Annotated in this window: 103 protein-coding genes and 1 tRNA gene (2 of these 104 running past the window's edge); 63 read left to right on the top strand and 41 right to left on the bottom strand. The window is 63.6% G+C overall.

Annotation, left to right across the window (positions count from 1 at the left end; translation table 11 throughout):
- Positions 1-111, bottom strand: the 5' portion of a protein-coding gene (locus IF10I1_RS01245; protein WP_186391711.1) for a citrate synthase. 996 nt of this gene lie to the left of the window's left edge; 111 of the gene's 1,107 nt are visible here — the first part of the coding sequence; its start codon is at positions 109-111; the stop codon falls past the left edge of the window.
- 83 nt (positions 112-194) lie between these two features.
- Here IF10I1_RS01245 and IF10I1_RS01240 point away from each other — a divergent pair, with 83 nt between their 5' ends.
- On the top strand, positions 195-1,403 hold the full coding sequence (locus IF10I1_RS01240) for a citrate synthase family protein (protein ID WP_186391712.1): 1,209 nt from the start codon (positions 195-197) through the stop codon (positions 1,401-1,403).
- A 52-nt stretch (positions 1,404-1,455) separates the two neighbouring features.
- Here the strand turns inward: IF10I1_RS01240 and IF10I1_RS01235 are convergent, their stop codons facing one another.
- From IF10I1_RS01235 to IF10I1_RS01215, 5 genes are all read right to left on the bottom strand, one after another.
- Complete coding sequence (locus IF10I1_RS01235) at positions 1,456-1,737, bottom strand: SCP2 sterol-binding domain-containing protein (RefSeq protein ID WP_019964911.1); 282 nt, start codon at positions 1,735-1,737, stop codon at positions 1,456-1,458.
- Positions 1,738-1,896: 159 nt separating this feature from the next.
- The gene (locus IF10I1_RS01230) at positions 1,897-4,110 is read right to left on the bottom strand and encodes a cation-translocating P-type ATPase (protein WP_186391713.1); all 2,214 of its coding nucleotides are present in this window, start codon (positions 4,108-4,110) and stop codon (positions 1,897-1,899) included.
- 5 nt (positions 4,111-4,115) lie between these two features.
- A complete protein-coding gene (locus IF10I1_RS23110) occupies positions 4,116-4,355 on the bottom strand; it encodes a heavy-metal-associated domain-containing protein (RefSeq protein ID WP_186424321.1) in 240 nt (79 codons plus the stop codon).
- A 388-nt stretch (positions 4,356-4,743) separates the two neighbouring features.
- Positions 4,744-6,327: an ABC transporter substrate-binding protein gene (locus IF10I1_RS01220; protein WP_186391714.1), complete on the bottom strand. Its 1,584-nt coding sequence runs from the start codon at positions 6,325-6,327 to the stop codon at positions 4,744-4,746.
- Positions 6,328-6,561: 234 nt separating this feature from the next.
- Complete coding sequence (locus IF10I1_RS01215) at positions 6,562-8,259, bottom strand: adenylate/guanylate cyclase domain-containing protein (protein ID WP_208977522.1); 1,698 nt, start codon at positions 8,257-8,259, stop codon at positions 6,562-6,564.
- 198 nt (positions 8,260-8,457) lie between these two features.
- Here IF10I1_RS01215 and IF10I1_RS01210 point away from each other — a divergent pair, with 198 nt between their 5' ends.
- On the top strand, positions 8,458-8,817 hold the full coding sequence (locus IF10I1_RS01210) for an ArsC family reductase (protein WP_050472363.1): 360 nt from the start codon (positions 8,458-8,460) through the stop codon (positions 8,815-8,817).
- 49 nt (positions 8,818-8,866) lie between these two features.
- Here IF10I1_RS01210 and IF10I1_RS01205 read toward each other — a convergent pair whose 3' ends face one another.
- From IF10I1_RS01205 to IF10I1_RS01185, 5 genes are all read right to left on the bottom strand, one after another.
- Positions 8,867-9,283: a D-Ala-D-Ala carboxypeptidase family metallohydrolase gene (locus IF10I1_RS01205; RefSeq protein ID WP_186391715.1), complete on the bottom strand. Its 417-nt coding sequence runs from the start codon at positions 9,281-9,283 to the stop codon at positions 8,867-8,869.
- 186 nt (positions 9,284-9,469) lie between these two features.
- Positions 9,470-10,219, bottom strand: a complete 750-nt coding sequence (locus IF10I1_RS01200; RefSeq protein ID WP_186391716.1) for an FKBP-type peptidyl-prolyl cis-trans isomerase — start codon at positions 10,217-10,219, stop codon at positions 9,470-9,472.
- Positions 10,220-10,316: 97 nt separating this feature from the next.
- On the bottom strand, positions 10,317-10,661 hold the full coding sequence (locus IF10I1_RS01195) for a PilZ domain-containing protein (RefSeq protein WP_019964902.1): 345 nt from the start codon (positions 10,659-10,661) through the stop codon (positions 10,317-10,319).
- Positions 10,662-10,734: 73 nt separating this feature from the next.
- Positions 10,735-11,700: a 2-hydroxyacid dehydrogenase gene (locus IF10I1_RS01190; RefSeq protein ID WP_186391717.1), complete on the bottom strand. Its 966-nt coding sequence runs from the start codon at positions 11,698-11,700 to the stop codon at positions 10,735-10,737.
- A 63-nt stretch (positions 11,701-11,763) separates the two neighbouring features.
- Positions 11,764-12,573 carry a creatininase family protein gene (locus tag IF10I1_RS01185; RefSeq protein WP_058898713.1) on the bottom strand — a complete coding sequence of 270 codons (810 nt, stop codon included), beginning with the start codon at positions 12,571-12,573 and terminating at the stop codon, positions 11,764-11,766.
- A 183-nt stretch (positions 12,574-12,756) separates the two neighbouring features.
- Between IF10I1_RS01185 and IF10I1_RS01180 the strand changes: the two genes are divergently transcribed.
- Positions 12,757-13,758 (top strand): putative metalloprotease CJM1_0395 family protein, encoded by a 1,002-nt coding sequence (locus tag IF10I1_RS01180; protein WP_186391718.1) that lies wholly within the window; start codon positions 12,757-12,759, stop codon positions 13,756-13,758.
- A gap of 105 nt (positions 13,759-13,863) precedes the next feature.
- The gene (locus IF10I1_RS01175) at positions 13,864-15,012 is read left to right on the top strand and encodes an MFS transporter (RefSeq protein ID WP_186391719.1); all 1,149 of its coding nucleotides are present in this window, start codon (positions 13,864-13,866) and stop codon (positions 15,010-15,012) included.
- Between the two features lie 249 nt (positions 15,013-15,261).
- On the opposite strand, the gene IF10I1_RS01170 is transcribed toward IF10I1_RS01175, so the two are convergent.
- The 3 genes from IF10I1_RS01170 to IF10I1_RS01160 form a co-directional block, all read right to left on the bottom strand.
- Complete coding sequence (locus tag IF10I1_RS01170; RefSeq protein WP_186391720.1) at positions 15,262-16,605, bottom strand: 8-oxoguanine deaminase; 1,344 nt, start codon at positions 16,603-16,605, stop codon at positions 15,262-15,264.
- 114 nt (positions 16,606-16,719) lie between these two features.
- Positions 16,720-17,742 carry a GSU2403 family nucleotidyltransferase fold protein gene (locus IF10I1_RS01165; RefSeq protein WP_123195186.1) on the bottom strand — a complete coding sequence of 341 codons (1,023 nt, stop codon included), beginning with the start codon at positions 17,740-17,742 and terminating at the stop codon, positions 16,720-16,722.
- A gap of 97 nt (positions 17,743-17,839) precedes the next feature.
- A complete protein-coding gene (locus IF10I1_RS01160) occupies positions 17,840-18,229 on the bottom strand; it encodes a RidA family protein (RefSeq protein WP_186391721.1) in 390 nt (129 codons plus the stop codon).
- 337 nt (positions 18,230-18,566) lie between these two features.
- Here IF10I1_RS01160 and IF10I1_RS01155 point away from each other — a divergent pair, with 337 nt between their 5' ends.
- The 11 genes from IF10I1_RS01155 (at position 18,567) to IF10I1_RS01105 (ending at position 29,143) form a co-directional block, all read left to right on the top strand.
- Positions 18,567-19,571, top strand: coding sequence for an ABC transporter substrate-binding protein (locus IF10I1_RS01155; RefSeq protein WP_186391722.1), 1,005 nt, complete (start codon positions 18,567-18,569; stop codon positions 19,569-19,571).
- 123 nt (positions 19,572-19,694) lie between these two features.
- Positions 19,695-20,531: an ABC transporter ATP-binding protein gene (locus tag IF10I1_RS01150; protein WP_186391723.1), complete on the top strand. Its 837-nt coding sequence runs from the start codon at positions 19,695-19,697 to the stop codon at positions 20,529-20,531.
- Positions 20,528-21,397, top strand: a complete 870-nt coding sequence (locus tag IF10I1_RS01145; protein ID WP_099052090.1) for an ABC transporter permease — start codon at positions 20,528-20,530, stop codon at positions 21,395-21,397. Before IF10I1_RS01150 ends, IF10I1_RS01145 begins: the two co-directional genes overlap by 4 nt.
- 1 nt (position 21,398) lies before the next feature.
- Positions 21,399-22,751 carry a cytosine deaminase gene (locus IF10I1_RS01140; RefSeq protein WP_186391724.1) on the top strand — a complete coding sequence of 451 codons (1,353 nt, stop codon included), beginning with the start codon at positions 21,399-21,401 and terminating at the stop codon, positions 22,749-22,751.
- On the top strand, positions 22,748-24,154 hold the full coding sequence (locus tag IF10I1_RS01135; protein WP_122522106.1) for an FAD-binding oxidoreductase: 1,407 nt from the start codon (positions 22,748-22,750) through the stop codon (positions 24,152-24,154). The genes IF10I1_RS01140 and IF10I1_RS01135 overlap by 4 nt, the downstream gene beginning before the upstream one ends.
- A 182-nt stretch (positions 24,155-24,336) precedes the next feature.
- Positions 24,337-24,921: an NAD(P)H-dependent oxidoreductase gene (locus IF10I1_RS01130; RefSeq protein WP_186415569.1), complete on the top strand. Its 585-nt coding sequence runs from the start codon at positions 24,337-24,339 to the stop codon at positions 24,919-24,921.
- On the top strand, positions 24,918-25,505 hold the full coding sequence (locus IF10I1_RS01125; protein ID WP_050472379.1) for an NAD(P)H-dependent oxidoreductase: 588 nt from the start codon (positions 24,918-24,920) through the stop codon (positions 25,503-25,505). The genes IF10I1_RS01130 and IF10I1_RS01125 overlap by 4 nt, the downstream gene beginning before the upstream one ends.
- Positions 25,506-25,616: 111 nt before the next feature.
- The gene (locus tag IF10I1_RS01120; protein ID WP_186424320.1) at positions 25,617-26,141 is read left to right on the top strand and encodes a MarR family winged helix-turn-helix transcriptional regulator; all 525 of its coding nucleotides are present in this window, start codon (positions 25,617-25,619) and stop codon (positions 26,139-26,141) included.
- A gap of 226 nt (positions 26,142-26,367) precedes the next feature.
- Complete coding sequence (locus IF10I1_RS01115) at positions 26,368-27,276, top strand: DMT family transporter (protein ID WP_058898725.1); 909 nt, start codon at positions 26,368-26,370, stop codon at positions 27,274-27,276.
- Positions 27,277-27,377: 101 nt separating this feature from the next.
- Positions 27,378-27,905 (top strand): OmpA family protein, encoded by a 528-nt coding sequence (locus IF10I1_RS01110; protein WP_208977523.1) that lies wholly within the window; start codon positions 27,378-27,380, stop codon positions 27,903-27,905.
- A 149-nt stretch (positions 27,906-28,054) separates the two neighbouring features.
- On the top strand, positions 28,055-29,143 hold the full coding sequence (locus tag IF10I1_RS01105; RefSeq protein WP_082205876.1) for a LacI family DNA-binding transcriptional regulator: 1,089 nt from the start codon (positions 28,055-28,057) through the stop codon (positions 29,141-29,143).
- Positions 29,144-29,474: 331 nt separating this feature from the next.
- Here the strand turns inward: IF10I1_RS01105 and IF10I1_RS01100 are convergent, their stop codons facing one another.
- A complete protein-coding gene (locus IF10I1_RS01100; protein ID WP_186424319.1) occupies positions 29,475-30,656 on the bottom strand; it encodes a pyridoxal phosphate-dependent aminotransferase in 1,182 nt (393 codons plus the stop codon).
- Positions 30,657-30,898: 242 nt separating this feature from the next.
- On the opposite strand from IF10I1_RS01100, the gene IF10I1_RS01095 reads away from it, so the two are divergent.
- The 5 genes from IF10I1_RS01095 to IF10I1_RS01075 are packed head-to-tail and all read left to right on the top strand — an operon-like array spanning position 30,899 to position 36,175.
- Complete coding sequence (locus tag IF10I1_RS01095; protein ID WP_186415571.1) at positions 30,899-32,059, top strand: GTP-binding protein; 1,161 nt, start codon at positions 30,899-30,901, stop codon at positions 32,057-32,059.
- Positions 32,060-32,092: 33 nt separating this feature from the next.
- Complete coding sequence (locus IF10I1_RS01090) at positions 32,093-33,079, top strand: WD40 repeat domain-containing protein (protein ID WP_186391729.1); 987 nt, start codon at positions 32,093-32,095, stop codon at positions 33,077-33,079.
- 34 nt (positions 33,080-33,113) lie between these two features.
- Complete coding sequence (locus IF10I1_RS01085; RefSeq protein ID WP_208994248.1) at positions 33,114-33,629, top strand: DUF2937 family protein; 516 nt, start codon at positions 33,114-33,116, stop codon at positions 33,627-33,629.
- A gap of 20 nt (positions 33,630-33,649) precedes the next feature.
- Positions 33,650-35,239 (top strand): gamma-glutamyltransferase family protein, encoded by a 1,590-nt coding sequence (locus IF10I1_RS01080; RefSeq protein WP_186391730.1) that lies wholly within the window; start codon positions 33,650-33,652, stop codon positions 35,237-35,239.
- Positions 35,240-35,266: 27 nt separating this feature from the next.
- Positions 35,267-36,175, top strand: coding sequence for a LysR family transcriptional regulator (locus tag IF10I1_RS01075; protein WP_050472387.1), 909 nt, complete (start codon positions 35,267-35,269; stop codon positions 36,173-36,175).
- A 42-nt stretch (positions 36,176-36,217) separates the two neighbouring features.
- Here the strand turns inward: IF10I1_RS01075 and IF10I1_RS01070 are convergent, their stop codons facing one another.
- Complete coding sequence (locus tag IF10I1_RS01070) at positions 36,218-37,300, bottom strand: Glu/Leu/Phe/Val dehydrogenase dimerization domain-containing protein (RefSeq protein WP_256387646.1); 1,083 nt, start codon at positions 37,298-37,300, stop codon at positions 36,218-36,220.
- Positions 37,301-37,586: 286 nt separating this feature from the next.
- Between IF10I1_RS01070 and IF10I1_RS01065 the strand changes: the two genes are divergently transcribed.
- Complete coding sequence (locus IF10I1_RS01065) at positions 37,587-39,437, top strand: DUF1007 family protein (protein WP_186391731.1); 1,851 nt, start codon at positions 37,587-37,589, stop codon at positions 39,435-39,437.
- A 17-nt stretch (positions 39,438-39,454) separates the two neighbouring features.
- Here IF10I1_RS01065 and IF10I1_RS01060 read toward each other — a convergent pair whose 3' ends face one another.
- From IF10I1_RS01060 to IF10I1_RS01050, 3 genes are all read right to left on the bottom strand, one after another.
- Positions 39,455-40,213: a gamma-glutamyl-gamma-aminobutyrate hydrolase family protein gene (locus IF10I1_RS01060; protein WP_186391732.1), complete on the bottom strand. Its 759-nt coding sequence runs from the start codon at positions 40,211-40,213 to the stop codon at positions 39,455-39,457.
- Between the two features lie 83 nt (positions 40,214-40,296).
- Positions 40,297-40,962 carry a response regulator transcription factor gene (locus tag IF10I1_RS01055; protein WP_050472391.1) on the bottom strand — a complete coding sequence of 222 codons (666 nt, stop codon included), beginning with the start codon at positions 40,960-40,962 and terminating at the stop codon, positions 40,297-40,299.
- 31 nt (positions 40,963-40,993) lie between these two features.
- Positions 40,994-42,358: a cache domain-containing protein gene (locus IF10I1_RS01050; RefSeq protein ID WP_186391733.1), complete on the bottom strand. Its 1,365-nt coding sequence runs from the start codon at positions 42,356-42,358 to the stop codon at positions 40,994-40,996.
- Between the two features lie 199 nt (positions 42,359-42,557).
- Here IF10I1_RS01050 and IF10I1_RS01045 point away from each other — a divergent pair, with 199 nt between their 5' ends.
- The 5 genes from IF10I1_RS01045 (at position 42,558) to IF10I1_RS01025 (ending at position 49,644) form a co-directional block, all read left to right on the top strand.
- Complete coding sequence (locus IF10I1_RS01045; protein WP_050472393.1) at positions 42,558-43,658, top strand: TRAP transporter substrate-binding protein; 1,101 nt, start codon at positions 42,558-42,560, stop codon at positions 43,656-43,658.
- Positions 43,659-43,743: 85 nt separating this feature from the next.
- Positions 43,744-44,751: a TRAP transporter small permease subunit gene (locus IF10I1_RS01040; protein WP_186391734.1), complete on the top strand. Its 1,008-nt coding sequence runs from the start codon at positions 43,744-43,746 to the stop codon at positions 44,749-44,751.
- Between the two features lie 19 nt (positions 44,752-44,770).
- The gene (locus IF10I1_RS01035; RefSeq protein WP_186424318.1) at positions 44,771-47,437 is read left to right on the top strand and encodes a TRAP transporter large permease subunit; all 2,667 of its coding nucleotides are present in this window, start codon (positions 44,771-44,773) and stop codon (positions 47,435-47,437) included.
- Positions 47,438-47,515: 78 nt separating this feature from the next.
- Positions 47,516-48,049 carry a TRAP transporter small permease subunit gene (locus IF10I1_RS01030; protein WP_186424317.1) on the top strand — a complete coding sequence of 178 codons (534 nt, stop codon included), beginning with the start codon at positions 47,516-47,518 and terminating at the stop codon, positions 48,047-48,049.
- Between the two features lie 8 nt (positions 48,050-48,057).
- Positions 48,058-49,644 carry a TRAP transporter large permease subunit gene (locus IF10I1_RS01025; protein WP_186424316.1) on the top strand — a complete coding sequence of 529 codons (1,587 nt, stop codon included), beginning with the start codon at positions 48,058-48,060 and terminating at the stop codon, positions 49,642-49,644.
- Between the two features lie 10 nt (positions 49,645-49,654).
- On the opposite strand, the gene IF10I1_RS01020 is transcribed toward IF10I1_RS01025, so the two are convergent.
- Complete coding sequence (locus IF10I1_RS01020; protein WP_186391738.1) at positions 49,655-50,398, bottom strand: response regulator transcription factor; 744 nt, start codon at positions 50,396-50,398, stop codon at positions 49,655-49,657.
- Entirely contained in the window at positions 50,388-52,376 is a 1,989-nt protein-coding gene (locus tag IF10I1_RS01015; protein WP_186424315.1) for a PAS-domain containing protein, read from the bottom strand. The genes IF10I1_RS01020 and IF10I1_RS01015 overlap by 11 nt, the downstream gene beginning before the upstream one ends.
- Before the next feature lie 253 nt (positions 52,377-52,629).
- Here IF10I1_RS01015 and IF10I1_RS01010 point away from each other — a divergent pair, with 253 nt between their 5' ends.
- The 10 genes from IF10I1_RS01010 (at position 52,630) to IF10I1_RS00965 (ending at position 63,908) form a co-directional block, all read left to right on the top strand.
- Entirely contained in the window at positions 52,630-54,615 is a 1,986-nt protein-coding gene (locus IF10I1_RS01010; protein WP_186424314.1) for an AMP-binding protein, read from the top strand.
- A complete protein-coding gene (locus IF10I1_RS01005) occupies positions 54,612-55,442 on the top strand; it encodes an ABC transporter ATP-binding protein (protein ID WP_058898740.1) in 831 nt (276 codons plus the stop codon). Before IF10I1_RS01010 ends, IF10I1_RS01005 begins: the two co-directional genes overlap by 4 nt.
- A gap of 11 nt (positions 55,443-55,453) precedes the next feature.
- On the top strand, positions 55,454-56,407 hold the full coding sequence (locus IF10I1_RS01000) for a branched-chain amino acid ABC transporter permease (protein ID WP_050472402.1): 954 nt from the start codon (positions 55,454-55,456) through the stop codon (positions 56,405-56,407).
- 6 nt (positions 56,408-56,413) lie between these two features.
- Complete coding sequence (locus tag IF10I1_RS00995) at positions 56,414-57,490, top strand: branched-chain amino acid ABC transporter permease (protein ID WP_058898741.1); 1,077 nt, start codon at positions 56,414-56,416, stop codon at positions 57,488-57,490.
- 97 nt (positions 57,491-57,587) lie between these two features.
- A complete protein-coding gene (locus tag IF10I1_RS00990; protein ID WP_050472404.1) occupies positions 57,588-58,910 on the top strand; it encodes an ABC transporter substrate-binding protein in 1,323 nt (440 codons plus the stop codon).
- 31 nt (positions 58,911-58,941) lie between these two features.
- The gene (locus tag IF10I1_RS00985; RefSeq protein ID WP_208977544.1) at positions 58,942-59,820 is read left to right on the top strand and encodes an ABC transporter ATP-binding protein; all 879 of its coding nucleotides are present in this window, start codon (positions 58,942-58,944) and stop codon (positions 59,818-59,820) included.
- 41 nt (positions 59,821-59,861) lie between these two features.
- Positions 59,862-61,106, top strand: a complete 1,245-nt coding sequence (locus IF10I1_RS00980; protein ID WP_094463556.1) for a phenylacetate--CoA ligase family protein — start codon at positions 59,862-59,864, stop codon at positions 61,104-61,106.
- Between the two features lie 180 nt (positions 61,107-61,286).
- Positions 61,287-62,318: a ferrochelatase gene (gene hemH, locus IF10I1_RS00975; protein ID WP_208977545.1), complete on the top strand. Its 1,032-nt coding sequence runs from the start codon at positions 61,287-61,289 to the stop codon at positions 62,316-62,318.
- A 130-nt stretch (positions 62,319-62,448) separates the two neighbouring features.
- Positions 62,449-63,450, top strand: coding sequence for an SPFH domain-containing protein (locus IF10I1_RS00970; RefSeq protein WP_050472407.1), 1,002 nt, complete (start codon positions 62,449-62,451; stop codon positions 63,448-63,450).
- Entirely contained in the window at positions 63,447-63,908 is a 462-nt protein-coding gene (locus IF10I1_RS00965) for an NfeD family protein (protein WP_050472408.1), read from the top strand. The genes IF10I1_RS00970 and IF10I1_RS00965 overlap by 4 nt, the downstream gene beginning before the upstream one ends.
- A gap of 27 nt (positions 63,909-63,935) precedes the next feature.
- On the opposite strand, the gene IF10I1_RS00960 is transcribed toward IF10I1_RS00965, so the two are convergent.
- The 3 genes from IF10I1_RS00960 to IF10I1_RS00950 form a co-directional block, all read right to left on the bottom strand.
- Positions 63,936-64,784, bottom strand: coding sequence for a flagellar motor protein MotB (locus tag IF10I1_RS00960; protein WP_019964856.1), 849 nt, complete (start codon positions 64,782-64,784; stop codon positions 63,936-63,938).
- Between the two features lie 27 nt (positions 64,785-64,811).
- Positions 64,812-65,579 (bottom strand): motility protein A, encoded by a 768-nt coding sequence (locus tag IF10I1_RS00955; RefSeq protein WP_186391744.1) that lies wholly within the window; start codon positions 65,577-65,579, stop codon positions 64,812-64,814.
- Between the two features lie 123 nt (positions 65,580-65,702).
- Positions 65,703-66,719 carry an SIS domain-containing protein gene (locus IF10I1_RS00950; RefSeq protein WP_186391745.1) on the bottom strand — a complete coding sequence of 339 codons (1,017 nt, stop codon included), beginning with the start codon at positions 66,717-66,719 and terminating at the stop codon, positions 65,703-65,705.
- 238 nt (positions 66,720-66,957) lie between these two features.
- Between IF10I1_RS00950 and IF10I1_RS00945 the strand changes: the two genes are divergently transcribed.
- The 3 genes from IF10I1_RS00945 (at position 66,958) to IF10I1_RS00935 (ending at position 71,159) form a co-directional block, all read left to right on the top strand.
- Positions 66,958-68,469 carry an outer membrane beta-barrel protein gene (locus tag IF10I1_RS00945; RefSeq protein WP_186391746.1) on the top strand — a complete coding sequence of 504 codons (1,512 nt, stop codon included), beginning with the start codon at positions 66,958-66,960 and terminating at the stop codon, positions 68,467-68,469.
- Between the two features lie 112 nt (positions 68,470-68,581).
- The gene (locus IF10I1_RS00940) at positions 68,582-69,802 is read left to right on the top strand and encodes a lytic murein transglycosylase (RefSeq protein ID WP_119396687.1); all 1,221 of its coding nucleotides are present in this window, start codon (positions 68,582-68,584) and stop codon (positions 69,800-69,802) included.
- A gap of 163 nt (positions 69,803-69,965) precedes the next feature.
- A complete protein-coding gene (locus IF10I1_RS00935; protein ID WP_208977524.1) occupies positions 69,966-71,159 on the top strand; it encodes a DUF459 domain-containing protein in 1,194 nt (397 codons plus the stop codon).
- Between the two features lie 130 nt (positions 71,160-71,289).
- On the opposite strand, the gene IF10I1_RS00930 is transcribed toward IF10I1_RS00935, so the two are convergent.
- On the bottom strand, positions 71,290-72,102 hold the full coding sequence (locus IF10I1_RS00930) for an SDR family oxidoreductase (RefSeq protein WP_186391747.1): 813 nt from the start codon (positions 72,100-72,102) through the stop codon (positions 71,290-71,292).
- Between the two features lie 107 nt (positions 72,103-72,209).
- Here IF10I1_RS00930 and IF10I1_RS00925 point away from each other — a divergent pair, with 107 nt between their 5' ends.
- Positions 72,210-72,575, top strand: coding sequence for a helix-turn-helix domain-containing protein (locus tag IF10I1_RS00925; protein WP_050472414.1), 366 nt, complete (start codon positions 72,210-72,212; stop codon positions 72,573-72,575).
- A gap of 129 nt (positions 72,576-72,704) precedes the next feature.
- On the opposite strand, the gene IF10I1_RS00920 is transcribed toward IF10I1_RS00925, so the two are convergent.
- A complete protein-coding gene (locus IF10I1_RS00920; protein ID WP_058898749.1) occupies positions 72,705-74,135 on the bottom strand; it encodes a glutamate synthase subunit beta in 1,431 nt (476 codons plus the stop codon).
- 123 nt (positions 74,136-74,258) lie between these two features.
- Positions 74,259-78,995 carry a glutamate synthase large subunit gene (gene gltB, locus IF10I1_RS00915; RefSeq protein ID WP_244284613.1) on the bottom strand — a complete coding sequence of 1,579 codons (4,737 nt, stop codon included), beginning with the start codon at positions 78,993-78,995 and terminating at the stop codon, positions 74,259-74,261.
- Between the two features lie 653 nt (positions 78,996-79,648).
- Between gltB and IF10I1_RS00910 the strand changes: the two genes are divergently transcribed.
- The 6 genes from IF10I1_RS00910 to IF10I1_RS00885 all read left to right on the top strand — a co-directional run bounded on the left by IF10I1_RS00910 (position 79,649) and on the right by IF10I1_RS00885 (position 84,139).
- Positions 79,649-79,948, top strand: coding sequence for a DUF2282 domain-containing protein (locus IF10I1_RS00910; protein WP_050472425.1), 300 nt, complete (start codon positions 79,649-79,651; stop codon positions 79,946-79,948).
- 79 nt (positions 79,949-80,027) lie between these two features.
- The gene (locus tag IF10I1_RS00905; protein ID WP_186424313.1) at positions 80,028-80,927 is read left to right on the top strand and encodes a DUF692 family multinuclear iron-containing protein; all 900 of its coding nucleotides are present in this window, start codon (positions 80,028-80,030) and stop codon (positions 80,925-80,927) included.
- The gene (locus IF10I1_RS00900) at positions 80,920-81,699 is read left to right on the top strand and encodes a DNA-binding domain-containing protein (protein WP_186424312.1); all 780 of its coding nucleotides are present in this window, start codon (positions 80,920-80,922) and stop codon (positions 81,697-81,699) included. The genes IF10I1_RS00905 and IF10I1_RS00900 overlap by 8 nt, the downstream gene beginning before the upstream one ends.
- Before the next feature lie 118 nt (positions 81,700-81,817).
- Positions 81,818-82,393: a DoxX family protein gene (locus IF10I1_RS00895; RefSeq protein WP_186424311.1), complete on the top strand. Its 576-nt coding sequence runs from the start codon at positions 81,818-81,820 to the stop codon at positions 82,391-82,393.
- A 42-nt stretch (positions 82,394-82,435) separates the two neighbouring features.
- Entirely contained in the window at positions 82,436-83,491 is a 1,056-nt protein-coding gene (locus IF10I1_RS00890; protein WP_186424310.1) for a low specificity L-threonine aldolase, read from the top strand.
- 189 nt (positions 83,492-83,680) lie between these two features.
- A complete protein-coding gene (locus IF10I1_RS00885; protein WP_186424309.1) occupies positions 83,681-84,139 on the top strand; it encodes a hypothetical protein in 459 nt (152 codons plus the stop codon).
- A gap of 186 nt (positions 84,140-84,325) precedes the next feature.
- On the opposite strand, the gene IF10I1_RS00880 is transcribed toward IF10I1_RS00885, so the two are convergent.
- Positions 84,326-84,775, bottom strand: coding sequence for an Hsp20 family protein (locus IF10I1_RS00880; RefSeq protein WP_026355768.1), 450 nt, complete (start codon positions 84,773-84,775; stop codon positions 84,326-84,328).
- A gap of 280 nt (positions 84,776-85,055) precedes the next feature.
- On the opposite strand from IF10I1_RS00880, the gene IF10I1_RS00875 reads away from it, so the two are divergent.
- Positions 85,056-85,439: a hypothetical protein gene (locus tag IF10I1_RS00875; protein WP_186424308.1), complete on the top strand. Its 384-nt coding sequence runs from the start codon at positions 85,056-85,058 to the stop codon at positions 85,437-85,439.
- A 155-nt stretch (positions 85,440-85,594) separates the two neighbouring features.
- Complete coding sequence (locus IF10I1_RS00870; RefSeq protein ID WP_186424307.1) at positions 85,595-86,533, top strand: alpha/beta fold hydrolase; 939 nt, start codon at positions 85,595-85,597, stop codon at positions 86,531-86,533.
- Positions 86,534-86,565: 32 nt separating this feature from the next.
- Here IF10I1_RS00870 and hisN read toward each other — a convergent pair whose 3' ends face one another.
- Both hisN and IF10I1_RS00860 read right to left on the bottom strand, forming a co-directional pair.
- Positions 86,566-87,360: a histidinol-phosphatase gene (hisN, locus tag IF10I1_RS00865; RefSeq protein WP_186424306.1), complete on the bottom strand. Its 795-nt coding sequence runs from the start codon at positions 87,358-87,360 to the stop codon at positions 86,566-86,568.
- Between the two features lie 340 nt (positions 87,361-87,700).
- A complete protein-coding gene (locus IF10I1_RS00860) occupies positions 87,701-88,603 on the bottom strand; it encodes an N-formylglutamate amidohydrolase (RefSeq protein ID WP_019964838.1) in 903 nt (300 codons plus the stop codon).
- A 222-nt stretch (positions 88,604-88,825) separates the two neighbouring features.
- Between IF10I1_RS00860 and cpdR the strand changes: the two genes are divergently transcribed.
- From cpdR to IF10I1_RS00835, 5 genes are all read left to right on the top strand, one after another.
- Positions 88,826-89,185, top strand: coding sequence for a cell cycle two-component system response regulator CpdR (cpdR, locus tag IF10I1_RS00855; RefSeq protein ID WP_019964837.1), 360 nt, complete (start codon positions 88,826-88,828; stop codon positions 89,183-89,185).
- A 157-nt stretch (positions 89,186-89,342) separates the two neighbouring features.
- Positions 89,343-89,417 (top strand) — tRNA-Val (locus IF10I1_RS00850).
- A 164-nt stretch (positions 89,418-89,581) separates the two neighbouring features.
- A complete protein-coding gene (ykgO, locus tag IF10I1_RS00845) occupies positions 89,582-89,707 on the top strand; it encodes a type B 50S ribosomal protein L36 (RefSeq protein ID WP_019964836.1) in 126 nt (41 codons plus the stop codon).
- A 57-nt stretch (positions 89,708-89,764) separates the two neighbouring features.
- A complete protein-coding gene (locus IF10I1_RS00840) occupies positions 89,765-90,442 on the top strand; it encodes a hypothetical protein (RefSeq protein WP_208994247.1) in 678 nt (225 codons plus the stop codon).
- 51 nt (positions 90,443-90,493) lie between these two features.
- Complete coding sequence (locus IF10I1_RS00835) at positions 90,494-91,426, top strand: alpha/beta fold hydrolase (protein ID WP_371341087.1); 933 nt, start codon at positions 90,494-90,496, stop codon at positions 91,424-91,426.
- Positions 91,427-91,582: 156 nt separating this feature from the next.
- Here the strand turns inward: IF10I1_RS00835 and IF10I1_RS00830 are convergent, their stop codons facing one another.
- From IF10I1_RS00830 to IF10I1_RS00815, 4 genes are all read right to left on the bottom strand, one after another.
- Positions 91,583-92,068, bottom strand: a complete 486-nt coding sequence (locus IF10I1_RS00830) for a type II toxin-antitoxin system PemK/MazF family toxin (RefSeq protein WP_186424304.1) — start codon at positions 92,066-92,068, stop codon at positions 91,583-91,585.
- 152 nt (positions 92,069-92,220) lie between these two features.
- On the bottom strand, positions 92,221-93,657 hold the full coding sequence (gene pyk / locus IF10I1_RS00825; protein ID WP_050472436.1) for a pyruvate kinase: 1,437 nt from the start codon (positions 93,655-93,657) through the stop codon (positions 92,221-92,223).
- Positions 93,654-94,115, bottom strand: coding sequence for a DUF1036 domain-containing protein (locus IF10I1_RS00820; RefSeq protein WP_050472437.1), 462 nt, complete (start codon positions 94,113-94,115; stop codon positions 93,654-93,656). Before IF10I1_RS00820 ends, pyk begins: the two co-directional genes overlap by 4 nt.
- A gap of 72 nt (positions 94,116-94,187) precedes the next feature.
- Positions 94,188-95,489 (bottom strand): glycerate kinase, encoded by a 1,302-nt coding sequence (locus IF10I1_RS00815; protein ID WP_186424303.1) that lies wholly within the window; start codon positions 95,487-95,489, stop codon positions 94,188-94,190.
- Between the two features lie 102 nt (positions 95,490-95,591).
- On the opposite strand from IF10I1_RS00815, the gene IF10I1_RS00810 reads away from it, so the two are divergent.
- The 3 genes from IF10I1_RS00810 to IF10I1_RS00800 all read left to right on the top strand — a co-directional run bounded on the left by IF10I1_RS00810 (position 95,592) and on the right by IF10I1_RS00800 (position 97,068).
- Positions 95,592-96,383, top strand: a complete 792-nt coding sequence (locus IF10I1_RS00810; protein ID WP_094463541.1) for an N-formylglutamate amidohydrolase — start codon at positions 95,592-95,594, stop codon at positions 96,381-96,383.
- 19 nt (positions 96,384-96,402) lie between these two features.
- A complete protein-coding gene (locus tag IF10I1_RS00805; protein WP_186415584.1) occupies positions 96,403-96,705 on the top strand; it encodes a DUF1244 domain-containing protein in 303 nt (100 codons plus the stop codon).
- Between the two features lie 99 nt (positions 96,706-96,804).
- Complete coding sequence (locus IF10I1_RS00800) at positions 96,805-97,068, top strand: DUF2312 domain-containing protein (protein WP_050472441.1); 264 nt, start codon at positions 96,805-96,807, stop codon at positions 97,066-97,068.
- A 123-nt stretch (positions 97,069-97,191) separates the two neighbouring features.
- Here IF10I1_RS00800 and IF10I1_RS00795 read toward each other — a convergent pair whose 3' ends face one another.
- Both IF10I1_RS00795 and IF10I1_RS00790 read right to left on the bottom strand, forming a co-directional pair.
- On the bottom strand, positions 97,192-98,958 hold the full coding sequence (locus IF10I1_RS00795; protein ID WP_244293654.1) for a DUF882 domain-containing protein: 1,767 nt from the start codon (positions 98,956-98,958) through the stop codon (positions 97,192-97,194).
- 297 nt (positions 98,959-99,255) lie between these two features.
- Positions 99,256-100,815, bottom strand: a complete 1,560-nt coding sequence (locus tag IF10I1_RS00790; RefSeq protein WP_186415585.1) for a sigma-54 dependent transcriptional regulator — start codon at positions 100,813-100,815, stop codon at positions 99,256-99,258.
- 189 nt (positions 100,816-101,004) lie between these two features.
- Between IF10I1_RS00790 and IF10I1_RS00785 the strand changes: the two genes are divergently transcribed.
- The 5 genes from IF10I1_RS00785 to IF10I1_RS00765 all read left to right on the top strand — a co-directional run bounded on the left by IF10I1_RS00785 (position 101,005) and on the right by IF10I1_RS00765 (position 106,667).
- Positions 101,005-102,822, top strand: coding sequence for a M3 family oligoendopeptidase (locus IF10I1_RS00785; RefSeq protein ID WP_186415586.1), 1,818 nt, complete (start codon positions 101,005-101,007; stop codon positions 102,820-102,822).
- 35 nt (positions 102,823-102,857) lie between these two features.
- Complete coding sequence (locus IF10I1_RS00780) at positions 102,858-103,742, top strand: DUF3445 domain-containing protein (protein WP_186415587.1); 885 nt, start codon at positions 102,858-102,860, stop codon at positions 103,740-103,742.
- Positions 103,743-103,826: 84 nt separating this feature from the next.
- On the top strand, positions 103,827-105,197 hold the full coding sequence (locus tag IF10I1_RS00775) for an AarF/ABC1/UbiB kinase family protein (protein ID WP_186415588.1): 1,371 nt from the start codon (positions 103,827-103,829) through the stop codon (positions 105,195-105,197).
- Between the two features lie 396 nt (positions 105,198-105,593).
- On the top strand, positions 105,594-105,878 hold the full coding sequence (locus IF10I1_RS00770) for an aa3-type cytochrome c oxidase subunit IV (protein ID WP_050472553.1): 285 nt from the start codon (positions 105,594-105,596) through the stop codon (positions 105,876-105,878).
- A gap of 96 nt (positions 105,879-105,974) precedes the next feature.
- Entirely contained in the window at positions 105,975-106,667 is a 693-nt protein-coding gene (locus tag IF10I1_RS00765; RefSeq protein ID WP_371328658.1) for a pseudouridine synthase, read from the top strand.
- 9 nt (positions 106,668-106,676) lie between these two features.
- On the opposite strand, the gene IF10I1_RS00760 is transcribed toward IF10I1_RS00765, so the two are convergent.
- Both IF10I1_RS00760 and rpsU read right to left on the bottom strand, forming a co-directional pair.
- Positions 106,677-107,546 (bottom strand): tetratricopeptide repeat protein, encoded by an 870-nt coding sequence (locus IF10I1_RS00760; RefSeq protein ID WP_186391760.1) that lies wholly within the window; start codon positions 107,544-107,546, stop codon positions 106,677-106,679.
- Between the two features lie 232 nt (positions 107,547-107,778).
- Positions 107,779-108,003 (bottom strand): 30S ribosomal protein S21, encoded by a 225-nt coding sequence (gene rpsU / locus IF10I1_RS00755; RefSeq protein WP_040678867.1) that lies wholly within the window; start codon positions 108,001-108,003, stop codon positions 107,779-107,781.
- A gap of 395 nt (positions 108,004-108,398) precedes the next feature.
- Here rpsU and IF10I1_RS00750 point away from each other — a divergent pair, with 395 nt between their 5' ends.
- On the top strand, positions 108,399-109,799 hold the full coding sequence (locus IF10I1_RS00750) for an MATE family efflux transporter (RefSeq protein ID WP_186391761.1): 1,401 nt from the start codon (positions 108,399-108,401) through the stop codon (positions 109,797-109,799).
- 133 nt (positions 109,800-109,932) lie between these two features.
- On the opposite strand, the gene IF10I1_RS00745 is transcribed toward IF10I1_RS00750, so the two are convergent.
- From IF10I1_RS00745 to IF10I1_RS00735, 3 genes are all read right to left on the bottom strand, one after another.
- On the bottom strand, positions 109,933-111,042 hold the full coding sequence (locus tag IF10I1_RS00745; protein WP_186391762.1) for a 5-(carboxyamino)imidazole ribonucleotide synthase: 1,110 nt from the start codon (positions 111,040-111,042) through the stop codon (positions 109,933-109,935).
- A gap of 6 nt (positions 111,043-111,048) precedes the next feature.
- Entirely contained in the window at positions 111,049-111,546 is a 498-nt protein-coding gene (gene purE / locus IF10I1_RS00740; RefSeq protein ID WP_094463533.1) for a 5-(carboxyamino)imidazole ribonucleotide mutase, read from the bottom strand.
- A gap of 130 nt (positions 111,547-111,676) precedes the next feature.
- Positions 111,677-111,883 (bottom strand): YdcH family protein, encoded by a 207-nt coding sequence (locus IF10I1_RS00735; RefSeq protein WP_019965137.1) that lies wholly within the window; start codon positions 111,881-111,883, stop codon positions 111,677-111,679.
- A 377-nt stretch (positions 111,884-112,260) separates the two neighbouring features.
- On the opposite strand from IF10I1_RS00735, the gene IF10I1_RS00730 reads away from it, so the two are divergent.
- Positions 112,261-112,283, top strand: the 5' portion of a protein-coding gene (locus IF10I1_RS00730; RefSeq protein ID WP_026355828.1) for a YdcH family protein. The gene runs 157 nt beyond the window's last position; the window shows 23 of its 180 coding nt (coding positions 1-23); the start codon lies at positions 112,261-112,263; its stop codon lies beyond the right edge, outside the window.

Raw genomic sequence — 112,283 nt, 5'->3', positions numbered from 1 at the left:
CCGTCCGCCTTCGCCGTCCACTTCACTGAGGATCGTGGCGGCAGCGGTGATGCCATCTAGGCCTTCGGCCTGTGCGCCGGTGAAAACCGGGTTGGGGTAAGCGAGCGTCATGGAAAAACTCCCTCCTTTGCCGTCTGAACGGCATGAAAGGAGGAATGCTTGATCTGGTCAATATTGATAGATACAATCAATATATGAGCCAGCCGCTTTATCTCTCCGCCCGCGAGGCCGTCGCCGAACTCGGCATCCAGCCGGCCACCCTCTATGCCTATGTCAGCCGGGGCCTGATCCGCTCCGTGCCGGGGCCGGGCAAGCAGAAGCGCTATGATGCCAGCGACATCCGCAAACTGCTGGTGCAGCGCGACAAGCCCGAGCCGCAGGGCGGGGCAAGGCCCTTGTCCGGGGATCCGGTGCTGGAAACCCGGCTCACCCACATTGGCGAGGATGGGCCCTGGTATCGGGGGCACAGGGCAACCGATCTTGCCAGGAGCCTGACGCTGGAAGCCACTGCCGCTCTGCTCTGGGACTGCGAGGAGGACCCTTTCGCCGGGACGGTCAGCATGCAGCTGCCGCTCTTTCCGGACGGGATGGGTGCAGTGGAGCGGCTGATGACGGCGCTGGCCGCCTGGCCCGTGTCCGACCCTTCCGCCTACACCCGCTCGCCGCAATTGCTGCTGCGCAAGGGGGCCGCTTTCGTGCGGGTTGCAGCGGCCGCATTGCTGGGACGGGCGGAGGTGTCGAGCCTGCCGGTGCATGAGCAACTGGCGCAGTGCTGGCTGGTGCCCGGCCGTTCCGGTGCCGGGGGAGTTTCAGCTGCAGACGGCGCGGATCTGATCCGGGCCGCGCTCGTCCTCTCCGCCGATCATGAGCTCAACACCAGCGCCTTCACCGTGCGCTGCGCCGCCTCCACCCGTGCGCCCCTGCATGCGGCGCTGATTGCTGGGGCTGGCGCCTTCACTGGTCCCCGGCATGGGGCGGCGTCCGACCGGGTGGGGCTGTGGTTCGATCAGATCCATTCAGCAGCGGATGCAGAAGCAGTGCTGCACGAGCGGCTGATGCTGGGAGAGCCGCTGCATGGGTTCGGCCATTCGGTCTACCGCAGCAAGGATCCGCGCGGAGACATGCTGCTGGACATGCTGAAGGCGAAGAAGGGAGGTGGGCCAGCGGCGGAACTGGCGGCCATCGTCATCGATCTGGCGCGGGATCTGTTCGGTCTGGAGCCGAACATCGATTTTGCCTTCGCCGTTCTGCGCCGCGCCCTCGGTCTGCCGCCGCAGGCGGGCAAGACCATCTTCTGCGCCGGGCGCATGGTGGGCTGGATAGCCCATGCCCTGGAGCAATACGCCACTCCCGAGCAGATCCGCCCCCGCGCCATCTACACCGGCGAACGCCCGCGCAAGTGAGAGCGGCCCCGTCCATGGACGGAGCCGCATCATCCCGTTTCAGGGGCCGGCTTCAGACGATGCTGCCGAGCTTCATGGCAACGGCCATGTTGCCCTCGACCTTGATCTTGCCGGTCATGAAGGCCATCGTCGGGTTCAGCTCACCAGCCAGAAGGTCAGCGAGGTTATCCGACGAGATCTTGATGGTGCAGTCGGCGTCCTTGTCCTCGTTGGTGACGGTCGAGCCGTCGAGGAAGATGACGCCATCGCTGCCGCAATCAAACTTCACGGTGTCGTCGATGCCGCCGCCAGCTACTTTTGCACGTACGGCTTCGGTCAGTTCCTGCAGGCTCATTCGTTCCATCTCCCGTGGCGCAGGGCAAATCTTCGCCCTGCCGTTAAAGTCATGAGGCTTCAATTTCCTCTGCGCTGACCCAAGCATACCGTTTACGTAATCGTCAAGTGGGCAATCGGCCAGCTGAAACGACTATGCCACGGCAATGTTGCAAAAGGCTCAAGGCTTCCAGCGCTTCAGAAGGCCCGCGTTGGTGACAACGGAAACCGAACTGAGCGCCATCGCTGCCCCGGCAAAGGCGGGTGACAGCATGCCAAAGGCCGCCAGCGGAATGCCGATGACATTGTAGGCGAAGGCCCAGAACAGGTTCTGCCGGATCTTCGCCAGCGTTGCCTTGGAAACACGCACGGCGGCCGCCACCATCAACGGGTCCGAGCGCATCAGCGTGATGCCGGCTGCTTCCATCGCCACATCAACGCCGGAGCCCATGGCAATGCCGATGTCGGCGGCAGCAAGCGCTGGCGCATCATTCAGCCCGTCGCCCACCATGCCGACGGCGCCGCCAGCTTCCGCACGCAGGGCCTCGATTGCCTTGGCCTTGCCATCCGGGCGCACGCCTGCGCGCACCTCGTCAAGGCCGGTTTCAGCGGCTACCTTGCGGGCAACGGTCTCGCTGTCGCCGGTGATCATCACCGTGCGGATGCCCATCTCCCGCAGTTCCTGGATCGCTTGCGCCGAGGTGTCACGCAGCGTGTCGGAAAAGGCGATGACGCCGACGGCACGGCCATCCAGGGCGGCAAGAACGCTGGTCTTGCCTTCGCTCTCCAGCGACTTGCGGATGGAGTCTGCGGTCATGCTCTCCACCTTCAGCCGGTCCATCAGGGTCCGGTTGCCGATGACCAGCGAATGCCCGCCCAGCATGGCGGCAATGCCTTCGCCCGGCACGGCCTCGAACTCGTCCGGAGTGGACAGCGGCAGGCCCTTGGCCCTGGCTGCCTCCACCATCGCCCGGGCCAGCGGATGTTCGCTGGCGAGCTGGGCGGAGGCGGCGGCTGCCAGCAGGCCGTCATTGTCCCGGTCAAAGGCGATGACATCGGTGACGGCAGGAGCGCCGCGCGTCAGGGTGCCGGTCTTGTCGAAGGCCACGAGCTTCAGCCGGTGCGCCACTTCCAGCGCTTCGATGTCGCGGATGAGAATGCCGGCCCGCGCCGCAGCGCCTGTTCCAGCCACAAGGGCCGTGGGGGTGGCAAGGCCCAGGGCGCAGGGACAGGCGATGACGAGCACGGCCACACTGGCGCCAATGGCCGCATCAAGGCTGCCGCCCCAGATCATCCATCCGGCAAAGGTGAGAAGGGCGAAGACGATGATCACCGGCACGAAAATCGCCGAAACCTTGTCGACAAGCTTCTGCACCGGCGCCTTGCGCCCTTGCGCTGTCTCGACCAGCTTGATGATGCGGGCAAGGACGGTTTCTTCACCCAGCGCCAGCACTTCAACGGTCAGAGCACCGGAGCCGTTGATGGTGCCAGCGGTGACGTGGTCGCCGGCAGAACGGGTCACGGGCAGGCTTTCGCCGGTGATCAGCGTTTCGTCCAGCTCGCTCTTGCCCTTCTCGATCTGGCCGTCCACCGGCACTCTTTCGCCGGGGCGCACCAGCACCCGGTCGCCCAGGCGGATCTCCGTAATGGGAACGGTGGTGACCGTATCGCCGTCAATCTTGTTGGCGGTTTCCGGCCGCAGCGCCATCAGCGCCCGCACGGCGGCAGAGGTGGCCCGGCGGGCGCGGTTTTCCAGCAGCTTGCCAAGCAGGACCAGCGTCAGGATCACCATGGACGCTTCGAAATAAAGATGCTCCACGCCAGACGGGTCCGGCACGAAGATGCGGTAGAGGCTGTAGCCATAGGCGGCAGACGTGCCGAGGGCGACCAGCACATCCATGTTGGCACCGCCCGAAAGCACGGCCTTGAAGGCGCCCCGGTAGAAGCGGGCGCCCAGCAGGATCTGCACCGGGGTTGCCAGCAGCAGCTGCACCAGCCCGGGGATCATCCAGTGGATGCCGAAAGGCATCAGCGCCATGGAAATGACCAGCGGCAGGGAAAAGGCAGCGCCCATCACGAACAGCAGGAAGGCCTTGCGGTCTTCCGCCCGCGCGGCGGCTTCTGCCTTCTCGCGCTCCGCCCGGGCCTTGGCGGCTTCATCCTCATGCAGGCGGGCCGAAAAACCGGCCTTTTCCACGGCGGCAATCAGGTCCGGCACGGGAATGTCCCGCACCAGCGCCAGCCGGGCATTTTCCATGGCCAGGTTCACATTGGCTTCCGCCACCCCGTCGACAGCCGAGAGAGAGCGCTGCAGCCGCGCGGCACAGCTGCCGCAGGTCATGCCGGAGATGTCGAGCGTCAGTTCGCGGGCGCTCGAAGAGCTTGCGGATCGCATGCCGGTTACTCCTCCCGCAGCCGGGCAGGGAAACCGGCATTTTCCAGCACGGCAACCAGTTCCGGCACGGGCACATTCTTTGTGACCGTTACGGCCGCGCTTTTTGCGGCGAGATCGACGCTCGCGGCCGAGACGCCGTCGACGCCGGTCAGGAGCCGCTGCACGCTCGCGGCACAGCCGCCGCAGGTCATGCCCGAAACGTCGAGCATCAGCTGGTGGGGGCTGGAAAGGTCTGCGGATGTCATGGCTGCTTGGTCCTTATGCCTGCACCGGGCCATCGCTTTTGCGCGGCCGGTGTCTTGAATCGCGGGATCTTGCCCAAAATAGGGCTTCCAGCTGCTGGAAGGTCAAGGGTTGTTGCGATGCAGCATATTTCGGCAGGTTGCGAGCCTTTTTGCTCAATATTTCCTCAATTTGAGGCTTTAATTTATTGTGCAACGCGGTAACATCATCTTGTGGAATTTAAGTAGGCCCGGCGTATTTGAGGGCCAGATTTTAGTCCAAGTCATTGAACGGGCGTTAAGTGTTGGGGGGAGGCCATGTGCTTCCCCCCTTTTTTCGCGCTGCCGCCGCCTGACCAAAGCCAGTCCGCAATCAGGCCGCAATCAGGCCGGACAAAGTGCCGCAGGCCGGTTATTGCTGCCGGATGAAGCGGAACAGGAACTGGTCATCGGCCCGCTGCTCCACATGGAACCGGTTTGAAACACCCCAGGCCAGCTTCTGCTGATGCAGCGGGATATAGGCCACATCCCCGTTGAGCAGGGTGTAGATCTGCGCGGTGATGTCCGCACGCCGGTCCTTGTCTTCCTCGCCGGCAAGCTGGCGGATCAGGGCGTCTGCCTGCTCGTTGCAGTAGCCGCCGATGTTGAAGGCGCCTTCGCCCGTGGCTGTATTCCGGCACATGGCAACCGCCTGCAGCAGGCTGAGGCTGTCGAAATCGGCCGGAGTCCAGCCGAACAGATAGAAGGACGTGTCATAGCCGCCGGTGGGCAGGATGCGCCCGAAGTATTTCGCCTTGGGCTGGATGTCCGCCCGGGTCCTGATGCCAACCTTCGAGAGCATGGCCGCAACAGCCTCACAGATGCTGGCGTCGTTGACATAGCGGTCATTCGGGCAGTCGAGTGTCAGGGCAAAGCCGTCCGGATAGCCTGCCTCTGCCAGCAGGCGGCGGGAGGCTTCCGGGTCGTAGGGCAGGCGCGAAAATTCGCCCGCGCGGGCAAACAGTGCCGGGCTGACGAGAAGGGCGGCAGGTTCGGCTGTGCCGCGCATGATCTTGCTGGTGATGGCGCCAGTGTCGATCGCCTGATAGACGGCCTTGCGCACGCGCACATCCTTGAACGGGTTGCTGCCCTTCACGTCGGAGTAAAGCAACTCGTCACGGCTTTGATCGAGGCCCAGAAACAGCGTGCGCAGTTCCGGTCCGCTGAGCACCTGGGTGGACGGGCTCTGGTCCACCCGCGCGATATCCTGCACCGGCACCGGATAGATCATGTCCAGTTCGCCGGAGAGAAGCGCGGCAACGCGGGTGGGGCCGGATGTGACGGCGGAAAACTCCACCCGGTCCGGCAGGCCGTCCGTGGCATCCCACCAGTCGGGGTTCTTGCCGTAGACGGTTTTCAGGCCTGGCTCGTGGCTGATGATCCGGTAGGGGCCGGTGCCGTTGGCCTTGAGGGCAGCAGCGCCCGGCGCCGCGCTGGACGCCGAGGTAACCGGAACGGCGCCGTTTGCCTCCGTCCATTCCTTGTCCATGATGTACCAGGTTTCCCACTCGGCGGGCAGCGCCGGGGCAGGGGACGTCAGATGGAAGTCGACGGTATGGCTGTCAACGGCCACCACTTCCGTGCCTGCGGGCAGCCGTGTGCCCACGTCAGACCCTTGCGACCGGACGCGTGTGGCGGAGAACACCACGTCATCTGCCGTCAGCGTGCCGCCGTCGTGAAAGCGCACATCCTTGCGCAGGTGAAAGCGCCAGTGGACCGGGCTCAGCATCTCCCAGCGTTCGGCGAGCGCGGGCTCCAGCTCCAGCTTCGCGTTCCGCCGCACCAGCCCCTCATAGACATTGCCGAGGGCGGAGAGGGAGAAGGTCTCATTGAGGGAATAGGGATCAAGGCTGTTCAGCCCGCCCTGATAGGCATAGCGGAATGTGACCGGTTCCGCATGGAGAAGAGTTGCAGAGGCGGCTAACAAGCCGCCTGCGAGAAACTGTCTGAAGATCATGGGTGCCCCGCCCGTGTCCTGTTCTGCCTGCCTGTCCCAATGGTCCGGGCCGCAGATAGTCGGGCGGGTCAGCTGGGTCTGGCGGCGTGTGTGCCGGTCATCCTATCATCGCAAGAGTGGTGCAGGCCGTCCAGAGCTAGAAATTTGTATTTCCTCGCTTTTCCTGTCCAGAATCCGGCATTTGACGCATCGGCAGTTTCAAGGCGGGAGGCGCCGGCATCGAAAGGCCCGGGATCAGGCAGCCTTGTTGCCGGCGAGGGCTCTCTGCAGCAGCGCCAGGTTCTCCACGCAGGCGACCTCAAGTGGTTCCTTCCGCCCGCGGATCGGCACCTGATGGAAGGGGCGCAGCGGTTCCAGCCACAGGCCCGAGGCGTCCAGAATGTCGCGCGAGACGGCGCAGGTGGCGTTGTGCTCCTTGGCAACGCCTTCCAGCCGGCTGGCGACATTGACCACATCGCCAAGGGCTGTCAGGCCCGAGGCTACGCCGTTGCGCCCGTCAAGGCCGATACGGCCCAAGATGGCCGGGCCGCCATGCAGGCCGACGGCAATCCGCAAGGGACCACTGAGCTGCGATGCAAGATCCCGGTTCACATGCTTGAGTTCGGCCGACAGGCTGACAATGGCCTGCAGCGCATCACGTGAGCCCTGCTCAAGGGTGCTTTCAATGCCGAACAGGGCCATGATGCCGTCGCCCATCACCTTGTCGATCATGCCATTGTGGCTGCGGATGACGCGCACAACGCTGTCGACATAGCGGTTGAGGATGAAGACCACATCGAAGGGAAGCCTGCCTTCGCTCAAGGCCGTAAAGCCGCGCAGATCGACGAACATCACCGCCACCGGCTGTTCCGTGCCCCAGCGGTAGCGGTCCTGCAGGCCTTCGCGGGGGATGGCCGTGCCGCCATGGAGCAGGGGGCGGACGACCAGATCCGTCTCCGGCCGGATCTGGCAGGCCAGGCGGACATTCTTGCCCGCGTGTATGCGCTTGAGCACATGCGCCTCAGTCTCCCCGGGCGCATGCAGTTCCGCGTTGCCGGAGACGATGAGCGTGCGGCAGGTGGAACAGCGGGCACGGCCGCCGCAGACGGACATGACGGGCACACCGCGCATGCGGCTGATCTCGAGCAGGGTTGGACCGGGTCTGGCGCGGACGGTCTTTTCGCCCAGATAGTGCACGGTGAAAGCCTTGCGCCCGGCCGGCGCCAGCTGGCGGACCAGCGAGATGATCAGAGCCAGCAGCAGAAGCGAAAAGAACACCACGCGGCTGATATCGGTATAGACCTGCAGTTGGGCGGTCTGTTCCGCCGTGACCTTGAGCTGGTACTGGCCTTCCAGAACCAGCCGTCTTGCGCCATTGATCCAGCCCGTCAGCGACAGAACCGGGACAGCTGCGGCCAGCGTCAGCAGCGTGCCGCTCCAGCGCGGATACCAGGGCTTCAGCCGCAGCCAGAAATGAATGCCGATGCAGCCATGCAGCCAGACGAGCATGAGCAAAAGGCTTTGCGTGACGCCGGCACCGGGCCAGAGCACCGACAGTTCATGCTGATAATCCATATAGGCGTGATAGACCTCGACTGCGCCGCGGGTCATGTAGATGTGCCGGATCAGCAGATAGGGAATGGACAGGCCCAGCAGGATCTGGATTGCCTCCCAGACGGGCATCCGGAAGGTGCGCCGGGCTGCGATGCGCCACAGGGCAAGCCCCACATGCACGGCCAGGGCGCCGTAAAGAGCCACTGTTCCGGGCCATGACCACCAGATGATGAGGCGCAGGTCCTGGCCCTTCTGCATCCAGTCCAGCGATATGTTGCCTAGGGCATGGTTGAGAAAATGGGTGCTGGCAAAGACAAAGAGGATCAGCCCGGAATAAAGCCGCAGCTGCTGCTGAAGCGGGCCGTTGCCGGGCGGCGTGCGCATCTGCCGTGGTGCCATGGAACTGTCTCTTGAAACAGGGATTTGAGTAAATACACGTAAGCGGCCGCAGTTTGAGCCTGCGCGGGAAACATGCAAGCGGAATGATGCAAATTGCGGAATGCAGCAGCTGTTGAAGCAGGTCACCCGCATGGGCGCCATAGCCTGATAAATCTGCTATGAGGCCGTCAATGTCCATCAACGTGAAGTGAGGCTCGTATGATCGTCTATGGAATCAAGAACTGCGACACGGTGAAGAAGGCCCGCGCCTTTCTGGATGGGGCCGGTGTGGCCTACACCTTCCATGACTACAAGAAGGACGGCGCGGACGCAGAAAAGCTGACGCAGTTTGTCGAGGCCTTCGGCTGGGAGCAGGTTCTGAACCGCCGCGGCACCACCTGGCGCAAGCTGCCGGATGAGGTGCAGGATGCGGTCAAGGACAATGCCAGCGCCATCGCCCTGATGCTGGAGCACCCTTCGGCGATCAAGCGTCCGATTGCCGAAGCCAAGGGCCGCACCTTGCTCGGCTATGATCCGGTGGCCTGGGAAATGGCGCTGGAAATGGGCGAACTGGGCTGACACGGACGAGGGCTGGGGCACTCAGGTCCCGGCCTGCTCACCGGCCTGCCTACCATGTCCTGCGGGGGCCGTTGTCGATGTGGTAGAAGCCGCTGGAGTAGCGCTTGTAGCCGCCGACTTCCGGCTGGGCGCGCAGAAAGGCAAGCACTTCCTGCGGGTTGCCGTTGACGCGGAAATCCACGGCGCGGCAGTTGAGATGGTAGGAGTTGCCGGCGCCGCCCTTCCACCAGTTCTCCAGCCACCAGCGCTTGGTGGACATCACCGTCACCCGCCCGAAACGGTCGGACAGGCGGTTGAGAACGCGCTTGAGGTCACGCGGCACGCACCATTTGGTGTCGTTGTAGGTGATCTTGTCCGAGGACGGGGTCATCCAGCCAAGCCCGGTGATGCCTGACACCGTGCCGCACCCACTCAAGGACAGAGCGGCGGCGAGAAGGATGGCATGCGTGGAAAGTCGGCGGTTCATGAATTCGGCCTTGCTGGGTCAGTGTCCCCTTGCCCTCAAGACTCGGCCCTGAAAGTTAAAATTGTCATGAAAAACAGGGTTAACAGTTCATGTAGATGATGCCGGGCGCATCCGGCTTGCCTGTACTGCCCATGAAAAAGGCCCGGAGCCTGAGGCTGCCGGGCCTTGTGTGCAACATCTGTCCGTTCAGGGCAGCTTCGGCTCTTCCACTTCGCCGCCCGTGGCGATCCAGCTCATGATGCCGTCCTGCACATTGGCCACCCTGGTCAGGCCTGCCTGTTCGGAAAGATACTTGGCCAGCATGCCGCTGCGGTTGCCGGAGCGGCAGAGCAGGATGACTTCATCGTCCGGCGAATCGATGATCTTCTCCAGTTCCGGCCCGAAATCCGGATTCACCTGACCGGCAGCGTCAAAGAAGGTGACGAGGTGCGAGCCGGGGATGACGCCGGTTTCGCGCCACTCGTCGGCGGTGCGGATGTCGATCACCGGCACGCCAGCCGCGAGGCGGGCCTTCAGGGCGCCATTGTCCAGGTCGGTGAAGCTCTTCGCCTTCACGTCCAGCAGCTCGATCTCGAAACGCAGCGTGGCATTGGGCGGAATGACGCCACCGGCGCCGCGCGGGCCATAGGCCAGTTCCGGCGGAATGACCAATTCGCGCTTGCCGCCGACTTTCATGCCGACGACGCCCTGCTCCCAGCCCGGGATCACGCGGCGCTCGCCCAGCGTGAAGCTGAAGGGCGTGCCGCGGTCGACGCTGCTGTCGAACTTGGTGCCGTCCATCAGCCAGCCGGTGTAATGCACGAAGACCGTGTTGCCCACATCGGCCTCGGCTCCGGTGCCGATCTGAATATCCTTGATCTGCATTTCCTCAGCCTGAGTCTGTGCCGTCAGGGCAAGCATCAGCGAAAAGACTGCGGCCACAAGTGGCTTCAACATGACTGCCTCACGACGAACGCCGGGTCACGATGAACCGGCTCTTGGCCTGAACTGTTCAGACCCGGCCGCTCAAGTCAAGGGCAGGCCGCCTGCCGCCTCAGTCCTTCAAGGCGTAGTAGCGCCGTGCAAGCGCTCTCTGGCGGTTCATCGAAAACAGGGCTGCCTTGGCCGGCGGCACATCATACTCGATGCCCGCATTGGACCCGGAGCGCCAGCGCAAGGTGGCCAGCGCAACCGTGTTCTCAAGCTCATCGAAGAGGATGATCTCCTCCGGCAATGCAATATCCACCGGCAGCTTAAGTCTTGCGCCGCCGGGGGACATGTCACTGATCACGCAGTCGCAGAGAAAGTTATTGTCACAATCGACAATGCGGCCTGCGCGCAGCCGGGTTTTCTGGCGTTTATGACGGCGCATGTCGGTGAACTCTTGGGCTTCGGGCACTGTGTCGGCTCCATCTTCTGGTTGATGGATTTTTCATAGAGTTACCCTGCGTTAGAGTTGCCGATCAAGCGCTTCACACCCGGGGGAATGGCGTTTCGGCGACCGGGGTCACCGGTTTGCCGGTGCTGAACCAGCTCTTGAGATTGTCGACCACAAGCTGTCCCATGGCATCGCGTGTGGCGACGGAGGCCGAGCCCACATGCGGCAGAAGCACAGCGTTCGGCAGGTCCTGGAGGGCCTGCGGCACATGCGGCTCATGCTCGAACACGTCGAGGCCGGCCGCCATGATGGTGCCCCTCTTCAGCGCCTCGATCAGGGCCGTCTCGTTGACCACCGAGCCGCGGCCGATGTTGATGAGGACGCCGTCCGGCCCCAGCACCTCCAGAACGCGCTCGCCCACCATGTGCTGGGTTTCCGGGCCGCCGGGGGCGACGATCATCAGCGTGTCCACGGCTTCGGCCAGTGACACAAGGCTGGGATGGTATGTGTAGTCCACGCCCGCCTGCTGGGTGCGGCCGTGGTAATGCACGCTCATGCCGAAGGCCTCGGCGCGGGTGGCAATGGCCTTGCCGATGCGGCCAAGGCCGAAGATGCCAAGGGTGCGGCCGCGCAGGGTGCCCGGCGTCAGGCGGTAGGCGCCTTTCTTCTCCCAGTTGCCATCCCGGAGCCAGCGCTCGGCAGCTGACAATTCGCGGATGGTCATGATCATCAGGCCGATGGCTGTGTCGGCGACTTCCTCGCTCAGCACGTCCGGGGTGTTGGTGACGATGATGCCGCGCGTGCCGCAGTGGCGTGCGTCCACCTTGTCATAGCCGACGCCGAAGTTGGAGACGATCTCCAGGTTCGGGAAGCGGTCGATGAAGGGCTGGTCCACGTGGAAGAAGCTGACGGCAATGCCCCGGATGATGGCTTCGCGTTCCTTCAGGAAGGCTTCCGCATCGTCGGCTTCATAAAGCTTGTGCAGGGTGAAATGCGGCTCGAGGCCGTCGATGATCATGTCCCGGAGCGGGGAGGGGATGAGAATGTCGGGCTTGCTCATGGCGTTTCCTTGGGCGTTTCCTTGGACGTTTTCCGTTGTTCTGCTGTTTGGGGCGTCAGGCGCTCATGCGCCGGCAGACCAGAGGCGGGAGAGATCGAAGGCGTGAATGTCCTTCAGCAGCTCCACGAAGCCTGCCGCGGCATGGTCCAGCGACGCCTTGCCCTTTTCCGCCGTGGCGCGGGCGGCATTGCCGACGGCGCCTGCCGGGTTGAGATCCTGCGCCTTCCAGCCGAACTGCTGCTGGCCATGGCCGCGCAGATATTTGAACTCCTTGATGAAGTCCTGCTGGGTGGAGGGGAAGTCGATGGCTTTGTCCATGCGCACCAGGCCGGGCTGCAGGTGCAGCATGATCGAGGTTTCGATGTCGCCGCCGTGGATGCCATAGGTGAATTCATCCGCAGGGAACAGGCCCTCCGGCTGGCCGAAGCGGGACCAGGCGGTGGCGGTGACCAGCATCTCGTGGCTGATGCGCAGCTCACGCGCCACGATGTCGATGATGGGCACGTTGCCGCCGTGGGAGTTGATCAGAACCAGCTTGCGGATGCCTGCGCGGGCAACGCTTTCGCCAATGTCGATCCAGGCGCGGGTCAGCGTGTCCCAGGAAATCGTCAGCGTGCCGGGCGAGGAAATATGCTCGTTCGACTTGCCGATCTGCTGCACGGGCAGGAAGGTGACCGGCAGGTCCTCGGGCAGAAGCTCCAGCGTGCGGGCGATCTGGCCCTCGGCAATCGCCGTGTCGGTCCATACCGGCAGATGCGGGCCATGCTGCTCGATGGCCGCCACCGGCAGGACGGCTATCCAGTTGCGTGTGTCGGAGCCGGAAAATTCGGCCGTGGTCATCTCATGCCAGAAACGGCGCGGCAGGGCGGGCATGTTGTGAAACCTTCTGAAGGAACGATCAGGATAGGATGGGCAGACTAGCCGGGCTGAAGCCCGCCGTCATGCCCCTTGTTGCGGCACGCGCAGGCTTGCCGATGCTCCGCCTCACGCAAATCTGATCAAATGACTTAACGCCCGTTAAGAAACCGGCAATCGGGGAGCAGTACCTTTTGCGGTATGGTGAGTGTGCTTGCAGGACTTTCCGCCGGCATTGGCTCCCGTGCCGATCCGGTGTCTGCTGCCATACGGGACGCCGCCCCTCAAGGTGAACGCGAGGGGCGGGAGGATGCTGCACGCCGGAGTGCGGCCAGCACACAGGCCACGGCCGCACTTTCGGGCGCCGCCCCGACGCTCCGCGCGGATGCGGTTCAGTTTCTTCAAGGATTGAACGAGGACGGCAGCAGCCTGCGCGATGTCCGCCGCAGCCGCAGTGCTGAGGGTGAAGAGCCGCAGGCCCAATCTGCAACAGGTGCTCGCAGCGGATCTGCCGGCGAAGAGGATACAGTTTCTGCCGGGGCGCAGCAGCGTGACGGGAGTGCCAGCGCTCAAGCTTCCTCTCCTGCCGGCGGTTCGCCCGCTGCAGAGGAGGATGAAGGCACCGGCAGCCGCGGTGCGGCCGGTGCGTCCGAACTGACCGAGGAACAGGAGAAGCAGGTCAAGGAACTTCAGGCCCGCGACCGGGAAGTCCGGGCGCATGAGCAGGCTCATGCCCGGGTGGGTGGCGCCTATGCCGGTGCGCCCAGCTACACCTTCCAGCAGGGGCCGGACAAGAAGCGCTATGCCGTTGGCGGCGAGGTGCAGATCGACACTTCGAAGGAGCGCACGCCGGAAGCAACCGCCCGCAAGATGCAGATCGTCATCCGTGCTGCCCTAGCCCCCGCCGAGCCCTCCTCGCAGGACCTGCGTGTTGCCCAGCAGGCCCGTGCCAGCCTGCAGGAGGCTCAGGCCGAGATGCGGGCGCAGGCTGCCGAAGAATTGCGCGGCGGCGATGAGGCCGAAGGATCCGGCGATGCCGCGCCGGCGGATGAACGGCGCCCTGCCGGAGAAGAAGCCCGTGAGGCGCCGCGTGAGGAAGACAGCCGCCGCGCCGACCGGGCTTCGGCCCGCACGGCCTATGAACAGGCCCGTTCCCTCTTTGGCGGTGGCGGCTCCAGTGCTCCGCCGGGGCTTGTGGCCTGAGCCGCGTCACCATATCTTCACTTGCAAGCGTCTGCCCGGTTGCCTAGTTAGCGGGCACCTCTATGCCGCTCCATTGCTGGCGGCTCCCTTTCAGGATCAGTTCCGATGTCTGCTATCCGCCGTGCGCGCCATGCTGTTGGCGTGGTTTTTTTCGTCATTGGCACCATGATCGGTGTGTGGGCTTCGCGTATCCCGGATATCAAGATCATCCTTGGCGTTGACGAGAGCGGCTTCGGCATGGTGCTGCTGGTGATGGCCTCGGGCGCCTTCATTTCCCTGCCGGTGACGGGCCGCATGGTCGACGTGTGGGGTGGCGCCCGCATGGCGAAGGTGGCTGTCGCCGTCACGCTGGCCCTGTTCGCCAGCCTTGCCTTCGGCACCTCGGTCGTGGTGATTGCGCCCCTTGCGTTCCTCTTCGGATTCTCGATGGGCTGCCTCGACGTGTCGATGAATGCCTGGGGCGTCGAGGTGGAACAGGCGCTGGGCCGCCCGGTCATGTCCTCCTATCACGGGCTTTACAGCCTCGGTGCGGGCGTTGGTGCCGGAGTGGGGGCGGTTGCGCTCAAGCTGGATCTGACGGTGCCGCAGCATTTTCTGGGCTGGAGCGTACTGTTGCTGGCCGTGGTCCTGTGGGTCCACCGCACGCCATGGGTATCCGAGCGGGCGGCAAAGGGCAGCGAAAAGGCGCCGCTCTTCGCCATTCCGCGTGGCGCGCTGTTCTTTGCCGGCATCATGGCGCTGGTGGCGGCGCTGGCCGAAGGTGCCATCACCGACTGGGCCGCGCTCTATCAGATCCAGGAACTGGGCTTTGACAGTTCGACGGCTGCGGTCGGCTTTGCCGTGTTCTCCGTGGCCATGGTGGTGATGCGCCTGTCCGGTGATCAACTGATCGCCCGGTTCGGACCGGTGCCGGTGGCGCGGATCAGCGGCATTGCGGCGGTGAGTGGCGCTGCGCTTCTGGTCATGGGTGGACCTGTCTGGGTGATCTGGACCGCATGCCTGATCATGGGTCTCGGCAATGCGGTGATCTTCCCGCTCGCCATGTCGCGCGCTGCGGCAGAACCTGGCACCTCCAAGGGCGCGGCGCTGGCCTCCGTCGCCACGCTCGGCTATGGCGCCTTCCTCTTCGGTCCGCCGGTGCTGGGCTTCATCGGCCACGCCCTGTCGCTGCGCACATCCTTCCTTGTGGTGGCCCTGCTGGCCCTGCTGATCCCGCTTCTGGCTGGAACGCTGAAGGTCAACCGCGAGGCCTAAAGGACTGCGCACGGCGGTGCCATTCCCGAGGCCGTCACCCCGGCCTTCTAGCCGGGGTCTACTCGTTTCCAGAGCGGTGAAACTGACGCGTGGCGCGGAGGCCTGCTCCGGCCGGGTGCCTGCCGCAAGACTGTGGAAGCAAGCCTCTCTCTGCAAACGAGTAGGCCCCGGGTCTGCGCTTCGCTTCGCCCGGGGCGACGCCGAGGCAAGGGGCGGAGCCCGTTACAAGCGCGGCGTTGCGCCTATGCCTTACAAGCCTTCCAGAAACCGCTTTGCCGCCTCGCCGTGCTCGTGGCGCAGGCGGGCGGTGTCGACGCCATGCGGCTGGCCGTCCGTCACCTGCCATGTGCCGCCCACCATCACCCGGTCGGCGGCATGGGCGCCGCAGAGGATGAGAGCGGCCAGCGGATCACCCGCGCCGGAAAAGCGCAGCTCATCCAGCGTGTAGAAGGCAAGATCCGCCATCAGCCCCACCTTGATGGCGCCGATGTCATCGCGGCCAAGGCAGCGGGCGGAGCCTTCCGTTGCCCAGCGGAACACGTCGTGATGGGTGATCGAGGCCGCATCATAGGTGAGGCGGTTGATCATCAGCGCGTGGCGCAGGCCTTCCATCAGGTTGGAATTGTCGTTTGAAGCCGAGCCATCGACGCCAAGGCCAACGGGTGAGCCGGCCGCTTCCAGCTCTTTCGTGCGGCACTGGCCGGAGGCCAGCACCATGTTGGAAGTGGGGCAGTGGCAGACACCGACGCAGGCATGGCCGAGACGCTTCACCTCGTCATCGGTGAAATGGATGCCATGGGCCAGCCACACCCTGTCTGTCAGCCAGCCGCAGTCTTCCAGATAATCGACCGGACGGCAGCTGAATTTCTCGACGCAATAGCTGTTCTCGTCGTGGGTCTCGCCCAGATGGGTGTGCAGGCGGCAGTCGAAACGCTCGGCCAGCGCCGCGCTTTCACGCATCAGCTCCCGCGTCACCGAGAAGGGCGAGCAGGGCGACAGCGCCACCTGCAGCATCGAGCCCTTCGAGCGGTCGTGGAACTTTGACAGCACCCGCTCGCAGTCGGCCAGGATCTCGTCCTGATCCTGCACCACGCTGTCCGGCGGCAGGCCGCCATCCTTCTGGCTGAGGTTCATGGAGCCGCGTGTGATGGTCATGCGGATGCCGAGGCGTTCGGCCTCTTCGGCCTGAATGTCCATCGCCGCCTCAAGGCCGGCCGGATAGACATAGTGATGGTCGGAAGCGGTGGTGCAGCCGGACATCAGAAGCTCCGTCAGCGCCAGCCGTGTGCCAAGGCGGAAGGTTTCCGGTGTCACATTGCGCGCCCAGATGGGGTAGAGCGCCTGCAGCCAGGGAAAAAGTTCTTTGTTGATCGCCTGCGGATGGGCGCGGGTCAGCGTCTGGTAGAAGTGGTGATGGGTGTTGATGAGGCCGGGGATGACCACGTGCCGCGAGGCATCAAAGGTGGCCTGAACCGGCAGCATGGGCTCGCGGCCCCGGCCCACCAGTTCCACGATAATGCCGTCTTCCACGACGATGCCCCGTTCCGCCCCTTCGGCGAGAATGGCAATCGGGTCCTTGATCCACAAACGCATGTCCGGTCTGGTCCTTCTGAAGCTGGACCTGCGGGCTTGGATGGCAGGCACTGGCCCGCCCGAGTTCCGCACAGGATTTCACCGGGGACGCACCCTGCCTGCAGGCCTCTAGTGCTACAGGCAGGCATGAATGCGCGCGCGGGTTTCTGGCACAGCTTCAAGGCTTCTGTCGAGGCGTTCGCGCCATTTGGGGCCATTGCCCCGTGCGTCTTCCCAGGCCTCTGCCAGATCATCGGGCCTGTCTTCGGCCAGCGCCTCGATCAGAAACGCGGCCTGCAGCCGGTCCTTGCGCGCCTTCAGGCTTCCCGGCCCTTCGCGGCGCCGGTCTGCCACGATCAGCTTGTGAATGGCAAAGCGTTCCGGCCGGGGGATCTGCACCAGCACGCCGGAGCGGTAAAGCACGGCAGCGGGAATAGGCGCGGCAATGAGGTAATTCAGGAAATGCAGCGATTGCGCGCTGACGCCAAGCGCTTCCAGCGGGCGCAGATCTTCCTCCGGGCGGAAGGAGGGGGTGAGAAATTCCACCTGAGTGTCGTTGCGGGTCTGCCGCCAGCGCCAGACCCGGCCCGGATCAAGGCTCGGCACCGGATCAAAGGCAAAGCCGGAAAGCACATCCTGCATGGAGGTGGAGACCTGCTCATCCTGTGACAGGGAGAGGGAAAGCCGCTCGAAGCTGGCGATGTCCATATCCTGCGTCATGGCCGTCTGGTCGAAGCGGTAGCGGACACCCAGCTCCCCTTCATAAAGCCTGAAGGCATGGGTGCCGATGACCGTGCCGCCCAGCCGGAATACTCCGGCACCTGCCATGGCCGCCAGCAGGCTGCCGGTTGCGCCATCCGTGCCGAGAAAACCTTCAGCCCGAAGCAGGCGGATCAGCCGCGACCGCTCCTTCCGGCGCGCCTCCGCCTCTTCCTTGAGCGCCTCATGACGGGCAATGCGGGCCTGAAGTGCCTCACTGTCCTCGCCGATATAGTGTTTGCGCACATCCGTGCCGACCCGGTAGGTGTCATACCAATAGGCCTTGCCATTGCGAGTGACGCGCGTCGGCGTACCCCTCAGTCCGGCCACTGCCTCATCGAGCAGGGAGCGCAGGAGATCGTGATAGGCTGCGTGACTGACCGGAGAATGCCTTTGCATGGGCTCATGTTCAACGAATGGAAATTTTGTTGAGCATAGCATTTTCAGCGATGTTCAACAAAAATAATTTTTGTTGAACATCGGTATTCCGTGCAGCTCAGTCCGCTCTTGCGGCGATCACTTCCACTTCCACCAGAAATTCCTCCCGGGTGAAGCCGCCGACGATCATCAGGGTGGAGGCCGGGGGCGGCGTGGCGGTGAACTCGTCGCGGGTCTTCATGTAGCCGGGCATGTGCTCGCGCCCTGTCACGAAGGCGTTGATGCGAACGATGTCGGCAAGGCTCATGCCGGCGGCTGCGAGGATTTCGCGGATGTTGTGGAAGCAAAGCCGCGTCTGCGCCTCCACGCCGGGCGGGATCACGTCATCCGGGCCGATGCCAAGCTGGCCGGAGGTGAAGACCAGCCTGTGGCCGGCGGGCACCTCGATGCCGTGGCTGTAGCGGGCAAAGGGCGTGCGGATGGTGGTGGGCGTGACGGGATTTGACATGAGGCTTTGGGCAGTCCTGCTGGAAAGTCGGCGTATTTGTGCAAGCCAGAGTGCAGCCGGTTTTGCAGTTGCGCAAGGGTTGTGCATGCTGAACCGAGTGGCAAATGCCTGCTGTTTGTGCAAGCTTACGCCTGTCGGGTCAGGGTCCGGAGGGGGCGGGGCTGCCTGTGCGGCAGGCGAATGACGGGAAACCGCCGCCGGGGGCGCCGGTCAAGGCGTTGAAGCGGCTGGCATGGGGTTTGCACCATCAGTTCAGCGTGATTGCCTGAACCGCTCCAAGGGCCTGAGGAGGCACAGCGGCAGAGCTTTAAAAAGCAATACGGAGGCGGAAGACAACATGCGCTTTTTGACTTCTCTTGGCGGGGCTGCGGCCCTTGGCCTCGTGCTGTCCAGTCAGGCTTTTGCTCTGGATGAAATCAAGTTCGCGACCAACTGGCTGGCCCAGGCGGAACATGGCGGCTTCTATCAGGCGGTCGCGGACGGTACTTACGAGAAATATGGCCTGAAGGTCGAGATCGTGCAGGGCGGTCCGCAAGCGGCCAGCCGGGCGCTGATGCTGGCCGGAAAGGTCGAGTTCTACATGGCCGGCAACATGCTGCAGCCGCTCAATGCGCTGGCAGAGGATATTCCGGTCGTTGAAGTGGCCGCCATCTTCCAGAAGGACCCTCAGGTCCTGATCGCTCATCCCGATGCGGGGCTGGAGAAATTCGAAGACCTGGCCAAGCTCCCCACGATCTTCATGGGCACGGATGGCTTCGCCTCCTACTTCCAGTGGATGAAGTCGGCCTATCCGGGCTTCAAGGATGAGCAGTACAAGCCCTATGCCTTCAACCCGGGCCCGTTCCTGGCCGACAAGCAATCGGCGCAGCAGGGCTATATCACGTCCGAACCCTTCGCCATCGAGACGGAAGGTGGCTTCAAGCCGAAGCTGTTCCTGCTGGCGGATTATGGCTTCGAGACCTATTCCACCCTCATCGAGGGCCGCAAGGACTACGTTGAGGCCAACAAGGACCTGACCCAGCGCTTCGTCGATGCCACCATCGAGGGCTGGTACAATTATCTCTACGGCGACAATGCAGCCGCCAATGAGATGATCAAGAAAGACAACCCGGAGATGACGGACGACCAGATCGCCTTCTCCATCGAAACCATGAAGTCCTTCGGCCTCGTGGAATCGGGCGAGGCGCTGGAAAAGGGCATCGGCTGCATGACGGACGCCAAGCAGCAGGCCTTCTATGACAGCATGGTCAAGGCCGGTGTGGTGAAGGACGGGATCGACATCAAGTCGATCTACACCACGGAATTCGTCTGCAAGGGCGTGGGCATGAACCTGAAGAAATGACAAGCTGTTCCGGCGGGCGGCATTCGCGTGCCGCCTGCTGCCAGCCGCCGCTCGTGTGATGCAGTCAATGCGTCCGTGAGCCGGTGTCCTGTTGTCCGTCTGTCAGGGAGCCTGTGTCAGGGCATGTCCGAATTGTCTCATTCTGCGGCTTTGGCCGCAGCCGCGCCCCATGCTGCCTCTTCCCGTCCGCTTGTCCGCCTCAACCGCATTTCCAAGGTCTTTTCCAGCGGCACCGTGGCGCTGAAGGATATGACGCTGGATGTGGGGCAGGGGGAGTTCATCAGCCTTCTGGGCCCCTCCGGCTGCGGAAAGTCCACGGCGCTGCGCATCATTGCCGGTCTTGGCGACACGTCTTCCGGCACGCTGGAATGGCCGACCTCGGATCATGACGCGCTCGGCAAGGCCCATCCGGAAATCAGCTTCGTCTTCCAGGAGCCGACCTTGATGCCCTGGGCCACCGTCTTTGCCAATGTCTGGCTGCCGCTGCGGCTCAAGGGCATTTCGAAGGAGGCCGCACGCGAGCGGGTGAGCGAAGCGCTGGAGATGGTCGGGCTCGGCCAGTTTCATGAGGCCTATCCGCGCGAACTTTCCGGCGGCATGAAAATGCGCGTCTCCATCGCCCGCGCGCTGGTGACACGGCCCAAGCTGCTGCTGATGGATGAGCCTTTCGCGGCGCTGGATGAAATCACCCGCTTCAAGCTGAACAATGATCTCCTGCGGCTGTGGGAGAGGTTCGGCTGGACGGTCATCTTCGTCACACACTCCGTCTATGAGAGTGTCTATCTGTCGAACCGCATCGTCGTCATGGCGGCCCGGCCGGGCCGGGTGGTGAGTGATCTGGCGGTGGATGCGCCCTATCCGAGGGACGAGGAGTTCCGCACGTCATCCGTCTACAACGACTACTGCCGCCAGACCTCGGCGGCCCTGCATGCGGCCATGGATGTGAGGGACCATCTATGACAGTGGTTGAAAAAGAGGCCGCGGCGCCCGTTGCATCTGCGCAGACTGCGGCGCTTTCGCCCGTCTCCGGCGGGCCGGATCTGACGGGGCGGCTGCTGCGCATCGCCATTCCGGTGCTGATGCTGGGGCTGCTGGTGCTGGCCTGGGCCTGGTATGTCAGCGCCTATAACGTGCCGCATTACATCCTGCCCAGCCCCGCCCGGGTGGCGCAGTCGCTCTACAATGACTGGGGCACCCTGTCCGGTGCGCTCTGGGTCACAGTGAAGATCACCCTCACCGCCCTGCTGCTGGCTCTGGTGGGCGGCGTGGGGCTGGCCGTGCTGATGACGCAGTCGCGCTGGATCGAGCTGGCGATCTACCCTTACGCGGTGATCCTGCAGGTGACGCCGATCGTCGCCATTGCGCCGCTCATTCTCATCTATGCGCCGACCACGCAGACCGCGCTGCTGATCTGCGCCTTCATCGTCGCCTTTTTTCCGGTGCTGTCCAACACGACGCAGGGGCTGAAGTCGACGGATCATAATCTCCTGAACCTGTTCGAGCTTTATGGCGCGAGCCGCTGGCAGACGCTGCTTTATCTGAAGCTTCCGGCGGCCTTGCCCTACTTTCTCGCAGGCCTTCGCATTGCGGGCGGGCTGGCGCTGATTGCCGCCGTGGTCGCCGAGTTTGCCGCAGGCTCCGCCGGGGCGCAGTCCGGCCTTGCCTACCGCCTGCTGGAGAGCCAGTTCCGGCTCAACATTCCGCGGCTTTTTGCGGCCTTGATCCTCCTGTCTCTGACGGGTGTAGTGATCTTCGCGGCGACCAGCCTTGTTTCGCATCTGTTGCTGCGGCGCTGGCACGAAAGCGCCATCCGCAGGGAGAACTGACATGACCTGGCTGCTGAAGGCCCCGGTGCGCGGCACGGCCCGTTTCCAGCGGGCAAGAGTGCCCGCCTCCCTCCTGCCTGAACATGTTGCAGGCAGCGATCCTGCCGCTCTGGTGCAGGTGGATATCGAGGTGCGCGATGGCCGCATCGAGATGATCCGCCCCTCCGGCGGCCTTCCGGCGGCGCCCTGCGGCGACTGCCATGATCTCGATGACGGCATGGTTCTGCCGGGCCTCATCGACATGCACACCCACCTCGACAAGGGCCATATCACCCCGCGCCGTCCCAACCCGGATGGCACCTTCATGGGGGCGCTGATGGCGGTGGGAGAGGACCGCATGGCCAACTGGACGGCGGCGGATGTGCGGGCGCGCATGGAGTTTTCGCTGCGCTGCGCCTATGCGCAGGGCACGGTACTGATCCGCACCCATCTCGACAGCCTGCCGCCGCAGGAGACGATTTCCTGGCCCGTGTTCCAGGAGGTGCGCGAGGACTGGGCGGGCCGGATCGAGCTGCAGGCGGCGTGCCTCTTCGGCATCGACCGGCTGGATGCGGATGATGGCTATCTGACGTCCATGGCGGACCGGGTGTCCCGCGCCGGGGGCGTGCTCGGGGCGGTCACCTACATGATCCCGCGTCTCGACGAGCATCTGGACGCCATGTTCCGCGCCGCTGCCGAACGGGACCTGCCGCTCGACTTCCATGCGGATGAAACCGGCGACACGGGCGCCCGCACCCTGCGCCACATTGCCGAAGCGGCCCCCCGCAACGGCTTTAAGGGGCAGGTGGTGGTGGGGCATTGCTGCTCCCTCGCGCTGCAGGAGCCGGACGAAATTGACCGCACGCTGGATCTGGTGGCGCGGGCCGGGCTCGGCATCGTGTCCCTGCCCATGTGCAACATGTATCTGCAGGACAGGCAGGCCGGGCGCACGCCGCGCTGGCGCGGTGTCACGCTGCTGCATGAGATGAAGGCGCGCGGCATTCCGGTGGCCGTTGCCTCCGACAACACCCGTGATCCCTTCTATGCCTATGGCGACATGAACCTGATCGAGGTCTACACCCAGGCAACGCGCATCCTGCAGCTGGATCACCCTTTCGGCGACTGGATCAACACGGTGACCCGGACGCCGGCGCAGCTGCTGGGCCGGTCTGATCTCGGCCGTCTGACGGAAGGCGCGCCTGCCGACATGGTGCTGCTGCGCGCCCGCAATTGGGGGGAGCTTCTGTCCCGCCCGCATGGGCTGAAGGCGGTTTTGCGTCATGGCCGGACCATCGACATGACCCTGCCGGATTACCGCGAACTCGACCCATTGATGACCAATGCCGTGACACTTGAACGGGGAGCTGCAGAATGAGTGCGCTCGAGAAGCTGAAGTCGGACCTTGCCGGGATTGCCATGGAGGACAATCCGCAGATCGTGAAACAGAAGAGCCGGGATTTCTTCTGGTACTCGCCGGTGCTGAAGCAGCAGCTGGATCACGTGACCGGCGATCTGGTGGTAACGCCGAAGTCCGAGGCGGAGGTGATCGAGGTTCTGAAGGCCTGCTATGCGCAGGACGTGCCGGTGACGGTGCGCGGCGCAGGCACCGGCAACTATGGTCAGGCCATGCCATTGTCCGGCGGCGTCATCCTCAATCTGGCCGAAATGAATAAGGTGAAGTCCATCCGCCCCGGCGTTGTGGTGGTGGAGCCGGGCGCCATCATTTCGAAGATCGATGACGAGACCCGCGCCCATTCCGGACAGGAGCTGCGGCTGCATCCCTCCACCTACCGCACGGCCACCATCGGCGGCTTCATTGCCGGTGGCTCCGGTGGCGTCGGTTCCATCAACTGGGGCGGGCTGCGCGACCTTGGCAATGTGCTGCGCCTGCGCGTCATCACCATGGAAGCCGAGCCGCAGGTGCTGGAAATGACCGGCCATGACCTGCACAAGGTCATGCATGCCTATGGCACCAACGGCGTCATCACCGAAGTGGAGATGCCGCTGACGGCCGCCTATGACTGGGTGGACGTGGTCGTCGGCTTCGATGCCTTCATGGACGGCGTGCGCTTTGCCGATGCGCTGGGCAATCAGGACGGCCTGCTGGTCAAGGAGATCGCCCCCATCGCAGCGCCCGTGCCGCATGACTATTTCCTGCGGCATCAGAAATACATCCGCCGCGATCAGTCGGTGGTGGTGGTCATGGTGGCGTCCTTCGCTATGGACGCCTTTGCCGCCTTCACCGCAGCAGACCGGCGCGCCTCGATCCTCTACCGTTCGGATCTGGCGGACGAGGCGACGCGCAAGGCTCTGCCGCCGGCCTATGAGCTCGCCTGGAACCACACCACGCTGCGCGGGCTGCGGGTCGATCCGTCGATCACCTATCTGCAGGTGCTCTATCCCTTCCCCGATCACGTGGAGAAGGTGCGCCGCATGTGCGACCTCTTCGGTGACGAGGTGCCGGGGCATCTGGAATTCGTGCGGTTTGACGGCAAGATCACCTGCTTCGGCCTGCCCATCGTGCGCTACACCTCCGAAGAGCGGTTGAACGAAATCATCCGCCTGCATGAGGAAGGCGGCTGCCCGATCTTCAACCCGCACCGCTACACGCTGGAAGAGGGCGGCATGAAGCAGACCGACGAGGTGCAGCTGGCCTTCAAGCGGCAGGCAGATCCCAAGGGTCTGCTCAATCCGGGCAAGATGATCGCCTGGGAAGACCCGTCCTATGATTTCCGCAGTGGCAAGGTCTTCCTCTTCCCGGGCCTTGCCCGCGCCTGAGGCAAAAAACTCCGTCCGGGCCCTTGCAAGGCGGCCCGGGCACCGGTCTGCCGGGCAGGCCGCTTTGAAGTCCGGTTTTCTCTTTTGCAGCCCCGCCCGTTTGGCCGCCCTTCCTCAATAAACAGGAAGGGCCGTCCCTTCCGGCTGTCCGGCGCAACAGGCAGGAGGTGTGAGACAGTCCGATGCGTGTTCTGGTGCTCTTCGCTCATCCGGTTGAGGACAGCTTTTCCGCAGCCCTGCATGCACTTGTTCTGGAGGGGCTTCAGGCTGCGGGGCATGAGGTCGATGACCTTGATCTCTACAAGGAAGACTTCGATCCCCGCCTCAGCCGGGAAGAACGGCTGACCTATCATGACCTTGATGTGAACCGGCAGGCCGTCGCGCCCTATGTCGACAGGCTGCTGGCGGCCGAGGCGCTGGTGATCGTGCATCCGGTGTGGAACTTCGGCTATCCGGCGATCCTGAAAGGCTTCTTCGACCGGGTGTTCCTGCCCGGCGTCTCCTTTGGCCTGCGCAATGGCAAGGTCGTGCCCATCCTGCACAATATCCGCAGGCTTTCCGTTGTCACGACCTATGGCGGCTCGCGCCTCAGGGCGCTGCTGGTGGGCGATCCGCCGCGCAAGGTGGGCACACGGGTGCTGCGCGCCGTGATCAAGCCGGGGGCAAGGGTGGATTATCTGGCGCTTTATGACATGAACCGCGCAGACGGTGCGCAGCGCGGCGGATTTCTCGGCAGGGTCCGCAAGGTGATGGAGGCATACAGGTGAAGGCACTCGTCGTTTATTCGCATCCCGTCCCGGAAAGCTTCAACGCCTCCATGCGTGATCACGTTGTCTCGGTGCTGAAGCAGGCCGGACATGAGGTGCGGCTGCTCGATCTTTATGCCGAGGGCTTTCAGCCGGCGATGAGCGCGGACGAGCGGCGCGGCTATCACGATGTGGACAGCAACGTGCTGCCGGTAAAGGCGCATGTGGAAGCGATCCTGTGGTGCGACATGATGGTGTTTGTCTATCCGACCTGGTGGTTCGGGCTTCCGGCCATGCTCAAGGGCTGGTTTGACCGGGTCTGGGTGCCGCATGTCACCTTCGAGATGCCGTCCGAACACACGGGAATGCGGCCGAAAATGCAGCATATCCGCAAGATCGCCATCGTCACCACCTGCGGGGCAAGCTGGTTTGTTTCCAAGCTGATGGGCGAACCGGGGCGCAAGACCATCATGCGGGGCCTGCGCGCTCTTTGCGCGCCACGCTGCAAGACGCTTTACCTCGCGCATTACAGGATGGACAGTTCCACGCAGGAAAGCCGTGACCGTTATGTAAAAAAAGTTGCAAGAAGGCTCGCAAAATTCTGAGCCGGGGTGCCGGGTGTCATTTGACGGTTAAACAACGCGGCTAGGGTTCCGGCGAATCGGCGTCCGGCTTTGGGTGCCGTGCCTGCCATTTCCACTGCGGAGCGAGCGATCATGGCATTCAGTTACAAGAAGAGCGTCACCTTCCGCCTGCTGCAGGCGGCCAAGGCCCAGCGGGCACGCGCCGGCACCCATCTGATGCGTGCGGGCCTGCATCCGGGGCAGGAGCTGGTGCTGAAAGTGCTGGCCGACAGCGACGGCCGCACCATGAGCCAGCTGGCGCTGGCGCTGGGCGTGCAGCCGCCCACCGTGACCAAGATGGTCCCCCGCCTGTCCGCACAGGGGCTCGTCCGCCGCCAGATCTCCGACACCGACGGCCGCCTTGCCCGCGTGTTCCTCACCGATGAGGGGCGTGACCGGATCGAGGCCGTCGACAAGGCCTGGAAGCGGCTCGAAAAGGAAGCCATCGCCGGTCTTGACGACAAGGACCGCAAGCGCCTGAAGAAGCTGCTGCGCCAGATCGAGAAGAACCTCTCCCTGTCTCTCGATGACGATGAAGGCGACGAAGAGCTGCTGGAGCCGGATGAGGACGATGCGCCGAAGGCAGCCGTGATCGCTCTGGCAACGGCGGAAAGCTGAGACCCTTCCCGGTGAGCCTTCCCTCATCGGGATCTGGCCCGTCCGCCCGGTTTGCACGCTCAGGAGCCGCTGATCGCTGGCAGCGGCTCCCTGCAAGGCTGCCATACCCAAAGGGCAGGGCGAACCGTACCGTTCGGTCTGTTTGTGGGCTTCCGTTCGCCGGGCACTCACTCTAAGGTGTGAGTGCCGCGCCGGTTCTGGCGCGGGCGTTTCTGGAAGAAAATCCATGACCAGCACTCCGGATGGATCCGGCCCGGGGCAGCGTGAGGAGTCGCGCAGCCAGCTTATCGGTATCGGCATGCTCCTGCTTGCCTGCTTCCTTTTTGCAGGCCTTGATGCCACGGCGAAATATCTGGTCCGTGACCTGCCGGCGTTTCAGGTCGTCTGGGTGCGCTTCGTCACGCACATGGTGCTGGCCTTCTTCCTGTTCCGCATCTGGGCGCATCCGGAATATTTCCGCACGGACCGGCCGGTGCTGATGATCCTGCGCGGCTTCTGCCTGCTCGGGAACACCTCCTTCAACTTCCTCGCCGTGCGGCATCTGCAGCTGGCCGAAACCATGTCGATCATGTTTGCCGGGACCATTCTGGTGACGGCGCTGGCCGTGCCGATGCTGGGCGAAAAGGTTGGCCCGCGGCGCTGGGCGGCGGTCTTCGTCGGCTTCATCGGTGTTCTCGTCATCGTGCAGCCCGGTTCCGGCCCGCTCAACTGGGCGGTGATCTACTCGCTGCTGTCGATGGTCTGCTACGCGCTTTATACGCTGCTGACGCGCATGCTCTCGGCCACTGATTCCACCCTCAGCATGCTGATCATTCCGGCAGCCGTGGCGTCCCTTGCCATGGCGCCGGGCGGCATTTCCGTGTGGCAGGCGCCGCCCAGCCTGTTCCACTGGGGACTGCTGCTGTCCACCGGTGTTCTGGGCGGACTGGGCCACTGGATCCTGATCGGCGCCTACCGCCGTGCGCCTGCCTCGGTGCTGGCACCTTTCACCTATGTGCAGATCATCTGGATGATCAGCCTCGGCTACCTTGTCTTCGCCGACCTGCCGGGCAGTTCCACCCTGATCGGCGCGTCCATCGTCGTCAGCTCCGGGCTCTACATTCTCTACCGCGAGCAGATCGTCAAAAAGCGTTAGGCTTCCGCTTGCCGGATCTCCCCAGTCTTTTCCATTGACGCCCCGCAGCAGGGATGCTCTGAAACTCCTGCAAGGGGTTGGCGAAGATCGGGGGATTTTTCGTGCGGGGATGGGGCTTATCAGGACTGCGGGCACTGGTGCTCGCCATGCCGCTGGCCGGTTGCACGGGGCTTGGCCTGACGGACGGGCAGGCGCCAGAAACACCGGCTGAGGCCGCCGGGTTTCAGCCGGGCAGCGAGGAAGAGTTCATGCTGAATGCGGGCCGCCGCATTCATTTTGCCGAAGGCTCGGCGGCCATTGATCCAGAGGCCGAAGCCATCCTGATCCGGCAGGCCGCCTGGCTCAATATTTATCCGCAGTGGCTCGCCAAGGTGCAGGGCCACGCCGATGACCCCGGCGGAGAGGCGGCCAACAAGCGCTTGTCCGAACAGCGGGCGAAGGCCGTCTTTGACAAGCTGGTGGCGCTGGGTGTGGATCCGCAGCGGCTGTGGTTCAAGGGCTATGGCATCGAGCGGCCGGAGACCGACTGTGATCCGCAGGACTGCGCCCGTCTCAGCCGTCAGGTCACGGTCAACCTGCGCAACGAGTTCGACGACAGTGCGCCGCAGTTCAAACGGTTTGGCCGCTAAGTGCGCCGCATGGCTTGCGCTTCGCGCCTGCGCCCCGCATGCTCGATAGAACTTGCGATTCAGGGCCTTGCCGGTCTATCAGCCTTTTGTCTGGCTGGTTCCCCGCAAGTGGGCCGGAACTGCTTTGGCGCATGTGAGGGACGGCACGTATGGGTGCAGACACGCCCCGTGACGAAATGGGTGGCGACGGTGACGACACGCCGCGCGGCAAACGGCTGACACTCAGCGACATTGCCGACAGGCTTGGTGTGTCCACGGCCACGGTGTCGCTTGCTCTGCGCGATTCGCCGCTGGTGGCCTCGGCCACCCGCGACAAGATCAAGGAAATGGCCCGCCAGGTCGGGTATATCTACAACCGCTCCGCCGCCTCCCTGCGCACCGCCAAGACGCAGATCGTCGGGGTTGCCGTGCATGACATCATCAATCCCTATTTCGCCGAAATCTTCCGCTCTCTGGAAGACGTGCTGGAAGCACAGGGGCAGATGGTCTTCATCTGCAACCACCGGGACAATGTGGAGCGCCAGCGCGCCTTTGTGGACGCGCTGATGCAGCACCGCGCTGACGGGCTGATCCTGTGTTCCTCCGTCGGCACCACGGCGGACGAGATCAACCGGCTGACCGATCAGGGCATCCCGGTCACGCTCATGTGCCGTGATGTGGAAGGCGCCAGGGCGCCGGCCGTGCGCGGCGACGATGAGCTGGGCGGGGAAATGATCACCCGGCATCTGATCGCACAGGGGCACCGCCATATCGCCATGGCGGGCGGGCGGCGCGGCAGCTCCACCGGACGCGACCGCAATGCCGGCTGGCGCAAGGCGCTGGCGGAAGCGGGCATCGACCCGGACACGCAGATCGATATTCCCGAACTGATGACCCAGGCCGATGGCCGTGAGGCTGCCCCGCGCATTCTCTCCACCGGCGAGCGCCCGACCGCCGTCATGTGCTTCAATGATCTGGTGGCGCTCGGCATGATGCCGGCTCTGCGGCGGGCCGGTGTGGAGCCGGGGCCGGATATCGCCGTCACCGGTTACGACGACGTGGATGGCGCGGCCTCACGCACGCCCTCGCTCACCACCATCGCCAGCCACCCGGATGAAATCGGCCGCCGGGCCGCCGACCTCATCCTGCGCCAGATCGGCGGCGAGCGCGTGCCCAACACGCTGCATCTGATCCCGCCGGACCTGAAGATCCGCGACAGCTCCCCGCCCCCCGGCGTCCGGCTGGGCAGCAAGCTTTAGAGGTATCTTGAAGGTGTGGAGGAGGGCGAAGCCGCGCCACACACTGGTAAAGCCCGTGCGGCGTTTGAGCAAATTCAAGGCGTGATGCGTCAGCATCTCAGCGCCTTGGTATCAGTGTCGCCCCGGGCGGAGCGAAGCGCAGACCCGGGGACCACACGCTTCCAGAGCTACGATGGATTTGCCTGTGTCTGCGGCAGGCACAGGCTGGCCGGTCTGCCTCGCCGCATGTGTGCGCCGTCACCTCTCTGCAAACGAGTGGTCCCCGGCTCGCGCTGCGCTTGGCCGGGGCGACTCGGTACCTTTTCCCTGCCAGTGCCGGGCAGCAGCGCTCTCACTCCGGCTTTTCACGCTCCAGAAACTCCCGGATCCGCTCCAGCGCCAGGCTGATGTTTTCGCGGGAATTGGCGTAGGAGAGGCGGATGTAGCCCTCGCCCAGAATGCCGAAATCCGGGCCGCCGATGGTGGCAACGCCTGCCTTTTCCAGCAGCGCTGAGGCAAGCGGCTTGGCCTTCCAGCCCGTCGCCTTGATGTTGGGGAAGGCGTAGAAGGCGCCCAGCGGCGTGCGGGCGGAAATGCCGGGCAGCGCATTCAGCCCCTCGACCACCAGCTTGCGGCGGGCATCGAACTCCGCGACCATCGCCGCCACCGCATCCTGCGGGCCTGTGAGGGCGGCAAGGCCGCCGAACTGGGCCGGGGAATTGACGCAGGACCAGCAGTTGACGGCGAGCTTGCGCGCCTTGGTGATCAGGGCATCGGGCCACACCGCATAGCCCATGCGCCAGCCGGTCATGGCATAGGTCTTGGACCAGCCGTCGAGCAGGATCACCCGGTCGCGGATTGCCTCGAACTCCAGCAGCGACACATGCTCCTGCCCGTCATAGGTCATCTGGCCGTAGATCTCGTCCGAGAGAATGGCAATGTCCGGCCGCTCCGTCAGGCCCTTCACCAGCTTTTCGATCTCGGCACGTCCGGTGATGCCTCCGGTCGGGTTGGCGGGGGAATTGAGGATGACGAGCCGCGTCTGCGGCGTCAGCAGCGAGAGGGTTTCCTCTGCCGAGAAGCCGAAGCCGTTCTCCTCGCGGATCGGCACCGGTACGGGCCGGGCGCCGGTGAATTCGATCATCGAGCGGTAGATGGGAAATCCCGGATCGGGGTAGAGAATGTCGGTGCCCGGCGCGCCGAACATGAGGATGGCCATGAACATGGTGACCTTGCCGCCCGGCACGATAACCACATTGTCCGGATTGACGGAAACACCCACCCGCTTGTGAATGTCCGCACTCACCGCCTCGCGCAGGGGCTGGATGCCGGTGGCGCCGGTGTAGCCGTGCTCGCCGTCGCGCAGCGCCTTGATGGCCGCCTCGACGATATGCTCCGGCGTGCGGAAATCCGGCTGGCCGATGCCCAGATTGATAATGCTGCGCCCCTGCTGTGCCAGTTCATTGGCGCGGGCAAGCACCGCAAAGGCGTTTTCCTCTCCAATCCGGTCAAAGGCGTCGATGGTCCTGAGCATGTCCTCTCCCTTGCTTCAGCGGTGCCGTTCCTCCCCGCCTGTTGTTGCGCAGGATCGCGGCGGGGCGGGCGCTGCGCAAGGGCGGAAGCGCGTCATTGTGTTCCGCATTTACATTGAAGTGGTGATCTTTGCCTTTGGACTACCTATATTGCCGCCAAACGCATCACCTCTTATGGTTCGCCGCTGCTGCGCCAGTTGCCGCTGGCAGCCGCGATCCGCTTCAGGAAACAGGACTTCACGCCATGAGCACCGATGCCAGCACCGCGTCCAAGCAGATCCCCGTTACCGTTCTCACCGGGTATCTTGGCGCCGGCAAGACGACGCTTCTCAACCGCATTCTGTCGGAGAATCACGGCCAGAAATATGCGGTGATCGTCAACGAATTCGGCGAGATCGGCATCGACAACGACCTGCTGGTCGAGTCGGATGAAGAAATCTTCGAAATGAACAACGGCTGCATCTGTTGCACCGTGCGCGGCGATCTGATCCGCACCGTGCAGAACCTGATGAAGCGCCGCGGCAGCTTCGATGCCATCATCGTCGAGACGACCGGCGTGGCCGATCCGGCCCCGGTGGCGCAGACCTTCTTCATGGATGACGATGTGCGCGCCGCCTCTCGCCTGGATGCGGTGGTGGCCGTGGTTGACGCCCGCCACGTGCTGCAGCGCCTTGCCGATACCTCCGAGGCGGAAGACCAGATCGCCTTTGCCGATGTCGTCCTGATCAACAAGACCGATCTGGTGACGCCTGAAGAGCTGGCCGCCGTCGAGGCGCGCATTCACAAGATCAACCCCTATGCGGTGCGTCACAAGACCGAGCGCTGCAGCATCGACATTGGCAAGGTGCTGGACCGGGGCGCTTTCGACCTCGACCGCATCCTGACGCTGGACCCGCAGTTCCTCAACACGGGCCACGGTCATCATCACCATCATGACCATGACCACCACCATGATCATGATCACGAGTGCGGCCCCGATTGCGGCCATGATCACCATCACCATCATGATGATCATGGGCACCACCATCACCACGATCACGGCCACGGCCATGACCATGTTTGCGGTCCGGACTGCGATCATGATCACCACCACCATGATCATGATGATCCGCATTCGGTGCGCAGCATTTCGCTTCGCGCCGGCGAGCTGGACCCGCATGTCTTCTTCTCCTGGATCAACCGGGTCACCCAGAGCGATGGTGCGAAGATCCTGCGTCTCAAGGGCATTCTGGCCTTCAAGGAAGATCCGCAGCGCTATGTCATTCAGGGCGTGCATATGATCGTCGAGGGCGATCACCAGCGCGACTGGAAGGACGGCGAGCCGCGCGAAAGCCGCCTCGTCTTCATCGGCCGCGAGCTGGATTTCGACGCCCTGAAGCAGAGCTTCGACGCCTGCGCCGCCTGACGGACAGCCACGAGAGCCATTGAAGGACTGACCGTGCCGACACTTGCAGCGACTGAACTCTCCGGCTTTGCCGTCAAGGCCGGGTTCCTGAAGGATATTCCCTATTTCGCCCTCGGCAGCGGCGAAGTGGTGCTGGTGGAAGGCGGGCAGAAGACCATCCGCCTGCACTCCGGCGGCCTGCTGGCGGCCGACGAGCGGGTGGAGGCGTCTGGCCATGCCACGGCGCTTGTCACCGGCGGTGACGACGGGCGGGTGATGGAACTGAGTGCTTCGGGCGAGGTGCGCCAGCTTTCCGAGCGGCCGCGCAAGTGGATCGATCTGGTGGCTTGCGGCCCTTCGGGGGCGACGGCCTTCGCCAGCGGCCGCACCGCCTGGGTGCGGCTGGCCGATGGCACGGAAAAGGAATTCCCGCATGAGCGGGCGGTGGGTGGCCTTGCCTTTGCGCCCAAGGGTCTGCGCCTTGCCGTTGCCCGCTATGACGGGGCGACTCTGTGGTGGGTGAACACGCAAGGCCAGCCGCAACTGCTGGAATGGAAGGGCGCCCATCTGGCCGCCAGCTTCTCGCCGGACGGCAAATATCTCGTCACCTCCATGCAGGAGGCCGCGCTGCACGGCTGGCGTCTCTCCGATGCGCAGGACATGCGCATGACCGGCTATCCGTCCAAGGTAAAGTCGATGAGCTGGTCCGCGAAGGGCCGCTATCTGGCCACCTCCGGCGCCAATGCCGCGATTGTCTGGCCCTTCTCCGGCAAGACCGGCCCCATGGGGCAGGCGCCCCTGCAGCTTGGCACCCGCAGCGATGCGCTGGTGACCTCGGTTGCCTGCCACCCGAAAGAAGATGTGGTGGCTGTCGGCTATCAGGACGGCATGATCCTTCTGTGCCGCTTCGAGGACAATGCGGAGGTGCTGCTGCGCCGTGCCGCGAAGTCACCCGTCTCCACCATGGCCTGGGACCGGGCAGGCGTCCGGCTTGCTTTCGGTACGGAAGATGGCGAGGGTGGTGTCATCGCATTGGAATGACAGGGACTGGAAGGACTGGGGGAGACAGGTGATGATGCTGGCGAGACCCGTTGCTCTGGCGTTCGGTCTGCTTGCAGGCATTACCGCCTCACAGCTGCCGGAGTTTGCTCAGCAGTACCGCCAGCGGCTCGGCGGGGCGATTGATGCCCTGCAGACGGTCATGCTGCAGGCGGCCGAGGATGCGCAACGTTCCGGCCTTGATGTGGATGGCGCGATTGCGAGGCTCAAGGCCAGCGGTGACCAGCTTGTCGCCGCTCAGGGCCGCAGCCTGGAGGAGATCGGCGACCGGCTGGCCAATATGCGGGCCGAGCGCGAGGCCTATGCCGAGGCGGATGAATTTGGCCGCCTGCTCGTGTTCCTCACCAGTGCCGACCGGGAATTGGCAAGGCGCACCTATGACGACTTCGAGCCTGCGGTGCCGGTGACGGCGGAGGGCATTCTGACGGGCATCCTGGGCCTGTTTGCGGGCCTTGGCTCCTTGCGGATTTCCGGGGCCTTTCTGCGCGGCCTGTGGAGAGTTTTCGGCCCGCGCCGGTCTGCCGCCCGCTGATCAAGCTGACAGGAGAGAACATGGACACCGTAACCTCGTCCGGCGGCATGGTCGTTGCGCCTCACATGGCGGCGGCGGAAGCGGGCGCCGAGATCCTGCGCGAAGGCGGTTCGGCGATCGAGGCGATGATTGCCGCGGCGGCCACCATCGCTGTTGTCTATCCGCACATGAATGCCATTGGCGGGGATGGCTTCTGGCTGATCGCCGAGCCGGGGCAGGACCCGAAGGTGATTTCCGCCTGCGGGCCGGCCGGATCGGGCGCGACGATTGCCGCCTATAACCGCGCCGGGCATGGCACCGTGCCAGCGCGCGGCCCTCTGGCGGCGCTGACGGTTGCCGGCACTGTGGGCGGCTGGCAGAAGGCTTTCGAGGCAGCGGGAAGCCTTGGCGGGCGCATGCCCCGGCGTGAGCTTCTGATGAATGCCATCCGCCACGCCAAGGAAGGCTGTGCCGTTTCCGCCAGCCAGCAAAAGCTGACGGAGGAAAAGCTCGCCGAGCTCAAGGATCAGCCCGGCTTTGCCAGCGTCTTCCTGAAGGATGGCAAGCCGCTGGAAGCGGGCAGCCTGATGCGGCAGGAGCGGCTGGCCGACACGCTGGACCAGCTGGCCGCCGCCGGGTTCGATGATTTCTACCGGGGCGATGTGGGCGCGGAAATCGCGGCCGATCTGGAGCGCATCGGCGCGCCGGTCACCAAGGCGGATCTGCAGCGCTATGAAGCGCGCATCCGCAAGCCGCTGAAGGTGACGACCAAGGCTGGAACCCTCTTCAATGCCCCGCCGCCAACGCAAGGTCTTGCCTCGCTGCTGATTCTCGGCCTGCGCGACCGGCTTCCGGCAGCACGGCCGGAGAGCTTTGCCATGGTGCATGGGCTGGTGGAGGCGACCAAGCGCGCCTTCCTCGTGCGCGACCGGGTTGTCACCGACCCGGACCGCCTGCCGGAGCCGGTATCGCCTTTCCTTGAAGAGGCCTGGCTGGACCGCACAGCCTCCGAAATCAGCGCTGCCCGCGCGCTGGACTGGCCGGTGAAATCCGCGCTCGGCGACACCATCTGGATGGGTGCGATCGACGCCAGGGGCTGTGCCGTTTCCTTCATCCAGTCGGTCTATTGGGAATTCGGTTCCGGCTGCGTGCTGCCGCGCACCGGCATCACCTGGCAGAACCGCGGAGCAAGTTTTTCGCTGCATCCGGAAGCGCTCAATGCGCTGGAGCCGGGGCGGCTGCCGTTCCACACGCTCAACCCGGCGATGGCGCGGCTTTCCGATGGGCGGCTTGTCACCTATGGCACCATGGGCGGCGAAGGCCAGCCGCAGACGCAGGCAGCTATTTTCGTGCGCCATGTGCTGAACGGCATGCCGGTGGGTGAGGCCATCGATGCGCCGCGCTGGCTGCTGGGCCGCACCTGGGGCGATGCCAACACCTCGCTCCGGCTCGAATCACGCTTTGACCCGGATCTGGCCGAAGCGCTGAAACGGGCGGGTCATGACGTGGTTGTGATGAATGAGGCCTATTCCGATACCATGGGCCATGCGGGCATGATCGTGCGCGGCTTGCGCGGCGGCCTTGAGGGGGCGCATGATCCGCGCTCGGACGGCGGGGCGGCGGCGGCCTAGGGCGCGCACCGGAAGGAGAGACGACATATGGATGCCATCACGCGCATGCGCTGCTTCATTCAGGTGGTGGACAGCAACGGCTTTTCCGCTGCTGCCCGCGAGATGGGCCGCTCCAAGGCACTGGTGTCCAAATATATCGGCGAGCTGGAAGACGAACTGGGCGTCCGGCTGCTCAACCGGACCACACGGCAGATCTCGCTGACTGAAGTGGGCGAGGCCTATTACAAGGAAGCCAGCGACATCCTGCAGCGCATCGATGACCTGCAGGCTTCTGTCCAGTCCACGCATCACGAGGCGCGCGGGCGCCTGCGCGTGTCGGCACCGCGCTCCATGGGCGATGGCTTCATCAATCAGGCGATCATGGAATTTCTGGTGGCAGAACCGGCCATCACCATCGACCTGCGGCTGGATGACCGGTTTGTCGATCTGGTGGAAGAAGGCTTCGATCTCGCCATCCGGGTGACGGATCTGGAGGATTCCAGCCTGATCGCCCGCAAGATTTCCCCCTTCCGCACGGTGGTCTGTGCAACGCCGAAGGTGCTGGCTGACCACGGCACGCCGAAGCACCCTTCAGAACTCTCCAACATGCCCTGCATCGTGGACACGAATTACCGGTTTAAGTCGAACTGGATCTTCATGGACAAGGGGGACCGGGTGACGGTGCCGGTGAAGGGCCGGATCGAGGTCAACAGCGCCTCTGCCGCCCGCGATGCCGCCATGTGCCATCTGGGCTTTCTGCGCACGCCGATGATGTTCGTCTACAACGACATCAAGGCAGGCGGATTGCAGATCGTCCTGGAAGACTACGAGCATGACGGCCCGGCGATCTACGCCGTCTATCCCCACCGCCGCCATCTCTCCGGCAAGGTGCGCTCCTTCGTCGATTTCCTCACCCAGTGGTTCGCCAACATGCGCAAGGCGGGCAAAAGCTGCTGAAAGGCAGCGTGGAGGTTATCTTCTCCCCGCTGCCCCAGCCTCTCACTTGCCTGCAGCCGCAAGCCGTTCTTCGGCGAGGTGGTCTGCGACGGCTTCGGGGGTCAGGCCCTCAGCCTCCGCGCGCTGGAAGATGCGGGTGAGGGTGGTGCCGATGGCGAGTGTCTTTTCCCGCACCAGAGCATCATCACCGCCGGGCGTTGCCAGTGCGATGGAAATGACACCGCCTGCGTTGATGGCATAATCCGGTGCATAGAGAATGCCGCGGTCCTTCAGCGCCTGACCATCTGCGGGGGTGGCGAGCTGGTTGTTGGCGGCACCGGCGACGATCTTTGCCTTGATCTGCGGAATGGTGACGGCATTCAGCACTGCGCCAAGGGCGCAAGGGGCATAGACATCGGCCTTCACCGCATGGGCCTCTGCCGGAGAGACAGCCACGGCCTCCAGTTCCGCCACGGCCCGGTCCACGGCCGGCTGGTGAATGTCGGAGACGATCAGCCGGGTGCCGGCGGCCTTCAGCTGGCGCGCCACATCGAAGCCCACATGGCCGAGGCCTTGAACCGAAACGGTGCAGCCGCTCAGGCTGTCCGTGCCGTTGACATGGGCGAGGGCGGCGCGGATGCCGGCGAAGACGCCAAGCGCCGTGTAGGGGGACGGATCGCCAAGCCCGGTGGCACGGGTGCCGCGCACATGCGCTGTCTCGCGGGCCACGTCCTCCATGTCCTCAGCCGAAACGCCCACATCCTCTGCCGTGATGTAGGAACCGTTCATGCGGGCGACATGGCGGCCGAAGGCGCGCATCAGGGCTGGCGTCTTGTCCTTGCGCGGATCGGCGATGATCACCGCCTTGCCGCCGCCCAGATCAAGCCCGGCGAGGGCGTTCTTGTAGGTCATGCCGCGCGACAGGCGCAGGGCATCGCGCAGGGCGTCCTCCGTTGTGGCATAGGGCCAGATGCGGCAGCCGCCAAGGGCGGGACCGAGGCGGCTGTCGTGAACGCAGAGAATGGCGCGCAGGCCGGTTTCCCGGTCATGAGCAAACACCACCTGCTCGTGGCCGGAAAACTCGGGATGGTCGAAAGCTGTCATCCCTTGCGTGGAAAAGGGAGCGGTGCGGGACGGGGCGTTCATGGTCCTCTCTCTCATGCCAAGTCTTGCGATGCCTGCGCATCAGGCCGTTCGATGGAAAGTTGATGAGGGAGAAAATGTCTGATCTGTATGGAAATTTGTGATCGATCTTGCGCCACAAGTCGCCTGATGGGGAAATTTCTCTCAAAAATTAATTCTGGAAGGATGAAAAACGCCAATTCCCTTTCTGCGACGCAAAAGACGCTTGCGGAAGGTCACCTTCCTGCCCCCTTCTCAGGGCAATGAGCCGTGCCGGAATCACGCCCCAACGAGAATGGAATCACCACGAATGTCTGCCGCTGTGAGCCCCACCGTCTTTCTGCACCGGGCCTTTGCGCTGCTGTGCTGTGCGGCCATGCTGATCTCAATGTGTCTGCTTGCCGCAGGCGGGGCTTCTGCACATCCGCACGTGTTTGTCGAAGCCCGCACCAAACTGGTGGTGAATGACGATGGCCTTGCCACGGCGGTGGACCAGATCTTCCGCTTTGATGATGCCTATACGGCCTTCGCCATCCAGGGTTTCGACACCAACCGTGACGGCATCTTCAGCCGGGAGGAGCTGGCGGAGCTGGCCAAGGTCAATGTGGAAAGCATGGAGGAATTCGGCTTCTTCACCTTCGGTGACAACACCAGGGTGGAACTGGATTTCACCATGCCGGAAGTTTACTGGCTGGAAGTGGTGGAGGTTCCCCTCACCGAATACTGGGCGATGAAGCAGGAAGATATCGCGGCCATCAAGGAAGATGCCGAACGCACCGGCAGGCCGATGATGACCACGGTGAAGCTGCTGGAACTGCACTTCCTGCTGCCGCTGAAAGAGCCGACGGACCTCGCCAATACGATCACGCTCGATGTCTATGACCCGACCTATTACGTCGATTTCCGATTTGCCGCGGATCCCGATGCCACGGGGCTGATCAATGCTCCGGCCTCCTGCACGGTCACCCGCAAGGAGCCGCCTCCGCTTGATCCTGCCGTCGCATTGGCCCTTGCTCAGGTCGGGGCCGATCAGCGGGAGCTGCCGCCGGAATTGGCGGACGTTGCTGCCGGCCTCGTCAATCAGATGATCGTCAATTGCGGGCCGGGAGAGGCTGCAGCCACCGCGTCCAAGCCGCCGTTCCCGCCGGTGACGCCGCTTAATGGTCAAAGTCAGGGCCAGGGCCAGACGGCGGGCACGGACACCGCAGGCGCTCCGCCTTCGGACCGTCAGGCGGAGGCTGCCTCCCAGATGCCGCCTGCTCCTATGGAAGGCGTTCCCTCGGCGGCGCTGAAGAGCAATGCGCTGGTCGGCAGCTTCTTTGCGCAAATCGCCCGCTATCAGACCGAATTCTACCAGAAGCTCATTTCCGCGCTGCGCAGCTTCCGCAACAGCCCGGATGCGGGCTGGCTGCTGGCGTTCCTCTCCTTCGCCTATGGTATTTTCCATGCGGCAGGTCCGGGCCATGGCAAGGCGGTGATCTCGTCCTATGTGCTGGCCAGCGAAGACACGCTGAAGAAGGGCATCCTGCTCTCCTTCGCCTCGGCCTTTGCGCAGGCCCTGACCGCCATACTGATCGTCTGCGGCGTTGCCGTGGTCTTCAACCTCACCTCCATTGCCATGCAGCAGACTGCCCGCTGGCTGGAGATCGCCTCCTATGTGATGGTGACGGCGATGGGCGCTTGGCTGCTCTGGGTCAAGGCTTTCCGCCCGATGCTGCTGGGGGCACCTGCCGGGCATGATCATGTGCATCTGCCGGGCGAGGATGGCGCCTGCGGCACCTGTGGCCACGTGCATGCGCCCACCGCGGAGATGGCCGCCGGGCGCCTGACGCCAGGCCGTGCGCTGTCGATCATTCTGGCGATCGGTCTCAGGCCCTGTTCGGGCGCGCTGATCGTGCTGGTCTTCGCCCTGTCGCAGGGCATGATCCTGGCCGGCATTGCCTCGACGCTGGCCATGGCCGTTGGCACGGGCATCACCGTGTCGCTGCTGGCCACGCTGGCCGTCGGGGCCAAGGGGCTGGCCGCGCGCCTTGCCGGGTCCGATGGGGTGTGGGCCTACCGGGTGCACCGGGGCATCGAGATTGCCGCCGCCGCTGCCGTGTTCCTTTTGGGCCTCACCCTGCTGATTGCCATGATCGGCTGGGGCTCTGTCCCGGCCTGATCAGGCTGATGTAAGCCTCAGCTATCGCCGCGCTTGCGGCGGTAGGCTTCCACGGCTTCGCCAAAGGCTGCGAACAGCTTCTGCGAAGGCGTGTCGCAGCTGACCCAGTATTCCGGGTGCCACTGGGTGCCGATGGCAAAGTTGCGCGCGCCCTCCACCGAGACCGCCTCGATGGTGCCATCCTCGGCCGTGGCCTCCACCACCAGCGACTGACCCAGCGCGCCAAGGCCCTGCCGGTGCAGGGAGTTGACCTTGAACTGTGCCGTGCCGATGGCCGCTTCAAGCTGTCCGCCTGTGCGCGCGTCAACGGTATGGGCGAGTGCGAAGCGCTCTTCCTGCTTTTCGGATACGGGTGCGCGGTGGTCGTTGCGCCCGTCAAGCTCCTGGATCTCGGTGAGCAGGGTGCCGCCAAAGGCGACATTCAGCTCCTGCATGCCGCGGCAGATGGCAAAGACCGGCAGGCCCTTTTCCAGAGCCCGGCGCAGCAGCGGCAGGGAGGTGGCGTCACGGTCCGGGTCATAAGGCCCGTTTTCTTCCGTCGCCTCGCCGCCATAAAGATCCGGATTGACGTTGGAGCGCGAGCCGGTGGCCAGCACCCCGTCCACCCGGTCCAGCACCGCGTCAATGTCGAGAGCGCTGCCGAGGGAGGGCAGGATCAGGGGAATGGCGCCAGCGCCATTCAGTACGGCCTCCAGATAGGTGGAGGGCGCTGCATGCCAGCGGTAGCCATCAACGGGCTTCACATCGGCGGTGACAAGAACAATCGGCTTGGACATTCGAGGCTTTGGACCCTTTGGCCGCTAAACGGGATGGGCTGCAAGGTTTGCACGAAGACCACACCGCCGCCAAGGGGGCAGTATCACACCAGCCGCAGTTCCTGGGCGATGCGGTAGAGATGGGCGGCGTTGCCGCTGCCGACCTTGTCGCGGATGTTGAGCCGGTGCGATTCGACCGTGCGCACGCTGATGCCCAGATGCACCGCGATTTCCTTGTTGGCCTGTCCGCGGGCGACCCCTTGCAGCACTTCGCGCTCGCGCTCCGTCAGGCCATAGGGGTTGGTTGGCGAAGGCGAGGGCTTGTTCTCCATCAGCGCCGGTCCGACGCGGGAGGAGAAGTAATAGCCGCCGTCTGCCACGGCGAGAATGGCGTTGATCATCTCCTTCGCGGAGATGTCCTTGAGCAGATAGCCCCTGGCCCCGGACTGCATCACACCGCGCACATATTCCGGGTTGTCATAGATCGACAGGACCAGAACGCTGATCATCGGATGCTTGCGGCGGATGGTTTCGGTTGCTTCCAGCCCGTTGAGGCCCGGCATGGAAATATCCATCAGGATGATATCGGGCCTCAGCGTTTCGGCCAGTTGCACGGCCATGCGCCCGTCGGTGGCCTCGCCCACGATCTCGAAGGGGGCGACGCCTTCCAGCCGGGCTCTGATGCCGGCGCGCACCAGCTCATGATCATCCGCCAGCAGCACGCGCACCTTGCGCGGCAGGTCGTCCTTGCGGGCTTGCGGGCTGGTCATGCACTGTGTCTCCTCATCTGCCGGGCGTGGTTCACGCCGCTGTCCGGCTCTCCTCCGGCAGCATGGGCATGGTCACCCGGATCATGGTGCCCTGGGCACCCACCCGCGACATTACCATGGTGCCGCCATGTGTCTCTATCCGTTCACGCATGTTGCGGATACCCAGTCCTCCAAGCTGCGGCAGAGGCAGGGGAATGCCCACGCCATCGTCCTGGATCGTCAGGGTCAGCGCCCGCTCTCCCGCCACCAGCCGGATGCTGACATATGCCGCGGCCGAGTGCCGGGCCACATTGGTCAGCGCCTCCTGCACCACCCGGTACAGTGCGGTCTTGGCCGAATCCGGCAGTCGGCTGCGGCAGCGGTCGGCGGAAATCTCGACAGTGATGCCGGATTGCGCCTCGAAATCCTTGGCAAGGCTTGTAAGGGCTGCGGACAGGCCCATGTCGTCGAGAATGCTCGGGCGCAGATCCTTGGAGATGCGCCGCACCTCGCCAATTGCCTCGTCCAGAATGCGCAGGCAGCGCTCGGCCTGGGTCTGCATTTCGCCGCTGCCGGGGCTGCGGGAATGCAGCATCTCGATGCCATAGCGCACGGAGACGAGCAGCTGGGAGATGCTGTCATGCAGCTCGCTCGACACGCGCTTGCGCTCCTGCTCCTGCACATCGACGATCCGGTGGGTCAGCTCCTTCAGCTTGCCGTCGGCAAATTTCTGCTCCGAGAAGCTGACCGTGGCCACAGCGGTCAGGCTCAGGAGGATGGCGACCATGGTGATGAGGAAGATCACCAGCACCGTCTGCTGCACGTTGGCGGTGAAATCGGCACGGACGAGGGCCACTTCCCGGGCGATGTCGTCAATGTAGAGGCCGGTGCCGACCATCCAGCCCCACTTGTCCAGCATCACGGCATAGCCGAGCTTTTCGGCATTCATGCCGGCGCTCGGCTTGTCCCAGACATAGCGGTGAAAGCCGCCGCCGGCCTCAGCTGCGGCCATGAGATTGCGGATGACGTAATTGCCTTCCGGGTCCTGCAGATCCCACCATTTGCCGCCGACAAGATTGGCCAGTTTGGGATGGACGATGTTGGTGCCATCGCGCAGATAGACGAAGAAATAGCCGTCTTCGCCGAAGGTGATGTCGTTGACGATGCGTTTTGCTTCCGTTTGCGCCGCCTCGCGCCCGCCATGCTCCTCCTCATAGAGCTTCTGGATGGAGGTCAGGGCAAGGGATATGGCGTTCTGCACCTCCTGCCGCTTGCTGGACAGGATACGCTCCTCGACGGCATGGGTCTGGGCCTCGATCAGGCGCGAGGCCTGAAAGAAGGTGATGCCGCCAATCAGCCCCGAGACAGCTACAAGGGGCAGGATGGTGATGAGGAGCAGTTTTGTTTTGAATGTCACCGGTGGCCCCCTGCATTCCGAAAGTGATCCACTTCCGGCAATAAAATTGCCGGAAAGCAGCGTCTTTTCAGTAGTACTACGGAAAAGATGCGCAGAAACACGACTAGCGCCTCATTCAAAGGATCACCTAGACACAGACAGGTGTCAGTGCAAGGCTTCAAAGTGGCTGAGCACTCGCCATATCTGGGAGGATATCGTTATGGATCGTCGTTCGTTTATCAAGAAGGCTGGCATTGGTGCTGGCGGTATTGCCGCTGCAACCACGCTTGCCGCTCCGGCAATTGCGCAGTCCCGCACCGACATGGTGATCGTTTCCACCTGGCCGCGCGACATGCCGGGCCTTGGTGTTTCCGCGCAGCGCCTGGCGGCCCGTATCGCCGAACTGACCGAAGGCCGCATCAACGTTCAGTATTTCGCCGCCGGTGAGCGCGTCGGTGCATTCGATGCCTTCGACGAAGTGGCTTCGGGCAACGCACAGGCCTATATCGGCGCCGACTATTACTGGAAGGGCAAGCACCCGGCCTGGTCCTACTTCACGGCTGTTCCCTTCGGCCTGACCTATGCCGAAATCGACGCCTGGATCAAGGTTGGCGGCGGCCAGGAACTGTGGGACGAACTGGCTGACCAGTTTGGCCTGAAGAACTTCAACGCCGGCAACACCGGTGTGCAGATGGGTGGCTGGTTCAACAAGGAAATTGAAACCGCCGACGACCTCAAGGGCCTGAAGATGCGCATTCCGGGCCTTGGCGGCGACGTCATGGCCAAGCTGGGTGCCTCGCCGGTGTCCCTGCCGGGCGGCCAGATCTATGAAAACCTCGTCTCCGGCGCTGTCGATGCCACCGAGTGGGTCGGCCCGTGGAACGACTATTTCATGAAGTTCTACGAAGCCGCCAAGTACTACTACTATCCGGGCATGCATGAGCCGGGCTCCATGCTGGCGCTGGGCTGCAACAAGTCCTGGTTCTCCAAGCTGTCGAAGATCGACCAGATGATCGTCGAAGCGGCCTGCAACGAGGAAAACGCTTTCTCGATGGCAGAAGCCAACGGCTTCAACGGCGCCTATCTCGACAAGCTCATCAATGAGCATGGTGTCGTGCTGCGCCAGTTCTCGGACGAAGTCTATGACGCCTTTGGCGATGCATCGGCTGAAGTGTTCGAGGAAACCATCCAGCACGGCGACCTGACCAAGCGCGTTCACGAGAGCTTCGTGAAGGCCCGTTCGGAAGTGGGCCGCTGGATGCTTCTGGCTGACACCGGCTACACGGTGCAGCGCAACCGCGTGCTCGGCATCAAGGTCTGACCGCCACTGGCGTCCACCTGACCGGGGGGCGGGGCTAGCCCCGCCCCCTTCCTGGTTCAAACCTTTTTTGACGAGGCGTTTGACGATGACGGCCTTGAACCCGGTTCAAGGCGCCGCTGCTGAGACTGCGCGTGCGCTGGAATCCCGGACCGGTGGTGTTCTTGCCATCCGGCTGTTCGGTTGGATCAATCTGGCAGTCATGACTGCCTTCCTGATCAACAACTACCTCACCTACTGGCAGGGTTTTCCCGGACCTGGAACCGGATCGGCCGGCGCGCAGATGCAGACCGGCCTCTATGCCGTGCTGGCGCTTCTGGCCGTAGCTTATGTGCTTTATCCCGGCTCACCCGGACTGCGCGCCGACAGCGAGCGGATCAACAGGCTGAACGCCTTCCTGATCCGCTGGGCTTTCTGGGCGGTGGTCATCGTCGGGATCGCCGACGCAACGATTTCTTTCCTGCGTGTCGAAGGCGTGCTGGAAGCGGTGTTCGGCCGGCAGCTGGCGAGCGATCTCGGGCGGGCGCAATTCCGCGGCGGCTATGTGCACATGCCGCTCATCGCACTGTCGGTCCTGCTCGCGGCGGTTACGCGGACCCTCGGCTTCTACTGGCTGGCTCTTCTGGTGGTGGTATCCCAGCTTCTGATCGTGCTGGGCCGCTTCGTCTTTTCCTACGAACAGGCGTTCCTGTCTGACCTCGTGCGCTTCTGGTATGCGGCGCTGTTCCTGTTTGCCTCCGCCTACACGCTCCTTGAAGAGGGGCATGTGCGTGTGGATGTGCTCTATGCCAGCTTCGGCGAGACGGCGAAGGGCTTTGCCAATGCCTTCGGTGCCATCGCCTTCGGCATGGTGTTCTGCTGGACCATTCTCTACTTCGGTCTGGGGTCAAGGCAGTCGATCATCAACAGCCCCATGCTCTCCTATGAGACGACACAGGCAGGTTTCGGCCTTTATGTGAAGTATCTGATGGCGGGCTTCCTTGGCGTTTTCGCCGTGAGCATGATGATCCAGTTTGTCAGCTACCTGTTTGCCGCCGTGGCAGACATGCGCGGCGAACCAGGTGGCCGCGAGCTCACCGGCTCCATCAAGCACTGACCCAGCAGGATTTGCACCTATGGAACTGTTTTTCCTTATTCTGCTGATCGTCCTGATGGCGGCGGCGCTTGGCTCGGGCTTTCCCGTCGCCTTTGCCCTGCCGGGATCGGCAATCATCTCCATCGGCCTGGCTGCCGGCGCTGGCTATCTGTTCGCCGGCCACACCGACGCCTATTTCTCCCATGGTGGCCCCACCCAGTGGCTGAGCGCCGGGGTGACCAACTTCCGCGGCATTTACTGGGAGGCGGAGCGCGACACGCTCATCGCCATTCCGCTGTTCATCTTCATGGGCATCATGCTGCAGCGGTCCAAGATCGCCGAGGATCTGCTCATCACCATGGCACGGCTTTTCGGGCCGGTGCCGGGCGGTCTGGGCATTTCGGTCATCCTGGTGGGGGCGCTGCTCGCCGCCACCACCGGCATTGTCGGCGCCACCGTTGTGGCCATGGGCCTCATCTCGCTGCCCGCGATGATGCGCAACAACTATTCGGTGCCGCTGGCCACCGGCACGATCGCTGCTTCCGGCACGCTGGGCCAGATCATTCCGCCCTCCATCGTGCTGATCATTCTGGCCGACCAGCTGTCCTCCAGCGTCGATCAGGCCGGCAACCTGCGTCAGGCTCTCTTCCGCGATGCCAATGGCCCCGGCCAGATGCCGTCCGATCTGGCCATTGCCTCCACCAGCGCGGGCGAGCTGTTCCTCGGCGCGATCCTGCCCGGCATGCTGCTCGTCGGGCTCTATGTGCTGTTCATGCTCGGCTTTGCCCTCATCAACCCCAAGGCTGCACCGGCTGTGCGCGGTCAGGGCAAGATGGACCGGCAGTTCCTGTTCCAGGTGTTCATCACGCTGGTGCCGCCGCTCGCCCTGATCGTGCTGGTGCTCGGCTCGATCATGGCCGGCATCGCCACGGTCAACCAGGCCGGCGCTGTCGGTGCCATCGGTGCCATGATCATGGCCGGCTACCGGCTGCAGGACGGCAAGGGCAAGGGCGTCTATACGCCTGCAATCATTGCCATTCTGGCGCTTCTGGGCATTGCCGTTGCCGTCAGCTTCTATGACACCAACATCAAGCGCGTTCTTTCGAATGGCGATATGACAGGCATCGTCCTCGGTGCCATCGCCGTTTCGATGCTGGTCTTTGCCGTGATCTGGAGCGGCTGGCGCACGATGGTGACGGACAACACCTTGCGCGAAGTGATGATCGAGACGGCCAAGGGCTCGTGCCTCGTGTTCATCATCCTGATTGGCGCGGCCATGCTGACATCGGCTTTCCGCGCCTTTGGCGGTGAGGATCTGGTCAAGGACTTCCTGCAAGGCCTGCCCGGCGGTTTCTGGGCCCAGTTCCTCATGGTCATGCTGGTGATCTTCATCCTCGGCTTCTTCCTCGATTTCATCGAGATTGCCGTGGTGGTGGTGCCGATTGTTGCGCCGATCCTGCTGGCTGATCCGTCCGCCAACGTGACGGCAGTCTGGCTGGGCGTGATGTTCGGCCTCAACCTGCAGACCTCCTTCCTCACCCCGCCCTTCGGCTTCGCGCTCTTCTATCTGCGCGGCGTGGCTCCGGCGGTGGTGAAGACGCTGCAGATCTACAAGGGCGTGATCGCCTTCATCGGCATCCAGCTGGTCGCGCTGGCGATTGTCGGCTTCAATCCGCAGATCGTGAACTATCTGCCGAACCGGTCCTCGCTGCTGTCCGAGACCGCGCCGCCGCCGAAGAACCCGCGTCTGCAATATTGCATCGAGACCTACACCAGCCAGCAGTTCCGCCAGAACGGCACCGCGATCACTGCTGCCATCAGCCAGCTCAAGGGAACGGATGTCAGCTATCTGCCGTCCGATCTGCAGCAGGAGCTGAAGTCCGGGCTGCAGAACGCCGAGAAGGCCATTCCGCAGATGGCGGAGATCGATGCTGCCGTTGTCGCCGTCACGCAGGCCGCAGTGACCTACCGTCCGTTGCAGGTTCAGGTGCGGGCGATCGAGCGGGATGCGCGCAAGATCGAGCGTGAAATCAAGGAACTGGAGGTGATCATTTCGCGCTCCGGTCCGACCGGCATCTATTCCGCGGAGCGGGGAGAGGATGCAAAGGCGGAAATGGCGGAGCTGCAGGCCGCGCATGATGCGCTGCTGGCGAAGATCCCGGCCAGCTGGGAAGACGTCCATACCGGCTTTGCCAAGGTGCAGGATGCGGAGAACAAGGCACGCCTCGCCTACCGCCGCCTCGCGGACAATGCCTCCGAGCCTGTGATGAAGGTGACAGCCGCGCTTCAGGCCGCACCTGCCCTGCAGGAGATGGAGGAGAAGTTCACGGCCCTGCAGGATGCGGTCATCTCCAAGCCTCTGCCCGAGGTGCTGGAGCAGATCGACTTGCTGCGCAGCGAGGTCTCCGCCCTTGAAGGCACGGCCGATATCCGCAAGGGGATCAACGAGGCCCGCAAGATCATGCGCTCCAATGCACCCGATCCGCAGGCCGCTGTGGCCGAGCTGGACAACTCCATCGCCGCGCTCAGGCAAGATCTCGCGTGGCGCCAGCGCGCTTTCGACGAGTTGCTGCCGAAGATCAGCGCCTATGATGCTGCCACCAGCGGCACCATCGGCCTGCGCCAGCTGCCGCGCCTGCCGCGTGATGTGGCGGTGGCTCTGGCGCCGTGTCTGTCGAAACACCGGGATGTCTCGCTGAATTTCTGACAGCTGGCTATTGACGAAAGCAGGGCGGGGATGGCTGATGGTCTTCCCCGCCCTTTGCTTTTCCGAAAAGGTTCCGCGATGTTCCGCACCGCTCAGGTGATCACGTCTCTCAATTCGGCGATTGGCCGTGCCGTGTCCTGGCTGATGCTGGGCATTGTGCTGGTGCAGTTTGCGGTGGTCATCCTGCGGTATGTGTTCGGGGCAGGTTCGGTCTGGGTGCAGGAAAGCATCCTCTACATGCACGGCTTCCTGTTCCTGCTCTCCGCCGCCTACGCGCTGGCCATTGATGCGCATGTGCGGGTGGATGTGTTCTACCGGGATGTCAGCCCCGCCCGCAAAGCGCTGGTGGATCTGGCCGGGTCCGCCCTGTTCCTTATGCCCATGTGCGCCGTCATCCTCTGGCACGCCTGGCCCTTCGTCCAGATCTCCTGGATGATCCGGGAAGGCTCGCGCGAGACGTCGGGCATTCCGGCGATTTATGTGCTGAAGACAGCGATCCTCGTTTATGCCGGGCTGCTGGCGCTGCAGGGCCTTGCCCTGATGCTGCGCGCTGCCGCTGCCCTGTCGGGCAACGCCCCGGCGCTTGAAACATTCGCCCGGAAAGAGGGCTGAGACATTCCATGGACCTGATTTCCATCCTCGACATTCTCATGTTTGCCACGGCCGTCATCTGCCTGATGGCCGGTTTCCCGGTGGCCTTCACGCTGGCAGGCGTTGCACTCGTCTTCGCGTTGATCGGCCATTTTGCCGGTGCCTCGCTTTCGCTGGGCGCCATTCCGATGCGCATCTTCGGCATCATGACGAATGAGACGCTGATTGCGGTGCCGCTCTTCATCTTCATGGGAGTTATGCTTGAGCGCTCCAAGGTGGCTGAAGACCTGCTCGAAGCCATGGGCCGCCTCTTCGGCAAGATGCCCGGCGGGCTGGGACTGTCGGTCTCCATCGTCGGGGCGCTGCTGGCTGCATCGACCGGTATCGTCGGGGCGACGGTGGTGACGATGGGGCTCCTGTCCTTGCCCACAATGCTGCGCAACGGCTACAGTCCGCGTCTCGCCTGCGGCTCGATTGCCGCAGCCGGAACGCTTGGCCAGATCATTCCACCTTCCATCGTGCTGGTGTTCCTCGCCGACCAGCTTTCCAGCGCCTATCAGACGGCGCAGCGTAACCTAGGCAACTGGTCGCCGGAGCCGTTCTCGGTGGGGGATCTGTTTGCTGCCGCGCTCATTCCCGGCCTCTGCCTCGTCGGGCTCTATATTGCCTATCAGATGACGGTCGCCTTTCTGTCGCCCCACAAGGCGCCGCCCATGCGCGGGGCAGATGGCGGCGCGCCGGAGAAGGTGAGCCTGAAGGAACTGGTCAGCGTTCTGGTGCCGCCACTGGCACTGATCATTGCCGTTCTGGGTTCGATTCTTGCCGGAGTGGCAACGCCGACGGAAGCTGCCGCAGTCGGTGCCGTGGGTGCGCTGCTTCTGGCGGGCTTCCGGGCAGATGTGTCGCGGCCCCTGCCGGTTTATGCCGGAGCGGTCTGCCTGCTGGCGGCCCTTGCCCTGTCACGGGTGGTGGATCTTCGCATCACCCGGCTGGAAATCGGGCCGCTGGAATGGGCCGGGATCAGCCTTGCAGCGCTGCTGTGCCTTGTTGGTGCCTGGGGCATTGCCGTCTGCCTTGCCCGCGTGCTGCGTTCGGGCGTGCTGGCGCCGGTGATCCAGTCCTCGACGCAGATCACCGCCATGGTCTTTACGATCATGATCGGTGCGACGTTCTTCTCGCTGGTGTTCCGGGATCTGGGCGGCGACGAGCTGGTGCATTCGCTGCTGAAGGACCTGCCGGGCGGCGCACTCGGCGCCATGCTGGCGGTCATGCTCGTCATGTTCGTGATGGGCTTCTTCCTCGATTTCCTGGAAATCGTCTTCGTCGTGGTGCCGCTCGTCGCCCCGGTTCTGCTGCAGCTGCCCATGCCCGACGGCAGTTCCATGCATCCGGCCTGGCTGGGGGTGATGATGGCGGTCAACCTGCAGACCTCCTTCCTCACCCCGCCCTTCGGCTTCGCCCTGTTCTATCTGCGCGGTGTGGCCCCTGCCTCCGTGCGCAGCTCGGACATCTACCTCGGCATCATCCCCTTCGTGCTGATCCAGGTGCTGATGCTGGTGATCCTCTGGTTCGTGCCGCAACTTGCCACCTGGCTGCCGCAGGCGATCTACGGGTAGCAGCTGGAGTTTACGCCCAGTCCACCTGCGACGTCAGCATGTAGCCTGAGCCGTAAATGGTGCGGATGAGGGGCGTCGCGGATTCGGTCGCCAGTTTCTTGCGGATGCGGGAGATGCGCACGTCGATGGACCGGTCGAGGCTGTCGTCACGGCCGCCGTGCTCCAGCAGGTAATCGCGCGAGAGCACGCGCTTGGGGGCCCGCAACAAGGCTTCCAGCAGGGTAGCCTCGCCGGTGGAGAGGAACGTTTCCTCGCCCGAGGGCGAGACGAGGCGCAGGGCGCCGGGGTGAAAGGTCCAGCCGGCAAAGCGTGCGGCATTGCCCTTGCCGGGAGCTGCAGTCTGACGCTCGGACGAGCGGCGCAGCACGGAGCGCAGCCGCGCCACGATCTCGCGCGGGTCGAAGGGTTTCACCACATAATCGTCTGCCCCCATCTCCAGCCCCATCACCCGGTCGGAGGAATGGCTGCGGGCGGAAAGCACGATGACGGGCAGGGAGGTGCGTTTGCGGATCTCGTTGATGAGGCTCATGCCGTCCATGTCCGGCAGGCCAAGGTCGATGAGGCAGGCATCGGGCAGCTGCTGGTCCATCATGGCAAGCATCTTGCCCGCCTGCTGGAAGCAGACCGAGCGGAAGCCGTAGACCTCCAGCGTGCTGGCGAGAATGGCACAGATCTCCGCCTCGTCATCGCAGATGTAAACCAGCCCGGACGTGGCTGTTGTGCTGCTTCCGGTGCCGGGCGTCTCAGGCGTCATGAGCGGTGATCTTCCTCAAGGTTTCAGACAGTGCCGCCATGTCAAAGGGCTTGGTCAGAAGCGGAAAAGCTGCGGCATCGGCCTTCTGGCCGGTCTGGCCGGCAGGCGCACCATAGTCGGCGTAGCCGCTCATCAGCGCAATGCCGATGTCAGGCCGTCCCTGCCGGATCTGGCGCACAAGGGCGAGCCCATTCATCTGGCCGGGCATCACCACATCGGACAGCACGGCACGGATTTCCGCCACATCCTGCGCCAGCTCAAGGGCATCTGCCGGGCTTTCCGCCGTCAGCACCGCGTAGCCGAGGTCGCGGATCTGCAGGGCAACAGCTTCGGCCACGGCCGTTTCATCCTCCACCAGCAGGATCAGCTCGCCATTGCCCATGGCCAGGGCCTTTTGTGCGCTCGCGGCCCCCGTTCCGGAAGGGCTGCTGCCGGCGCTGAGGGGCAGCAGCAGCGACACGGTGGTGCCTGCGCCGGGGGCGGTGGAAATATCCGCATGCCCGCCCGCCTGCCGGGCAAGGCCATAGACCATCGACAGGCCAAGGCCGGACCCGGTGCCGAAAGGCTTCGTCGTGAAGAAAGGCTCGAAGGCCCGCTGCCGGGTCGCTTCATCCATGCCCTGGCCGGTGTCGCGCACGCTGATGCGGGCATAAGGGCCAGCGGCCAGACCCGCGCCGGGCAGATCGCGCTCCGCCAGCTGCTCCTGCGACAGGCTGACGGTAATGCTGCCGCCTTCCGGCATGGCATCGCGGGCATTGAAGACGAGGTTGACGATGGCCGTTTCCAGCTGCGCCGGGTCCACACGAGCCACCAGCCGTTCATCGGAAAGATCAAAGTACAGGCTGATGGCGCCGGGGAGGGAGCCATGCAGCAGCGTCGCGGTGTTGGCCAGAAGCGGCGCCAGTTCCACGGTCTGCGGGTCTGAGGACTGGCCCCGGCTGAAGGCCAGCATGCGCTGGGTCAGGTCCGCCCCGCGCTGAGCCGCCTGCAGCATGGGGGCTAGGTGGGCCTCCACATCGGCGGGTGTCACTTCTTCGCCCTTGCGCTTCAGGCTGAGCAGGTTGCCCATCAGGATGGCAAGCAGATTGTTGAAGTCATGCGCCAGCCCGCCGGTCAGCTTGCCGACCGCATCCATGCGCTGTGACTGGGCGAGGGCCGCCTCGTTGCGCTTTTGCTCCGTGGCATCCAGCGACAGCACGAAAACGCCGAGCGTGCGCCGGTCCACCGTCATGTCCGGAATGAGGGTGGAGCGCATGTAGGCCAGATCGCCGTTCGGCTTGCGGCGGCTGTATTCATAGGACACCGCATGGCCGCTGAACGCATGCTCGATCTGCGGCTGCAGTTCGGTGAAAAGCTCCGTCCCGAGCACTTCCCGCGCCGGGCGTCCGGCGATGGAGGCGATGGAATGGCCGAACCATTCCGCATAGCGCCGGTTGGCAAAGCGGAAGACGGGACCGGCGCCGGAGCCCGTGTCAGGGGCCATGTAGGCCACAAGAGCCGGGATGTTGTCGGTGACGAAGCGCAGCCAGTCCTCGCTCTGGCGTAGGGCGCGGGTGCGCTCGGCCACGGTCCGTTCCAGCTTCTCCTGCCGCCGCCGTTCCTCGGTGATGTCGGTGTAAATGGTGACAAACCCGCCCTGCGGCAGGGGCGTGCCGCGCACGGCAATCACCTGGCCGTTGGGGCGGATGCGCTCGAAATAATGCGGCACGAACTGGCGCGCCCGCTCCAGCCGCCGCTGGATCTTGCCCTCCACATCGCCGGGCCCGTATTCCCCGCGCTCCGTGTTGACCCGCAGGAACTCCGCCAGATGCGCGCCGCGCCGGGCCAGCTCCTGGGGGAAGTCCAGCATCTCCCAAAGACCCCTGTTCCAGGCCACCAGTTGCAGGTTTGCATCGAAGACCGAGAAGCCCTGATTCACATGATCAAGGGCAGCCTGCAGCATGTCGATATATTCGGTGGTGCCGGAGCTGATCGTCATGGCGTGAGTTTAGGCAGAAGGCTGGAGGGAACACCAGTCAGCCATCGGATGAAGGGAGGATGGCCCTGAAACAATTCGTCACAGTCTGAACATACTGGCGCAATGCACCGGGTCTACCGTCAAATGCAACCCATGGTGAGACATCCGCAGGCTCCGCCAAAGAAAGAGCTTGCGGCCCTTCGGGAGGAAGGCGTTTCATGAGGGCCAAAACGCGACTCCGGTAAACGGGGCGCCTGGGAGGGTGGACGACGCGATGGCAAGATTGACCAGCGCTGCGAGGGAAGGTGCAGACACCTTTCCGAAGATTCTCTTGTGCAATGCGAAAGAACTTGGAAGCCGTACTGCAGTGCGGGAGAAGGACCTTGGTATCTGGCAAAGCTGGACCTGGGCTGAAGTTCTTGACGAGACGCGCAGCTTTTCGATCGGGCTTGGCAGTATCGGCTTGAAGGCAGGCGACAAGGTCGCAATTGTCGGTGCCAACAGGCCCCGGCTTTACTGGTCGATGGTGGCGGCTCAGGCGCTCGGCGCCATCCCGGTTCCGGTCTATGCAGACTCCGTCGCAGAAGAAATGGCCTATGTTCTGGGTCATGCCGAAGTTCGCTTTGCAGTTGTGGAGGATCAGGAGCAGGTCGACAAGCTTCTCTCCATGGCGGAGACCGTGCCGAGCCTGAGTGCCGTGATCTATGATGATCCGCGCGGCCTGCGGGACTATGACCACAGCCGCCTGTTCAGCTTCACCGGCGTGCAGGATCTTGGCCGCCAGCACATGGCAGCAGACCCGAAGGCGCTCAGCACCTGGGAAGAGGGGCTGGCACAGGGCAAGGGCAGTGACATTGCCGTGATGCTCTACACTTCCGGCACCACCGGCCGCCCCAAAGGCGTGATGCTGTCCTTCGACAATCTTGTCATTTCGGCGCGCAACGCCAATGCCTTCGACAAGCTGGACGAGAGCGAGGACATCCTCGCCTATCTGCCGCTGGCCTGGATCGGCGACCACGTGTTCTCGCTGGCGCAGGCCTATACGGCCGGTTACTGCGTCAACTGCCCGGAAAGCCTCGATACGGTGGATCTGGACCGGCTGGAGATCGCGCCGACCTATTTCTTCGCTCCCCCGCGGGTTTTTGAAAGCATGCTCACCCGCATCATGGTGCGCATGGAAGATGCAGGCCGGATGAAGAAGGCCATGTTCGACTATTTCATGGGCGTGGCCCGCCGGTCGGGCGAAAAGATCCTCAACGGCCAGCCGATGCCGCTCAGCGACCGGCTGCTCTATGGCCTTGGCGAGCTTCTGGTCTATGGCCCGCTGAAGAACCGCATTGGCCTGACCCGGCTGAAGGTCGGCTACACGGCGGGTGAGGCCATCGGCCCGGAGATCTTCAGCTTCTACCGCTCGCTCGGCCTCAATCTGAAGCAGCTCTACGGCCAGACGGAAGCCAGCGTCTACATCACCCTGCAGCCGGATGGCGAGATCTTCGCCGATACGGTCGGCAAGCCCGCGCCGCAGGTGGAGCTGAAGATCGCCGAAAACGGCGAAGTGCTCTACCGCTCGCCGGGCACCTTCGTTGCCTATTACAAGAACGACGAGGCCACCCGCACCACCAAGACGGAAGATGGCTGGGTGTTCACCGGTGACGCCGGCTTCATTGCCCCCAACGGCCACCTGAAGATCATCGACCGCGCCAAGGATGTGGGCAAGCTCAACACCGGTGCGCTGTTCGCGCCGAAATACATCGAGAACAAGCTGAAGTTCTTCCCCAACATCAAGGAGGCGGTGGCCTTCGGCAATGAGCGGGATTTCACCGGCGTATTTCTCAACATCGACCTGACGGCGGTGGGCAGCTGGGCGGAGCGCAACAACGTCAATTACGCCAGCTATCAGGAACTTGCCGCCCACCCGGACGTCTACCGGATGATCCAGCAGCATGTGGATCAGGTGAACCGGGATCTGGCGGCGGAGCCGATGATGGCGGGCGCCCAGATCCACCGCTTCCTCATCCTGCACAAGGAGCTGGATGCGGATGACGGCGAGCTGACGCGCACGCAGAAAGTCCGCCGCTCCTTCATCGCCGAGCGCTACGCGCCGCTGATCGAAGGGCTTTATGACGGCTCCACCTCGCGCCATGTGCGCACCGAAGTGACCTTCGAGGACGGCCGCACGGGTGTCATCGAGGCAACGGTCGAGATCAGGGACATGACGCCGCACGCCCCGGTGCAGGCCATGCGGGAGGCTGCAGAATGAATGCCGTGACAGCAACCAGCCTGCACCCGGTGGAACCGGCAGCGGAGACAGCACCAGCAGCGGAAGTGCTGCTGAAGGTGGACAATGTCTCGCTGTCCTTCGGCGGGGTGAAGGCGATCACCAACATTTCCTTCGACATCCGCAAGGGCGAAATCCGCGCCATCATCGGCCCCAACGGGGCGGGTAAGACGTCGATGCTCAATGTCATCAATGGCTTCTACCATCCCCAGCAGGGCACCATCACCTGGAAGGGCACGGCCCGGAGCAAGATGCGGCCCTATGATGCGGCGGCGCAGGGCATCGCCCGCACCTTCCAGAATGTGGCGCTGTTCAAGGGCATGAGCACGCTGGACAACATCATGTCCGGCCGCTCGCTGAAGATGCACCGCAACTTCTTCTGGCAGCTCCTGCATTACGGCCCGGCGCGGGACGAGGAAATCGAGCACCGCCGCAAGGTCGAGGACATCATCGACTTTCTGGAGATCCAGGCCATCCGCAAGACGCCGGTGGGCAAGCTGCCCTATGGCCTGCAGAAGCGGGTGGAACTGGGCCGGGCACTGGCCATGGAGCCGGAGCTTCTGCTGCTCGACGAGCCGATGGCCGGCATGAACCTTGAGGAGAAGGAGGACATGAGCCGCTTCATCCTCGATGTGAACCAGCAGTTCGGCACCACCATCGCCCTCATCGAGCATGACATGGGCGTGGTCATGGACCTGTCCGACCGGGTGGTCGTGCTCGACTACGGCAAGAAGATCGCCGATGGCCCCCCTGCCGAGGTGCAGGCCAGTCAGGAAGTCATCGACGCCTATCTCGGCGTGGCGCATTAAGGGGGGCGGCGATGCTCTATGATATTTTCATCCTGCCGTTTGCGCAGATGGCCGATCAGCCGGATTTCCTGCTGCAGGTGCTGTGGGAAGGCTTCGTGGCAGGCATTCTCTATGCCCTGATTGCGCTTGGCTTCGTGCTGATCTTCAAGGCATCCGGCGTCTTCAACTTCGCGCAAGGCATCATGGTGGTGTTCGCGGGTCTGACGCTGGTCGGGCTCTATGAGCACGGGGTTCCTGCGTTTCTGGCGCTGCTTCTGACCATCGGTGTGATGGGCATTCTGGCCTACACGATCGAGCGGGTGGTGATGCGGCCGCTGGTGAACCAGCCGGAAATCATCCTGCTGATGGCGACCATCGGCATGACCTATTTTCTCATCGGCTTTGGCGAGTTCATCTTCGGCGGCGAGCCGAAGCGGATGATCACGGAAGAGCTATGGCTGCCGACCGGCTCGACGGCGCTGGAGCTTGGGGAGGACGGCCTCGTCATCCTGCAGCATATCGACATTGCGGCGGCGGTGATCGCCATGCTGATGGTGGCAAGCCTCGGCATCTTCTTCAACAAGACCCGCATCGGCCGGGCGCTGCGGGCGGTGGCCGATGATCATCAGGCGGCGCTTTCCGTCGGCATCTCGCTGAACCAGATCTGGGCCATCGTCTGGTTTGCCGCCGGTATCGTGGCGCTGGTGACGGGCATCATGTGGGGCGCGCGTTCGGATGTGTCCTTCGCGCTGGAGATCGTCGCCTTCAAGGCCTTGCCGGTGCTCATCCTTGGCGGCTTCACCTCGATCCCCGGCGCCATCATCGGCGGACTGATCATCGGTTTCGGCGAGAAGCTTGGCGAGATCTATTGGGGTCCGCTGGTGGGCGGGGGCATCGAGTCCTGGCTCGCCTACATCATCGCCCTGATCTTCCTTCTGTTCCGTCCGCAAGGTCTCTTCGGCGAACGCATCATCGAGCGCGTGTGAGGTCCCATGTTTTACCGCGAGGCAGGCCAGTTCAAGACGAGCTACGAGGCGGATCAGGCGCTGTTCCCGATCCGGCAGGACCGGATCGGTATTGCGATCCTCATTTTCGGTGCCTTCGTTGCCGTTCCTTATCTGGCTAATGATTTCTTCCTGAGCTCGATCATGATCCCGTTCCTGGTGTTCTCGCTGGCGGCGATCGGGCTCAACGTGCTGACGGGCTTTGCCGGTCAGCTGTCTCTCGGCTCCGGCGCCTTCATGGGTGTCGGCGCCTATGCAGCCTACAAGCTCACCTCCATCTTCCCGGATGTGAACGTGATCCTGCTGGTGCTGGTATCGGGCGTGTTCTCGGCCGGCATCGGCGCGATCTTCGGTCTGCCGAGCCTGCGCATCAAGGGGCTCTATCTGGCGGTGACGACGCTGGCGGCGCAGTTCTTCCTGGAATGGTGCTTCATCCGCATCGGCTGGCTCTACAATTACAACGCCTCCGGCGCCATCGAGATCCCGCACCGGACCATGTTCGGCATCACCATCGCCGGGGCCGAGTCCACACCGCTGACCCGCTATTTCATCGTGCTGTGCATCACGCTTGCCATTGCGGTGCTGGTGTCGAACCTCATCCGTGGCCGCATCGGCCGGTCCTGGATGATGATCCGCGACATGGACATTGCGGCGGAACTGATCGGCATCCGTCCGCTCCGGGCCAAGCTCTTGGCCTTCGCCGTGTCGTCCTACATCTGCGGCGTGGCAGGTGCGATGATGGTGTTCTTCTGGCTGAATGCGGCCGAGCCCTCATCCTATTCCATCGCCCTGTCATTCCAGATCCTGTTCATGGTCATTCTGGGCGGGCTTGGCAGCATCAGCGGCTCGTTCCTGGGCGCGGCCTTCATCTGGATCCTGCCGGTCGTGCTGCGTGCCATTCCGGCGATGACCGGTATCGAGGTGGGGGCCGAGACGATCCAGCATCTGGCCCACATGATCGTGGGTGCGCTGATCATCTTCTTCCTGATCGTGGAACCGCATGGTCTCGCCCGGCTGTGGCAGATCGGCAAGCAGAAGCTTCGGGTCTGGCCGTTCCCGTACTGACGGCCGCCTGCAATCGAAACCGGCCGGATCCGGCATCCGCAATAATGACAAGGGTAGGCGGACCAGAAAGCCAGCCGTTCTTTGGGAGGAAAGCAAAATGAACTTCAAGGCAATCGCATTGGGAACCGCACTCGCGCTGGGGGGCGCAGCGCCCTTCACCGTCCAGACCGCCGCAGCGGAAGGCAACTATATCCCGCTTCTGACTTACCGCACCGGCGCCTTTGCAGGCTCGGGCATCCACATCGCCAACGGCATGTATGACTATCTGCAGATGCTGAATGAGCGCGATGGCGGCATCGGCGGCGTCAAGATCATCCTGGAGGAATGCGAGACCGGGTATGACCCGCAGAAGGGCATGGAGTGCTACGAGGCGACCAAGGGCAAGGGCGCCCTGATGTACAATCCGTATTCCACCGGCACCACGCTGCAGATCATTCCGAAAGCCGGTGTCGACAAGATCCCCGTTCTGTCCATGGGCTATGGCCTGTCGGCAGCAGCCGTCGGCAACACCTTCCCATGGGTCTTCAACGTGCCGGACACCTATTGGGACGGCCTGTCCGTGATCATCAAGTACATTGGTGAGCAGGAAGGCGGCATGGACAAGCTGAAGGGCAAGAAGATCGGCTACATCTTCCTCGACGCCGGTTTCGGCCGCGAGCCGATCCCGCTGCTGGAGCAGCTGTCCAAGGACTATGGCTTCGAGGTGACCCAGTATCCGGTTCCCGCCAAGGAAATGCAGAACCAGTCCTCGCAGTGGCTCAACATCCGCCGCGACCGTCCGGACTATGTGATCATGTGGGGCTGGGGCGCGATGAACCCGACCGCCATCAAGGAGGCCGTCAAGACGCGCTTCCCGATGGACAAGATGATCGGTGTCTGGTGGTCGGCCGGCGATGATGATGCCGCTGCCGGCGGGGCCGGTGCCAAGGGCTACAAGGCGCTGAACATCTCCGGTCTCGGCACGGACTATCCGGCGCTGGCCGACATCAAGAAGCTGGTCGTCGATGCCCGCAAGTCGCAGACCACGGAGGCCAATTTCGGCAACGTTCTCTACAACCGCGGTGTCCTCAATTCCGTGCTGATGGCTGAAGCCATCCGCACGGCGCAGGAAAAGACCGGCAAGACCGTTCTGACCGGCGAAGACGTGCGCATCGGCCTTGAGTCCCTGAACATCACGGCAGAGCGTCTTGAGGAAATCGGCCTTGCCGGTTTTGCTCATCCGATGAAGGTCACCTGCGAGGATCACGCCGGTTCGCATCCGGTCTACATCCAGGAGTGGGACGGCACCAAGTGGGTGAAGGCGACCGACTGGATCGAGCCGATGAAGGACGTCGTGCGCCCGCTGCTTGAGGCCGCAGCCAAGGAGTACACGGAAAAGAACGCTCCCTGGCCGGCCCGTACGGAGCCCTGCCCGAACTGACAAGAGTTCAAGGATGCTTTCTGCCGCGGGCATGAACCGCCCGCGGCAGGGAAATGCCGGAAAGAGGATCAGACCCGTGCTTCAAGCTTCCAACCCGGCTGCGGCCAGCAGCCCCATCCTGTCGGTGAACAACATCGAAGTGATCTATGATCACGTCATCCTGGTGCTGAAGGGCGTGTCCCTGACCGTGCCGGAAGGCGGCATCGTTGCCCTTCTGGGGGCCAATGGCGCGGGCAAGACCACGACGCTGAAAGCCATCTCCAACCTGCTGCGGGCCGAGCGCGGGGATGTGACCAAGGGCAGCATCACCTTCAAGGGCGATCAGGTGCAGGATCTGTCCCCCAATGATCTTGTGCGGCGCGGCTGCATTCAGGTCATGGAAGGCCGTCATTGCTTCGGCCATCTGACCATCGAGGAAAATCTGCTTACCGGTGCCTATACCCGGCGTGACGGGGCAGGGGCGATCAAGGCCGATCTGGAGATGGTCTACAATTACTTCCCCCGCCTGCGGGAGCGGCGGCGCAGCCAGGCAGGCTATACCTCCGGCGGCGAGCAGCAGATGTGCGCCATCGGCCGGGCCCTGATGAGCCGGCCGCGCATGATCCTGCTGGACGAGCCTTCCATGGGACTGGCGCCGCAGCTGGTGGAAGAAATCTTCGAGATCGTGAAGCAGCTCAACGAGGAGCAGGGCGTGTCCTTCCTCCTGGCCGAGCAGAACACCAACATCGCGCTGCGCTATGCCACCTACGGCTACATCGTGGAATCGGGCCGCATCGTGCTCGATGGCGAGGCCAAGGCGCTGCGCGAGAATGAAGACGTCAAGGAATTCTACCTTGGTGTCGGCGGGGAGGGCCGCAAGTCCTTCCGCGATGTGAAGCATTACAAGCGCCGCAAGCGGTGGCTGGCGTAACCAGCGCAGGTATTTCAAGGCGAAGCAAGCGAGGACAGGCTATGACGGCGGAACATCGTGAAGCGCGCGAACGGCGGTCGCCGGATCAGCGCGAGGCGGAGCTTTTTGCCCGGCTTCCGGAAATCTTGCGCCATGCGCGGGAGGAAGCGCCCGGCTGGGCCCGCCATCTGAAAGACGTGGATCCGGCCGCCGTCACCTCACGGCAGGCACTTGCTTCCGTGCCGGTTCTGCGCAAGTCGGACCTGCTGCAGCACCAGAAGGCGGAACCGCCCTTCGGCGGGTTTCTGGCCGGTTCCCTCAAGGGCGTGCAGCGGGTGTTCATGTCTCCGGGGCCGATCTGGGAGCCGCAGCCGGAAGGGCAGGACCCGTGGAATGTGGCCCGGGCACTGGCGGCAGCGGGCTTCCAGGCGGGTGATGTGGTGATCAACACCTTCTCTTATCATCTGACGCCGGGCGGCTTTCTGCTCGATCACGGCGCGCGGGCGCTGGGCTGCACCGTTTTTCCCGGCGGCGTCGGCAACACGGAAATGCTGCTGGAGGCCATCGAGACGCTGAAGCCCTCCGGTTATGTCGGCACGCCGGACTTCCTGAAGGTGCTGCTCGACAAAGGCAAGGAACTGGGGCGGGACATGTCCAGCCTCAAGCGCGGCCTTGTCTCCGGCGGGGCGCTGTTTCCCTCGCTGCGGGCCGATTATGCGGCGCGCGGTATTGCGGTTCTTCAGTGCTATGCCACGGCGGAACTGGGCGTCATTGCCTATGAGAGCGAGGCCGGCAGCGGCATGATCGTCAACGAGGACTATATCGTCGAGATCGTGCGTCCCGGCACAGGCACGCCTGTTGCAGATGGCGAGGTGGGGGAACTGGTGGTCACCACCTTCAACCGCACCTATCCGATGATCCGCTTCGGCACGGGTGATCTTTCAGCAGTGCTGCCGGGCCAGTCCCCTTGCGGACGCACCGGGCAGCGCATTGCCGGCTGGATGGGCCGGGCCGATCAGCGCACCAAGATCAAGGGCATGTTCGTTGATCCGGTGCAGATTGCCGATGTGCTCGCCCGTCACCCCGAAATCCGCAAGGCGCGGCTCGTTGTCACACGCGCCAGCGAGCAGGATGTGATGACCCTGCAGGTGGAAACCGCCACCGCAGACACGGCCTCTGCCATCGCCGCAACCCTTCGGGAGGTGACCAAGCTGAAGGGCGCCGTCGAATGCCTGGCCGAAGGCAGCCTGCCGAATGACGGCAAGGTCATTTCCGATGAGCGCGACTACGGAGGCCAGGCGGCCTGATCCGCCTCTCCCGCTTCTTTTGGGCGGCACTGATCCGGGATCTGAGTTCTGACGTACTGGACAAGGCTGGCTGGTGTCTTATGTTCCGGCCAAATGTGCGCGTGTGCACGCCTGCCCGTTTCCGGAGTTGTCATGACCGTCCAGTTTTCCCCTGAAGCCCTGACTGAAGCCGGCCAATCCATGCGCAGCATCAAGCTGCCGGATGCCCACCCGCCGGTGAAGGCGGGCAAGATCGGTGTGCTTCTCGTGAACCTCGGCACCCCGGATGCCACAAGTTACTGGCCGATGCGCCGCTATCTGCGCGAGTTCCTGTCCGACAAGCGCGTCATCGAATGGCCGAAGGCGCTCTGGTACCCGATCCTCTATGGCATCGTCCTGATCACCCGGCCGAAGAAGTCCGGCAAGGCCTATGACGAGATCTGGAACAAGGAGCTGGACGAGTCACCGCTGCGCACCATCACCCGCAGCCAGTCGAACAAGCTGGCTGAGATGATGGGCGATCATGGCGGACGGCTGAAGATCGACTGGGCCATGCGCTATGGCCAGCCCTCCATCCGCTCGCGCCTTGAAGCGCTGAAGGCCGATGGCTGCGACCGCATTCTGGTGTTCCCGCTCTATCCGCAATATTCGGCCTCGACCACGGCGACGGTGAATGACGAAGTGTGCCGTGCCCTGCTGGAGATGCGCTGGCAGCCGGCCATCCGCACCGTGCCGCCCTATCACGATGACCCGGCCTATATCGAGGCCCTGAGCCAATCGGTGGAGCGGCATCTTGCCGGGCTCGATTTCGAGCCGGACGTGATCCTGACCTCCTATCACGGCATTCCGCAGTCCTACTTCAAGAAGGGCGACCCCTATCACTGCCACTGCATGAAGACGACGCGGCTGATGCGCGAGCGGCTGGGCATGAGCAAGGAGAAGCTGCGCGTCACCTTCCAGTCCCGTTTCGGCCCGGAAGAATGGCTGCAGCCCTATACGGACAAGACCGTCGAGGCGCTGGCGAAGGAAGGTGTGAAGAACATCGCCGTGATGAACCCCGGTTTCGTCGCCGACTGCCTTGAAACGCTGGAGGAAATTGCCGGAGAAGCCGGGGAGATCTTCCACGAGAATGGCGGCGGCGAGTTTACCCACATCCCCTGTCTCAATGACAGCGATCTGGGCATGGCCGTGCTGGAACAGGTGGTGCAGCGCGAACTGTCCGGCTGGCTCTGAAGCCTCCGGTCCTCAACGGGAATGCTCCTGATCCGGGTGGCGGTGCCGCCCGGCTCTTTCTGGGTGGCATCGCAGGCTGATCCGTCGCATACTCCGCCCGTTTTGAAGGCAGATAAGACGGGAGCCTCGCATGCCCTTGGCCGATTACGGTTTCAACATTGTTCTAGTTGCACTCTTTTTCTTCGTCATCCTGCTGATTTTTGCGGGCGTGAAGACTGTTCCGCAGGGCTATAACCTGACGGTCGAACGCTTCGGCCGCTACCGGCGCACCCTCTCGCCGGGCCTCAACCTGATTGTTCCGGTCATCGACAAGATCGGCCGCCGCCTCAACATGATGGAGCAGGTGCTCGACGTCCCCTCCCAGGAGGTCATCACCCGCGACAACGCCACGGTGACGGCGGATGGCATCACCTTCTATCAAATTCTGGACGCCGCCCGCGCCGCCTATGAAGTGGCGGGGCTGGAGAACGCCATTCTCAACCTCACCATGACCAACATCCGCTCGGTGATGGGCTCGATGGACCTGGATGAGCTTCTGTCCAACCGTGACGAGATCAACACCCGCCTGCTGCGCGTGGTGGATGCCGCCGCCGAGTCCTGGGGCGTGAAGATCACCCGTATCGAAATAAAGGACATCAATCCGCCGCGCGATCTGGTGGATTCCATGGCCCGTCAGATGAAGGCCGAGCGTGACAAGCGCGCCTCGATTCTGGAAGCCGAAGGCAAGCGGCAGGCTGAAATCCTCAAGGCCGAGGGCGAGAAGCAGGCGCTGATCCTGCAGGCCGAGGGCCGCCGCGAATCGGCTTTCCGTGATGCCGAGGCGCGCGAGCGCGAGGCTCAGGCCGAAGCGACGGCAACGCGCCTCGTCAGCGAGGCGATTTCGGCCGGTGACATGCAGGCGATCAACTACTTCGTGGCGACCAAGTACGTGGAAGCCTTCAAGGAGCTGGCGACCTCGCGCAATCAGAAGACCCTGATCCTGCCGATGGAATCCACCTCGCTCCTGGGCGCCCTGACCGGCATCGGCGAGATTGCCCGCGAGGCTTTCGGCAACAGGGATGGCGAGGGCCGGTCCAGCTCAGGTTCCGGTCTGCCGTCCGTGCCGCGTCCGGGGCAGAGTGAGGGTGCATGAGCACATTTGAGCAGATCTTCCAGGGATTTGGCGCCTGGGGCTGGTGGTTCGCCGGCATCCTGCTCTTCGGGGTGGAGGTGCTCGTTCCGGGCACCTTCTTCCTCTGGTTCGGCGTCGCGGCCATTCTGGTTGGTGTGGTCAACCTGATCGAACCGCTCACCTGGCAGACGAACATCATCCTCTTCGCGGTGCTGTCCGTCATCAGCGTGATCGCCGGGCGGTGGTTCATGCGGCGGCGGGAAAGCGCCTTTGGCGATCCCGGCCTCAACCGGCGGGGCAGCCGCTATGCCGGACACATCTTTGTCCTGAAGGACCCGATTGTCTCAGGGACAGGCTGGCTTTCCGTTGACGACACGGTCTGGCAGATCACCGGCCCGGATCTGCCCGCGGGCACCCGCGTGATTGTGGAAGGCGTGGAAGGTGTGCGCTTGCGGGTCAGGCAGGCTGCTGACGCCTGATCCCGGTGCCTTCAGCGCGGACCCGGTTTACAGGTTCCCCGGCGGGATCGGCGGGGCCTCGCGCATCAGCAAGACGCTGATGCGCCGGTTCGCCGCCAGGAAGGGGTCGTTCGGGAACAGAGGCTCCGTATCGGCCTTGCCCACCACCGAAAAGATCTGGTCTGACGGCACCCCATATTCGTTGAGGATCTGCCGGGCGATATTCGCCCGGTCGGTAGAGAGTTCCCAGGTGGTGTAATTGGGGTCTGTGGCGGCGCTGCCGGTTGTCGTGTGGCCGGTGACCTCGATCCGGTTCGGCATATCCGCCAGAACCGGGGCAATTTTTGCCAGGATACGGCGGGTGGTCTCATAGGGATATTTCGAACCTTCCCGGAACATCGACCGCCCATCCTGATCCACGATCATGATGTTGAGGCCTTCCTCGGTTTCCTCGAAAATGATGTGCTGGGAGATTTCGGTGATCTCCGGCATTTCCTGCAGGGCCTGACGCAGGGTCGCTGCCGCCGTGGCAAACTGGCGGGAGCGCTCGATCTCGGCCTCCACCGTGTCGTGGGTGTTGGCTTCGGGTCCCTGCTTGGTGTTCTTCTCGTGACGCTCGCTGGCGAAGTCCGAATCCAGTTCCTGTGGAACCTGCGAGACCTGCTTCATGTAGTCGCGGATCGGAATGCCTTCCATTTCGATCACGCCCAGACGCCGCGAGTTCTCCTTGACGCCAAAGGCATCCTTCATCGAGCCGGCGACGATCTGGAGCTTCTGCTTGTCCTGAACCGAGAAGGAAATGATCAGCACGAAGAAGCAGACGAGCAGGGACATCAGGTCGGCGAATGTCACCAGCCATTCCGGGGCGCCGCCGCCTGCAGGCTTCTTGCGTGCCATGACCTGTGCTCCCTTTCCGCCCTTGCCTTATGCCGCGTCGACGAGGCCGGCACGGGCGCTTTCCGGCAGATAGGCAATCAGCATCTCGCGGATCAGCGCCGGGCTCTTGGATTCCCGGATCTGCAGGATGCCGTCGATGATGAGGGTCTGGTTGACCTCTTCCACGTCGAACTTGGCATCGAGCTTGTCCACCATCGGCAGACAGAAGCAGTTGGAAATCAGCGCGCCATACAGTGTGGTCAGAAGGGCGATGGCCATGGACGGGCCGATGGCCGAAGGATCGTCCATGTTGGCCAGCATCTGCACCAGACCGACCAGCGTGCCGATCATGCCAAAGGCCGGGGCACTGTCGCCCAGGGCCTTGAACACGCGCTTGCCTTCCGCAAGGCGGGACAGCGTGAGATCCCGCTCGCGCATCATGGATTCGCGGATGAAGTCGATCTCGTAGCCGTCGGCGATATACTGCACGCCCTTTGCCAGGGTCGGATCCGAAACAGCAGCATTTTCCAGCCCGAGCGGGCCAGACTTGCGCACGATTTCCGCCAGGCCGCTGATTTCTTCGATCAGGTCGCGCGGCTTGATGTTCTTGGCGCCGAAGCCGACCTTGGCGCCGAGCGCGAGGGCGCTGCCGATGCCTCCAAGCGAAAAGCGGATCAGGGTCGCGGCAAGGCCGCCGCCGACCACGATGAGAATGGAAGGAAGATCGACGAATTGACCGAAGCTGCCGCCCAGCATGATGGCGACCATGACGATCGCAAAGGAACCGACAATTCCTATGATTGAAGCCAGATCCATTCCCAGCACCGTCCCAAAAGACCGAAGAGGCCGAACACTCTGGAGCCGGAGCTTAGAGAAACTAGGCTAATCAATCCCTAATCGCGCTGTGAATTGAGGTTTTTGCGTTAAGCAACCTTTGCGTCAGGCCGCTCCGATGCGCAGCAGGTCGTGCATATGGATGATGCCGGCAGGCTTGCCGTCTTCCACCACGAAGATCGAGGTGATCGCCGCCGTGTTGAGGAATTCCAGCACGGCACCTGACAGCATGTCGCCCGGAACAGACTTTGGCCGCCGGGTCATGATTTCATCGACGGTCTTGTCGAGGAAATTGCTGCTCATGTGACGGCGCAGGTCACCGTCGGTGACGATGCCGGTGAGATTGCCGGCCTGATCCGTGACACCGGCGACGCCAAAGCCCTTCTGTGTCATCAGCACGATGGCATCACGCATCCGCGTGCCTTCCACCGTGAGCGGCATGGCATCGCCCTTGTGCATGATGTCGCGGGCAAGCCTGAGGCTCGCTCCCAGCTTGCCGCCCGGATGGAAGACGCGGAAATCCTGTGCCGTAAAGCCGCGGGCCTCCAGAAGAGCCACTGTCAGCGCATCGCCGATGGCCAGTTGCAGCAGCGTCGAGGACGTCGGCGCAAGGCCATGCGGGCAAGCTTCCGTCACCTGCGGCAGGGCGAGGACGATATCGGCTGCCTTGCCGAGGGCGCTGGTGGCCGATGAGGTGATGGCGATCAGCGGCACCTTGAAGCGGCGGGTATAGGCGATGATGCTGGCCAGTTCCGGCGTTTCGCCGGACCAGGAGAGGGCAACCACCGCATCATTCTGCGTGATCATGCCAAGGTCGCCATGGCTGGCCTCGCTGGCATGGACGAAGAACGCGGGCGTGCCGGTGGAGGCCATGGAGGCGGCAATCTTGGTGCCGATGTGGCCGCTCTTGCCGATGCCGGAAATGATGACGCGGCCTGCTATGCCATGCAGAAGCGCCACCGCCCGGGCGAAGGGCAGGGCGAGACTGTCCTGCAGCGCATCGCGCAGGGAGGTCAGAGCTGCCAGCTCCGTGCCGAGGGTGCGGTCCGCCGAGGCCAGAGTCTCGCGGTCCTCACTGGAAAGTGATGAGGGATCGGTGCCGGTAAGGCTGGCGCTGTGCATGGCTTGTCCTTTTGCGCTGCGGACCTCAGCCCTTGTGCGGACTGAGGCTTGTGCGGACTGAGGCCTGTCTATGCCAGCGGCGGCGGCGGCGCAAGCATCCGGGTGGATGATGCCTGCCCGGACGGGTCAGCGGTAACCCTCTGGCAATGCCAATTTACGGCACGGAAACCCGTGGTTAACCATGTATCCCGCATTTTGAGACGAATTGTACCCATAGGTCCCGGTCCGGCTTTTGATGATGCGCCAGTTTTTCTCCTGCCTGCTCGTGAGCGCCTTGAGCGCGCTGCCTGCGGCTGCGCAGGTGGCCGGCAGTCCGTCCACGGGCGCAACGGGACTGCGCACCAGCACCTTTGATGGCAGCGGGCAGGCCATGGACAGCACCGGCGGACAGGCTCTGCCACCGGCCGGCGGCGCGGCGCCTTCGGCCACAGGCTCCCTGCCGCCGGTCAATCCGACGCAGGCGCAGGTCTATTCCCTGATTGGCGGCACGGAAGAGGCTGGCTCTGCCGGGCTTGTCGGCACCGGCCGCCAGAGCCAGACGCGGCCCTTCTCCGACCGGGTCAACGCCGTGCGCCGGGTCAGCGCCAACGGCGGGCAGGGCGGCGCCCTGGGCAATGATGTGTTTGACGGTGAAACCACCTATGATGCGCCTTTGGGGCTGCGGGTAGGCACCTTCACGGTTGTGCCGCAACTGACGGTCTCCGGCGGCTGGTCGGACAATGCGGCCGGCTCTTCCAGCGGGCGTGCCAACGCGCTCTATTCCGTTGCTCCCGACCTGCAGATCCGCTCGGACTGGTCCCGGCATCAGCTGGATGTATCGTTGCGCGGCTCCTATGCGGCCTATCCCGGCAGCAATGTGCGGAGCGAGCCTTCCATCGACACCAGAGCGGCGCTGCGGCTTGATGCCGGGGACAGCACGCAGATCAACAGCTCACTCGGCCATTCCTATTCGCGTGAAGACACATCCACGGCGGAGAACCCGAATGGGGAAGGCGATGTCAATGTGGTGAATGCCTCGCTGGGCGTGACCCGCGAGGCGGGCATCCTGGCAGCCACCCTGCGCGGTGATGTGGCCCGGACGATGTATTCCGAGGGGCAGAGCGGGACAGACCGCAGCGGACGCGACAACACGCTCTATTCTGCGACACTGCGGCTGGATGCCCGCACTGGCGCAATGCTGCAGCCCTTTGCCGAAGTGACGGCTCTGCGCCGCGCCTTCGATGAGGATTGCGCTGCCCCTTGCATCCGCCGCGATGCCAAGGGCTATGCCCTGCGCAGCGGCGTGACCATTGCCGCCGGGCCAAAGCTTGCGGGCGAAGTGGCGGCCGGATGGCGGGTGGAGCGGCTGGACAGCCGCCAGCTTCAGGATCTGGCCGGTCTGACCGTCGACGGTTCGCTCGTCTGGTCGCCGACGCGGCTGACGACAGTCACCGCAGGTCTGACAACAACGCTCAGCCCGTCGGATCTGGCCGGATCTTCCGGCTCGATCCTCTACAGCGCGGACCTGCGCGTGTCCCATGCCCTGTCCGAGAGGCTGGTGGCGCAGGCGGGCGCGGGCTATGCGCGGCGCCACTATCAGGGCGTGGGCATCGAAGAGGCAACCACCAGCGCGCTGGCGGGAGCAACCTATGCCCTGACACGCAACGTTGCCTTGACGGGGACATATACCTATCGGACCTTTGACAGCTCAATCGCCGGTGCGGATTACGATGAAAACCGCATCCAGGCGGGTGTCCGGATACGCCGGTGAGCCGATGAGGCCAGAAGATCAGCTTGCCAACATGGGGTGCGGGGGCATTCCGGGCATTAAGGAGGCCTGAATGACGAACAACGGTTTGACCGGACAGGATGTGTCCCGGCCAATGGGCCGGATCGCCAGAAAGGCTCGCGGCCTTGCCGCTGCCGTGCTGCTTGCTGCTGGAGGGATGATGCAGGCTGGCTCTGCGCTCGCGGATGCGGGCTTTCAGACGTGGGTCCGCAATTTCTGGCCGCAGGCACAGGCGGCAGGGATCAACAGCCAGACCTACAACGCCGTTTTCACCGGCATGACGCCGGATCCGGACACGGTGCGCCTGATGTCGCGCCAGTCCGAGTTCGTGAAACCGGTGTGGGACTATCTCGAAAGCGCGGTTTCCCCCACGCGGATCGAGAATGGCCAGAAGATGCTGCGTGAGCATGCCGCCGTTCTGCGCGAGATCGAGGCCCGCTACGGCGTGCAGCGCGAAGTGGTGCTGGCTGTCTGGGGCATGGAAACCAACTACGGCAGCTTCATGGGCGGCCATGATGTGATCCGTGCGCTGGCGACACTCGCCTATGAGGCGCCGCGCCGGAGGGACTTCTGGCAAGGTGAACTGGTCTCGGCCCTGGGCATCATTCAGGCTGGCCATGTGCGCCACAAGGACATGATCGGTTCCTGGGCCGGTGCCATGGGCCACACCCAGTTCATGCCGTCGAGCTGGAAGCGCTATGCTGCCGATTTCGATGGCGACGGCCGCCGCGATATCTGGACCTCCATTCCCGATGCGCTGGCTTCCACCGCCAATTACCTGAAGGAACACGGCTGGCAGCCGGGCAAGACCTGGGGCTATGAGGTCAGCCTGCCGCGCGGTTTCGATTACTCGCTGGCGGACGACACCACCTCCAAGACGCTGGCCGAATGGTCGCGGCTTGGTGTGAGCCGGCCCAATGGCCGCGGCTTCCCGCGTGCCGATGACACCGCCGTGCTTGTGCTGCCGGCCGGGGCGGCTGGTCCGAGCTTCCTGATGCTGAAGAATTTCTCCGTCATCAAGCGCTACAACAATGCCACCGCCTATGCGCTGGCCGTTGGCCATCTGGCCGACCGGATCCGGGGCGGCGATGCCTTTGCCGGGGGCTGGGCGCGGGAGCATCTGCCGCTCAACAAGGATCAGACCATGCAGCTGCAGGCAGCTCTCAACCGCAAGGGCTTCCAGGCCGGCGAGCCGGATGGTCTGGCAGGCCCCGCCACCCGCCGCGCCATCCGCGCCTTCCAGAAGTCGCGCGGCCTGATCCCGGATGGCTATGCCTCGGTCATGCTGCTGTCCAGAATCGGCAGCGGCAGCTAATACCAAGGCTTTCGATGCTGACGCATCACGCCTTGAAAATGCTCAAGCACCGTACGGGCTTGACCAACTCTCGATGAGCCGAACTCATCGAGAGTTGGTGTAGCACTTCCGGAGCGGCGCCAGATTGCCTATAGTCTGACCTTGTTCAGATGGAGGTTTCCGGGTGCCGCTTCTTTCGTTCAGGATGCGCTGGCTTGCCATTCTCCTTGCAGCTCTGGTTGTTCTGCCGGTGCTGCAGGGGGCTGTGCTGGCGCAGGGGCGCCCCATTCCGCCTCCCCCTTCCGAAGATGGCTTCAACCCGCTGCGCCCGCTCATGCGCCTGTTCGGCGTGTCCCGGCCCGAGGTGCGGGTGCAGGAAGCCAAGCCTGTGGTGCGCAAGAAAGCCCCTGCCGCCCCCAGCAATACCCCTCCCAAAGTCGTGGAAGCGCCGAAGGAGCCGGATGCAGGTGTTGTGCTTGTGCTCGGCGGGCCAACGGCCGCAGCCCTTGCCGAGGGGCTGACCTCCATATTTGCACAGAAGCCGATGATCCGGGTTGAGCTTCTCACAGAGGCGCCTGCGGCCTCACCGGCCGCGTCCCCCGAGGGCGGCACCGGGGCGGCACAGCCGGCCGTCCGGCCTGACGGCCTGATGGGAGAGCCGGACCCGGCGTGGACGGAACGGGCGGTCTCGCGCATCCGCGGCGGCGGCGTCAAGGCGGTCGTGGCTGTCTTCGGCTATGCCGATCTCAAGGATCTGCCGCAGCCGGATGGCGGTCTGGTGCCCTTCGGCAGCGATGCCTTCAAGGCGGAATACCGCAAGAAGCTGCGCGCCCTGGCGCTGGCCATGCGGCAGGAGCGCAAGCCCCTGCTGCTGGTGGGCCTGCCGCCGACCGAAGCCGCCCGGCTTGATCCCGGCTTTACGCTGATCAACGATCTGCTTCAGAGCGAAGCCGCCATGACCCGTTCAACCTATGTGGACATCTGGAAGATGTTCCTGGATGACAACGAGGCCTATACCGCCTTCGGGCCGGATGTGGACGGCCAGCGCCGCCGCCTGCGCGCCAATGATGGCGTCGGCTTCACCTGGGCCGGGGCCCGCAAGGTGGCGTTTTTCGTCGAGCGGGAGCTTGCCCGTGTGCTTGGCGGCTATGGCGGGCTCGCCTTTGAAGGCGTGGCGGACGATCCGAACTTCATCGTCCTGACCGGACGCGCCCTGTCGGCAGAGGACCATCTGGCGGGCGATGCCAACGAACCCCAGATCCTGCCTCCGGTGGAAACCGAAGCCGCCGCCCGCCTTGCCCGCAAGTTCCTGGCCACAGGCGACACCGGCGCGCCCACTCCCGGCCGCGTGGATTTCACGGGTGCTGTGCCGAATTGACGGGGGCATTCCGGGGTCTGGCGCTTTGAAGGCCGGCTCTGTCCCGGTGTCAGTTGCGGCAGCCTTTGAACAAGGTCGCCGGTTGCCGCAACCCGCTGGAGCCTGAGGTCACCAGCTGCGCCGGCAGCTGCTATCTGGCCAGCTTGTAGCGTTCGGCAGGCTTGCCATCAAACATCGCCTGCAACAGCCTGCCGGACAGAGCAACGTAGTCCGGCAGCAGAGACGTGTCGTGCAGCGACGGTGCGGTGATGGTTTCCCCTTGTTCGAGGCCTGAGAGCGCCGCATCGACACAATCCTCCGTGGTCATGACGATTGCCTCCGGCAGAGGCTCAAGGTCTGCGCCTCCGGCGACTTCCCAGCCTTCGGAAATGACCGCACCGGGCAGCACCAGCTGAACCCTGACCGAAGTGCCTTCGGCTTCGTGCTGCAGGCTCTGGGTGAAGAGGAACACATAGGCTTTGGTGGAGCCGTAAACAGGAATGCCGGGATAGGGGCTGAAACCGGCGCCGGACCCGATATTGACAATCGTTCCGGCATTGCGGCCCTTGAACGCCGCGAGCGCGGCTTTCGACAGGGCGGTCAGGGCCGTAATGTTCAGGGCGATCATGCTCTCGATTGTGGCATCATGTGTCTGTGTGAGAGGCTTCAGAGCAGAGAAGCCGGCATTGTTGATGACAAGTGAAATGGAAGGGTCATCCGACAGGAGCTGCGTTACCGCAGAGATCCCTTCAGCGGTGGTGAGATCGGCTGCCAGCGCCCTGGCGGAAACCGGGAACTGCTGCTGCAATTCCCCGGCAATACGCTGCAAGCGGTCCTGCCGCCGGGCAACCAGCACGAGGTCATATCCGCGCGCCGCAAGACGCTCGGCATAGACTTTGCCAATCCCGGAGGACGCTCCGGTCACGATGGCTGTTCCGGGTTTCTTGAGGTTTGAATGTGTCAAGGCGATTTTCCTTATGAGGATGACGAATTGCCTCAGTACAGGTATATATCGTGTACTAAGTGTCAATTACGCACTTAATGTATCCTAGGTATCGTCAAGGAAACCGGATGTCCTATACAGAAGAGCGTGTTCTCGAAACACTTCCTGGCGTCAGGCCGGTGCTCGAACAAATAGCCCACAAGTGGTCTATTCTGATCTTGACCTTTCTCTGCGAGGAGCCGAAGCGCTTCAATGCTCTCAAGCGCCGTCTCGACGGGATTACCCAGAAGGCGCTGACTGAGGCGCTGCGCAAGCTGGAAAGAAATGGGCTGGTGCAGCGGACGGTGACAGCCACGTCGCCGGTTGCCGTCGAATATTCGATCACGCCGCTGGGCCGGACGCTTCAGGATCCATTTCTGGCTCTTTACGATTGGGCCGTTGCGCATCAAGGCGATCTTGCCGCTGCACAGGAGCGGTTTGACACGAAGCCTTAGACGGCTTGCGGCGGGGCTGGCCGCGCAGGACCGGACGGTGGCGGCCTCGGCCGGAGAGTGGGCCTTATCCCAAAACAAAAGGAGCGGCCGGGGGGCCGCTCCTGGGGATTGTGCTGTTCCGCCTGCCGCTCAACGGGGCAGGTTGGAGGAGCCGGTGAGGAATTCGTCCACGGCGCGGGCGGCCTGGCGGCCTTCGCGGATGGCCCAGACGACCAGCGACTGGCCGCGGCGCACGTCGCCGGCGGCAAAGACGTTGGCATAGCTCGTCTTGTAGTCCTCGGTGTTGGCCTTCACGTTGGTGCGGCCATCCAGCTCCAGCTTGCCGTCCAGCTCGGCGATGAAGGTGTCGAGGCGCGGGCCGGAGAAGCCGATGGCGGCCATCACCAGATCAGCGCGCAGGATGAACTCCGTGCCGGGGATCGGCTTGCGCTTTTCGTCCACGCGGGCGCACTTGACGCCGACGATGTGCCCGTCCTCGCCGACGAGGCCGAGGGTGGCGGCGGAGAACTCACGCTCGGCGCCTTCGGCCTGCGAGGAAGAGGTGCGGAACTTCGTCGGCCAGTAGGGCCACACGGTCAGCTTGTCTTCCTTCAGCGGCGGGATCGGGCGGATGTCGAGCTGGGTCACCGACAGGGCGCCCTGACGGAAGGCCGTGCCGACGCAGTCGGAGGCGGTGTCGCCGCCGCCGATGACGACCACATGCTTGCCCGCAGCCCAGATCGGTGCCTCGCCAGAGACATCCTCGCCGCCGACGCGGCGGTTCTGCTGGACCAGATAGTCCATGGCCCAGTGGCAGCCTTCCAGCTCCATGCCGGAGACGCCCGGATCACGCGGACGCTCGGCACCGGCGCAGATGATCACGGCATCATGGCGCTCGGACAGCTCTTCCATGGTGACGGTGACACCGACGTTGACGCCATAGTGGAAGGTGACGCCTTCTTCTTCCAGCTGCTTGACGCGCAGGTCGATGTGGCGCTTTTCCATCTTGAAGTCCGGGATGCCATAGCGCAGCAGGCCGCCGGCCTTGGGCTCGCGCTCATAGACATGGACGGTGTGCCCGGCGCGGGCCAGCTGCTGGGCAGCGGCCATGCCGGCCGGGCCGGAGCCGATGACGGCAACGGTCTTGCCGGTCTTGGTGGCGGAGGGTTCGGCGCGGATCCAGCCTTCCTTCCAGCCCTTGTCGGCAATCGCCTGCTCAACTGTCTTGATGTTGACCGGGGCGTCCTCGAGGTTCAGCGTGCAGGCTTCCTCGCACGGGGCGGGGCAGACGCGGCCGGTGAACTCCGGGAAGTTGTTGGTCGAATGCAGGTTGCGCAGCGCCAGTTCCCAGTCGCCCTGATAGACCAGATCGTTCCAGTCCGGGATCTGGTTGTGCACGGGGCAGCCGGTGGGGCCGTGGCAATAGGGGATGCCGCAGTCCATGCAGCGGGCCGCCTGACGCTCGACCTCGCCCTGGTTCAGCGGCAGGGTGAACTCGCGGAAATGGCGGATGCGGTCGGATGCCGGCTGGTACTTCTGCTCCTGCCGGTCGATTTCCATAAATCCGGTGACCTTGCCCAAGGTGACCTCCTCAAAACTCGTTTCGTCCTCAGCCGCCTCGACCGTTTGTCCGGGAGACGGCGCTGTTGCCGGGTGGTGCCGGCCCTCAGCGTCTGCCGCGAGGGCCGGGCGCAGGTGGCGGGCTTATTCCGCCGCCACCATGCCGAGCCGTTTTTCTTCCATCTCGCGCAAGGCCCGGCGGTACTCGACGGGCATCACCTTGACGAATTTCGGCCTGTACACATCCCAGGCATCCAGGATCGCCTGAGCCTTGGTGGAGCCGGTGTGGGCCACATGGTTGAGCAGGAGCTGGCGCAGGCGCTCGTCGTCGTGGCGGGTCATGTCGCCCGTCACGTCCACGCGGCCCTTGTGCTCGATGTCGCCGCCATGGTGGTGCAGCTTCTCCAGCAGGTCGTCTTCCTCGGCCACCGGCTCGATATCGACCATGGCAAGGTTGCAGCGGGAGGAGAAGTTGCCTTCCTCATCCAGCACATAGGCGATGCCGCCCGACATGCCGGCTGCGAAGTTGCGTCCGGTCTGGCCGATGACGACGACGATGCCGCCGGTCATGTATTCGCAGCCGTGGTCACCCACGCCCTCGACCACCGCAATCGCACCGGAGTTGCGCACGGCGAAACGCTCGCCCGCAACGCCGCGGAAGTAGCACTCACCCTCGGTCGCGCCGTAAAGCACGGTGTTGCCGACGATGATGGACTCTTCCGGCACGATCCGTGCCTTGTCCGACGGACGCACGATGATCTTGCCGCCCGACAGGCCCTTGCCGACGTAGTCGTTGGCATCGCCCCGCAGTTCCATGGTGATGCCGCGGGCGAGGAAGGCGCCGAAGGCCTGACCGGCAGTGCCCTTCAGGTTGATCTTCAGCGTATCCGCCGCCAGGCCCTTGTGGCCGTAGCGCTTGGCCACTTCGCCCGAGAGCATGGCACCGGCAGACCGGTCGACCGAGCAGATGGTCTCCTCGACGATGGTCGGCGTCTTGTCTTCCAGCGCCGGGCGGGAAGCCGCGATGAGGCGGCGGTCCAGAATATCCGTGATCGGATGCTCCTGGCGCTGGGTCCAGCGGGTTTCTTCGGGAGCGGCCTCGGGCTGGAAGAAGATGCGGCCGAAGTCGAGGCCCTTCGCCTTCCAGTGGTCGATGGCGGTTTCCTTGTCGAGGAAGTCGGAGCGGCCGATGATCTCGTTGAGGTCGGCAACGCCGAGAGATGCCATCAGCTCGCGCAGCTCTTCCGCGACGAAGAAGAAGTAGTTGATCACGTGCTCCGGCGTGCCCTTGAAGCGCTTGCGCAGCACCGGGTCCTGGGTGGCGATGCCAACCGGGCAGGTGTTGAGGTGGCACTTGCGCATCATCAGGCAGCCTGCGGCGATCAGCGGCGCGGTGGCAAAGCCGAATTCGTCCGCACCCAGCAGGGCGCCGATGAGCACGTCACGGCCGGTCTTCAGGCCGCCGTCCACCTGCAGCGCCACGCGGGAGCGCAGGCCGTTGAGCACCAGCGTCTGCTGGGTTTCGGCAAGGCCGATTTCCCAGGGGCTGCCGGCATGCTTGATCGAGGTCAGCGGCGAAGCGCCGGTGCCGCCGTCATAACCGGAGACCGTGATGTGGTCGGCGCGGGCCTTGGCAACGCCTGCGGCCACCGTGCCCACACCCACTTCCGACACCAGCTTGACGGAGATGTCGGCTTCCGGGTTCACGTTCTTCAGGTCGTAGATCAGCTGCGCCAGATCTTCGATCGAGTAGATGTCATGGTGCGGCGGGGGCGAAATCAGGCCCACGCCCGGGGTCGAGTGACGCACCTTGGCGATGACCGCATCCACCTTGTGGCCCGGCAGCTGGCCGCCTTCACCGGGCTTTGCGCCCTGTGCCACCTTGATCTGCAGCATGTCGGCATTGACCAGATATTCGGTGGTGACACCGAAACGGCCGGACGCGATCTGCTTGATGGCGGAGCGCTGCGGGTTCATCGAGCCGTCCGGCAGCGGCTTGAAGCGCTCGGCTTCCTCGCCGCCTTCACCGGTGTTCGACTTGCCGCCGATCTTGTTCATGGCAATGGCGAGCGAGGTATGCGCCTCGCGGCTGATCGAGCCGAAGGACATGGCGCCGGTGACGAAGCGGCGGACGATCTTGTCGGCCGGTTCCACCTCGCCGATGGAGATTGGCTTGCGGCCCAGCTCTTCCGCGCTCTTGATGCGGAACATGCCGCGGATCGAGAAGCGGCCGGTCTCCTTGTTGGAAAGCTCGGCGAACTCGCGGTACTTGTCCGGCAGGTTGCCGCGCACGGCGTGCTGCAGGGTGGCGATGGAGTCCGGTGTCCACATGTGGCTTTCGCCGCGGATGCGGTAGGCATATTCACCGCCCACTTCCAGCGACCGGCGCAGGATGGCGACATCCTCGAAGGCCATCTGGTGGCGCATGACGGTTTCCTGCGCCACTTCCTTCAGGCCGATGCCTTCGATGGTCGTTGCCGTGCCGAAGAAGTACTTCTCGACGAAGGCGGAGGACAGGCCGATGGCGTCGAAGATCTGCGCACCGCAATAGGACTGGTAGGTCGAGATGCCCATCTTGGACATGACCTTGAGGATGCCCTTGTCGATGGACTTGATGTAGCGGTAGACCACTTCATCGGCATCGACTTCCTCGGGGAAGTCCATCTCGTGGTGCATCGAGAGCAGGGTCTCGAAGGCGAGATAGGGGTTGATCGCCTCGGCGCCGTAGCCGGCCAGCACGCAGAAGTGATGGATCTCGCGCGCTTCACCCGTCTCCACCACGAGGCCCACGGAGGTGCGGAGGCCCTTGCGGATCAGGTGATGGTGCACGGCAGCGGTGGCCAGCAGCGCCGGAATGGCGATGCGGGCGCGGCTGATCAGACGGTCGGACAGGATGATGATGTTGTCACCATGCCGCACGGCCTTCTCGGCCCGCTGGCACAGTTCCTCCAGCGCATCTTCCATGCCCTCGGCGCCGCGCGCTGCGGAATAGGTGATGTCGAGCGTCTTGGCCGAGAAGTGATTGTCCGCGATGTCGCCGATGCGGCGGATCTTTTCCAGATCCTCGTTGGTGAGGATCGGCTGGCGGACTTCCAGGCGCTTGGCGTGCGACAGGCCCTTGAGGTCGAACAGGTTCGGGCGCGGGCCGATGAAGGAGACGAGGCTCATCACCAGCTCTTCGCGGATCGGGTCGATCGGCGGGTTCGTCACCTGCGCGAAGTTCTGCTTGAAGTAGGTGTAAAGCAGCTTCGACTTGTCGGAGAGCGCCGAAATCGGCGTGTCCGTGCCCATGGAGCCCACGGCTTCCTGACCCACGGTCGCCATCGGCTGCATCAACAGCTTGATGTCTTCCTGGGTGTAGCCAAAGGCCTGCTGACGGTCGAGCAGGCTTTCACCAGCCACCGGAGCGCGCTCGCGCACGCCCGGCATGTCCTCAAGCACGATCTGCGAGCGGTGCAGCCAGTCCTTGTAGGGGTTGGCGGTGGACAGCTGGCGCTTGATCTCGTCGTCGGAGACGATGCGGCCTTCTTCCAGGTCGATGAGCAGCATCTTGCCCGGCTGCAGGCGCCACTTCTTGACGATCTTCTCGTCCGGGATCGGCAGAACGCCCACTTCCGAGGACATGATGACATAATCATCATCGGTGACGATGTAGCGGGCCGGACGCAAGCCGTTGCGGTCCAGCGTCGCGCCGATCTGGCGGCCATCGGTGAAGGCCACGGCGGCGGGGCCGTCCCACGGCTCCATGATGGCTGCGTGATAGGCGTAGAAGGCGCGGCGGTTCTCGTCCATCAGCGGGTTGCCGGCCCAGGCTTCCGGGATCAGCATCATCGCCGCATGGGCCAGCGAGTAGCCGCCCATGACGAGGAATTCCAGCGCGTTGTCGAAGCAGGCGGTGTCCGACTGGCCTTCGTAGGAAATCGGCCACAGCTTGGTGATGTCGTCGCCGAACAGTGGCGAGGACACGGACGCCTGACGGGCGGCCATCCAGTTGACGTTGCCGCGCAGGGTGTTGATCTCGCCGTTATGCGCCACCATGCGGTAGGGGTGGGCGAGATCCCAGGACGGGAACGTGTTGGTGGAGAAGCGCTGGTGCACCAGGGCGAGGGCCGAGGTGAAGCGCTCGTCCTTCAGGTCCTTGTAATAGGCGCCCAGCTGGTAGGCCAGGAACATGCCCTTGTAGACCAGCGTGCGGCTGGACATGGAGACCAGATAGAAGCCCTGCTTCACCGCGTTGCTCTCGGCGCGCACGGTGTTGGAAATCACCTTGCGCAGCACGAACAGGCGGCGCTCGAAGGTGGTCTGGTCGATGCCATCTGCCGCGCCAATGAAGAGCTGGCGGGAATAGGGCTCGGTGGCGGCAATGTCCGGTGCCTTGGACAGGGACGAATTGTCGACCGGTACGTCACGCCAGCCGAGGACCTTCTGGCCTTCAGCTGCGACAACGCGCTCGACGATTTCCACGCACTTGGCGCGCAGGGCCGCGTCCTGCGGCAGGAACAGGAAGCCGACGCCATACTGGCCCGGCTCCGGCAGGGTCACCCCTTGCGCCGACAGCTCGGCCTTGAAGAAGTCATGCGGGATCTGCACGAGCATCCCTGCGCCGTCGCCCATCAGCGGGTCGGCGCCAACCGCACCGCGGTGGGTGAGGTTTTCAAGGATGTTCAGGCCGTCCGCGACGACCTTGTGCGATTTCTGGCCTTTGAGATGCGCAATGAAGCCGACGCCGCAGGCGTCGTGTTCGCGAGAAGGATTGTAGAGCCCTTTATCTGCCGCCTCGCGCAGACGCGTGGCGATAGTGGTCGCGGTGCGAGCTTTTTCCGCTCCCTCGCGCCCTGCTACGGCCATGGCTGTGCTGGTGGTCAGCTCACTCTTCATCATATGCGCCCTCACTGTAATCCAGTGTTTCCGCAGCCGTCCTCAGGTCGCATGTGCGCACCTTTCCCCTCTTGGGGGCAAGACACGCAGATCTCCCTCAGCCTGTGCCGCGGCTCTGTCGTAGTTTTAACGCTTCGCTTCCACAAAGCGAACCGTCTTCTGGCGAAAGCAAGCCTCCCGCTTCGCCGGTGATGCCCTTTTTCTGCCTGCCGCACGGGGCAGCAAGGCAGTCCGGAGCCTGTCCGCAGGCTCTCGCATGAGGTGCCGGTGTCTGTGGTGCCTCCCCCATATCCGGCGATTGCCGCGGATTGGCCACGGCCCAGCGAGTAACCTCGGGGCTCGAAAAAAGGGACAGTATTCCTGCCCTATTCCGAGCCGGGGGAACATGCCAGATTTCCCCCGGGGGGGCAAGACCGTTTATAAGGATTAAAATTCATTTTGTTTCGCCATTTGCAGCGCCAGGTTCATTTTCGGAACGGGCTGCGGCGGAATGAGCAACAAAGTTTCACGATTGCCGTTCACACTCCCGGCATCAGCGTATGCCTCCGCCGTCACGGGGCTTTGATTTTCCCGTGTCAGGGGGAAGGAGCATGATGCTGGTCATCCGCTACACGGCGCCATCGGGGGAGCCGGGACGGATGAAACGAGGTACGAAAATGAGCAAGACCTTTCTTTCTGCGGCAATGGTGGCCAGCGCTGTGGCGGCGGCGGTGGCTGGCGTGACTGCGCCGACAGAAGCTGGCGCACAGGCCAAGGAAAAATGCTACGGCGTGTCGCTGGCCGGCAAGAATGACTGCAAGGCCGGTCCGGGCACGACCTGCGCCGGCACGTCCACGGTCGACTATCAGGGCAATGCCTGGACGCTGGTGCCCGCAGGCACTTGCACGGAGATGAAGCTGCCGGATGGCCGCATGGGCTCGCTGACCGAGCTGGACCGCGATCTGCCGAAGTCCTGAGGCTGCAGGACTGGAATGCAGGATCAAGGCTTCCGGCGCGTGCCGCCGGAAGCCGCATTGCGGGGGAGCGATTGCCATCATGACAGGGCTGCAGGAGACGGCGGACCTCAGTTTCACCCTGCCGCAGCGCGGTGGGGCTGGGCTGAAGCCGGAGCATTACACCGAAATTCTGTCGCAGAAGCCCGATGTCGGCTTCTTCGAGATCCACGCGGAAAACTACATGGGTGCAGGCGGCGCGCCGCATCATTATCTGGAGCGGATCCGGGCGGACTATCCCATCTCGCTGCATGGCGTGGGCCTGTCGATTGGCGGCGATGGCCCGCTGGATGAAGCCCATCTTGCCCGGCTGAAGCATCTTTGCGAGCGCTATGAGCCAGCCTCCTTCTCCGAGCATCTGGCCTGGTCCAGCCATGACACCGTGTTCCTCAATGATCTGCTGCCGCTGCCCTACACACAGGCGCGGCTGGATGTGGTCTGCGACCATATTGACCGGGTGCAGGAGGTTCTGGGGCGGCGGATGCTGCTGGAAAACCCCTCCACCTATGTGGCCTTTGCCTCCAGCGAGATGGATGAGCTGAGCTTTCTGGCCGGGATTGTCCGGCGCACAGGCTGCGGGCTGCTGCTCGACGTCAACAATGTCCATGTTTCCGCCGTCAATCACCGCCGCGATGCGCGGGACTATCTGGCGGCTTTTCCCATTGAACATGTTGGCGAGATTCATTTGGGCGGCCACGCGCCGGACGCGGATGACGAGGGCGGGCCGCTGTTAATCGATGCCCACGACCGGGAGGTGGATGAAGCAGTCTGGAGCCTCTTCGCGGATCTCATGGCGCGGACCGGCCCGCTGCCGGTGCTGATCGAGTGGGACAACAACGTTCCATCCTGGCCGGTTCTGCTGGGGCAGGTGCAGGAGGCGGAGCAGATCATGGCCCAACTTCGGCACGAGGCCCGGCCGCAGGGGCTGCTGCGTCATGGCTGAGCAGGCCTCCGTTTCCAGCGCAGACTTTGCGGCGGCACTGATGCGCGCCGGCCTGCCGGTGCCGCAGGATGTGACCGGCCCGGACGGCGCTCCCGCGCCCAAGCGTTTCGGCGTTTACCGCAACAATGTCATCGTCAGCCTGACCGAAGCGCTGATGGCGACCTATCCGGCGCTGGTGCGGCTGCTGGGAGAAGAATATTTCCGGGCGCTTGCGCGGCTTTATGTGAGCGCCGAGCCGCCATCATCGCCCGTGCTTCTGACCTATGGCGGCAGCTTTACCAGCTTCATTGCAGGGTTCCCGCCGCTGGCAGGCTATCCCTATCTGCCGGATGTCGCCCGGCTGGAATGGGCCTGGCTCGAAGCCTATCACGCGGCAGACCGGGCGCCGCTCGATCCGGCCCAGCTTGCCGCTGTGCCGCCGGAGCAGCTTGGCGCCCTGCGCTTCACGCTGCACCCGGCCTGCCGCCTGATTGTCTCGCCTTGTCCGGTGCTGGATCTGGTCCGGGCCAACCGGTTCGAACTTGAAGGGGGCGTAGAGGTTGATCCGGGGCAGGGACAGAGTGTACTCCTCACACGGCCGGGTATTGACGTCATCCTTCACCCCTTGCAGGCGGGGGAGGCGGCTTTTGTGGCGGCGCTGACCGCTGGCGATCGTCTCGCAGAAGCTGCAGGCAGCGCGCTGACTGTCGATCCGGCCTTTGATCTTGCCGCCGCCATTGGCCTGTTGCTGCGCAGCGGCGCAGCTTGTGAATGCCAAATTGACCTTGCGTAAATTTTATCCGGATGCACTCTAGCACCAAGCCTTGCCACGCTGACGCATCATGCCCCGCAAAATGCTCACACGCAGCACGGGCTTGCTATGACACCCGGAACTGTCCGGGAGGGACACAATGTTTGATTTCTTCATCCGTATGTACAATGGCTTTTTCGCCGGGCTGGAACGGGCAACCCATGGCTGGCTGATCGGCTTGGCCGGGCGCTTTGTCTTTGCCAGCGTGCTTCTGTTTTACTTCTGGAATTCCGCCCTCACCAAGATCGGGCCGGGCGTTCTGGGGTTCCTTCATCCGTCTGATGGCGCCTTTGCGCAGATCCTGCCGTCGATGATGGAAGCGGTGAGCTATGACACCACCAAGCTCGCTTTCTTTCCCTATCATGTGATCGTGATTGCCGGGACCTGGGCCGAATTCATCCTGCCGGCGCTGATCACGATTGGCCTGTTCACACGGGCGGCCAGCCTCGGCATGATCGGCTTCATTGCGGTCATGTCCTATGTGGATGTCTATCAGCTTGGGGCCGATGCAACGGCCATCGGTGCGATGTTTGATGGCAATCCCTCGTCGATGATTGCCGATCAGCGCCCGCTCTGGGGCTTCCTGCTGCTGGTGCTGACCATCTACGGGCCGGGGCGCTTCTCCGTTGACTGGATCCTGCGCCGTGCACTGGCCCGGCGGGCGCGATATTATTGAGAGCTGTTGCAAGGCACGGGCTGCGGCGGATAGTGTGACCGCATGATATTTGCCAGTGACAATTGGGCCGGTGCCAGCGCACCGGTCGCCGCCGCCCTCTCCCGCCATTCCACCGGGCTTGCTCCGGCCTATGGCGGCGATCCGCTCACGCTTTCGGTCAAGGCCCGCTTCAGCGAGCTTTTCGAATGCAACGTCGAGGTCTTCTTTGTGCCGACCGGCACGGCCGCCAACGCGCTGGCGCTCTCGGCCTATGCAAAGCCCGGCGGCGTGGTCTTCGCCCATGCCACGGCGCATGTGGCTAATGACGAATGCAATGCGCCCGAGTTTCTGACCATGGGTCAGAAGATTCGCGGCCTTCCCGGCGCCAATGGCAAGCTGACACCGGCCGTTCTCGCAAATGCCATGGCCGAGCACCCGGATGGGGAGCTGAACAGCGGGCAGGTGGCCGGTCTCTCCCTGACCCAGGCAACCGAATGCGGCACCGTCTATACCGCGAAGGAAATCCGTGCTCTGGCCGATGTGGCCAAATCGCGTGGCATCGTTGTGCACATGGACGGCGCCCGCTTTGCCAATGCGCTGATCACCAGTGGCGGTTCGGCAGCGGACATCACCTGGCGCGCGGGCGTGGATGTTCTGTCCTTCGGCGGCACCAAGAACGGCTGCTGGTGTGCCGAGGCGGTGATCTTCTTCAATCCGGGCGAGGGCAGCCAGTTCCGCTATCTCAGCAAGCGGGCCGGGCATATCCTGTCGAAGAGCCGCTTTGTGGCGGCCCAGTTCGAGGGTTATCTGGAAGACGGCCACTGGCTGGACAATGCCCGCCATGCGAATGCCATGGCCCGCCGTCTGGCCGATGGCCTTGTGCGCTCCGGCTTTGCCCGGCTTGCCTGGCCGGTTGAGGCGAACGAGGTCTTCCCCGTGCTGCCCACCCATGTGATCAACCGGCTGAGGGCCGAAGGTGCCGTCATCCGCGAATGGCCGCCCGCCGGTCTTGAAGGCCACGCTGCACCGGGCGCCGATGAAGCGCTGCTGCGCCTCGTCTGCTCCTTCGCCACGACGGAAGAGGAAGTCGAACGCTTTCTGGCACTGGCCGCTGGCTGATGGAGCCAGCGGAGCACTTTGCGCTTCGTGTAGGATAATTTTTCCTCAGGCTTCGGATTTCTCTGTGCTTTTGGAAGGACATTCTGCAATCCGGGTTTGCCTTTTCCAGTCTTGTTCTAGCCTTGCAGGCCTTGAGTCGTTGCAGTGCGGATCCTTCAGGCGGTCCGCCCGGCCAGTGAGGATCGTGTCATGAAGATTCACCCAACCGAGGACTTGCGGGTCTTGTCGATTGCCCGGCGGCTGAGGATTCCCGATGTGGGAGCCGCAGCTGCAGAGCTCGCCCCCGTGATTGAAGCCGGCGGCCACCGGCACGGGTTTGTCGCCGCTGGTCCCTGGATCTTCATTGCACAGGGCTTGCCGCGCGATGGGAAAACACAGTTCGACTGGCGCATCTGCCTGCCTGTCACCGGTGCAGAAACCTATGACGGGGAGCTGGATTTTCTGCATCTGGAGCCGGTGATGGTGGCTTCAACGGTGCACATGGGTCCGCTGCGCAGCCTCTTTACGCAAGGATACCGTCCGCTGCTGCAGGATATCGAGGCTTCCCGCCATGTCCTTTCAGGCCAGAGCCGGGAAATCTACCATGACTGGCAAGGGGCAGGTGCCAGCTTCGGCCGTATCGAGATCCAGTTCGAACTGGCACGCTGAACGGAAAAAGCGCCCGGCGGGGCCGGGCGCTTCTGTCCTGTCTCTTGTCCCCGCGCACTGCGGAGCGTTTTGAACGGTGGCCTCATACCAAGGCTCTGAGATGCTGACGCATCACGCCTTGAAGATGCTCAAGCGCCGCACGGGCTTAACCAATGCTCGATGAGTCAAGTTCCTCGAGCATTGGCCTCAGTGGGCCTTCGCCTCAATCTGCTTCGGCGTGCCGGCGGCGTTGATCTCGATCTTGCGCGGCTTCATGGCTTCGGGGATTTCGCGCAGAAGATCGATGTGCAACAGACCGTTTTCCAGATGGGCACCTTCCACCTTCACATATTCGGCGAGCTGGAAGCGGCGCTCGAAGGCGCGCGAGGCGATGCCGCGGTAGAGCACTTCACCGGCGGTTTCCTCGGACTTCTTCTCGCCCTTTACGGTCAGCGCATGTTCCTTGGCCTCGATCGAGAGATCGTCATTGCCGAAACCGGCAACGGCCATGGTGATGCGGTAGGTGTTTTCGCCCGTCCGCTCGATGTTGTAGGGCGGATAGCTCGGGGTGTCGGAGGTGGCGCTGTCGAGCATCGAAAGCAGCCGGTCAAAGCCGACGGTGGAGCGGTAAAGCGGGCTGAGATCAAAATGACGCATGGTTCTGTCCTCTTCATGAGCAACTGAATGCATGTGCCGGTGCTCCCCCAATTCAGGCGGGAAACCGGCCGTTCCGCAGGCCCGTCTGGCGCCTGCAGCAATGAGGTGGGGAGGGGCTCCGGCGGTTTCAAGACCCGTTAGCGAGCCCTGCCGGTGCAGATGAACGCCGGATGAACAACGCCTTCCGTTTTGGTTCAAGCGCCAGGGTGCATCTTCTTCACAACAGGCCGGCACTGCAGAGAAACACCGCCAGCCGCAGACAGGAAGAAAGGAGCATACCATGCTGAAGACCCTCATCTCCGCCACCGTGATTGCCGCCACTGCAGCTCTCGCCACCGTTCCGGCTCAGGCCGCCTCCGGCCTGTCCATCGAACTTCGCGCTGGTCAGGGTGCACCTGTGGTGCAGATCGATGGCCGTGGTCCCCACTGGGGCCGTGGTCCGGACCATGGCCGCGACTGGGGCCGCCGCGATGCCCGTCTGTCCCCGCGCGACATCCATCGTGGCCTGCGCCGCCAGGGGTATGAGAACATCGATGTGCGCGACGCTCGCGGTCCGGTCTATGTCGTGTTCGCCACAGGCCGCCGGGGCATGCCGGTCAAGCTGACCGTGAACGCCTTCAACGGCAGCGTCATCGATCAGCAGCGCCTCGGCCGCCGCTGGTAAGCCGCCGCTGGTAAGTCCCGCTGGTGAAACCCAGGGCCCGGAGAGTTCCCCTCTCCGGGCCCTGACTTGTACAGCTCCCTGTCCAAGACGGTTGAGCTGCCGCGCTGGCCAAGGTAACTCTGGGAAGCCTGCCCCTTGTGCCCGAGGCCTCCCAGATGACGCTGACCGAAATTCCCGGCAACCCGATCCCTGATGGCGCGGTGGCCGGCTTCATTGAAACGCCGGATCGCGTCAGGCTGCGCTATGCCCGCTTTCCCGCAAAGCCGGGCCAGCTCAAGGGCACCGTGACACTACTGCAGGGGCGGGCGGAGTTCATCGAAAAATATTTCGAGGTCATCACGGAGCTGCAGGAGCGCGGCTTCCATGTGGTGGCTTTCGACTGGCGCGGGCAGGGCGGTTCCGATAGCCATCCCGGCTCGTTGAAGCGCGGCAATGTCAGCAGCTTTTCCCGTTACCGTATCGATCTTGAGACTGTGGTGAGGCAGATTTCGCTCGCTGACTGTCCGGGCCCGCATTATGCGCTGGCCCATTCCACGGGCGGTGCGGTGTTCCTCTCGGCAACGGAACGCCTGCGCACACAGATTTCCCGGGCCGTGCTTTCGGCGCCTTTCACCGGACTGAGTGATTTTGGCCGCAAGGAGCGGATGATCTTCCGGCTGGCGCGGCTTCTGGCCATGCTGGGCCTTGCCCTCGCGCCTGTGCCGGGGCGGGGAAACGGCAAGGCCGAAACCTTCGAGACCAACCGTCAGACGAGCGACCGGCGGCGTTTTGAGCGCATGGTGGAAATCGGCAAGGCCAATCCCGCTCTCGAAATCGGGCCGCCCACCATTGGCTGGCTGGCGGCCGCCGTGCGCTGCCTGATGTCGTTCCGCGAATTGCGGTTTGGCCCGTCCGTGGCCGTGCCGGTGCTGATGATCACTGCCGGACGGGACCGGATCGTCTCGAGCCGGGCAACGGAAGAGCTGTCGACCCGCATCCGGGCCGCCGGCTTCATCGAGATTCCCGGCGCAGAGCACGAGCTGCTGATGGAAGAGGACGTCTACCGCGACCAGTTCTGGGCTGCCTTCGACGCCTTCATCCCCGGCGAGGAATGAAGGCGCCTGAGAGACTGCTCAGGAGAGACGGCTCAGGTCTGCGGCACATCCATAAGCTGCTTCAGCACGATTTCGTGCAGGCGCGGATCGCCGCTGGCAACAATCCGCCCGCCATTGGCGGGTGAGCCGCCGGTCCAGGTGGTGACAACGCCGCCTGCCCCTTCGATGATGGGGGCAAGGGCGACGATGTCATAGGCCTGCAGACCGGCCTCGATCACAACATCGGCCATCCCGGCCGCCACCATGCAATAGGCGTAGCAATCGGTGCCATAGCGGGCGAGGCGGACCTGTTTCTCGATGCGGTCATAGGCCTCCTTCTCCACCGGCTTGAAGATGCGCGGGCTGGTGGTGAAGAGCACGGCGTCGGCAAGGCTGTCGCAGGCGCGGGACTTCAGCTGCCGTGTGCCCAGCGGGCCGCGGTACCAGGCGGACTTGGTGTCGCCGGCATAGGCCTCGTTCACATAGGGCTGCACCATCATGCCAAGGCTGGGCTTGCCGTTGGTCGTCAGGCCGATCAGTGTGCCCCAGGTGGGCAGGCCGGTGATGAAGGAGCGTGTGCCGTCGATCGGGTCCAGCACCCAGACATGCTCCGCATCCGTGCGCTCGCTGCCGAATTCCTCGCCCAGAATGCCGTGCTCCGGGTGCCGGGCGTTGATCAGGGCGCGCATCGCCTCTTCGCCGCCGCGGTCGGCGACCGTCACCGGATCGAAGCCGCCGCTGAGCTTGTTTTCCACCCCGTGGCTGGTGCGGAAATGCGGGAGGATGGCGGCGCTGGAGGCTTTGGCCAGATCTTCGAGGAAGGGATAGAAGTCATGTGATAACTGCATGTCTGATATGCCTTCCTTGCATGTCTTGCCGTTTGAGGCTCATTCTGCCGCGCAACATACGGATTTTCGCGGAGACTTCCATTTATTTCAGCCACTTAATAAATGCTGCAGTGCCCGCAGTTTTAGCCTCCGCCACGCCATGCCGTCAAAGGGAACCGCTTGGAAAGGTGCGGAACCTCTTGACGTTTGTGCGCTGCAATGCGACCTTATTGCAGCGCGATACGACGCGTTGCGTTGTAGCGCCGCCCTCCTTGGGCGTTTCCTCCCTAGACTCGGGCCGCCTCTTTTGAGTGCGGCCCTTTTTTCTGGGGCGCTCCAGCCTGCGCTGTCTTGAGGTGCGTTACTCGGCGGCGATGGACCAGGCCGAAAAGGCGCTGTCGGGCATGGCGGTCAGCTCCCGGACAAAGTCCATGAGATCGGCCGCGACACGGACGAAATCCGCGCCCCGCTCATGGGTTTCCTCATCCATGTAGAGGCCCCGGTTGATTTCCACCTGCAGGGCATGCAGCCCCTTGGCCGGACGCCCGTAATGCTCGGTGATGAAGCCACCCGCATAGGGCTTGTTGCGGCTGACCGTGTAGCCCTTCGAGCGGAGCAGATCCGCCGCCATGTCCGTCAGCTCGATGGGGCAGGAGGTGCCATAGCGGTCGCCCAGGATGAAATCCGGGCGGATGCCGGAGGTCTGGCACCTCACGGTGGAGGGCATCGAGTGGCAGTCGATCAGCACCGCGTAGCCGAAAGCCACATGGGTCTGTGCCAGAAGGCGGCGCAAGGTGGAGTGATAGGGTTTGTAGATGGCCTCGATCCGCGCCATGCCCTCTTCCACGGTCAGGCGGCGGGCGTAGATTTCCTGGGTCTCGCTGACGACGCGGGCAATGGTGCCAAGACCGCCAGCCACCCGCAGCGAGCGCACATTGGCATAGGCAGGCAGGCGCCCCTCGAACATCTTCGGATCGAGTTCATAGGGCTCCCGGTTTACATCCAGATAGGCGCGGGGGAAGCGTGCCCGCAGCAGCGGCGCACCAATCGGCACAACGCCGGCGAACAGCTCGTCCACGAAGGCATCTTCCGACTTGCGGATCGTCAGCCGGTCCAGCCGGGAGGCGTCGAGAAAGCTCTGCGGGTAGCAGACACCGGAATGGGGTGAGTTGAACACGAAAGGCAGGCGCTGGTCGGCGGGCGCGAGAATCTCGAAGGCTGGTTCAAAGACGGGCTCCGCTCCGAAGCCGGTGATGATGCGCATGGGGCTGACCGCTTTCCGCTCTGCCGGCAAACCTGCCCGGTCGCAAGCTTGCTGTTTCCTTATCTTGCCAAGGAATCAACAGTCCTGTCCACAAATGAGCGAAAGCGCGGTGTTCAAGCCCGCTTCACTCTATCTTTACGGCGGATTGGAATTATAACTGGCATCGAGCACCCACCCCCGGCGGTGGTTTCCCTGAGTTTCGGAGTTTGACGGTTGTCCACCATGTCGCGAATCCTTCTGGCGGAAGACGACAATGATATGCGGCGCTTTCTGGCCAAGGCGCTTGAGAACGCCGGCCATGATGTCGTGTCCTTTGATAACGGCAAGAGCGCCTATGAACGCCTGCGGGAAGAGCCTTTCGCCCTGCTGCTGACGGATATCGTCATGCCGGAGATGGACGGCATCGAGCTCGCCCGCCGCGCCACGCAGCTGGATCCGGACCTCAAGGTCATGTTCATCACCGGCTTTGCTGCCGTGGCGCTGAACCCGGATTCCAATGCGCCGAAAGATGCCAAGGTTCTGTCCAAGCCCTTCCACCTGAAGGACCTTGTGCAGGAAGTCGAACGCATGCTGGCAGCCTGAGGGCTGCCGGTCAGTGATGTGGGAAGGTGTCTTTCCACAGGTCAGGGCCGTCAGAAAAATTGTTTGACGGTTCTGAGATTGGGGTCTTGCACAGTCCGGCGATCCCCGTTATATCGCTGACCACCGCAGCGCTCCGGCGCTTGGTTCCGAAGATTTCGGGCGTGTAGCTCAGCGGGAGAGCACTACGTTGACATCGTAGGGGTCACAGGTTCAATCCCTGTCACGCCCACCATTATTGCAGCAGGCAAGGCGAGGGCCCGGTCAGCTGCAGGTGAGGAAAGAAGCCTCAGGCGCGATATCCGCGCCGGGGCTTTGGACCAGAAGCCAAGTCCATGCGGGCGCCCAGGCGCCCGTTTCTTTTGAGTAGAACAGCAGGGCCCTTCCGGGGACACAACGATGAAGATCAAGAACTCTCTCAAGGCGCTGATGGCCCGTCACCGGGAAAACCGCATGGTTCGCCGTAAGGGCCGCGTCTACATCATCAACAAGAAGAACCCGCGCTTCAAGGCTCGTCAGGGCTGAGTTGCTGGTGCTCGCGGGATCGTGAGCCCCTTCTTGCTTTGCAGGATTGACGGCCGCGTGCAGCAAGGTATCCTTGCCAGCATGCGGCTTTTCCTGTTTGTAGCTTCCCTTCTTGCCCTTCCGCTCCAGCCATCGCTGGCGCAGGAAGTGACGCCCGGCACGCCACCGCCTTCCGCAGAGGATCTCAACACTCTGCCGCCGGAGGGCGAGGAGGAGGCGTCCGGTGCTGCAAGGGCGCCCGAGGTCCAGGCTGACGAGAAGCCGCTGGACAGCCTCTACCGGGACCTTGCTGCTGCAAAATCGGACCGCGATGCGGCTCCGATCGCGCGCAAGATCCAGCGGGCGCATCTTGAATCCGGCAGCGACACGGTGAACCTGCTGATGCAGCGCGCGGCCGTTGCTCTCAGGGCCGAGGACTATGGCCTTGCCCTCGATCTCATGGATGTTGTGCTGCGCTTGAAGCCCGATTATGCCGAGGGCTGGAACCGCCGGGCGACTATCTACTATGTGCAGCGCGAGTATGGCCGTTCGCTGGCCGACATCGAGCATGTTCTGGCGCTGGAGCCCCGACATTGGGGCGCGCTGTCCGGTCTGGCGATCATCCAGCGCCATCTGGACCAGAAGGAAAAGGCCTTGGCCACCTTCCGGAGTGTCTCGCAAATACATCCGGGACTGGAAAGCGCACGTAAAGCAATCGAAGAGCTTGAGAAGGAACTGGCCGGCGAGCCGATCTGAGGCCGGGCACCGTTCCCTTGCTGCCGCACTCAGGCTCAACCGGCTGCCGGAGTGTTGCTGTTGCTGATTGTTGTCGCCGTTTTCCTGCTCCTCGCTCTCTATACAGAACTGCGCCGAAGGCGCATCTATGCCCGTCACAAACCGGCAGGAACCCTTGGTTTTGTTGACTGTGCATACGTGCACTATGTTCGTTCGCGGCCGCCTGCTGTCTCTGGCGATGTGCCCCGCCTGCTTTTCATTCATGGGGCGAGCGGAAACCTGCAGGATCTGCATTTGGCCTTTGCGCCGCATTTCACGGACACGCACGAGATGCTGTTCGTGGACCGGCCCGGCCTCGGCTTCTCCGAACGGAACCTGCCGCCGGATGCCTCGCCGCGGGATCAGGCCCGGCGCATCGCCGCGCTCCTGAAAATGCTGGACTTCGGGCCGGCTGTTGTCATCGGCCATTCCTTCGGCGCCTCTGTCGCCGCCGCGCTGGCGCTGGAGGCGCCGGAGCGGGTCAGGGGGCTCGTCTTTCTGGCGCCCGCCACCCATCCCTGGAATGGCGGCGTCGCATGGTACTACAAGCTCGCTGCGCTGCCTGTGATCGGGGAACTGTTCTGCCGCACGCTGGCCTTGCCCGCTGCCGAGCGTCTGGCGCCTGCCTCCATGCGCAACGTCTTTGCGCCGGCAAGCGTGCCGGAGGGATATGACACGGCCATCGGCGTGGATCTGTTGTTCCGGCCGGAGAGCTTCCGCGCCAATGCCATGGACCTTGCCGCCTTCAACCGCCATCTGGCGCAGCAGTGCCGTGACTACGGCGCCATCACCCAGCCGGCCCTTGCCATCACAGGCGATCAGGACACGGTTGTCTGGCCCAGCATTCACTCGAAGGGCCTTGCGCGCGATCTGCCCAATTGCCGCCTGATCGAACTGCCCGGCGCCGGCCACATGCCGCAGCACAGCCACACGGAGGAGATCGTGGCGCTGATCCGGGGGCTTTGAGGCGTGGGTGAGGAGCGTGCGGGCGCTTGAAAAACCAAAGCCACCCCGAGGGGTGGCTTGGCATTTAACTCCCGTCTCCGGGCGGCGGAAGAATGTTTCCATTCCCGCATATGTCTTCAAATATGCGTCTTACTGCTCAAAAGTCAAGGTAAGTGCTTAAGGAAGAGGTTCCGCAAGAGCCCTTGTCATCAGAAGCAGGACGTCCCTCAGTTCCGCAGAAGGCAGTTTCGGGACACCGCCCTTCACTTGCCGCAAGCGGCTGGTGGCAACGGTGCAGGGGTGATCGCATAGAATCCAGCTTACTCTGCCATCCAGCTTGTCGCGAGTCGCCTTGCTGACCTCATGGGCCATCCCGTCATCTGCATTCCTAAGTGATGTTGAAAAAGGCAGAACTGTAACCTTGCCGTGAAGCACGTTCTTGCGGCTTACGATGACGCAGGGCCGGGTCTTCCACATTTCATGGAGCTCAACTTCGGTTTCCCGATGGAAGTTGCACCAGTAAAGGTCGCCGACGCGCGGTGTGCCCTTGATGACTGGCCTGAATTTCTTGGGCCAGCGTGATTCAGAAACTCGTTTGATCTGAGTAAGCCATTCCTGGATCCAGAACTCCGGGTCAGTTTGATGATGGCCGCTCTGTTTCATTCGAGTGCAGTCCAGGAAAATTGTCAGAAGAGATTTTCGCAAACTTCGCCATATATCAAGTATAATCTATTCTTTGCTCCTTTGGGTTGTGCTCCTTCAAACAAAATGGCCCGCCAGGGGCGGGCCATCAGATGTCAGGTGTTTGAGGGCTCTCAGAGGCCGCTCTGGCCGTCGCTGCCGACGAAGGCGATGCGCAGCATGTTGGTGGAGCCGGGGGTGCCAAAGGGCACGCCGGCCGTCACGATCACGCGCTGGCCGGGCTTGGCGAAGCCTTCCTGGCTGGCGATCTTGCAGGCGCGGTTCACCATGTCGTTCTCGTCGTTCGCATCCTCGCTGACGACGCAGTGCAGGCCCCAGGCGAGGGCAAGACGGCGGGCCGTGGAAGCGACCGGCGACAGGGCGATGACCGGGGCGGAGCAGCGTTCACGCGCGGCGCGCAGGCCCGTGGCGCCCGACGAGGTGTAGCAGACGACAGCCGCAAGGTTCAGCGTTTCGGCGATCTGCCGTGCCGCTGCCGAGATGGCATCGGCGCCGGTGGCCTCGGGCTCGGTCCGCTGCGCGTGGATGATGGTGCGGAAGTTCTGGTCCGTTTCCACCTGCTGGGCGATCCGGTCCATGGTGCTGACCGCTTCGATCGGGAACTGGCCTGCAGCGGATTCGGCCGACAGCATGATGGCATCGGCGCCTTCGAACACGGCCGTGGCGACGTCCGACACTTCGGCGCGGGTCGGCACCGGAGCGGTGATCATGGATTCCAGCATCTGGGTGGCGACAACCACCGGCTTGCCGGCGCGGCGGGCAGCGCGGACGATGCGCTTCTGGAGGCCGGGAACCTGCTCCAGCGGCATTTCCACGCCAAGGTCACCACGGGCAACCATCAGGGCGTCGGACAGCTCGATGATCTCGGCCAGACGGTCGATCGCCTGGGGCTTCTCGATCTTGGCGAGGATGCCGGCGCGGCCGCGCACGATCTTGCGCACTTCGGCAATGTCGTCCGGGCGCTGGATGAAGGAGAGGGCGATCCAGTCCACGCTGGTTTCCAGCACGGCGGTCAGGTCGGCGCGGTCCTTGTCGGTGAGGGCGCTCATGCCGATTTCCGAATCCGGAACGCTGACGCCCTTCTTGTCGGACAGCTTGCCGCCGACTTCCACGCGGGTCATGGCGCGCGAGGGAGTGCATTCGGTGACAACGAGGCGGATCTTGCCGTCGTCGAGCAGCAGGCGGTGGCCCGGCTGAAGTGCCTTGAGGATTTCCGGATGGGGCAGGAAGACGCGGGAGACGTCGCCCGGGGTGGGGTCGGAGTCCAGCACGAAGGTGGCGCCGTCTTCCAGCATCACCGGGCCTTCGGCGAACTTGCCGACGCGCAGCTTCGGGCCCTGGAGGTCGGCGAGAATACCGATCGGGCGGCCGACCTTCTCCTCGACAGCGCGGATGCGGCGCACCAGTTCGCGCATCAGATCGTGGTCAGCATGGCTCATGTTGATGCGGAACACATCCGCACCGGCCGTATGCAGCTTCTCGATCATCTCCTGGGTGGAAGAGGCCGGTCCCAGAGTTGCAAGAATTTTAACGCGCCGATTTCGCCTCATTGTGCACCCGTTCCCTGTTGTACCGGCTCAGTCAGCTGAACCGTCCAGTTGCTCTGCTCGCCTGTGTCGATTTCGAAAAATCCGGTGCGCTCGTAACCGCGCGCCACACAGTCTTCAATTCCGCGAATCGTGAACTCTTTTTCGCGCGTACACATGTACGCCCGGCCGCCCCATTCGCCAAACTGATCGTAATCGACGGCATAAATGTAATAGTAGCGTGACACAAGTGCCCCCGGCACAAGCGTTTCACAGCTGTTGGCTGCCAGGTTCCACCAGCCTTCGGTGACCCAGTCAGTCTTGTCCTTGTATCCAATAGCAACGCCAACGTTGCTTTCGGTCTTGTTACACAGACGCAAGTCCGCTTTTGCCGTATCACTGAGGAGAGCAACAGCAACAAAAGCTGCAAATGCAAGAGCTGCACGCGCAAAGCCTGTGCCGGTCCATGCCGGATCTCTCATGCCCTGCGTTCCTTGTCCGTGATCATTAAACCGATTTAATCCGATAATTTGTGAGGACTTTTGCGGTCCGGGTCATGTCCTGTCAATGACAACGGCACGGAAGTCGTTGACATTGGTGAAAGTTGGTCCGGGCGTCAGCAGATCCCCAAGCTTCTCGAAGAAGCCGGTGCTGTCGTTTCTCGCCAGAAATGCGGCAGCATCAAGACCCGTGGCCGATGCGCGGGCGAGGGTGAACGAATCGAGCATGGCACCAGCCGCGTCATCGGCGCGTCCGCGTCCGCCGTCCGTGCCGTCCGTATCCCCCGCGACTGCCGAAATGCCTTCGGTGCCGTTGAGGGCGAGCGCCAGCGCCAGCGCATATTCCTGGTTCGGCCCGCCGCATCCGTCGCCGCGGATGGTAACCGTCAATTCTCCGCCGGACAGAAGCACGCAGCGCCGGCCGCTCCGCTGCAGGTCAAGGGCCAGTGTTGCATGCGAGGCGGCGACGTCGCGCGCCTCACCTTCAAGGTTGTCGCCCAGGATGATCGTCTCGTAACCGGCGGCCTCTGCCACGCGCCTTGCGGCCTCGATGGACTGCATCGGCGTTGCCACCAGCGTGTAGCTGCGCCCCTCGAAAGCGGCATCGCCCGGCTTGATGCTTTCGTTGGCCGGGTCGTTCAGTGCAGCCTGAATGGAGGGCGGCAGGCTGATGCCGCGTGCCAGGCACAGGCCGCGCGCATGCTGCAGCGTGGTCGGGTCCGGCACGGTGGGGCCGGAGGCAATCACCGCAGGATCGTCATGGGGCACATCCGACACGGCCAGCGTCGTCAGTGCCACATCCGGACGGATCGCCTTGGCAAGGCGGCCGCCCTTGATGCGCGAGAGATGCTTGCGGATGGTGTTGATCTCGTCGATCGTTGCCCCGGAGCGCAGCAGCGCCTTGGTCAGCGCCTGCTTGTCGGCAAGAGACACGCCTTCAGCCGGGGCAATCCAGTTTGCAGAGCCGCCGCCGGAGAGCAGCACCACCACATGATCGCCGGCTCGCGCGCTGCGGGCGATGTCGAGACAGCGCAGCGTTGCCGCAACGCCCGCCTCATCCGGCACGGGGTGTCCGGCCTCTACCAGTTCGATGGTGCCCGTCGGGCGGGCGTAGCCATGGCGGGTGACGCCAAGGCCCAGAAGCCGGTCCGGCCCGAGGCCGCGATCTTCCCGGTAATGGCGCTCGGCCGTCTCCAGCATGGAGCCTGCCGCCTTGCCTGCCGCCAGCAGAATGATCCGCCCGCTTTCCGCAGGTTCAGGCAAATGCGGGGGAAGGCACTGTCCCGGAAGAGCAGCATCAACCGCAGCCTGAAACAAGGTTTCGAGAAAGGAAGCGGTATGTGTGGCGACGGGCATCGAAAACCTGTTGGTAGAGGCGCCTCTATGTTCTATTTCTTACGCAAGCAAAGCGCTTGCGTCATCCGAATTGCGCATCCTCTGAACCGTCATCCCCGAGCAATGCACTTGAACCCTTCCGCATTTGAGCCTGTCGAAGCCATTGACGGGAATCTTGCCTGTGGCCTGCTGCTGCTGTGCGATCATGCCCGCAACGCCCTGCCGCCCGAATATGGCGATCTGGGGCTGCCTCCGGCACAGTTTGAACGGCATATCGCCTATGACATCGGCGTGCGGCCGCTGACGCTGGAACTGGCACGGCGGCTTGCCGCGCCCGCGCTGATGACGACCTTCTCGCGCCTGCTGATCGATCCCAACCGGGGGGAGGATGATCCGACGCTGGTGATGCGCCTGTCCGATGGTGCCGTTGTGCCCGGCAATGCCCGTCATGATGCGGCAGAGCGGGAGCGGCGCATTGCGCTCTATCACCGGCCCTATCATGACCGCATCGCCGCGACGCTGGATGCCATGCTGGAAGAGGCGGCGCCTCCGGTCGTCGTGTCGATCCACAGCTATACGCCGGTCTGGCGCGGCACCCCGCGGCCCTGGCATGCGGGGCTGCTGTGGGACAAGGATCCGCGTGCGGTCATGCCCGTTCTTGAAGCCTTGTCTGCGGATGGAACGCTTGTCGTCGGCGACAATGAGCCTTACGACGGAGCCCTGAAAAACGACACAATGTACCGCCACTGCACCCGGCGCGGCCTTGCCCATGTGCTGATCGAAGTCCGGCAGGATCTGATCGGCGATGAGGCGGGTGTGCTGGAATGGGCCGGCCGGCTGGAGCCCATCCTGCGCCGCATGACCGGCATGCCGGACCTGCGCCAGATCCGGCATCATGGGTCGCGGGCGGACTGAAACAAGCGGAGAGACAGCGATGGATCTTGATGCAGCAACGCAGGAAAAGCTGGAAGCGGCGGCGTTCCGCCGGCTGGTGGAGCATCTGCGCAAGCGCACCGATGTGCAGAACATCGACATGATGAATCTCGCCGGCTTCTGCCGCAACTGCCTGTCCAACTGGATGGCGGAGGAAGCAGGCAAGGCGGGTGCCGCCCTTGGCAAGGACGAGGCAAGGGAACTTGTCTACGGCATGCCTTATGAAGACTGGAAGCGGCTCCACCAGCGCGAGGCGACGGCGGAACAGAAGGCTGCCTTCGACGCCAGCCGTCCGGAGCACTGATCCGTCTTCAAACTTTGGGACTTCCCATCAAGCCGCCGCTTGACCCGGCCTTCGGACCGTGGCAGGGCAGGCGCAATTCACAACTGAAGGAGTGCTAGCATGTCAGATCCGGGTGGCGTTGCCGCAGACCAGCTCAGGGCGTTTATCGAGCGTATCGAGCGTCTTGAGGAAGAAAAGAAGGTGATCTCCGACGACATCAAGGATGTCTATGCGGAGGCCAAGGGCAACGGCTTTGACGTCAAGATCCTGCGCAAGGTGATTTCCCTGCGCAAGAAGCAGCCGCATGAGCGTGAGGAAGAGGAAGCGGTTCTCGACCTGTACCTCCAGGCCCTCGGCATGTCGGCCTACTCCGGCAACGGCTGAACGCAGACCACCGGTTTGCAAACGGGCGGCGCGGCCGCCCGTTTCTTTTCGGGGGCACCGGACATGAAAAGAGCGGCCTCAAGGGGCCGCTCTTTTTGTTTCAAGCTTATGCTTCCACCCGGTTCAGCGAGTGTAGACCACCGGAAGAATTGCCACGGCCGTGCCGGTGAAGCTGTCAGCACGGATGTCCTGCGGAGCTGCCGTGGTGAAGCTGTTCTTCAGGAAGCGGTTGCCCGGCTCCAGCAGCTCGGTGAGCTTGCGCTGGTTCGGATGGCTCATCTTCGCGAAGGATCCGGTGCGCAGCGTCGATGCGGCCGAGATGATATCCGGCGAGTTCTTGTCCGGTGCGCGGGCAAAACCAGCCAGCGGATCCTTGATCTGCGCGGGGACCAGGCCGGCAAGGGTCGGAGCAGGCGTGGCCGGCTTCTTCTTGTCGCGGGCCATCCGGGCCGCAGCTTCCGCGGCCTTGGCGCGCAGCACATCCTGCGTGGTCGGCTGCGGCTGGGTGGCGGCCTGCGAGGCATAGGCCATGGCCGCTGCCGTCAGTTGCGGCTTCGGAGCCGGCTGGGTGCCCGTGGCAGCCATGATTGCAGAGACAGGGTCGGTGGCCTGAGCCACGGCGCGGGCGGTTGCCGACTGCGGCTTGGCGTGCGGAACCGCGACTGCGGCCAGTTGCTGCGCGGCGGCTGGCTGGGACGGTGCTGCGGGCGGGACCGGCGCTGCGGCTGCGGCAGCCTGCTTCAGAGCCTCGTCGGCGCTGACGCCGCCTGCATCAGCCGATGCAATCTGGAAGGGGATGTTGGCCGGCTCGCGCGCCCCGGCGGGCTTGCCCTGCGGCAGGGCGGTTGCGGTGACAACAGGAGCTTCGGGTTCAGGCGCACGTGCCGGTGCTGCAGCTGGGGCCTGTGCGGGTGCTGCGGCAGGCGGAGTTGCAGCCACAGTGCCGCGTGCAGCGACTGCGCCCGGGCGCACCTGCGCAGGGGCACGGTCAGGCTGGGCAGCAGCCTCTTCTACATCGTCATCCTCGCCAGAGAAGAGGGCGGCCAGGAAGTTGCGGCCACCGGTCGAGGCCGGGCGCACGATCCGGCCGTCGTCACCTGAGGTGAGGGTCTGGCCACGTGTGTTCATACGGCTGGTGCTTTCACCTTCCTCACTGCCGCTGTTGCTGGCGACAACGACGGGGGCAGAGCGGCGGCCGCTCTTCAGCTCGGCCAGAGCCTGCTGATAACCCGGCATCGGCTTGCCATCGGCGGGAATGTGAATGGTCTTGCCGTCCGGGAAGACGCTTGCCAGCTGCTGGCGCGTCATCTTCGGCCAGTGGCGGACGCTGCCGGTGTCCATATGGACGAAGGGCGAGCCCGAGGTGGGATAGAAGCCGACGCCGCCCACCTGCCTGCGCAGGCCGGTGGCACGGAGCTTTGCAAGATCAACGCCGGGGATGAAGAAATCCATCGCCTTGCCAAGCATGTGCTGGCTCTTCTGCGCCACACCGCGCGAGCGGCCACGCAGCATGTTGTTGGTTGCCGGCGAACGGTAGCTCGACACCACGTGGATGTAATCGCGGCCGCCAACCTGCTGGTACACTTCCCAGACCAGGTCGAGCAAATTCGGATCGATGTTGGTGATCTCGTTGCGCCGCCAGTCCCTCAGGAAACGGTTCGCGTCACGCAGGCCGCCCGGGATATACCGGCCGTCCTTCTTGAACGTGATCTGAACTCTTTCCTTGGTATGCACGTTATAGAGCTTGAGGGTGCGGGTTTCGGCATGTGCGGATGACAGGCCGGGTGCAACCAGTGCAGGCGCAAGGAGCATGGCGCCGAAAACACAGACGAGCGCCACAAGGCGCTTCAGTCGGGTCAGGGCGTTGTCTCGGGCAAACCGTGTACGCAAATCACTTCTCGCATTCTATCGGCCTGGCGGCCGGAACTTCCCCCCGATGATGAAGAGGACGTTACCGGCGCGAGGTTAAGAAGTTTTTACCGTGATTTCATTTCACGGCCCATAGTGGCGAATTTACAACGAGGAATCCAGCCCTTGATTTTGCGTATGCCGCATTTGGTAACCGGCTGATTCCCATTGTCTTGTCCTCCAGTCGAGGCAGATCCAGGAGAAGGTTTCTGCGTCAGCAGTCCGGAACGGCTCACTCAAACATCCATTGACAGATGCCGGTATGCCGCAGCTGCGCTGTCACGTTTCTCCAGTCTGCTGATCGGTGCTGTCCTCCAGACCGTAATCCTTCAGCTTTCTGTACAGCGTCGAGCGTCCAATTCCTAGCCGTTTCGCGACTTCTGTCATCCGCCCGCCATAGTGGCTGATGGCCGTGCGGATCATTTCCTCCTCCACAGCCGTCAGGCTGCGCAGATGACCGCCATCGTCAAGACTGCGGAGGAACCCATAGGGGGCGCTTGTGGCAGCTTGATGATGAGGCGGCACAGCCTGGCCGCCCTGTGGGGAACTTGTGGAAAACGCCGCCGCCGCGCTTGTGGCCGGCGAAGAGCTCGCGCTCACGCTGACAGGCGCTGCCTTCAGCTCCGGCACGGGCAGGGGATGATCGAGCGCTGCTGCCACCTGCGGGAAATCCTCAGGCACGAGCTGGTCGCCGTCGCACAGCACCACGGCGCGGAAGATGGTGTTTTCCAGCTGGCGGATGTTGCCGGGCCAGGTATAGGCCTGCAGCAGGGCAAGCGCTTCGGCCGAGATGCCGCGCACTTGCGGCTTGCCTTCCTCGGCTGCAAAGCGCGCGAGGAAATGGCGGGCGAGCGCCGGAATGTCCTCGATGCGGTCGCGCAGCGGCGGGATCCAGATCGGAAAGACGTTGAGCCGGTAATAAAGGTCCTCGCGGAAGCCGCCTTCCTTCACCAGATCCAGCAGGCGCCGGTTGGTGGCGGAGATGAGGCGGAAGTCCACCTTCACCGGGCGGCGGGCGCCGATGGGGTCGATCTCCCCTTCCTGCAGCGCGCGCAGGAGCTTGACCTGCACCTCCATGGGCAACTCGCCCACTTCATCCAGGAAAAGGGTGCCGCCATGGGCTTCCTGAAACTTGCCGACATGCTTGTCGACCGCGCCGGTGAAGGCGCCTTTCTCGTGGCCGAAAAGGATCGATTCCACCAGATTGTCCGGAATGGCGCCGCAGTTCACGGTGATGAAAGGGCGGGACTTGCGGTCGCTGGTGCCCTGGATGGCGCGGGCGATCAGTTCCTTGCCGACGCCGCTCTCTCCTTCGATCAGGATCGGGATGTTGGACGAGGCGGCCCGCTGGCCAAGGCGCAGCACGCGCTCCATGGCGGCCGAGCGGGTGATGATCTCGTTGAAGGTCAGCGTGCCGGACGCGCGCTTGTGCAGGCGGGTGATTTCGCTTTCGAGTGCCGAGACCTTCATCAGGTTGCGGATGGAGACCTCCAGCCGCTCGGCCGACACCGGCTTGACGACGAAATCCTGCGCGCCCGCATTCATGGCATTGACGACCGTGTCGATGCCGCCGTGGGCGGTCTGCATGATCACCGGCACGGCAATCTTCTGGGCCCGCATCTGGCGCAGGGCGCCAAGGCCGTCCAGCTCCGGCATCACCATGTCCATGACGACTAGGTCGATATCCGCGCCTTCCACGCCGGTCATGATCTTCAGCGCTTCAGCGCCGTTCTCGGCAAGCTTCACCCTGTAACCAAAGCGGGTGATGGCCTCCTGCAACAGGCGGCGCTGGATCGGGTCGTCATCAACAACGAGGATGCGTCCGCTGGCTGCTACCATTTTACGTCCCGGCCTTACCTGTCTCAATTCGGGCCATCATTCGCAGCCGCAAGTAAACAAATCGTCCATAATCATGGCGCCATTCGATAGAATGATGATTGCTTGTGACGGGGTTTGCGCCCTAATTTCAACAAGCACAGACTTGCAGACATGTCTTTGACGCATCGCACGGATGCAACCGGAGGATTTATGAAGGGTATTGAAGCCGCCAGCTCCCACGCAACCGCAACAGGGCTGGGCGACTTGCCGGAATGGGATCTCACAGACCTCTATCCGGCACCGGACGCGCCGCAGGTTCAGGCCGATCTGGCCGCAGCTCTCGAGCGCTCCCGCCAGTTCGAAGGCGCTTACAAGGGGCATCTGGCAAGGCTTGCCGCCGAAGACAGGGACGGGCTCCTTGCTGCGATCCAGTCCTTTGAGGATCTGGAAGACCTGCTCGGCAAGCTGATTTCCTTCGCGGGCCTCGTTTATGCCGGCAACACCACCGATCCGGCCCGTCAGAAGTTTTATGGCGACGTGCAGGAAAAGATCACCTCGGCCAGCTCGCACCTTCTGTTCTTCACGCTGGAGATCAACTCCATCGAGGATGCGGTGATCGAAGCGGCGCTGGAGGATTCCGGCCTGAAACACTACCGTCCCTGGTTCGAGGATCTGCGCAAGGAAAAGCCGTTCCAGCTGGAAGACCGGGTGGAGCAGCTGTTCCACGAAAAGTCCGTCACCGGGCGCGGTGCCTGGAACCGGCTGTTTGACGAAACGATCGCCTCGCTTCGCTTCACCGTTGGCGGGGAAAGCCTTGCCATCGAGCAGGTGCTGAACCTGTTGCAGGATGCCGATCCGGCACGGCGCAAGGCCGCTTCCGATGCGCTGGCCGAGACCTTCAAGGCGAACCTGCGGGTCTTCACGCTGATTACCAACACGCTGGCCAAGGACAAGGAAATCTCCGACCGCTGGCGCAAGTTCGAGGACATTGCCGACAGCCGGCACCTGGCCAACCGGGTGGAACGCGAGGTGGTGGATGCCATGGTTGCCGCCGTGCGCGATGCCTATCCGCGCCTGTCGCACCGCTATTATGCGCTGAAAGCCCGCTGGCTCGGCATGGACAAGCTGAACCACTGGGACCGGAATGCACCGCTGCCGAAGGCGGACAACCGGGTCATCCCCTGGAGCGAGGCCCGCGATACGGTGCTGGCCGCTTACGCCGGTTTCTCGCCGGAGATGGCGGAAATCGCGCAACGCTTCTTCGACAAGGGCTGGATTGATGCGCCTGCACGCGACGGCAAGGCGCCGGGTGCCTTTGCCCATCCCACCGTGCCGAGCGCGCATCCCTATGTGCTGGTCAATTATCTTGGCAAGACGCGGGACGTGATGACGCTGGCTCATGAGCTGGGGCACGGCGTGCATCAGGTGCTCGCTGCGCCCAACGGCCCGCTGATGGCGCCGACGCCGCTGACGCTGGCCGAGACGGCGAGCGTCTTCGGCGAGATGCTGACCTTCCGCTCGCTGCTGGACAAGGCCGGGGACAAGCGCACCCGCAAGATCATGCTGGCCTCCAAGGCGGAGGACATGATCAACACGGTGGTCCGGCAGATCGCCTTCTACAGCTTCGAGCGCCGCATCCATTCCGAGCGGCGCAACGGCGAGCTGACGGCGGAGCGCATCGGCGAGATCTGGATGGATGTTCAGCGCGAAAGCCTTGGACCCGCCATCCATCTGGGTGAGGGCTATGAGACCTTCTGGACCTATATCCCGCACTTCATCCATTCGCCCTTCTATGTCTATGCCTATGCCTTCGGCGACTGCCTCGTGAATTCGCTCTATGCTGTTTACGAAGAGGCCGAAGCCGGGTTCCAGCAGAAGTATTTTGATCTGCTGAAGGCCGGCGGCACCAAGCACCATTCGGAGCTGCTGGCGCCCTTCGGGCTCGATGCCGGCGATCCGGGCTTCTGGAAGAAGGGCCTGTCGGTGATCGAGCGCATCATCGACGAGCTGGAGGCAATGGAAGACTGAGGTCCGGTTTTCCATTGATAAAATGAGGAGAGGGGATGTTCCGTTACACGCCTTATGACGGGTCGAAGCGTCCCTTCTCCATCGGTCTGGAACCGGTGCCACAGGAGCGCTGGTTCGATCCGGACGAGCGCTTTGCCGAGCAGCTGGCGCGCAAGCGCGAGCTGATGGCAACCGTGCCGGATGTGGTGTTCCACGGCGAGCCGGAGACGCTGGCTGCGCAAGCGGAAGCCTTCGCACTCATGGCCGCGCATCTGCCGGTGGCGCATCCGGATCTCTACCGGGCTGAGGTCGGCGGCATTGCCTTGGCCGCGGATGGCACGGCCTTTCATCTGCAGGACAATGAGCCGCCGCTTCTGACCATCAGCCGTGCCGTGCAGGAAGATCTCGTCCTCATGCGCAAGGGGGAGGGCGGCTGGCGCCTGGCTGCGGCCTCGCTCTGTTTTCCGTCCTCCTGGTCGCTGGCCGCCAAGGCGTCGCAGCCGATGGCGCAGATCCATGAACATGTGCCGGGCTATGCCGGGCGCATGGGCCAGACGGTGGACCGCATCTTTGACAATCTGAAGCCCGGCCAGCTGGTGGCGCGGCTCAACTGGTCGGTCTATGATAGTCCGGAGCTGCATCATTCCCGTCCCAAGCAGATGTCGCCGCAAATGGCGGAAGGTGAGGGGGCGATGCTGGCGGGGGCCTTCATCCGGGTGGAGCGGCAGACGCTCTCACGGCTGCCGGATAGCGGCGATCTGCTGTTTACCATCAAGATCCATCACGATCCCTTGCGCCTGCTGGCCGCGCAGCCCCGGGCGCGGGAATTGGCCGCAGGGCTGGCGGAGCAGCTTGGCAGCCTTGATGAGGCGCAATTGCGCTACAAGGGCCTGACGCTGCACCGCGACCAGCTTGCCGCAGATCTCGCCAGCCTTGTCTGATGACTGCCGGCAATGTGACTTGCTGAACGGAGCCAGCGTCCCATATGGGAGCAGGACAAGAGTTCAGTATGGCAGGAAGCCTTGATGTCCGCAGGTAATGACAGGGAAGCCAACCGGTTTTCGGCCCGCGTTGGCCGCTATGCCCGCGTGGGCACCAATGTGGGCGGCGTTGCCGCCAAGTTGGCTGGAGCCAAGCTCTTCGGTCTTGCGGCGGACAACAGGAAGGATGCCGAAAGCCTTGCCGCCGCGCTGGGCGGTCTGAAGGGGCCGCTGATGAAGGTGGCGCAGCTTCTCTCCACCATCCCCGATCTGCTGCCGCCCGAATATGCTGCCGAACTGGCGAAACTTCAGGCCAATGCTCCGCCGATGGGCTGGGCCTTCGTCAAGCGCCGTATGCGCGCCGAACTGGGTGCGGATTGGGAGCAGCGCTTTGCCATTTTCGAGAAGGAGCCTGCGGCGGCCGCGTCGCTGGGGCAGGTGCACCGGGCCGAGGCGCAGGACGGCCGCGCTCTGGCCTGCAAGCTGCAATATCCGGACATGGCTTCTGCCGTAGAGGCGGATCTGAGCCAGCTTTCCGTGCTCTTCTCCCTGCACCGGCGCATGCAGTCGGCCATCGACACCCGTGAGATCGCCAAGGAAATCGGCGAGCGGCTGCGCGAGGAGCTGGATTACCAGCGCGAGGCGCAGCAGATGGCCGTCTACCGCGCCATCTTCAGGGATGAGCCGCGCATCCGCGTGCCCGAAGTGGTGCCGGAACTCTCGACCAATCGCCTGCTGACCATGGGCTGGCTGGAGGGCGGGCCGCTGCTGTCCTGGAAGGACGCGGATCTGGAAACGCGCAACCGGCTGGCCTCCACCATGTTCCATGCCTGGTGGCATCCTTTCAGCCATTTCGGCGTCATCCATGGCGATCCGCATCTTGGCAACTACACCGTGTTTCAGGAGAACGGCGAGGCGGCGGGCATCAACCTGCTTGATTACGGCTGTATCCGTATCTTCCCGCCCGGTTTTGTCGAAGGGGTGGTGGATCTCTATCTGGGGCTCCTGCATGAGGATGAGGCGCGGGTCGTCTCTGCCTATGAACGCTGGGGCTTCAAGGGGCTGACGCGGGAGCTGATCGATGTGCTGAACATCTGGGCCCGTTTCATTTATGGCCCGCTCCTGACCGACCGGGTGCGCTCCATCGCTGACGGGGTGAGCCCGGCCGAATATGGCCGCAAGGAAGCCTTCCGCGTGCAGCAATCCCTGAAGAAGCTTGGGCCAGTCACCGTGCCGCGCGAGTTCGTCTTCATGGACCGCGCCGCCATCGGCCTCGGCGGGGTGTTCCTGCATCTGCGTGCCGAGCTGAACTTCTTCCGCCTGTTCAACGAACAGATCGATGGTTTCAAGGTGGAGACGGTCGCTGCCCGTCAATCTGCGGCACTGGAAAGCGCGGGGCTTGTGGCGGGAGGGTGAATTCTTGCGTCTGCAGAAGTGGCGAGGAGGGCCAAGCTTGGGGGCTCCGGGTCGCCCCGGCCAAGCGAAGCGCGAGCCGGGGACTACTCGCTTGCAGAAAGAGGCCGTTGTCTCCAAAGGTCCGGCAGGTACTTGCACCATCCATTCGAGCAGGAGCCCAATCAGCTCCGCTCTGGAAACGAGTGGTCCCCGGATCTCCGCTTCGCTGCGTCCGGGGCGACACCTCAGTCTTTCTGGCCGCTCCACTACGCTTTACCCACAGCGAGTAAAAATGCCATTTCTGTGCAAAGCCCCCGCCCCTTCAAACTCACATCTTTGCACCTCGGGGCTTGACTGGCAGCGCCGGTCGTGAGAGCGATGCAGGCAGAAAAGGATGACCGGAACCGGGGGAATCTGATGTCCAACTCCACTTCTTCTTCTTCCATGGATTACGCCGAGCACGAGCGGACCTACGAAGGCTTCATCAACGCCTCGAAGATCGGGACGATCTCGGTCCTGTCCATCGTGGTGACGCTGCTCATGTTCGCCTTTGGCGGCACGGCTGCGCTGGTTCTTGGCTGGATCATGCTGATCGCCAATCTGGTGACCGTCGGCATCGGCTTCGCCCTTGGCGAAAAGGGCTGGATCCCGCCCGCCGCCGTCTTCGCCCTGACGTGCATTCTGGCGATCCTGACCGTCTGATCCATCCTTCTCGGGACATGACAAGGCCCGCAGCCCATGCTGCGGGCTTTGTCATGTCCGGGTGGCGCTGTCCGCGGCTTTTTCTTGCAAATGCGCATGCGCCGCGCCATACGCTCTGGCATGGACCAGAGCCAGCCGCTTCCCTTTGATTACACGCCGCCGCAAGGCCCCCTGCAGATCCTGTTTCAGGACCGTGACGTGCTTGTCGTGGTCAAGCCGCACGGGCTTTTGAGTGTCACCGGCAAGGGCGAGGGGCGCGATGACAGCCTTGCCACCCGCGTGTCGCGGATGGTGCGCGGAGCGCGGATCGTCCACCGGCTTGATCTCGACACCTCCGGCATCATGGTCATGGGGTTGAACGCGGAAGCGCACCGGCAGCTTTCCATGCAGTTCGAGCGGCGCGAAACGGACAAGGCCTATATTGCGCTGGTCCATGGCCATGTCGAAGGGGAGGCTGGGGAAGTGAACCTGCCGCTCATCGTCGACTGGCCGAACCGGCCGAAGCAGAAGATCTGTTTCGAGGAAGGCCGTCCTTCGGTGACCCAGTGGCGCAATGGCGGCATAGAGGGGGATTTTACCCGCATGCTGCTGACGCCCATCACGGGCCGCTCGCATCAGCTGCGGGTGCATATGCTCAGCCTCGGCCATCCCATCATCGGCGACAGCCTTTATGCGCATGAGGAAGCCCGCAAGGCGTCCCCGCGTCTGGCGCTGCATGCGCAGATGCTGGAATTCACCCATCCGGTGACGGGCGAGCGCATGCGGTTCGAGGCGCCTGCGCCGTTCTGAGAGCCAGGGTTAGCGGGAAGCCTGCTGCTGGGCGCGCTGGGCGCGGCCCAGGCCTTCACGGGCAAGATCGTTGGTGCTGTCGAGGCCGAGGGCGCGGTTGTAGCTGCGCACCGCGTCGGTATATTTGCCTTGCATTTCCAGCGCCACACCGCGCCCGGCCCAGGCCATGGCGGAGTTCTTGTCGAGGTTGACCGCATCGGACAGATCCGACAGGGCCGCCGCAGGATCGTTGATCTTGAGATAGGAAATGCCGCGGGCGGTATAGGGCTCTTCCGCCTTGGGGTTCAGCACGATGGCGGTCGAGAAGTCCTCGATGGCGAAGGTGTGCTGGCCCTGTGCCTGATAGATCAGGCCACGGTTGTGGAAGGCCCGGGCGTCATAGGAGTTGCGGCGGATCGCCTCGTCAAAGTCGCGCAGGGCCTCATTGTAGCGGCCCATCAGACGGTAGGTGTTGCCGCGGCCGATAAGCGCGGTGTCATAGGCCGGGTTGATGCGCAGCGCCCGGTCATAATCGGCGATGGCATTGGGCATGTTGCCCCGGCGGCGCTCGACAAGCGCACGGTTGGCGAAAGCCTGATAGGAATTGGGGTCAAGCTGCAGCGCGGTGTTGAAATCTTCCATCGCCTTGTCGAGGCGGCCAGCCTGGCCATAGGCAATGCCGCGCGTGTTATAGGCGCTGGCGTCCCGCGGGTTGGACTGGATCACGGCCGTCAGTGAATCGATGTTGGCGCTGGACCCTGCCGCCCGGTCAATGGGCACATTGCTGTAGATGTCCGAGGTCTGGCAGGCCGCCAGCACGAGGCAGAGTGCCGCAGCACCCGTCAGCCGCGCTGCCAGCTTGATACTGGTCCGGGGAAGAATGCCTGCAAAAACGCCCATCCGAATCATCCGTCCTGATACAGAGGCCTCATGGAGGCTTCACCCTGCCGTCTTAAACACGCTTTGACAATGCCAGCCGTGCCGCCCGTTTGCCGTAGCGGTCTCAAGGCTTGCAGGCAACATAAAAAGACCGGCCGGAAATCCAGCCGGTCTTTTCAGAATCTTTAAGGCATAGCCCTCTCGCGCGCTGCGCGCCTGGCCAGTGTTTCACCAGCTTCCAGAGCGTGAGCTTTCAGTGCGTGGCGCGGCCGGGGACCAGGCCCTCGCGCTGCGCGCGCTTGCGCGCAAGCTTGCGGGCGCGGCGGACAGCTTCAGCCTTCTCGCGCGCCTTCTTCACGGAAGGCTTTTCGTAGTGGCCGCGAAGCTTCATTTCGCGGAATACGCCTTCACGCTGCAACTTTTTCTTCAGCGCACGAAGCGCCTGATCAACATTGTTGTCGCGAACCAGAACCTGCACGCGTCTGACCCTATCGTTCCACATCCCGCCAGAGGCAGGAGTGCTGTAGACATGATGTTTAGAAAGCAAGGCCTGTGGCGCGCCCCGGCCTGAAAGGCCTGTTCTCGCAGCCACCACCGCTCACTGGCGCGCGTGTTATCAGAATTTGGCCGCAATGTCCACTCTGCTTGCGCTCTGCGCCTGCGAAAGCGCCAGCCTGGTCCCGTTGCGGCAGAACTGGTTGTGCGGCGGGTGTGCCAGTATTGCGGGTGGACAGGGGCTGCCAAAGGGTCTACCTCTTTCTGCCCATCAAACAGGCATGCCCTCCATGCCGGTGGGGAGTTCCTTCATTGCACCGCCCCCGCATGCCATTGATCTGACGGGAGACGTGCCTGCCGCGCTTTCCGGAGCCTGTCATGCAGACCTCACCCCCGAATGCCCCTGCCGCTCTTCCGGCGAAGAGCCTCTGGCTCAGTGATATCCGTCCGACACTCGTGCTGGGCCTGCCACTGGCCGGTGCCCAGCTGGCGCAGATGGCCATCAACACCACCGACGTGATCATGGTGGGATGGCTTGGTGCCGTCGAGCTTGGCGCCGTGGTTCTGGCGCAGAATGTCTATATCCTGTTCTGGATGTTCGGCATGGGCGTCTGCCAGGCCATCGTGCCGCTGGCAGCGGCCGCGCGCGGGCGCAAGGATGCCCGCGCCATGCGCCGTTCCGTCCGCATGGGGCTGTGGATCGTGGCCTGTTACTGCGGGCCGGTGTGGCTGCTCCTGTGGTTCAGCGAGGATATCCTCCTGGTTCTGGGGCAGGAACCGCAGATTTCTGCGGCCGCCGGGGCCTATGTCCGGGTGATGCAGTGGTCGCTGTTCCCCGCGCTTGCGGTCATGGCGCTGCGCTCCTTCCTGACGGTCACCGGCCTGACGCAGATGGTGCTCTGGGTCACGGTGCTTTCCGCCTTCCTCAACGGGGGTCTCAACTATCTGCTGATTTTCGGCAATTTCGGCTTCCCAAGGCTGGAGCTGGTGGGGGCGGCCATTGCCTCGGTCCTGACGTCCAGCTTCGGTTTCCTGCTGCTGGCGGTTTATGTCACGCGGCACCGCCGTCTGCGCCGCTTTGCCATTTTCGGACGGATCTGGCGGCCGGACTGGCCGGATTTCTTCACGATCATCAAGGTCGGCACACCCATCGGCGCGACCATCGTGGCCGAAGGCCTCCTGTTCTCCGGATCGACACTGATGATGGGCTGGCTGGGAACGGTTTCCCTTGCAGCCCATGGCATCGCCCTGCAACTGGCGGCCATCACCTTCATGATCCCGCTGGGCATCAGCCAGGCGGGCATGAGCCGCATCGGCATCGCCGCCGGTCAGCGGGACCGGTCCGCGGTTGCCCGGGCCGGCTGGGTCACGCTCGGCCTTGCGCTCGTCTCCATGGGCTGCGCTGCCATCACCTTCTGGACGATTCCGGAGTTTCTGGTCGGCCTGTTCCTCGACAGCGGCCATCCGGATACGCCGCCGGTTCTGGCGCTGGCTGCGGTGTTTCTCGGTGTGGCTGCCATCTTCCAGCTGGCCGATGGGGCGCAGGTGGCGGCAGGCAGCATCCTGCGCGGGCTGGGGGACACGATGGTGCCCTTCTTGCTGGCGCTTGCCGGTTACATCGCCGTCGGCATGACCACGGCTTACGTGCTTGCCTTTGTTATCGGGCTGGGCGGTGTGGGCATCTGGTGGGGCCTTGCCGTTGGCCTTGCCTTCACCGCTGTTCTCGCCATCTGGCGCTTCTCCCAGCGCGAGCGGCTGGGGCTGGTGTCCAGAGGCTGATTCAAGCCCGCGTGGCGTGTGAGCCTTTTCAAGGCGTGATGCGTCAGCAGAGCAGGCTTTGGTGCTACGAAACGGAAAAAGGCCCGGCGGAGCGCTTCCACCGGGCCTTTTGATTCATGCCGCCAGCGGGATGTCAGCCACCTGCCTTCGGGCGGATGCGGTTGACGTGGCCCATCTTGCGCCCCTGCCGGATTTCGGCCTTGCCGTAGAGATGCAGCCTTGCGCCGGGCTCGGCGAGCACAGCGGCCCAGCCCTCGGCATCGGCGCCGATCAGGTTTTCCATCACCACATCGCTGTGGCGCGCCGGATTGCCCAGCGGCCAGCCTGCAACGGCGCGCATGTGCTGCTCGAACTGGGACACGAGGCAGGCGTCCTGCGTCCAGTGGCCGGAGTTGTGCACGCGCGGGGCAATCTCATTGACCAGCAGGTCCTCGTCCGCACCGGAGCCGGTGACGAACATTTCCACGCCGGTCACGCCTACGTAGCCGAGACTGTCGACCACGCGCCGGGCAATCTCCCGCGCCTTGTCCGCCGTGGCCGGCGTGACACTGGCCGGAACGGTGGAGGTCTTGAGGATGTGGTGCTCGTGGTGGTTCTCGGTGATGTCGTAGCAGGCGATGTCGCCATTGATGCCGCGTGCGGCGACGACAGAGACTTCACGGGTGAAGGGGATGAGCTGTTCCAGCACCAGATCCTTGCCGCCAAGTTTCGCCAGCGCATCGGCTGCGGTGGCGCGGTCGCGGATCATCGCCTGGCCCTTGCCGTCATAGCCGAAGCGGCGCGTCTTCAGGACGCCCTGTCCGCCGAAGCGGTCGAGCGCGGCGTTCAGATCCGCAAGGCTGTCAATGGCGGCATAGCCGGCAAGGGCAATGCCTGCGCCGGAGAGAAAGTCCTTCTCGCTCAGCCGGTCCTGCGACACGGCAAGGGCGCGCGGGCCGGGGCGGACGGGCACGAAGGAGGCAAGATGCGCCGCTGTTGGGCCGGGCACATTCTCGAACTCATACGTCACCACATCGACGCTGCGGGCAAAGGCCTCCAGCGCGGCAAGGTCCTCATAGGCCGCCTGTGTGTGCGCGGCCGCGACCTCGAAGGCGGGGCTTCCGGCTTCCGGGCAATAGATATGGCTCTTCAGGCCAAGGCTGGCACCGGCAAGGGCGAGCATGCGGCCCAGCTGGCCGCCACCGAGAATGCCGATGGTGCTGCCGGGCTTCAGGATACGGCCGTCGTCAGGAAACTGGCTCATCCGGGGTCAGGCCTCGTCGCTCGGGAAATCGGCAACGGAAGCCGTCTGTTCGGCGCGGTAGCTGTCGAGCCGGCCGGCGAGCCCGTCATCGGTGAGGGCAAGGACGGAGGCGGCGAGCAGGGCGGCGTTGACGGCACCGGCGCGGCCGATGGCCAGCGTGCCGACGGGAATGCCGGCAGGCATCTGCACGATGGACAGGAGGCTGTCTTCGCCTTTCAGGGTGCGCGATTCGATCGGCACGCCGAACACCGGCAGCGGTGTGAGGGCGGCGGTCATGCCAGGCAGATGGGCGGCCCCGCCGGCACCTGCGATGATGACCTTGACCCCGTTTCCGCGTGCGGCCCTGGCGAAGTCGAACATGCGCTCGGGCGTGCGGTGGGCGGAGACGATGCGGGCCTCATAGGCGACCCCCAGACGGTCAAGCGTATCTGCGGCGTGTTTCATGGTCGGCCAGTCGGACTGGCTGCCCATGATGATTGCGACCGGTGCGGGCCCGTTTGCCATGCTGTCTCCTTATACCAAGTCTCTGAGATGCTGGCGCATCAAGCCTTGAGAAGGCGCGGATTATAGGCACGGCAAGGCGTGGCGCAAGGCCGCAAGGGCCTGCGATCCGGCATTTTTCAGCCCCTGAGGATCAGGCGATGATATCCGGGAAAAGCTGGTCTTCCAGAATGGCGATCCGGTCGCGGATCATCAGTTTCTTCTTTTTCAGGCGCTGCAGCTGCAGGGCATCTGCGCTGCCGGTGCCGGCAAGGGCCTGAATGGCGGTATCAAGGTCACGGTGCTCCTGGCGCAGCTGCGCCAGCTCAACTCGCACGGCCTGTTCATTAGCTTCCGGCATCGCTCTCCCCAGACACAATACACGCCGGGCTCAAGTGCTCTGATCCTGGCACAAGTGCTCCCCGGCCCATCGCGCCTTGCAACTCCAATCGCGGTGGAGAAACCGTACACCGCTGCCTGCGTTTCTGCGAGCCAAATTTGCACCGGGTGGTCCCAACACATTGTGGGCGTGGACAAATTCCGGTTTTATGGTGCGGTGCAATAGAATAGAATCCCTCTATTATTCTTGTGATTTTAATTCTTACGTAAGTGTAGTTTTTATTTTGCACTGCACTATGCGCCAGATGCAGAGCGGGTCCCATGAAATGCATTCGACAAGCCGGCAAAATGTGTGGCAACATCTGTCTGTCTGAGCCAACAGGACAAGGAGCACTATCCATGTCAATGCAGTCGCATCTTGC

Origin of the sequence: Pannonibacter sp. I15F10I1, from assembly GCF_900185665.1 — a bacterium.
GTDB lineage: Bacteria > Pseudomonadota > Alphaproteobacteria > Rhizobiales > Stappiaceae > Pannonibacter > Pannonibacter indicus.
This window is presented reverse-complemented; position numbering and strand designations above follow the sequence as displayed.

Bases quoted from the DNA above. Each gene is read 5' to 3' on its own strand.
- hisN (WP_186424306.1), bottom strand. From the start codon at position 87,360: ATGCAGTTATCACATGACTTCTATCCCTTCCTCGAAGATCTGGCCAAA.
- IF10I1_RS00945 (WP_186391746.1), top strand. From the start codon at position 66,958: ATGCGCCAGTTTTTCTCCTGCCTGCTCGTGAGCGCCTTGAGCGCGCTG.
- IF10I1_RS00805 (WP_186415584.1), top strand. From the start codon at position 96,403: ATGGATCTTGATGCAGCAACGCAGGAAAAGCTGGAAGCGGCGGCGTTC.
- IF10I1_RS23110 (WP_186424321.1), bottom strand. From the start codon at position 4,355: ATGACATCCGCAGACCTTTCCAGCCCCCACCAGCTGATGCTCGACGTT.
- ykgO (WP_019964836.1), top strand. From the start codon at position 89,582: ATGAAGATCAAGAACTCTCTCAAGGCGCTGATGGCCCGTCACCGGGAA.
- IF10I1_RS00770 (WP_050472553.1), top strand. From the start codon at position 105,594: ATGTCCAACTCCACTTCTTCTTCTTCCATGGATTACGCCGAGCACGAG.
- IF10I1_RS01190 (WP_186391717.1), bottom strand. From the start codon at position 11,700: ATGAGCAAGCCCGACATTCTCATCCCCTCCCCGCTCCGGGACATGATC.
- IF10I1_RS00760 (WP_186391760.1), bottom strand. From the start codon at position 107,546: ATGGGCGTTTTTGCAGGCATTCTTCCCCGGACCAGTATCAAGCTGGCA.
- IF10I1_RS00960 (WP_019964856.1), bottom strand. From the start codon at position 64,784: ATGGCACGCAAGAAGCCTGCAGGCGGCGGCGCCCCGGAATGGCTGGTG.
- IF10I1_RS01145 (WP_099052090.1), top strand. From the start codon at position 20,528: ATGACAGTGGTTGAAAAAGAGGCCGCGGCGCCCGTTGCATCTGCGCAG.
- IF10I1_RS00735 (WP_019965137.1), bottom strand. From the start codon at position 111,883: ATGCCGGAAGCTAATGAACAGGCCGTGCGAGTTGAGCTGGCGCAGCTG.
- IF10I1_RS00885 (WP_186424309.1), top strand. From the start codon at position 83,681: ATGAAGATTCACCCAACCGAGGACTTGCGGGTCTTGTCGATTGCCCGG.
- IF10I1_RS01200 (WP_186391716.1), bottom strand. From the start codon at position 10,219: ATGTTGAAGCCACTTGTGGCCGCAGTCTTTTCGCTGATGCTTGCCCTG.
- IF10I1_RS01020 (WP_186391738.1), bottom strand. From the start codon at position 50,398: ATGACGCCTGAGACGCCCGGCACCGGAAGCAGCACAACAGCCACGTCC.
- IF10I1_RS00785 (WP_186415586.1), top strand. From the start codon at position 101,005: ATGAAGGGTATTGAAGCCGCCAGCTCCCACGCAACCGCAACAGGGCTG.
- IF10I1_RS00990 (WP_050472404.1), top strand. From the start codon at position 57,588: ATGAACTTCAAGGCAATCGCATTGGGAACCGCACTCGCGCTGGGGGGC.
- IF10I1_RS01065 (WP_186391731.1), top strand. From the start codon at position 37,587: ATGTCTGCCGCTGTGAGCCCCACCGTCTTTCTGCACCGGGCCTTTGCG.
- IF10I1_RS00745 (WP_186391762.1), bottom strand. From the start codon at position 111,042: ATGAGCCAGTTTCCTGACGACGGCCGTATCCTGAAGCCCGGCAGCACC.
- IF10I1_RS01075 (WP_050472387.1), top strand. From the start codon at position 35,267: ATGGATGCCATCACGCGCATGCGCTGCTTCATTCAGGTGGTGGACAGC.
- IF10I1_RS01115 (WP_058898725.1), top strand. From the start codon at position 26,368: ATGACCAGCACTCCGGATGGATCCGGCCCGGGGCAGCGTGAGGAGTCG.
- IF10I1_RS00860 (WP_019964838.1), bottom strand. From the start codon at position 88,603: ATGCGCATCATCACCGGCTTCGGAGCGGAGCCCGTCTTTGAACCAGCC.
- IF10I1_RS01185 (WP_058898713.1), bottom strand. From the start codon at position 12,573: ATGCCCGCCCTGCCGCGCCGTTTCTGGCATGAGATGACCACGGCCGAA.
- IF10I1_RS01105 (WP_082205876.1), top strand. From the start codon at position 28,055: ATGGGTGCAGACACGCCCCGTGACGAAATGGGTGGCGACGGTGACGAC.
- IF10I1_RS01060 (WP_186391732.1), bottom strand. From the start codon at position 40,213: ATGTCCAAGCCGATTGTTCTTGTCACCGCCGATGTGAAGCCCGTTGAT.
- IF10I1_RS00870 (WP_186424307.1), top strand. From the start codon at position 85,595: ATGACGCTGACCGAAATTCCCGGCAACCCGATCCCTGATGGCGCGGTG.
- IF10I1_RS01230 (WP_186391713.1), bottom strand. From the start codon at position 4,110: ATGCGATCCGCAAGCTCTTCGAGCGCCCGCGAACTGACGCTCGACATC.
- IF10I1_RS00980 (WP_094463556.1), top strand. From the start codon at position 59,862: ATGACGGCGGAACATCGTGAAGCGCGCGAACGGCGGTCGCCGGATCAG.
- IF10I1_RS00955 (WP_186391744.1), bottom strand. From the start codon at position 65,579: ATGGATCTGGCTTCAATCATAGGAATTGTCGGTTCCTTTGCGATCGTC.
- IF10I1_RS00940 (WP_119396687.1), top strand. From the start codon at position 68,582: ATGGGCCGGATCGCCAGAAAGGCTCGCGGCCTTGCCGCTGCCGTGCTG.
- IF10I1_RS00830 (WP_186424304.1), bottom strand. From the start codon at position 92,068: ATGAAACAGAGCGGCCATCATCAAACTGACCCGGAGTTCTGGATCCAG.
- IF10I1_RS00910 (WP_050472425.1), top strand. From the start codon at position 79,649: ATGAGCAAGACCTTTCTTTCTGCGGCAATGGTGGCCAGCGCTGTGGCG.
- IF10I1_RS01015 (WP_186424315.1), bottom strand. From the start codon at position 52,376: ATGACGATCAGCTCCGGCACCACCGAATATATCGACATGCTGCAGGCT.
- IF10I1_RS01070 (WP_256387646.1), bottom strand. From the start codon at position 37,300: ATGAACGCCCCGTCCCGCACCGCTCCCTTTTCCACGCAAGGGATGACA.
- IF10I1_RS00780 (WP_186415587.1), top strand. From the start codon at position 102,858: ATGTTCCGTTACACGCCTTATGACGGGTCGAAGCGTCCCTTCTCCATC.
- gltB (WP_244284613.1), bottom strand. From the start codon at position 78,995: ATGATGAAGAGTGAGCTGACCACCAGCACAGCCATGGCCGTAGCAGGG.
- IF10I1_RS01035 (WP_186424318.1), top strand. From the start codon at position 44,771: ATGGAACTGTTTTTCCTTATTCTGCTGATCGTCCTGATGGCGGCGGCG.
- IF10I1_RS01240 (WP_186391712.1), top strand. From the start codon at position 195: ATGAGCCAGCCGCTTTATCTCTCCGCCCGCGAGGCCGTCGCCGAACTC.
- purE (WP_094463533.1), bottom strand. From the start codon at position 111,546: ATGGCAAACGGGCCCGCACCGGTCGCAATCATCATGGGCAGCCAGTCC.
- IF10I1_RS00890 (WP_186424310.1), top strand. From the start codon at position 82,436: ATGATATTTGCCAGTGACAATTGGGCCGGTGCCAGCGCACCGGTCGCC.
- IF10I1_RS00900 (WP_186424312.1), top strand. From the start codon at position 80,920: ATGGCTGAGCAGGCCTCCGTTTCCAGCGCAGACTTTGCGGCGGCACTG.
- IF10I1_RS01010 (WP_186424314.1), top strand. From the start codon at position 52,630: ATGGCAAGATTGACCAGCGCTGCGAGGGAAGGTGCAGACACCTTTCCG.
- IF10I1_RS01170 (WP_186391720.1), bottom strand. From the start codon at position 16,605: ATGCGTTTGTGGATCAAGGACCCGATTGCCATTCTCGCCGAAGGGGCG.
- IF10I1_RS00775 (WP_186415588.1), top strand. From the start codon at position 103,827: ATGTCCGCAGGTAATGACAGGGAAGCCAACCGGTTTTCGGCCCGCGTT.
- IF10I1_RS00905 (WP_186424313.1), top strand. From the start codon at position 80,028: ATGACAGGGCTGCAGGAGACGGCGGACCTCAGTTTCACCCTGCCGCAG.
- IF10I1_RS00950 (WP_186391745.1), bottom strand. From the start codon at position 66,719: ATGCACAGCGCCAGCCTTACCGGCACCGATCCCTCATCACTTTCCAGT.
- IF10I1_RS01135 (WP_122522106.1), top strand. From the start codon at position 22,748: ATGAGTGCGCTCGAGAAGCTGAAGTCGGACCTTGCCGGGATTGCCATG.
- IF10I1_RS01045 (WP_050472393.1), top strand. From the start codon at position 42,558: ATGGATCGTCGTTCGTTTATCAAGAAGGCTGGCATTGGTGCTGGCGGT.
- hemH (WP_208977545.1), top strand. From the start codon at position 61,287: ATGCGCAGCATCAAGCTGCCGGATGCCCACCCGCCGGTGAAGGCGGGC.
- IF10I1_RS01005 (WP_058898740.1), top strand. From the start codon at position 54,612: ATGAATGCCGTGACAGCAACCAGCCTGCACCCGGTGGAACCGGCAGCG.
- IF10I1_RS00820 (WP_050472437.1), bottom strand. From the start codon at position 94,115: ATGAGAGATCCGGCATGGACCGGCACAGGCTTTGCGCGTGCAGCTCTT.
- IF10I1_RS01220 (WP_186391714.1), bottom strand. From the start codon at position 6,327: ATGATCTTCAGACAGTTTCTCGCAGGCGGCTTGTTAGCCGCCTCTGCA.
- IF10I1_RS01150 (WP_186391723.1), top strand. From the start codon at position 19,695: ATGTCCGAATTGTCTCATTCTGCGGCTTTGGCCGCAGCCGCGCCCCAT.
- IF10I1_RS00985 (WP_208977544.1), top strand. From the start codon at position 58,942: ATGAACCGCCCGCGGCAGGGAAATGCCGGAAAGAGGATCAGACCCGTG.
- IF10I1_RS01140 (WP_186391724.1), top strand. From the start codon at position 21,399: ATGACCTGGCTGCTGAAGGCCCCGGTGCGCGGCACGGCCCGTTTCCAG.
- IF10I1_RS01215 (WP_208977522.1), bottom strand. From the start codon at position 8,259: ATGGCACCACGGCAGATGCGCACGCCGCCCGGCAACGGCCCGCTTCAG.
- IF10I1_RS01080 (WP_186391730.1), top strand. From the start codon at position 33,650: ATGGACACCGTAACCTCGTCCGGCGGCATGGTCGTTGCGCCTCACATG.
- IF10I1_RS01120 (WP_186424320.1), top strand. From the start codon at position 25,617: ATGGCATTCAGTTACAAGAAGAGCGTCACCTTCCGCCTGCTGCAGGCG.
- IF10I1_RS00895 (WP_186424311.1), top strand. From the start codon at position 81,818: ATGTTTGATTTCTTCATCCGTATGTACAATGGCTTTTTCGCCGGGCTG.
- IF10I1_RS01160 (WP_186391721.1), bottom strand. From the start codon at position 18,229: ATGTCAAATCCCGTCACGCCCACCACCATCCGCACGCCCTTTGCCCGC.
- IF10I1_RS01000 (WP_050472402.1), top strand. From the start codon at position 55,454: ATGCTCTATGATATTTTCATCCTGCCGTTTGCGCAGATGGCCGATCAG.
- IF10I1_RS00995 (WP_058898741.1), top strand. From the start codon at position 56,414: ATGTTTTACCGCGAGGCAGGCCAGTTCAAGACGAGCTACGAGGCGGAT.
- IF10I1_RS01165 (WP_123195186.1), bottom strand. From the start codon at position 17,742: ATGCAAAGGCATTCTCCGGTCAGTCACGCAGCCTATCACGATCTCCTG.
- IF10I1_RS00800 (WP_050472441.1), top strand. From the start codon at position 96,805: ATGTCAGATCCGGGTGGCGTTGCCGCAGACCAGCTCAGGGCGTTTATC.
- IF10I1_RS01040 (WP_186391734.1), top strand. From the start codon at position 43,744: ATGACGGCCTTGAACCCGGTTCAAGGCGCCGCTGCTGAGACTGCGCGT.
- IF10I1_RS01030 (WP_186424317.1), top strand. From the start codon at position 47,516: ATGTTCCGCACCGCTCAGGTGATCACGTCTCTCAATTCGGCGATTGGC.
- IF10I1_RS01100 (WP_186424319.1), bottom strand. From the start codon at position 30,656: ATGCTCAGGACCATCGACGCCTTTGACCGGATTGGAGAGGAAAACGCC.
- pyk (WP_050472436.1), bottom strand. From the start codon at position 93,657: ATGAGGCGAAATCGGCGCGTTAAAATTCTTGCAACTCTGGGACCGGCC.
- IF10I1_RS01085 (WP_208994248.1), top strand. From the start codon at position 33,114: ATGCTGGCGAGACCCGTTGCTCTGGCGTTCGGTCTGCTTGCAGGCATT.
- IF10I1_RS01235 (WP_019964911.1), bottom strand. From the start codon at position 1,737: ATGAGCCTGCAGGAACTGACCGAAGCCGTACGTGCAAAAGTAGCTGGC.
- IF10I1_RS00790 (WP_186415585.1), bottom strand. From the start codon at position 100,815: ATGGTAGCAGCCAGCGGACGCATCCTCGTTGTTGATGACGACCCGATC.
- IF10I1_RS00875 (WP_186424308.1), top strand. From the start codon at position 85,056: ATGCTGAAGACCCTCATCTCCGCCACCGTGATTGCCGCCACTGCAGCT.
- IF10I1_RS01155 (WP_186391722.1), top strand. From the start codon at position 18,567: ATGCGCTTTTTGACTTCTCTTGGCGGGGCTGCGGCCCTTGGCCTCGTG.
- cpdR (WP_019964837.1), top strand. From the start codon at position 88,826: ATGTCGCGAATCCTTCTGGCGGAAGACGACAATGATATGCGGCGCTTT.
- IF10I1_RS01180 (WP_186391718.1), top strand. From the start codon at position 12,757: ATGGTGAGTGTGCTTGCAGGACTTTCCGCCGGCATTGGCTCCCGTGCC.
- IF10I1_RS01210 (WP_050472363.1), top strand. From the start codon at position 8,458: ATGATCGTCTATGGAATCAAGAACTGCGACACGGTGAAGAAGGCCCGC.
- IF10I1_RS01055 (WP_050472391.1), bottom strand. From the start codon at position 40,962: ATGACCAGCCCGCAAGCCCGCAAGGACGACCTGCCGCGCAAGGTGCGC.
- IF10I1_RS00810 (WP_094463541.1), top strand. From the start codon at position 95,592: ATGCACTTGAACCCTTCCGCATTTGAGCCTGTCGAAGCCATTGACGGG.
- IF10I1_RS00750 (WP_186391761.1), top strand. From the start codon at position 108,399: ATGCAGACCTCACCCCCGAATGCCCCTGCCGCTCTTCCGGCGAAGAGC.
- IF10I1_RS00815 (WP_186424303.1), bottom strand. From the start codon at position 95,489: ATGCCCGTCGCCACACATACCGCTTCCTTTCTCGAAACCTTGTTTCAG.
- IF10I1_RS00925 (WP_050472414.1), top strand. From the start codon at position 72,210: ATGTCCTATACAGAAGAGCGTGTTCTCGAAACACTTCCTGGCGTCAGG.
- IF10I1_RS00765 (WP_371328658.1), top strand. From the start codon at position 105,975: ATGCGCCGCGCCATACGCTCTGGCATGGACCAGAGCCAGCCGCTTCCC.
- IF10I1_RS01205 (WP_186391715.1), bottom strand. From the start codon at position 9,283: ATGAACCGCCGACTTTCCACGCATGCCATCCTTCTCGCCGCCGCTCTG.
- IF10I1_RS00965 (WP_050472408.1), top strand. From the start codon at position 63,447: ATGAGCACATTTGAGCAGATCTTCCAGGGATTTGGCGCCTGGGGCTGG.
- IF10I1_RS00880 (WP_026355768.1), bottom strand. From the start codon at position 84,775: ATGCGTCATTTTGATCTCAGCCCGCTTTACCGCTCCACCGTCGGCTTT.
- IF10I1_RS01130 (WP_186415569.1), top strand. From the start codon at position 24,337: ATGCGTGTTCTGGTGCTCTTCGCTCATCCGGTTGAGGACAGCTTTTCC.
- IF10I1_RS01095 (WP_186415571.1), top strand. From the start codon at position 30,899: ATGAGCACCGATGCCAGCACCGCGTCCAAGCAGATCCCCGTTACCGTT.
- IF10I1_RS01025 (WP_186424316.1), top strand. From the start codon at position 48,058: ATGGACCTGATTTCCATCCTCGACATTCTCATGTTTGCCACGGCCGTC.
- IF10I1_RS00970 (WP_050472407.1), top strand. From the start codon at position 62,449: ATGCCCTTGGCCGATTACGGTTTCAACATTGTTCTAGTTGCACTCTTT.
- IF10I1_RS01175 (WP_186391719.1), top strand. From the start codon at position 13,864: ATGTCTGCTATCCGCCGTGCGCGCCATGCTGTTGGCGTGGTTTTTTTC.